The sequence below is a fragment of the Arthrobacter sp. D1-17 genome, from assembly GCF_054130535.1.
Genome location: NZ_CP096382.1, coordinates 1,540,883 through 1,656,225, shown reverse-complemented (window position 1 = coordinate 1,656,225; position 115,343 = coordinate 1,540,883). Strand labels below are relative to the sequence as shown.

Here is a 115,343-nt window from a genome sequence, read left to right as displayed (position 1 = left end):
CGCGGGTCCCCAGGATGAGGGCGCGGGCAATGGCAACGCGCTGGCGCTCGCCGCCGGAGAGCTGCGCGGGGCGGTGCCGCATCCTCCGGCCCAGGCCCACAAGGTCCAGCAGGTCCTTGGCCATATCGCGGCGCTTTTCCACTTCGCCGTCCGGCACGGCAGGCAGCAGGACGTTCTCGAGAGCGCTCATGCCGTCAATCAGGGCGCCGCCCTGGTCGACATAGCCGATGAGGGCACGGCGGCGGTCCGCGATCTCGTCGTCGCTCATGCTTTCGAGCGACTGGCCCTCCCACAGCACACGGCCCGACGTCGGCAGAGTAAGTCCTGCTCCCACCGTCAGGATGCTGGTCTTGCCGGAGCCGCTGCGGCCCGCCACGCAGTGCATCTCGCCGGCGTGCAGGGTCAGGTCGAAGCCCTCCACGACGCTGACGGCGTCGGCTCCGCCCTTGCCGCCACCGTAGCGGATGGTGACGTTGCTCAGTTCCAGCGGTGTACCGTGATCGGCGGCCTTGACGATGGTGCTGGCGCGCGTCTGGAGCGCGCTTTCCCCATCATCGTTCCCGCGCTCGCGGCGAAGGTTACGGTCGTTGGTCATTGGACTACTTTCGTTGCAATTGGAATCCAGCAAAGGACGGCCACGAGCCCGGCCACAGCGGCCCAGAGCGCGGCGTAGGGAGCAAGGAGCAGCCCGACGCCGAGGCCGCCCAGGACGCCCAGCGGCACAGCCACCGCTCCCACAAGGGCATTTTCGAACAGACGTACCTGGCCGAGCATGTCAGGGTTCCAGCCCATCGCTTCCAGGGTGCCGAGGTACTGGCGCTTGGCCTGCAGCTCGAATCGCCCGGTCACAAGGGTGAGCAGGAGTGCCACCGCAACGCCGGACAGCCCCAGAACAAGGCTGGGCAGGGCGATGCTGGTGGCGGCCAGCCCGCTCAATGCGCTCGCCCCGGCTGCGCGCGGGATGTCGATCAGCAGGGCGATGAGGCCGCCGACCGCCGCGCCGAACACACCGACTGCCACCGCGAGCGAGATGGCGTTAAAGCGGTTGGTGGTCAGCTGCCGGTTGGCGAAGGTCAGCGGTGAGTCCACGGCGATGAGCCGCTCATCGTGCTGCGGTTCCTGGTCGACTACCTCGCGGTGCCGCAGCTGCTGCGCTGCGAAGAACGCCGCCGCTGCGTACAGCAGCAGCACGGATGCAGAAACAACCACCGTGGCGAGGTTCCAGCTCAGTAGGCTCAGCACGATGCCGGCTACGGCCAGCAGCGCGGCACCGACGGCGAACTCCTCCAGCACCCAGGACCGGATGCGGCGCTGGGTCCAGCCCATGGCGCGCAGGGTGCCGGCCTCGCGGCGGCGCTGGCGCACGTAGCTCACTGTGGACGCCCCGGTCAGCAGCGCGGCGCCGCAGAGCGTCAGGAAGAGCAGGGTGAGGTTGGTGGCCGTCAGCGAGCCGGTCACGGCGTCGGCGGCATCTTGCCGGACCCATGACTGCTGGACCGTGCCCAACGCAGACTCCTTGCCGGCACCGTCCTTGGAGTAGCCGGGGACAAAGATGTTGGCGTCCTCCCGGGCCGAGCCAGCCACGACCGTGGCCTCCAGGCCCATGTCACGGATCTCGTTGGCGAGCTTTTCAACGTCAGGCTGTGCCTGCTTCCAGCTGCCGGGGACAGCGGCGCGGACGCGCACGGCGTCGATGACGGAGGCGTTCTTCTCGTACCCGCGGGCAGCCGCCAAGCCGTAGTAATCAGTGATGGCACCGGCCGACTGGCTGGCCAGACCCGTGGCGCTAAGGGACGGCTTGAGTGTGGTGTCCTCAATGTCCTTGCCCTTGGCGTCCTTGGTCAGGGTCAGCGGTGTAGGGTCATAGCCGCCCAGCGGAAGCCTGTTCACATCCCCGGCCGCCTTTTGTACCTCGGCAGGATCGAACGTGCCGTACACCATGGCGAGCGGAGCCGCCAGCTTCTCCCCCGTCTCCAGGCTCTCCCGGTAGGAACGCTCATCCACAGGGTTGCGCTGGGTCTGGTCCACGGATTCGCCGGTTGCCGACTGCTCCGGAAGCCGGTTCACGGTCACCCATTCACCGGGGATCGCGGTCTTGTCGACGGCGCCGTTGCCCGCCGTCGAGCCGTCCTTGTACTTGGGCGCGGAGGCAAAGTCCGTGCTCCAGGTGGCAGGCGTGTAGAGGCCGCGGCCAAAGCTTTCGGGGTTGCCCAGCAGCTTGGAGTGGTCGGTGGATCCGGGCCACGCCAGGGCGAAGGGCGACTTGGAAACGAACGGCAGGTAGTCGTTGCCGAGAGAGCGGTCAACGGTCCCGATGTCCTTGACCACGTTTCCGGCGTCGTCGATCTCCTCGATCTTCACCGAGTACTTCAGGTCAAGGGACGTGCCCGAGCGGACAATCAGCGGGATTGCCTTCGAGTCCTCGGTGAGCTGGCCGTTCATTTTTGCCTGCTGGTACTGGGTCATCAGCGGCGCCCAGTACTTGAGCTTGACTCCGAGGAAGTCCGGGCCCTCCTCAAGTTCCTCCATCCCGATGCCGCCCGTGAAGAGGCTTTCAAAGTGGCGGCCGACGGCCTCGGCGTTGCGGGCGTCCGCGGGAGGGGCCTTTTCGAGCGGCGCCAGGAAGTCTCCGGCGGACCCGAGCAGCGCACGCTCCGCGACGGGGTCGACGGCGACCACGGACTCGGTGACTTCCGGCGCCAACGGCAGGGCAACGGTGAGGTTGAAAAGGTTGTGTTCGGAGCCACCGGCGGGTGCGGGGAACTTGATGCCCGTCTCGCCTTCCGGACCTGCGATGCGTGTGCTCTTGCCGCCGGGCGTCTCCTCCTCGACCAGGCGTGCCTTGCCCAGGGACCCTTCGGCCGTGGACTTGAAGAGTGTCCGCTCGGTGGATCCGTCGGAGCTCGTGGCACTCGCGGTGAGACGGTACTTTTTGGGTGTTTCGCTCAGCACTGACTCTGCTGCAGGCCATTTGCCCGGATCGGTGGCGCTGGGGTCTCCGGCGGTAGCGGTGCCGACAAGACCGGAGTTGTAGCCGAGGTAGTCCATCGCCTCGAGCCGGGGTGCCTCGAGGTTCTGCGTGACGCGGGACACCAGGCTGATGGGAGCGGCGACGGAGGTGCCGGACAGGTCCCTGATGCTCTGCAGCTGGTCGAAGCTGATGCCGCCCTGGCCGGTGGCAATTTCCGGCTGCATCAGGGCGCCTCCGGAACCTGCCTTGGCCTGCACCAGGATGTCATACAGACCCCGGGAGTTTTCGTCCACCGTCCTGGTCAGCGCAGCTTGGGACTGCGTCTGGACCAGGACGGACAGGCACATGGCGGCGGTCAAAATGGCAGCGGTCAGCAGCAGCACTCTGCTTCTGATGAACCTTTGGACGGCGTTCATTGGGCTCCCTGAAACCTGGATTGCGTGCGCACGCCTCAGCACCGCGGAGGTGGAGGATTGCCCTTACGGGTGTGCAAAAAGTAATTGGCCGGCCTGCCGGCAGGATCCGAAAACGGACCTAGCCATTGTACGCAGACCGGCCAATCAAATCTGTCAGGGGTGGCACCCCGGCGGTGCGGAGTTCACCCCGTGTTCATCTTTCCTAGTCTTCGAGGTCCACTTCACGCACCATCTCGGCACCGATGCCGGCCTTGATGGCATCCAGGACCTGCTGCGGTACGGAGCTGTCGATCGTCAGCAACGCCAGAACCTGTCCGCCTTCTGCATTCCGGGCCACCTGCATGCCGCCGATGTTGATGTTGTTCATGCCCAGGATATGGCCGATGGTGCCGATTACGCCGGGACGGTCCGCGTAGGACACGACCACCAGGTGCTCGCTGATGGGGATTTCGACGTCGTATCCGTTCACACCCACCAGCTTCTGCACCTGCTTCGGGCCGGTCAGCGTGCCCGCCACGGAAATCTGGGTGCCGTCGCTCAGGGCGCCGCGCAGGGTCAGGACGTTCCGGTAGTCCTCTGCCTCGGGCGTGGTGATCAGACGGGCGTTGATGCCGCGCTGTTCGGCGATCACCGGGGCGTTGACGTAGGACACCTGCTCGGTGACGACGTCCGCGAAGATGCCCTTCAGCGCCGCGAGCTCAAGCACCTTCACGTCCAAAGCGGCAATTTCACCGGCGACCTCGACGTCGATCTGGGTCAGCGAGGCGTGGGTGAGGGCCGTGAAGATGCGGCCCAGCTTCTCGATGAGCGGGATGCCGGGGCGGACTTCGGGCGCGATCACACCGCCGGCGACGTTGACGGCGTCGGGAACGAGCTCGCCGGCGAGGGCCAGCCGGACGGACCTGGCAACAGAGACGCCGGCCTTCTCCTGCGCTTCATCCGTGGAGGCACCCAGGTGGGGCGTTACGACCACGTTGTCCAGCTTGAAGAACGGAAGGTCCGTGGCGGGCTCCTGCGAGAAGACATCCACACCGGCGCCGGCGATCTGGCCTTCCTGCAGGGCCGTGTAGAGGGCCTCCTCGTCGACGAGCCCGCCGCGGGCAACGTTGATGACGTAAGCGCTGGACTTCATCTTGGTGAAGGCGTCCGCGCCGAGCATGCCCACAGTCTCCGGGGTCTTGGGCATGTGGATGGTGATGAAGTCGGACTGCGCGAGCAGCTCATCGAGGGTCACCAGCTTCACGCCCAGCTGGGCTGCGCGGGCGGAGGTGATGTAGGGGTCATAGGCGAGGATCTCAGTGTCGAAGCCCTGGAGGCGGGCGGCGACCAGCGCGCCGATGCGGCCAAGGCCGATGATGCCGATTTTCTTTTCGAAGAGCTCGATGCCCGTGTACTTGGAGCGCTTCCACTCGCCGTCCTTGAGGGCAGCACTGGCCTGCGGGATGTGGCGGGCGAGGCTGAGGATGTGGCCTACGGTCAGTTCTGCTGCCGAGACGATGTTTGAGGTCGGCGCGTTGACCACCATCACACCGGCCTGGGTGGCAGCCTTGATGTCCACGTTGTCAAGGCCGACACCGGCACGGGCGATGACCTTGAGGTTTTTCGCGGCGGCAATGGCCTCGGCGTCAACCTTCGTCGCGGAGCGGACCAGGATTGCGTCAACGTCCTCGATGGCAGAGAGCAGCTGCGAACGATCGGCGCCGTCGGTCTGGCGGATTTCAAAGTCCGGGCCCAGGGCCTCGATGGTGGCGGGCGAAAGTTCTTCGGCGAGCAGTACTACGGGTTTTGACACGGCTGATCCTCTGCGTTGCAGTCCTGGGGATGAATAAAGTCTAGGCGGACGGAAAGGCCGGGCTCACATTGTTAAGTGTGAACCCGGCCTCACCGTCGCACTTGAACGCTGCTGCGCTCAAACGCTGCTGTTGCGTTCGACCGGCATAGAGCCTTAGCGGGCTGCCGAGCCTTCGACGTAGTCCGGGTCCTGCTGCTGCCAGGAGAAGAGGGAACGCAGCTCGCGGCCAACAGCCTCGATCGGGTGCTGCTCTGCCTTGGCGCGCAGTTCCTTGAACTCGGCACCGCCGTTGTCCTGGTCTTCGATGAAGCGCTTGGCGAAGGCACCGGACTGGATGTCGGCGAGGACAGCCTGCATGTTCTCCTTCACCTCAGGGGTGATGACACGGGGGCCGGAGACGTAGTCGCCGTACTCTGCGGTGTCCGAAACGCTCCAGCGCTGCTTGGCGATGCCGCCTTCCCACATGAGGTCAACGATGAGCTTGAGCTCGTGCAGCACCTCGAAGTAGGCGATCTGCGGCTGGTAGCCGGCTTCGGTCAGGGTCTCGAAGCCGTACTGGACCAGCTGGGACACGCCGCCACACAGGACGGCCTGCTCGCCGAAGAGGTCGGTTTCGGTCTCTTCGGTGAAGGTGGTCTTGATGACGCCGGCACGGGTGCCGCCGATGGCCTTGGCGTAGGACTTTGCCAGCTCCCAGGCGGAACCGGAAGCGTCCTGCTCAACGGCGATGATGTCCGGGATGCCACGGCCGGCTTCGAATTCGCGGCGCACAGTGTGGCCGGGAGCCTTCGGGGCGACGAGGATGACGTCGACTCCCTCGGGGGCCTGGATGTAGCCGAAGCGGATGTTGAAGCCGTGGGCGAAGGCCAAGGCCTTGCCGGGGCGCAGCTTGTCCTTGATGGAGTCGTTGTAGATCGAGCGCTGGTGCTGGTCCGGCGCGAGGATCATGATGACGTCGGCCCATTCGGCGGCGTCGGCAACATTCTTGACCGTGAAGCCGGCGTCCTGTGCCTTGGCGGTGGACGGCGAGCCTTCCTTGAGGGCGATGACAACCTCGACGCCTGAATCGCGCAGGTTCAGCGCGTGGGCGTGGCCCTGGGAGCCGTAGCCCACAATGGCAACCTTGCGACCTTGGATGATCGACAGGTCGGCGTCGTCGTCGTAGAACATTTCAGTCACTTGCGTAACTCCTCTTGAGTGGATTTCTTGTAGATAGGTGTCTGTGGTGCTGCGGTTCGGGCCGAGCGTCCGCTAGGCGGAGCGCAAAGCCCGATCACTCATGGAGCGGGATCCCCGTCCAACGGCCAGGGTGCCGGACTGCACAATTTCGCGGATGCCAAAGGGCTCCAGCACTGACAGCAGTGCCGTGAGCTTTTCGGGGTGGCCGGTTGCTTCGATGACGACAGAGTCTGTGGAAACGTCAACCACTGAAGCGCGGAACAGGTCTGCGGCCTGGGTCACCTGCAGACGAGTCGCGGCATCCGCACGTACTTTAACCAGGATGTGGTCGCGCTGTACGGAAGATTCGGGAGTAAGTTCAACAATCTTGATCACGTTGACCAGCTTGTTCAACTGCTTGGTGACCTGTTCAATCAGGTCACCATCGGCGTCGACGACGACGGTCATCCGGGACATGCCCGGAACTTCCGTCGGGCCTACGGCCAGGGAATTGATGTTGAAGGCACGGCGGGCGAAAAGGCTCGCCACGCGTGTCAGCACACCGGGTTTGTCTTCGACCAGAACGGACAGCGTATGGCGGCTCATGATCAGTCCTCCTCTTCCCATTCCGGGGTCATGTTGCGGGCAACCTGGATCTGGTCGTTGCTGACCCCGGCGGGCACCATCGGCCACACCATGGAGTCGGGGCTGACCACGAAGTCGATGACCACAGGCCGGTCATTGATCTCCAGTGCCTTCTGGATGGTGGCGTCGATGTCCTCCGCGCGGTCACAACGGAAGGACGCGCAGCCGTAGGCCTCGCCCAGCTTGACGAAGTCCGGGATCCGGATGGTCTCGTGGCCGGTGTTGAGGTCGGTATTAGAGTACCGCCCCTCGTAGAACAGGGTCTGCCACTGCCGCACCATCCCGAGGGAGGAGTTGTTGATGACAGCAACCTTGATCGGGATCTTGTTGATGGCGCAGGTCGCCAGTTCCTGGTTGGTCATCTGGAAGCAACCGTCGCCGTCGATGGCCCAGACCACGCGGTCCGGCTCCCCCACCTTTGCGCCCATGGCTGCGGGAACCGCGTAGCCCATGGTGCCGGCACCGCCGGAGTTCAGCCAGGCGTGGGGACGCTCGTACCTGATGAACTGCGCTGCCCACATCTGGTGCTGGCCGACGCCCGCGACATACACCCCCTCGGGACCCGTGAGGGCACCGATACGCTCGATGACCCGCTGCGGGGCGGTGAGGCCGTCCTCCGGCTCGGTCCAGCCCAGCGGGTAGGTTTCCTTGAGGTTGTTCAGGAAAGCCCACCAGTTGGTCAGGTCCGGCGTACCGCTCGCACCGAAATGGCTGCGTACAGCTTCGGTCAGTTCCGGGATGATCTCCTTGACCGAGCCGACGATCGGCACGTCGGCGGTGCGGTTCTTGGAGATCTCGGCGGGGTCGATGTCGGCGTGGATCACTTTGGCGTTGGGGGCGAAGGTGCTTAGGACACCGGTGACACGGTCATCGAAGCGGGCGCCGAGGGTGATGAGGAGGTCCGACTGCTGCAGGGCCGTCACGGCCGAAACGGTGCCGTGCATGCCGGGCATGCCGACGTGCTGCGGGTGTGAATCCGGGAAGACGCCGCGGGCCATGAGCGTAGTCACGACGGGGGCGCCCGTCAGCTCGGCCAGTTCACGCAGCTCAGCGGAAGCGTGGGCCTTGACCACACCGCCACCGACGTACAGCACCGGCTTGCTGGCTGCCGCAATCAGCTTTGCCGCTTCCCGCACCTGCTTGCTGTGGCCGCGGACCACGGGCCGGTAGCCGGGCAGGTCGATTTTCGGCGGCCACGAAAAAGTCATCTGGCCCTGCTGGGCGTCCTTGGCGACATCCACCAGGACGGGACCGGGACGGCCGGTGGAGGCGAGGTGGAAGGCCTCTGCCATGACGTGGGGAATGTCGTTGGGGTCGGTCACCAGGAACGAGTGCTTGGTGATCGGCATGGTGATGCCGACGATGTCCGCCTCCTGGAAGGCGTCGGTGCCGATGACTCCGCTGGACACTTGGCCCGTGATGGCCACGAGCGGAACGGAGTCCATGTGGGCATCCATGATGGCGGTAACGAGGTTGGTGGCGCCGGGGCCGGAAGTGGCGATGCAGACGCCCACCCGCCCGGTAACCATGGCGTAGCCTTGCGCGGCGTGGCCGGCTCCCTGTTCGTGACGGACCAGAACGTGGTTCATTTTGGAGGCCATCAAGGGGTCGTAGGTGGGCAGGATCGCGCCACCGGGCAAACCGAAAATATCGTCGACGCCGAGTTCTTCGAGCGAGCGGACAATAGCTTGCGAGCCGGTCATCACCGTTGGGGGTACAACGTTGTTCGGCCCAAGGACAGGAGAGGCGGCTGCAGCAGTGTCGACGCCGGACTCAGCCTGCTTGTCGACACGTTCCGGAGCCTTGGCTCCAGCGGACTTTGTAGCCATCAGCGAGGGGCTGATGGGCGATCCTTTGCTCATCGAACTCTTCCTTAGTGGATCTTGAATTGGGCGGTGCTACATCAAACTGAACGTGCTGCCTCGCCGGAAAATAAAAAAACCCCTCAGCCTGGCGGCATTTCGAGGGGTTGCGCGTGACAGTTCGTTACCAGTCGGGCTAAGGAGCCACGCGCTTGGTAAGTACGACAGTGCCCACGATGGCGCCGACGGTAACGAATGCGATCATGCGTTCAGTTTTCCCTCTGGTGAGAACCGTGTCAACGGAGCGACTGGTCATCTCACCATTTGGACACAATGTCCACAAACTGGCCCTCATCAGTTCATCAAAACCCGGCCGCACTCACCATCGGCAGGGCTAATAAGGGGTGATCCCGAGGGCCCCTGACGGTGCGGCGGCAGCGCGGCACCGTCAGGGTAGGGACCGCCTGTTACCCGCAGTACGCGCCGGTGGAGGCGCTGTGTACGAGCTTGGCGTATTTAGCCAGGACGCCCTTGGTGAATTTGGCCGGGAGCGGTTCCCAGCCTTCCTTGCGGGCTGCGAGCTCGGACTCGTCTACCAGCAGGTCGAAGCTGCGGGCTGCGATGTCCACGCGGATCCGGTCACCGTCCTTCACGAAGGCGATGGGGCCGCCGTCGACAGCCTCCGGGGCCACATGGCCGATGCAAAGGCCGGTAGTTCCGCCCGAGAAGCGGCCGTCTGTGAGCAGCAGGACGTCCTTGCCGAGGCCCGCGCCCTTGATGGCGCCAGTAATGGCGAGCATCTCACGCATGCCCGGGCCACCCTTGGGTCCTTCGTAGCGGATCACCACCACGTCGCCCTTCTGGATCTGCCCGTTGTCCAGCGCGTCCAGGGCGCCCTGCTCGCGCTCGAACACCCTCGCAGTGCCCTCGAAGACGTCGGCGTCGAAACCGGCGCTCTTGACCACAGCACCCTCGGGGGCCAGCGAGCCGTGCAGGATGGTGATGCCGCCGGTCTTGTGAATCGGGTTGTCCAGCGCGCGCAGGATCTTGCCGTCAACGTCCGGCGGGTTGATAGCAGCGAGGTTCTCCGCGATGGTCTTGCCTGTGACGGTGAGGCAGTCACCGTGGAGGAGGCCGGCGTCGAGCAGTGCCTTCATGATGACCGGCACGCCGCCGATCTTGTCGACGTCGGTCATGACGTAACGGCCGAACGGCTTCAGGTCGCCCAGGTGCGGGATCTTGTCGCCGATGCGGTTGAAGTCGTTAAGGGTCAGTTCGACCTCGGCCTCGCGGGCAATGGCAAGCAGGTGCAGGACGGCGTTGGTGGAACCGCCGAAGGCCATGGTGACGGCGATGGCGTTCTCGAAGGCCTTCTTCGTCATGATGTCGCGGGCGGTGATTCCCAGGCGCAGCAGGTTGACCACAGCCTCGCCGGACTTGCGGGCGAATTCATCACGACGGCGGTCAGCCGAGGGCGGGGCGGCCGAACCGGGCAGGGACATGCCCATTGCCTCGCCGATGCAGGCCATGGTGTTGGCTGTGTACATGCCGCCGCAGGCGCCTTCACCCGGACAGATCGCTTTCTCGATGCGGTCCAGGTCTTCCCGGCTCATCTTGCCCGCCGCGCACGCACCCACGGCCTCGAACGCGTCGATGAGGGTGACTTCCTTTTCGGAGCCGTCCTCAAGCTTGACCCAGCCCGGCATGATGGAGCCTGCGTAGAGGAACACGCTGGCGAGGTCGAGGCGGGCTGCTGCCATCAGCATGCCGGGCAGGGACTTGTCGCACCCGGCCAGCAGCACCGAGCCGTCAATGCGTTCGGCCTGCATCACGGTCTCCACGGAGTCCGCGATGACCTCGCGGGAGACGAGGGAGAAGTGCATGCCCTCGTGGCCCATGGAAATCCCGTCAGAAACCGAGATGGTGCCGAACTGCATGGGGAAGCCGCCGCCTGCGTGAACGCCTTCCTTGGCGCCCTGTGCGAGCCGGTTCAGCGAGAGGTTGCAGGGGGTGATTTCGTTCCATGAGCTCGCGACGCCGATCTGCGGCTTGGCGAAGTCATCATCGCCCATGCCTACGGCCCGGAACATGCCACGTGCCGGAGCCGCGTGGATGCCGTCTGTGACAACCCGGCTCCGGGGTTTGATGTCAGGCTTACTGTCGGTTGCGATCTGGGTGGACTCACTCATGGATCAAAGTCTATGACCCGTTAAAGGCCGTGAACGACCGGGATCGCCCTTCGAGCTCAATTCACCGAAAAACTCGTTCGATCGGTGGACTTTCGTCTCACATAGTGAAACGGCGCGCCCTTGACAAGCTAGACAGCCTTATTGACACCGACGTACCGTCAAGCAACGGCAACCTCGCGTTTTCGACAGAAGGGCTTTGCTATGGAATGGATTGTCTGGGTCATCGTCATCGTAGTGATCATCGCCGTCGTCTGGTGGCTCCTGAACCGAAATTCGGGCAAAGGCGGAACCCCAGAAGCAGCCGGGACGAGCCAGGTAACCTCCACTTCCCCGTCGGGAACAGAAGCAACGGCGCCCTCCCCGTCAGAGCCAGCCGCGGTGCCGTCGGGAGCAAACGCAGCCTTCCCCTCTGGATCAGGCACGACCGAACAGCAGCCCGCGCCCCTGGCCGGGGAAACCCCAGCCCGGCAAGGATCGTCCGCAGCCGGCCACATCAGCCCCGAGGATCAGGAGCCGGACATCGAGTCATGGGACGCCGCCACACCGCGTCCCGGGGCCGGCACCTCGGGGGCCACAGGGGGCGACGTCGATGACTGGAACGACGAGGAAGATCAGGCCGAGTGGGAGACGCAGTGGTCCGAGACCGGAGCTGAGCACCACACGGGGACCGGGCCCGCCGCCGCAAGCCGCCCGGCCGAACCTTTCCCCTCCGCCGGGACGGCAACTCCGCCTGCCAGCGCGGCTACACCTGCTGCGCCCGCGCACCACGCCGAGTACACCGCCCCTCATGCCCCCACGTTGCCCGGCGCCGAATCCGCGGCGGCTGATGCTTTTGACGCTGACGCCGAAACCCGGCAGCGGATGCAGTCGTCCGCGGCCACAGAAGAAGGGGCAAGCCACGACGCAGAGCCTGTCGGCCACCAGGAGAGCTCCGGGACAGGTGAACAGCCGGCCTTCGGCGGTCAAGCCGGAAGTCAGCCGGCCGCTGATGCAATGGCAGGCCAGCCCTACGGCGATGGATCCGCCGCCCCTGCAGCCGATGGCAGCGGCCCCGACGGCTACACGGTAAAGGCTGACACAGGGTCAATGACCTATTACGACGAGGACAACCCGGGTTACGCCGATGTCCGCGCCGAAGTCTGGTTCCTCTCTCCCGCGCACGCGGAAGCTGCGGGATTCCGCGCTCCACGCCGTACCCGGCGCTGAGAATCACGGCTGACGGACAGCAGCCAGCCACGGCGGATCAGGGATGAGGAAGAGCATGGGAAACGGGTCCTCCAACCGAAGCGCCGATCACGGGCAGGCTCGGCGCCGGAGTCCTGCCATCGCAGGTACGTGCGCAGCCAGCCTGACGCTGATGCTCGTGTTGGCCGGCTGCACCGTCACGGACGGCAATACCGTCCCGAGTGACGTCACCGGGACCAGCGGGCCCAGCGGCCGGCCGAGCACGGTTGCACCTTCCGCTTCGACTCTTGCGCCGAGCAGCAGCAGTCCGACCCAAAGCTCGGCCACCGCTCTCCCTGCGGGCGAGCCGAGCGTCCGGGCCACGATTGAGGGGCTGCAACTGCCGTGGTCAGCGGTATTCCTTCCGGACGGTACTGCCGTGATCAGCGAACGGGACAGCGCGCTTCTCAAGTCAGTGCGGAACGGCAGGATCAGCACCATCGGGAGCGTTCCGGACGTGGTTCCCGGCGGTGAAGGCGGGCTTATGGGTTTGGCTCTCTCCCCCGGCTATGCCACCGACAGATTCCTGTACGCCTACTACACGGCGGCCCAGGACAACAGGATCGCCCGCGTTCGGCTGGAGGACGCCGGAACAGGATCAGAGAGCGGATTCCGGCTCGGGACGCCCGAGGTCATCTTCTCCGGGATCTCCAAGGCCTCAACACACAACGGCGGCAGGATCCGCTTCGGTCCGGACGGCTTCCTGTACGTGGGCACCGGCGATTCGCAGCGCCGCGAACAGCCCCAGGACCGGAATGCCCTGGGCGGCAAGATCCTCCGGCTGACCAAGGACGGGAAGCCGGCACCCGGCAATCCCTTCCCGGGCAATCCCGTCTACAGCCTGGGCCACCGCAACGTTCAGGGCCTCGCATGGGACAGCGCCGGCCGCCTCTGGGCCAGTGAATTCGGGCCGGAGGTGAACGACGAGCTCAACCTGATCCAGGCCGGCGGGAACTACGGCTGGCCCGAAGTCACCGGCGCACCCGGCCGCGAGGGGTTTGTTGACGCTAAAGTTGTGTGGCCTTCAACCGCGGAATCTTCCCCAAGCGGCATGGAGATCGTGGGCTCTACGGCCTTCCTCGGCGCCCTACGCGGCCAACGCATCTGGAGCGTGCCGCTCGATGGTGAAAATGCCGGCACTCCTGTGGGCCATTTCACACGCAAGTACGGCCGGATCCGGAGCGTTTCACTGGCTTCAAACGGGGAACTTTGGGCGCTTACGAACAACCAAAACCCTGATTCCGTGCTGATTTTGACCCTGTCTGGCTGATCCCACCCTCCATCGCCGCCTCCGATTTCACACTGGCGAAAACTTCGTGTAGAGTTTCATGTCGTTGCGGAGGTCAACGAGGGAAGCAAAGCCCACGGTTGAACGAAACAGCAGCTGCACCTCTAGCTCAATTGGCAGAGCAATTGACTCTTAATCAATGGGTTCCGGGTTCAAGTCCCGGGGGGTGCACCACAGAGAAGGCCCTGACCAACGGAAACGTTTGGTCAGGGCCTTTTTGCTTGTCCTGCGCCCGGTACGGCAATCATTTCCAGCTGTATTGGCCCGGTGCCGAACTGATGACCTGGGACGCCGGCCCCCTTCTGCTGCAGCAGCGGCGGGCGTACCTTGGTAGCACTCGAGTCTGCCCGCCCTGCTCGTCCAAGGGCGAAGGGCCATCCCGACCCGGGACGGAGCACGAATGGAGATAAATAAGGACTGCATCCAGTGGCGGGGACGCCTTGATGGGCACAGCGGATATGCCGTGGAGGGCCGGAGTCTTATCCGTGTTCTGAGGGACTCGGGATACCGCGTCCTGGAAGTGCGAGTCACTCCTCGACCAGACGGCTGCGTTGAAGCCCGGATCGAGAAGATCCGCAGGCCCGGCCAAGGTTTCACCGTGGTCCACTTGCCATGGCCGGATCACGGCTGGGAGGACCTCTACGGCAAAGTCGTGTGGCGTGCCATGTTCGAGACGGCCGCAGTGCCCCCGGAATGGCTCCAACGACTCGCCGAGGTTGACGAAGTGTGGGTTCCGTCCCGTTTCAATGCCGAGACCTTCACGGGCGCCGGTGTGGACAGGACCAAGGTGAGAATCGTGCCCCAGTTCGTGGACCAGGGATGGCTGCAGATGACTGCCTGGCCCTATCCGGGACACGGCATTTTCAAATTCCTCTCGGTCTTCCGATGGCAGGAGCGCAAGGGATGGGACGTGCTCCTACAGGCTTACCTGCAGGAGTTTGACGCCGAGGACGACGTTGAACTCATCCTGCGGGTCGATCCGTTCGGCCCCGACTCCGTGGACATCCATTCGGCCATCACGTCAATGGTTCGAAGGGTCCGCCCCCACCGTCCTCCCCGGCTGAGGATGCTCCCTGGCCCTCTTCCGCCGGCAGGAATGAAAAAGCTTTTTGCTGCGGCCCATGCCTTCGTCTTGCCCACACGTGGGGAGGCCTGGGGGCGGCCTTTCATGGAGGCCATGGCCTGCCGGTTGATCACTATCGGCACGGCCTGGGGCGGGCACCTGGACTTCATGAACGCCAACAATTCGCTTCTGGTCGACTGTGAGCTCGTCAGCGTGCCGGAATCAGCCGCGCGCGAATGGCCATATTTCCGCGGTCAGACCTGGGCCGAGCCTTCCATCGGCAGTCTTCGCAGCTGCTTGCGCCGGGCGATTGACGGGGGTCCTGACCTCGAACGCCTGCGCGACAATGCCGCCGCAGCCATTAGGGAGCGTTACAGCCGGGACCACGTCCAAGAGATCCTGACCCGCGAAGTCGATCGGTTGCTGGCGGACAGGGCAAGTCCTCAGGATCCCGGCGCACACGAGAGCTGTGGCCTTGGCCATCTGTCATCCCTCCCCGGCAGTCGCCTTCCCATGAAGCCGGCCGCCCATCCCGTTTAGCATCGACCAGACCTTGGGAAAAACAAGGGGGGGCCTGCGGCTACCCCTCATTCCGGGGGTGGGGCCCTGTTCCTGCCATCAGGTAGATCGGGTGTTTACCAGTGTGCAGCTGCACACTGGTGGGGTCCCTGAAGTTGAAGGTAGCCGCGAACCCTCGCTTCAGAAGTGCCGGGTCCGGAAACGCATACCCTCCGACGCGCTCCCGGATCCGGCGGACAATCTTCAGGTGTTCGTCAGGACCCGTGTCGGCACCCGGCGGTCCGCGGCGCCCCGATCCACTCCTGCGTGTCCTTCCCGGTCTGGGGAGCCGGCAGCGCATATCTTCTTGGTATGGGCGAGGAACACCCCCGAGAGTTGACCGGGCAGATATCGATCAACGAACTGCTCATCGCCATGGGTGAACAGCCGGTGGTCAGCATGGTGGATCTGATTGTTCCGGACGACGCTTCATCCATTACGGATGAACCCCCCGCCTTGCCGGGACTCTAGAAATCCCGGACTCTAAAATCCAGGGCGGCCCGCAATGGAACGGAGCCACTGAGGCAGCGCCGGCCAAGCCGAATGAGTTCCTACTCGAATGAGCGGGCTTCAACGCCAAGGCGCGAGTCGGCACTCGATACAATGGCGCTGGTTTCGGGCGAGGCAAACCGTGTGGCCAGTTCCCGGACGACGGCCTGGAGCTCCTGGCGGAGGATGTCTGGGTCAATGGAGGCAGCGGCAAGCACAGACCGCTCCATGTCAGCGGCGGCAGTGACGGCCTCAGTGCCGCGCTCGGTCAACGAGACAACATGGCTGCGGCGGTCAGACGTGCTGCGCTGGCGCACAATGTGGCCATGGGCTTCAAGGCGGCTGAGGGTCTTGCCCATGGTCTGGGCTTGGACACGAACCAGCTGCGCCAACTGAGCCTGCGTCATGGGGCCGTTGTTGTACAGAACTTCGATGGCTATGACACCGGCATGGGTCAGGCCAATCGCCCCCAGCTTTTCGTTCCAGGAATGTTCAACGAGACGTGCCGCCGTGGACAAGAGGCGCCCAGTGGGCCAGCGATCCATATCAGGCATAGTACCAAGTATAGCCAGTGTGGATTGGTCACTGTGCAGCAGCCTTACTAAGCTGAAATTACCCCCATGAAAACAAGGAGAACACTTTGGCTGAACGACTCAACCCGGGCGATGCGGCCCCGGACTTCACATTGAAAAATTCCGCAGGAGCGGAAGTCAGCCTCAGTGACTACCGCGGGCGAAACACCATCGTCTACTTTTATCCGGCTGCCGCCACACCCGGATGCACCACCCAGGCCTGCGACTTCCGGGACAGCCTCTCATCCCTGCAAAGTGCCGGCTATGAAGTGCTGGGGATCTCACCCGACCCCATTAGCAAGCTTGCCTCCTTCGCTGCGAAGGAGGGCCTGACCTTTCCCCTGTTGTCTGATGAAAGCCACGCTGTTGCCGAGGCCTACGCCGCCTGGGGCGAGAAGAAGAATTACGGGCGGACCTACGAGGGCTTGATCCGTTCCACCGTCGTCGTGGATCCCGACGGCAAGGTTGTGCTGGCGCAATACAACGTCCGCGCCACAGGACACGTCGCCAAACTGCGCCGTGAGCTGAAGCTGGAGCAGGCCGCCAACTAGCCACAGCAGCCTCCGGCGGGAGCGGCTGGGCGAATGCCCAGCGGCGGGAGGCGCCGCTGACTGATCGAAAGGCCTTCTGACGGTACAATGGAGGCTGGCTGCCGCCGTCGTGACTTTCCTCTGTTAGGAATCACAAGGCGGCGCCGCGCGCGAGTGGTGAAATTGGCAGACACGCAGGATTTAGGTTCCTGTGCCTTCGGGCGTGGGGGTTCAAGTCCCCCCTTGCGCACCAGACGACGGCGAAGCTGCCGCGGCCAGGATGACAACTCCAGGCAATCAGGGAAAGTCCCGGACCAATTGGTCCGGGACTTTTCTAATTTAAAGATTTTTCCTGCGCCCACCCATCCGCCCCGGCACTGCCGGCGAATACCCAGTGAGACACCAACCAAGGGTCGGTGCCCACAGTCGCAAATGGTCCAGACACGGGAAGAGGATCGCTCCCCCGGGCAGTGATCGGCACAAACAAGGAGAATCACAATGCAGTCATTCAAGCGCACCACTTTCAGCGTCGCAGGCGTTGCAGCAGCGGCCCTGCTTAGCCTCACCGCGTGCGGCGGCTCGGCGTCGACGGCCCCGGCCTCCTCATCAGCGGCGGCCGAACCGTCCGCTTCCAGTGCAGCCCCGTCCGCATCGGCCAGCTCCTCGGCGGCAATGGACCCGGCAGCGAACCTCGCCGGCCCCGGCTGCGCGGCTTACGCCAAGCAGGTCCCCAGCGGCGCAGGTTCCGTCTCCGGCATGGCCCTTGACCCGGTCGCGGTCGCTGCTTCGAACAATCCGCTCCTGAAGACGCTCACCGCGGCCGTTTCCGGCAAGCTCAACCCGAAGGTCGACCTGGTGGACACTCTCAACGGCAGCGAGTTCACGGTCTTCGCCCCCGTGGATGACGCCTTCGCGAAGGTCCCCGCCGCCACCATCGAGACGCTCAAGAAGGACGATGCCCTGCTGAGCAAGATCCTCACCTACCACGTTGTTCCCGGCCAGGTTGCCCCGGACAAGATCGTCGGCACCCACAAGACGGTCCAGGGCGGCTCGGTCACAGTGACAGGCACCAAGGATGCGCTGAAGGTGGACGGCGCCAACGTGATCTGCGGCGGCGTCCAAACGGCCAACGCCACCGTTTACCTGGTGGACTCGGTGCTGATGCCCAAGTAGCCACCGCTGCAAACTCCCGCCGGAGAGTTTCTGGGACACCTCCGGCACGGAGAAGCCGTGGTCCGCACCTTCAGGGTGCGGGCCACGGCTTTGCAGCGTCAACGACAGCCGGGCAGTCATTTAGACTGGAAAGCGGGGCCCGCTGACCGTGCCGCCACCGCAGCAGCCAACCCCCAGCAGCCCAGAGGTGATCAACGAGTGCCCAGCAGCATGACGCGACGCACGGCCATCAAGACCGGTGCCGCCCTCCTGGGCCTGACGCTCACCTCCTGCACGGGAGAGGCAGCCCCGCCACCCTCGTCCGCCGCCCCCGCCCCCACCGTAGCTGCGACCGGCAAACCCACAGCGACGTTTAACTTCGGCACCGCTGCCGATCCCCTCGGCCTTGACCCTGCTCTGGCCAATGACATCGAATCCCAGCGCGTCACCCGGCAGATCCTCGAGGGGCTGGTCGGAGTAAACCAGACCACGGGCGAACCAACGCCCCTGCTCGCCACGGACTGGACCGCATCCGCGGATGGCCGTTCCTACACCTTCAACCTCCGTCCCGGAGTGAAGTTTCACGACGGCACGCCGTTTAACGCCAACGCCGTCTGCACCAACTTCAGGCGCTGGTTCAATCTCCCGGCAGCGCTCCGCCGGCAGGTGCCGGGCACCACCTTTAAAGCCGTCTTCAAGGAACATTCCGACACACCCTCCCTTTCGGTCTTCAAAGCGTGCACCGCACTCTCGCCGCTGCGGGTGCGGATCGACCTCACAGAGAGGTTCACCGGGTTCCTCCAGGCCCTGACGCTGCCGGCCTTCGCCTTCTCCTCCCCCAAGGCCCTCACTGCAGGCCGCGCCGATGTCCTGAGCCAGCGCCGCGGCAGCCAGGCCCTGTCCGCCTACGCCAGCCACCCGGTGGGCACCGGACCCTACCGCTTCTCCGCTTGGAACACCGGCGGCGTGACGCTGGTCACCAACCAGACCTACTGGGGTGGCCGCGGCGAGATCGCCACCATCAACTTCATCACGTACAGCCATCCCCAGACCCGGCTCCAGGCGCTGCTGGACGGCAAGATCGACGGCTACGACGCAGTCACTGTGGGCAACTTCGATCCGCTGGTGAAACGCGGGATGCAGATTATCCAGCGGGACCCTTTCTCGGTGATGTACCTGGGCATGAACCAGGCCGTGCCGGTGCTGGAGGACCTGAAGGTGCGGCAGGCCATTGAAATGGCCATCGACAAAGACACCCTGATCCGCCGCTTCTTTATCGACAACACTGCCCAGGCGTCCCAGTTCGTGCCGCCGAAGCTCAGCGGATTCAACAACAACGCGCCGGCACTCGGCCACGATCCGGCCAAGGCGAAGGAACTGCTCGCCGAGGCCGGATATAAGGGCCAGCCCCTGAAGTTCTACTACCCTCTGAACGTCACCCGGCCGTACCTCCCCACGCCTGAGAAGGTTTACGCAGAGATCAGCCGCCAGCTCACGGCCGTGGGCCTGAACATCAGGCCAGTCCCCGTCGACTGGGCGGACGGCTACCTGCAGAAGGTCCAGTCCCCGGGGGACCATGCCCTTCACCTGCTCGGCTGGAACGGGTCCTATTCCGACGCCGACAACTTCCTCGGCCCCCTGTTCGGGGAGAAGAACGGGGAATTCGGGTACCAGGACCCGCAGGTCTTTTCCAAGATCGACCGCGCCCGCGGCCTGCCGGTGGGCGACGAACGCAATGCCCAGTACCAGACCATCAATGCCCAAATCGCGGAGACTGTGCCGGCTGTCCCCATCGCGTTCCCCATCTCGGCCCTGGCCCTCTCGGACCGGGTCATCAGCTACCCCGCTTCGCCGGTCTTAAATGAAGTTTTCACCAGGGTCCAACTGAGGCCTTGACGCAAGAGCGTAATTTCAGTTAGTAGGCGGTGCGGGATATTCTGTGACAGCCAGAGCCGCTGCTATCGGAGACTGATTGTGACCTTCATATCCAAGACCCAACATGCCGACGTCGTCCTGATTGGCGGCGGCATCATGAGCGCAACGCTCGGTGCGTTTCTCAAGCAGCTCGAACCCAACTGGACCATTTCACTGTTCGAGCGCCTCGACGAAGCAGGCCTCGAGAGCTCCGGACCCTGGAACAACGCCGGCACCGGACACGCCGCCCTGTGTGAGCTTAATTACTCCCCCGCAGCCAAAGACGGCTCGGTCAACCCCGCCAAGGCACTGCACATCAACGAGCAGTTCCAGCTGTCCCGCCAGTTCTGGTCCCACCTTGTGACAAACTCCCTGATTGGCTCCCCCAAGGGCTTCATCAACACCGTCCCGCACATGAGTTTCGTGCTCGGCGAGGACAATTCCACCTTTCTCAAAACCCGGTATGAGGCGCTCAAGCAGCACACGCTGTTCCGGAGCATGGAGTACTCGGAGGACTTCGCCCAAATCGGCAAATGGGCTCCGCTTATCGTCAAGGGCCGCGACCGCAACCAGCGCATCGCCGCGACGCGTGCCCCCGAGGGCACCGACGTTGATTTCGGCGCGCTGACCCGGGAACTGGTTGGGTACCTGGGCAACAACGGGGTGGAGATCAACTACGGCCATGACGTTACGGACGTCAACAGGGCGGCCGACGGCGGCTGGGACCTTTCGCTCAAGCACCCGGCTTCCGGGGAACGCGGCAGCATCCACGCCAAGTTCGTCTTCGTCGGCGCCGGCGGCGGGGCACTGCACCTGCTGCAGGCCTCGGGCATCCCGGAGAGCAAGGGTTACGGCGGCTTCCCCGTCTCGGGCCAGTTCTTCCGCTGCACGGACCAGTCGCTGGCGTCCCAGCACAACGCCAAGGTATACGGCCAGGCCTCCGTTGGGGCGCCGCCCATGTCCGTTCCGCACCTGGACACCCGCTACGTCGGCGGCAAGCGTTCACTGCTGTTCGGCCCGTACGCCGGTTTCTCCACGAACTTCCTGAAGAACAGCACCTGGCTGGACCTTCCGCTGTCCATCCGACCCGGGAACATCATCCCGATGCTTGCGGTGGCGAAGGACAACATGGACCTCACGGCCTACCTCATCAAGGAGGTTGCCAAGCGCCACGGCGCCAAGGTCGAGGCCCTGCGCGAGTACTACCCCGAAGCCAAGGACGGCGACTGGGAACTGATCACCGCGGGCCAGCGTGTGCAGATCATCAAGAAGGATCCGAAGAAGGGCGGCGTACTGCAGTTCGGCACCGAGGTGATCGCCGCCCGCGACGGCTCCATCGGCGCCCTGCTTGGCGCGTCGCCGGGGGCGTCCACCGCTGTGCCGATCATGATTGAGCTCCTGCAGAAGTCCTTCCCGAAGAACTTCAAGGGATGGCAGTCCAAGCTCAAGGAAATGATGCCGGGCTACGGCGTCAAGCTCAACGACAACCCGGACCTCGCCGCCGAACTCGAAAAGGCCACCGCGAAGGCGCTCCAGCTCGACGTGGCACCGGCCGTGCAGCGCTAGGGACCCGCCGGGTTTGCGGCAGGCTCCATCCAGGAAACAGTCCGTCAACCCCTTCAGGAGACCAAGCGATGTTCCGGCTGGCCAGTCTTTCCCTCGGCAACCGTGCGCTGATCGCGCTGATCACGGTCTTCGCCTCGGTGTTCGGCGTGATCACAATGTCTTCGCTGAAGCAGGAACTCATTCCCTCGATTGAGTTTCCGCGGATCACGGTGATCACGTCGATGCCGGGAGCATCGCCGGAAGTCGTGGACAAGCAGGTCAGCCGGCCGCTGGAGACCGCGCTGAACAGCGTCGAAGGCCTGGAATCGACGTCGTCGACCTCGCGCAACGGCGTGTCGCAGATCAGCATGGTCTTCACCTATGGGGCGGATCTTGACCGTGCGCGCAATCAGATCGACCGCGCCATTTCCAACACCAAGCGGGCCCTCCCCGAGGACGTGCAGCCGCAGGCCATAGCCGGGAGCATTAGTGATTTCCCCATCGTGTTCCTCGCCGTCTCCTCGGACAAGCCGCTCAGCGAGCTGAACACCGACCTGCAGCGGCTGAGCGTTCCCAGGCTCCAAAAGCTCGACGGCGTTCGCGCCGCCGAAGTGACCGGTGGCGCCAGCCAGCACATCCTCATCCTGCCTGACCCGTCCAAAATGGCATCCGCCAGGGCAACCGTCCAGTCGATCCGCAACGCCCTGGCCAACAACGGCGACCTTGTCCCGGCCGGAACGATTGAGGACAAGGGCCGGAGCCTTTCCCTCCAGGTCGGCAGCCCGGTGGACTCCCTCGCGGCCGTGACAGCCCTGCCGCTCAGCGGCGCCAAGAGCGGTGCCACCATCGGCTCCGTGGCCGGGGTAAGCATCAAGGACGACGAGCGGACGTCCATCACGCGCACCAACGGCGAGGAAACCCTCGCCGTCTCCGTCACCAAGAAGCCAGACGGCGACACGGTCGCCATCTCCCATGCCGTCAAGGACTCCCTGCCGCAACTGGAGGCCGAGCTGGGTTCGAATGCGAAGTTCACGCCTGTCTTCGACCAGGCGCCCTTCATTGAGAAGTCGATTAAGGACCTCACCACGGAGGGTCTGCTGGGGCTGGGCTTCGCCGTGGCGGTCATCCTGGTGTTCCTGATGTCGGTCCGGTCCACACTCGTCACTGCAGTATCTATCCCGCTGTCGCTGCTGATCACCTTCATCGGCCTCTCCGCCACCGGATATTCGCTGAACATCCTGACACTGGGTGCGCTCACCATAGCCATCGGCCGTGTGGTGGATGACTCCATCGTTGTGATTGAGAACATTAAAAGGCACCTCAGCTACGGGGAGCCCAAGCTCACGGCCATCCTGACCTCCATCCGGGAGGTGGCCGGGGCCATCACCGCCTCGACGCTCACCACAGTGGCCGTCTTCCTGCCCATCGCCTTCGTGGGCGATCTGGCCGGCGAGCTCTTCCGCCCCTTCGCACTGACCGTCACCATCGCACTGCTCTCCTCGTTGCTGGTGTCCCTGACGATCGTCCCGGTCCTCGCCTACTGGTTCCTCAGGTCCCCTGCCGACCCCCGCAAGGCAGGGACTGCGCCGGTACCCGCCCGTGAGATCGAGGCCAAGGCCCTTGAACGGGAACAGCGCAGCGTCTTGCATCGCGGTTACCTGCCGGTCCTGACGGCAACGCAGAAGCGCCCGGCGCTGACACTGGTCGCAGCCGTGCTCATCCTGGGTGGAACGGTGGCCATGACCCCGCTGCTTGCCACTGACCTGCTGGGACGCTCAGGCGAGAACAGCATGACGGTGAAACAGGAGCTCCCGGCCGGGACGAGCCTGCAGGAGACCAGCGCCGCGGCCGGGAAACTCGAAGCGGTCCTGCTGGGGATCGACGGGATCAAGGATGTCCAGGTGACCTCCGGCAACGCACAGTCCGGCTTCACCGCGCTCACCTCCTCCGGCGCCTCGAACTCCACGTTCACTGTGGTCACCGAGGAGAAGGCAAACCAGGCAAAGCTTCAGGAGACCGTCCGCGCGGAGCTTTCTACAGTCAACGGGGCCGGCAAAGTCTCCGTGGGGGCCCAGCAGAGTGGTTTCGGCACGTCCTCCACCGTGGACATCACCCTCAGGGCCGCCACCTCCGCGGACCTCAGGACGGCCAATGACGCCATGGTGAGCGCCATGACCGGCGTGCCCGGGAGCACGGAGGTCTCCACGAACCTCGCTGCGAGCCAGCCGGTAGTCCAGGTGAGGGTGGACCGGGCAAAGGCCGTCGCGGCCGGCCTGAACGAGGAAAAGGTGGCGGCTGTCCTGGCATCCACGGTCAGCCCCGTACCCGCCGGCACCGTGCGTATCGAGGCGGATGATTTCCCGGTCCGGATCGGTGAAGGCACACGTTTCACGAGCATTGCCGCCGTCCGCGCCATGCCCCTTCCGACCGCCTCAGGCCCCGTCACACTAGGCAGCATTGCCGCCGTCGAGCAGGTGGACGTGCCGATCTCCATAACCTCCAGCAACGGCCAGCGGACAGCGAAAGTCTCTGTCACGCCGTCGGGCTCCAACCTGGGCGCCGTAAGCGCCGAGGTGCAAAAGCGGCTTGCGTCCGTTGACCTTCCGGCCGGGGTCACGGCCGCAATCGGCGGTGCCACCACGCAGCAGGCAGAGTCGTTCCGGCAGCTCGGGCTGGCCCTGCTGGCTGCCGTCGCGATTGTCTACGTCATCATGGTGGCCACCTTCAAGTCGCTGGTCCAGCCACTGATCCTCCTGGTCTCCGTGCCGTTTGCCGCGACCGGCGCCGTGACCCTGCTGCTGATTTCCAAGGTGCCGCTGGGGCTGCCGTCGCTGATCGGCATGTTGATGCTGGTGGGCATCGTGGTCACCAACGCCATCGTGCTGATCGACCTGATCAACCAATACCGGGAACCACGGGCAGGCAGGCCCGGCATGAACGTTGCGGATGCGATCACCCACGGAGCCCGGCAGCGTCTACGCCCCATTCTGATGACCGCGCTGGCGACCGTCTTTGCGCTGACTCCCATGGCGCTCGGGTTCACCGGCGGCGGCGGGTTCATCTCGCAGCCGCTGGCCATAGTGGTGGTCGGCGGACTGGTGTCCTCCACGGCCCTGACGCTCGTGCTCGTCCCCGTACTGTACCGGCTTGTGGAGGGGCGCCGGGAGAAGAAGCAACTGCTGCGCCAACTCAAGGCGCGTCCGGACTTCTCCCCCGTGGACGACGTTGATGCCGAATTCGCCGATTGGACCACGGGCACTATTCCAAAGGTCAGCGGGCGCCGCGCTGCTTCGGGTTCTCCCGAGTAGGTCCGGACCGCGGCTCCACGGTGACTCTATCCAGGCGGGCGCGGCAGCCTTCAACCGGCACTTCACCAGGCTATCTGTGACTGTAGCCGACGAAGTCTGGACACTAACGCTCAGCATACTTAGCGTTAATGCGTGACCGCTGATGCGCCTGGCATTGCCAATCGAAACAGCGGCACGGCCGGGGCGGCCTCAAGGCCGCTACCCACTCAGTCCAAGGAGATCGCCATGACGACAGCACGAGAAATCATGACCGGCGGCGTTGAATGCATCGGTGAAAACGAAACGCTCGAAGTGGCCGCCCGAAAGATGAAAGACCTCGACGTCGGCGCCCTGCCGATCTGCGGAGAGGACAACAGGCTCAAGGGCATGATCACCGACCGCGACATCGTCATCAAGTGCTTCGCCGAGGGAGGCGACCCGCGCACGGCAAAAGCCGGAGACTTTGGTCAGGGCAAACCGGTGACCATCGGCGCGGATGATTCCATTGAAGAAGCAATCAGAACCATGGAAGAGCACCAGGTCCGCCGGCTGCCGGTTATCGACGGCCATGACCTGGTCGGTATCCTCACCCAGGCAGACATCGCCCGGAACTACCCCGAGGACCGCGTCGGCGAGCTCGTAGAACTTATTTCCTTCTACTAGGCCGGGCAACCCACCCTTCAGACTGCGCGGAGCGACGTGAGCTCGTAGATTATGGCCGAGCTCATCGCCGGTCCGCGGCAGGTCAACTGACAGGGCGCGGCGGGCTGGGCCTTCAGTTCGACGTCGACACGCGCCGGGTGAGGCGGGAGGCCGGTGATGCGGATCCGCCAGTAATCGCCGTCGCGAAAGGTCGCCGCAACCGTATAGTCGTTGCGGCCGGCTGGACCGAAAAGTCTGAGCGTGGCCGCGACAGCGGCCTGCTGTGGCGGGAAGAGATCGGTGTATCCGCGCAGATACTCCCCATGGATACGGCCGGAAAGGTGCTCTTCGATCGTGGCCACGGACGACTCGGCGTCCAGACCGCCGTAGTAGACGCCGTCGGGCGCGACAACGACGTTGGCTGCGAACCTGTCACCGCCTACGTGCGTACATTCCCACACCAGTCCTGGCCAGCGTTCACTCAGTGCACGTCCCACAGGCCGTCCGCGTACGGCACAGCATTGGTCGTGCCGGCTATGAGTGCAGACCAGGATGACCGGCGGATGGCCGGTCGATCCGGGGATGTTGAGGGCTGTGGCAATCTCCGCCAGATCCTCATCACGGCTCCACGTTCCCCATTGCTGACGATGGGCGCCGGAGTTCTCATGACGCAGCACTGCCCAACGGCTGTGGCCCTGGCGCCGGCGGCGGCCGGGCCGCCGCACCAGCAGCACCCGCGCCCGCGCCGTCTTCGCGGCGGCGAGCACGAGCCCTTTGGTCTCAGGCTCCAGGTCAAGGCCCTCGAAGCCGTTGACCGGCCACCCGCCCCGATACTCGATGAGAACCCAGACGACGCCATGCGACGCCGTGCCGGCAATCGGGTCGCCGCGCATCCGGGCGCCTTCTGAGCAGAAGAAGCGTTCGGTGGCGGCCGCTGCGGCGAAGTCACTATTCAACGGGAACGAGGACCCCTGCGCGCAACAGTTTCTCGACGAGTTCGGTTCCGAGGTCAGCTGTGGTGTGAACCTCCCCGTCGAGCAGGCGTGTCACAGAAGGCAGATCGGTTTCCGGGAAGTCGAACCAGCCCACCCGTGTGGTCAGGCGTGACCCCTCCAGCCGTGCCTCCAAGGCACCGCGAAGCCGCACCAAAGACTCCGGGCTGAGGCAGTCGACGGCCGCGAGCTGGGCCAGCGGTCCTAGCGGTGCCGGGCGTCCCTGACTGCGCCGGGTGCGGTGGAACATCGCAGTGGAATCAGCCTCAGCGACGGCAGCGGCGAGGCGCTCACGGACAGTGCCGATCTCCGCACCCGGCCCGTCAACGCCCAATGGCAGCGTGCGGCGCATCTCGGGATCGTCGCATAGCTTTGCAAGGGCGGCCTCCGCGAGCTGCTCGGCCAGCGCGTAGCGGGTCCAGCTGTGGACGCCGAGGGTGAGATGGATGGAGACCTCCCCCTGAGCCTGGGCGGCATGCAACCAGCCGCGCGGCAGGTAGAGTGCATCCCCGGGCTCGAGCACAGTATCGATGTACGCTTCGCCTTTCGCGGCCTCCGCAACAGCGGAGCGGCACTCGGTCCAGGGTTGATTACGCAGCGGATCCGGGTGGACCGGCTCGTGGATGATCCAACGCTTGGTCCCCGCTATCTGCAGGACGAAGACATCGTGGACGTCGTAGTGATCATCGAACCCACGGTTTTGCGGCGGGGTGATGTAGGCATTCGCCTGTACCGGATGTCCAAGCTCCGTGCTAAGCCTTGAGCTGAAGTCCGAGACTGGCTCCCAGGTGCGGTGCAGAGCCTGGAGGACGAGCGTGGCGCCGTCCGCGAATTTGCGCCACAGCGCCGTGTCATCGAGCTGGTCGGAGATGGTGGCCCCCACGCCGGCAGGGGAGGTGAAGGACGAGTCGGGAAATGTAGAGCCGCCCTTGGCGACACGGAGGAAGGGTGTGCGCAGTCCGCGGCGTGAGATCAGTTCATCCACGGCCTCGGCAGAGAACAGGTCGGAGAAGTCGCTGGCGCAACGGGTGAGCAGCGCCGTGCGCCCCCAGATGTTTCCGGCGAACCTCTCACGGCCGATGTTAATGAGACGTGTCTCCAGGACCCCGGCGCCTTTCACGGCGCCGGGGTCCTGGAGGTCTGTGCGGGTGGTGCTCAAAATTCAGCCCCGTTCTGCAGCTCCCCCGTCGGCACCGCCGTCAGCGCCGCTGTCAGCTCCCCCGTCGGCGCCGCTGTCGGCACCACCGTCGGCACCGCTGTCAGCACCACCGCCGGCACCGCTGTCAGCACCACCGCCGGCACCGCTGTCAGCTCCGCCGTCGGCACCGCCGTCGTGGGCGCCCGGGACGCCGGCCGCACCGCCGTCCGCCAGGCCTTCCTGCTGGCTCGGATCCTGCTCTGGAATGGTCATGCTTCCTCCCGAGAATCGAATGGCTGGGCGATCCTTCGTCGACACCGCCCGTGATCACCCTATCGGTACAGGTCAGCCGTGGGAACAGCCCGCAATCTCTTGCACTTTCGGCTCACGTTTGCCCAGAGCAGTCCCCATTGAGCGGCAGGAAGCCCGTTCGCCTAATTGATCCGTGCCGGCGGTCGTACGTCACTGAGCACTGCCAAGGCGTTGTCGGCGGCGAGCATCGCCATCGCGGTGCGCGTCTCCACTGTGGCGGAGCCGAGGTGCGGCACGAGCGCCACGTTCTCGAGCTCGAGCAATCCGGGGTGCACGCTGGGCTCGTTCTCAAAAACGTCCAGCCCGGCGCCCGCGATCTGCCGCTCGCGAAGCGCGGACGCGAGTGCCGCTTCGTCGACGATCGGTCCGCGCGCGGTGTTGACGAGATACGCCGAGCTCTTCATCGCCGCGAGTTGTTCGGCGCCGATCAGATGATGCGTGGCTGGCCCGTACGGGCAGTGCAGGGAGACGACGTCGGAGATGGCCAGCAACTCATCGAGCTCGACGCGCCGGGCGCCCAGCTCGGCGGCGACCCCCGGGTCGATCTCGCGGCGTGACTGGTAGACGATTTCCATGCCGAAGGCCTTGGCCCGGCGTGCGGTCGCCTGGCCGATGCCGCCCATACCGACGATGCCGAGGGTCTTGCCCTGCAGGCTGCTGCCGAGCAGGAAGAACATGCCCCACTTCCAGGCCTGGCCGGAGCGGATGAGCCGTTCCCCCTCGCCGAGCCGTCGGGTCGCCATGAGGATGAGTCCGAGCGCGATGTCGGCTGTGGCCTCCGTGAGCACACCGGGGGTGTTGGTGGCCACAATGCCCCGTTCGGTGCAGGCTGCCACGTCGATGTTGTCATAGCCAACGGCGACGTTCGCGACCACTTTGAGCTGCGGGCCGGCGGCGTCAAGCAGCTCGGCGTCGATGCGTTCGGTGAGCAGGCTCACGACGGCGTCGGCGCCGGCTACTCGGCGCAGGAGCTCCTCGCGGCTAATCGACTCCGGACCGGTCCATGCATCGACTTCGTGCTCGGCGCGCAGCTTCTCGAGGGCGGCTTCGGGTACACGTCCCGTGACGACGACCCGGCTCATGCCGTCTCGATCCACTTGCGCAGGCGGCCGAGGCCGTCGCGGATATCGGCGACGTCGATGCCCGAGTAGGCAAGCCGGATGTACTGCCGCTCTTCGCCGGGCTGGCGGCGGCCGAAGTGCTCACGTGTGCAGAATGAGACGCCGGTTTCGTACAGGGCTGCGGAGGCGAAATCACCGACGGCTGTATAACCCATGCGCTCCATGGCCTCGGTGACGTCGGGGAAAAGGTAGAACGTCGACTGCGGCACGGCGACATGCATGCCGGCGATGTCGTTCACGAGTTCGCATGCGGCATCCCGGCGCTCACGCAGGATGTCGAGCATCTGCTGAACGGGTTCCTGGGTGCCGCGGAGGGCTTCGATGCCGGCCCATTGCACGTAGTGCGTGGTGCACGACTCGTCGTTGGTGTTGAGTGTGCTGAGAACTTTGGCGATCTCGACCGGCGCGACGGCGCAGCCCAGGCGGGAGCCGGTCATGGCGAACTTCTTGCTGAATGTGTAGAGGATGACGGTGCGCTCTGCCATGCCGGGAAGCGACGCGATCGAGCTCGAGACACCCTCATAGCGCGTCTCGAAGTACGCCTCATCGGAGAGTACCCACAGGTCATGCTCCTGCGCGAGCTGTGCGATGGCCTCCCGCTCGGCCGCCGTCGACTCGGCTGAGATGGGGTTCTGCAGGTCGTTGTAGATGATTGCGACAGTATTCGGGGTGATCGATGCCCGCACTTGGTCGAGGTCGATCGCGAACCCCTCGCTCGTGGGCAGGTAGCGGTAGGGCACAGCCGTACCGCCGAGGTATTCGATCTGCGATTCGTAGATCGGGAAGCCTGGGTTCGGGTAGAGCACTTCCTGGCCGGGGTTCATGACCGCCTGCAGGAACTTCGTGATCACGGGCTTGCCGCCCGTCATCACGACGACGTTGTCGGGGGAGAATTTGATGCCCCGGCGGGACCCGAGATCATCGGCGAGGGCCTCGCGCAACTGCGGAATGCCCGGGCCCGGACAATAGCCCGTATAGCCGTCCGCGATGGCCCTGTTCATCGCCTCGACGATATGCGGGGCTGTCGGGATGTTGATGTCGCCGAGATGGAAGGGGTACACGAGGTTCCCCTTCGCCTTCCAAGCGGCCGCGGCCTGAGCGACGCTGAAGGCGGTTTCGGTGCCCAGCCGTTCGAGCCGGTGCGCGAGTTGCTGCATGCTGTTCCACTCCTCATCGAGTTAATGGTCGATCCTCCGGCGGATCCCAAGGTCTAGTATAGAACTCATATATCAAAGTCGGAAAGAAGATATACAGAAAACTCAGAAACTCGGCCACCTGAACCCGGACCGGGAGAGCGAAAATGCTGGACGCCCCAAGGTTTCCATAAGGTAGCTGGAATAAGTCTTTACCTTCCGATAGTCATCCGCCACACTGGTCTGCTGACCCCGCTGCACGGTTCCCCACCCCACCGTCATCGCCGCCAGATGTGCGGCATCAAGCTTTGGGAGGCCAGAGGTGACGTTCAAATCGAGGTTGGCTGCCGTTCTGACGATGGCTGTACTACTCGTGGGGCTCGCCGCTCCGGCGGCGAGTGCGGCCGTAGTGCCGGTAAGCGCGACGGTCGAAACTGCCCCCATACACGGATCAGGCGACGCCGCGGACGACCCGGCTATCTGGATCCACCCCTCCGATCCGTCACAGAGCACCATCATCGGCACGGACAAGAGCACCGATGGGCGCGGTCTTGTCGTCTACGACCTGTCTGGAAGGGAGTTGTTCTACTACCCAGACGGACGGATGAACAATGTTGATGTCCGCTACAACTTCCCCCTCGGCAGCAACCGCGTCGGCTTGGTTGGTGCCTCGAATCGGGCACGGAGCCTTGACTTCTACAAGGTCAACGAGTCGGATCGCTCGCTGACGAAGGTCGGCAGCTTCGCGCCCACTGCCAACATCGGCACGCCCCGCGGGTTCTCCTTCTACCACTCCCCGGACACGGGTAAGTACTTCGCTTACGTCACCGATATCGGCAAAGTTGAGCAGTGGGAACTCGACGGCTCCACCGGATCAGTGACCGGCCGTCTCGTGCGCAGCTGGACGGTGAGCGGCCCGGCCCACACCGAGGGCCTGGTGGCAGATGACGAGATGAAGCGGCTGTACATTGCGCAGGAGGATATCGGTGGAATCTGGCGCTACGGCGCCGAGCCCGGCGACCCTACCGTCGGGACGAAAGTTGTCAACACGATCGAAAATGGCGGCGACATCGTCCAAGACATCAAGGGCATCAGCATCTACTACGGTAGCGGCGGCGCCGGTTACCTGCTGGCTGCGAGCCAGGGCTCCAACCAATTCCACATCTATGCCCGCGACGACAACCGGCCACTGGGAGCCTTCGCCATCCCGGCTGGAAACGGGATCGACGCTGTCACCGGCATGGACGGGATAGACGTTACCAACTTTGGCGTCGGCGGTCCCTTCCCCCAGGGCTTCTTCGTCACGCAAGACCATGCGAACGACAACGGGCAGCGCCAGAACTTCAAGGTGGTGCCATGGCAGTCCATCGCTGCCGCCTACGCGCCGGCTTTGCTCGTCGATGCGGCTTACGACCCGCGCAAAATCGGAGCTGGACCCACCACCCCCAGTCCGCCTGACACCACAATCACAAGCAAGCCGGCCAACCCGACGAACTCCACATCGGCCCAGTTCAGCTTCACCTCGACATCGCCCGGCGCTACCTTCGCGTGCTCGCTCGACTCTTCGGCATTCGTCAACTGCACCAGTCCGATATCCTACGGTGGACTATCCGACGGCGCGCATACCTTCCAGGTTCAGGCCTCTGACCAGAACGGCGTGGACCCGACTCCCGCCAGCCATACGTGGACCGTGGACACGACACCTCCCGAGGCGGACACGACGGCTCCGACCGTGACGGGTACCTCTCCGGCTGATGGTGCGACCGGTGTGGCGGTGTCGGCGAATGTGACGGGGACCTTTTCGGAGGCGATGGACACCTCGACGATCACGTCGGGTATGTTCACGTTGCGGACCGGGACGGTGACGGGAACGGGGACAGCGGTGTCGGCCGCTGTGTCATACGACAATACGAACCGGGTTGCGACGTTGAACCCTGATGCTGACCTGGCGGCAGGTACGGCGGGTACAACGTACACCGCCACGATCAAGGGCGGCACCGCTGGGGTGAAGGATGCTGCCGGTAACGCGCTGGCGGCGGATAGGACGTGGACGTTCACCACGGCCGCCGCGGGCGGCGGCACGTCGGAGACTGTCACGCTCACGGCCACCGCTGACAGCTACGTCTCCGGCGGAGCAACGACGACGAACTACGGCACGAGCACCCTGCTGGGCGTGGACAGCAGTCCGGTGGAGGTCACGTACCTGAAGTTCGACCTGTCCGCCTACGCGGGCAGGACCCTGGAGAGCGCAACGCTGCAGCTGCGCAGCGCCGGGAGCGGCTCCACAGGCAAGCAGAACGTCAAGCTGGTCACCACCGACACCTGGACCGAGAGCGGGACCGGTGCGATCACGTACAGCAACCGCCCGGCGCTCGGCACCAGCATCGGCACGCTCGGCCCGACAACGACCAACACCAACTACAGCGTTCCTCTGACGGCCAGCGGCCTGGCCGGTGAGCTCGGCCAACAGCTCTCACTGGGCCTGGATTCCAGCAGCAGCGACGGCCTGGACCTCAACTCCAAGGAAGCCGGCAGCACAGCCGCACCCAAACTCGTGCTCACGCTGGGCGGCGGTGGCGGTGGCGGTGGTGGCGGCACCCCTGGTGATACGACGGCCCCGGAGACGACGATCACGTCGGGACCACCTGCGACGTCGACGTCAACCAGCGCTTCCTTTGCATTCACCTCGAGTGAAGCGAATTCGACGTTCCAGTGCAGCCTGGATGGTGCACCGCGTGTGGCGTGCACCTCGCCCCGGACCTACACCGGGTTGTCGATCGGATCCCACACGTTCAGTGTCTGGAGCACCGACGCAGCCGGCAACACCGACGCGACAGCAGCGACGCAGACCTGGAGCGTCGGCTCCAGCGGCGGCACGTCGGAGACTGTCACGCTCACGGCCACCGCTGACAGCTACGTCTCCAGCGGAGCGACGACGACGAACTACGGCACGAGCACCCTGCTGGGCGTAGACAACAGTCCGGTGGAGGCCACGTACCTGAAGTTCGACCTGTCCGCCTACGCGGGCAGGACCCTGGAGAGCGCAACGCTGCAGCTGCGCAGCGCCGGCAGCGGCTCCACGGGTACGCAGAACGTCAAGCTGGTCACCACCGACACCTGGACCGAGAGCGGGACCGGTGCGATCACGTACAGCAACCGCCCGGCGCTCGGCGCCAGCATCGGCACGCTCGGCCCGACAACGACCAACACCAACTACACCGTTCCTCTGACCGTCAGCGGCCTGGCCGGTGAGCTCGGCCAACAGCTCTCCCTGGGCCTGGATTCCAGCAGCAGCGACGGCCTGGACCTCAACTCCAAGGAAGCCGGCAGCACAGCCGCGCCCAAACTCGTACTCACCCTGAACAAGTAGATAGACGTTCTCGGCCGAGGGGTTCCTTCGGACTTGGCCATGCGCCACGATGGCGCCGTGGCCACAGGCCAACTGGCCCGGTCCAGGTGTCAGTCTTTCAGTTTCTGGGCCAGCATCACGATGATTCCGCTGGGACCGCGGAGGTATGTGAGTTTGTAGACGTCACCGTAGGTCGCCACGCCGCGTAGCGGACGGCATCCGTGTTTCGCAGCTACCTCAAGGGCCTTGTCCAAGTCGTCGACCGAGAAGGCCACGCGGTGCATGCCGATGTCATTGGGACGAGTTGGGTTTGACTCGATGGGTTTGGGGTGGATGTATTCAAAGAGTTCGAGTCGACCATGACCGTCTGGGGTCTGGAGCATCGCAATGTTGGCGTGGTTGCCATCAAGTCCGACGGCGGTCTCAGTCCACTCGCCGCTAACGGTATCGCGGCCGACGACCGTGAGCCCGAGGTCGGTGAAAAAGGCGATTGTTGCTTCCAGGTCGCGAACGGCGATACCGACGTTCTCAAGTTTGATGGCCATGCGTTGAAGCTACCAAGGCGGACCGACGAGCTCCAGTGGCGAGCCGGAACTCGACAGAACAACCGAACCGGAGCCGAAGGTGCTGCCGGGCCCGGCGACGTGCGGTTTTGCGTGCGGACTAGCCGTCGAGCGGGGCAGCTCCCCCGAATTCCACGTTGACCGGGCACCCAGCTGCCTTTGAAAACTTGCGCTCCAGGCTGGCGACGTCCGATGTGGCCCTGACTGATTCATCCAGCGTGAGGGTCAGGTGTGAACCGTCAGGCGATACCGAAGTGATGTTGACAGCAGGGTCGGAGGCCCATAGCTCGTCGGCAAAATCGCTCAGTTTCCCAGGAGAACAGGCGGTTGGCCGGACTGAAATATCGACGTTTGGAAACCGGGCCAGTAGGTCCCGTAGCTTCGCGCTTACCTGGCCGTGCCAACGAACGATAATCCGGTTCCCCTCGATCACTTCGACTGAGGCGAGGTGAGCATCCCCTGACAGCTCCCCGCTCAGCGTGCTGGCCGCATGAGAGATCCTTCCGTCAGCAGGCGCAGCTTCAGGACTGACCAGTGAGTCAGTAGGCGGTTGCGTCGGCGTCGGCTCCTGCGCGGCGGCTGGGCAGCTTCGCCGCCCGGACCCGCCTGCCCCGTTCCGGCGCAAGACGTAGCGAAAAGAGAGAGACCTAGCAGGGCAACCGTTAGGCGCCTGATCAACGTTTTACCTCCACTTGGCGCAGCCACACCTCATGCTATTGATCTGTCCAGAATAGGGCTACCCCGCGCCGTCGCAGCTGAGGCTATTCTGAGACCCTAACCGGTCGCGTTCACGCATTTGCTGGAGCTTTAGCCCGCCGTTCCTGCCAAGCGAACTCAGGCCGATGCGATTTGTTCTACTGCCTGTGTAAGTGCTGCCATCGATGCAGGGCCGCCATGCCCTTCGTCCTCGATGAGGACGAGCCGGCTTGACTCCCAGCGTTGGTGCAATCGCCAGGCCGTGACCGAGGGGCCACTGATGTCCCGCCTGCCATGGATAAGGTAACCAGGGATCCCGTTAAGCTCGTGAATCCGCGGGATGATCTCTTGTCCGTCCACCAGGAATCCGTCATTGGCCCAGTAGTGAGTAACCAGTAGCCCGAAGGTCATGTGCTCTCGCTCGTCCCCAAACAGCGGGCCAGGAAGCCAGTGGGGATCCAGCGACACGTGCGTGGATTCCCACCGGTCCCAGGCCAGTGCAGCAAGTCGGGCATTTTCGCGGTCCTGGCCTGCCAACCGACGAGCGTAAGCCTCCACCAGGCGTTCCACCAGGGGCCGCCTTCGCCCCCTGGGAGAACTTTGCCCACGCTTCCGGAAAGATGCGTCCGACATCTTCTGTGATCCACTGGATCTCGTCCCGGCTGCTTGTTGTCACCGCTACCGATGCGATGCCGAGGACCTGCTCGGGGATCGCCCGTCGGCCCTCAACGCGCGAGAACTGAAAGAAGGGAAGAGCCTTCCACGCCCCGAAATGGCATGACGGACTCTGAATTGACTTGTTACTTCTTCTTCCTGCTCTTGCGTTGTGGCTGGATGCGCTGTCCCTTGGCCTTTGAAACAGCAGGCGCCGCGGCAACATCCGACCCAGCGGCCTTCTTGCCGCCCAGAACCGGCAGGGCCGGAAGCCCTTTGGCGGCACGGCGCTCAGCGAGGGCCTTCGCGGCCGGGGACCCCGGCGTCGGCATCCGGCGGATCACAAAGAACTGCTGGCCCATGGTCCACAGATTGGTGATGGTCCAGTAGATGAGGACACCGATGGGGAAATTGATACCGCCGACACCGAAGACGATGGGCAGGATGTACAGCATCATTCTCTGCTGGCGCATGAAAGGGCTGGCCAACGCCTCTTCAGACATGTTCTTGGCCATGATCTGCTTTTGCGTGATGAACTGCGTCGCCGTCATCGCCAGGATCATCACAATGGTCAGAACCGTGACAGCGACATTTCCGTCGCTATATAGCAGCGCCGCAGTGAGCGGCGCGCCCAGGATGCTGGAGGCATCGAACTGCAGCACCTGTTCGTGGCTCATGGCGCCGATGCCTTCGCCGCGCTGTCTGGCGGTGCTGATGCCAGCGAGCACCGTGAAGAGCGCGAAGAAGAATGGCATTTGAATCAGCAGTGGGAGGCAGGCCGAGAACGGGTTGGTGCCGTGCGTTTTGTACAGGGCCATCTGTTCCTGCGCCATGGCCTGGCGGGACAGCTGGTCCTTTTTGCCTTTGTACTTGTCCTGCAGTTTTTTCAGGTCCGGCTGCAGGAGCTGCATCCCGCGCTGCGCCTTAATCTGCTTGACGAACACAGGGATCAGGGCCGCACGGATAACCAGCACCAGCCCAATAATGGACAATGTCCAAGTCCAACCGGAGGCCTCGGGCATGCCCATGCTGCTCAATCCCTCATGGAAGCCAACCATGATGACCGAGACCAGCCACTGGAACGGGAACATGATCGTCTCAAAGAAGTCCATCGATATCCCTATCCGTCACGTGGAGACGAGGATTTCGGCGCCAGTCCGGACAGCCAAATGCTGTACGAGCCGACACACACAACAAGCGCCGGGCCCGTTCTTCGGCTGAGCGAGCAGACCGGCTTGGCGCTTCATACCGTGAGCCTAACTCAGGTGTCTCGGCTTCAGGCCTAGTTGCTTTATCCTGGCGCCCACTTTCCGATGGGTCGTTTGGGGAACCCCATACGGTGCACTTCCTTCGCTCAGCGGAATTAGGCTTCCCGGTATGAGACCCCGCGCAATTCTCATCGCGGCCTTGCTGCTGGTAGTCATCGTGGCCGCGATTATCGTGGGCTGGGCGATGCTCGGTCACCGCCCAGGTCCTCTCAATACTCGTGCCTTCTCTCACGCCGTAGACATGGGGCTGGAACCTCCAGCTAAGTTCTTGAGGAATCCTCTAGCGTTCTTGCCTGACGAGTTCGAGGACATGGGCATAATTTTGTTGGAGGGTGGGAATCGGGGTAGCCAGGCGCCGTAAAGCGACTCGGACGACGTCGACGGCAGTTTTCCTGGTGATACGAACTAGAGGGTATCCCTCCTCGACTACTTCCCAGTGGGCGCCGGGAACATTGTGCGTGAGGAGATCTCCGTAGAACATGCCGATAGTGCGGGCAAGCTCAGCCGGCAAACCATCATTTATGGCTTGATCGAGAGTGGTGAGGCTTTCTGCTTTGCGTGGCAGTGTTTGACCTCGCGCTTGGAAATAGCTCAGGAGCTCGTTGTATCCGCCGACGTTAGTTGGCGGGGGTACCAGGGCATCCGAAATGACTGGCTTATATTCTGCGTACCTTCTCGGCATTCCCGCTGGCAGTTTCTGCAGAGGTTCGTCGGGATCTTCGGAGATGCTCATTTGGTCATCTAAGCACACCCATTTGGCGTCGATCGGATTACCGGGAGCCGAACCCTTTACGGCCGAGTGCAGTAAATCCGGCAGGAGAAAGGAAGGGAGCAGCCGCAACAGTTACGATCGCGCCAACCCGTGTCATGTTCAGAGAGTACAAGGCACCCAGCGGATGGAACAGGCCGGAACCTTGGCTGGTCTGTGGCCAGAGTCAAGGCTGCAGCGTCCTGAAAAACGTCCGAAAGAGGCCTGTCCGCATAACGTCCCGAAAGAGGGTCCCTTACCGGGCAAAGCCGCGGCGACCTGAGCAATTTCAGCAACGCTTCTCGGAGTGTCCCGCAAGACCGGTCCGGCGGGCTGTCCGGGGACGGGATGTGATATGAGACACTGCTACTCATGGCTGCAATATTGGTCGGCTATGCCAGGGTTTCCACCGACGAGCAGGACCTCACAGCACAACGGGATGCACTTTTGGCCCTTGGCATCGAGCCCGCAAGGATATACGTCGACCAGGGCCTCACCGGCAGCAACACGAACCGCCCGGTCTCCGTGAAGCGCTGGCAGCGTGCCGGGAGGCGACACGCTCATCGTAACCCAGCTGGGCCGGCTCGCCCGCTCCGTCCCCGATGCTCATCAGATCGCTGATGGCCTGGCCGAGCCGGGGTAAAACTTAGCATCGGCGGTTCTGTTCATGATCCCACCGACCCGATGGGCAAGCTGCTGTCTAATGTCCCAGCCATGGTCGCAGAGTTGAAGGTGACCTCAGCCGCGCACGAACCCGGGAAGGGATGAGGGTAGCCAAGGCCAAGGGCCGGCTGCGCGGGAAGAAGCCAAAACTCTCGCCCAGGCAGGAAGCGCACCTGGTCCAACTGCATGCCAATGGCGAACACACCATGTCTGAGATTGCAGAATTGTTCTCCGTGGGCCGTTCCACCGTCTATCGCCCACTCGAGCGGTCCCGCCAGAAGCAGGAACCACGGCCAGCGCCTGACCATGACCGCCAGCACAAAACCACCTCGTAGATCTGCGAAGCCTAGCGGCGGTCTCGGCTGACGGTCGCAGGCCCAGGCGCGAGGAAGACCGCGGGAATAACCTTGGGTGCCATACGTTACACAGAGCAATAGATGCATATGCATCTAAATCGGCTACAGTTATACCAAGAGTTCGGATAACGGAAGGCACATCATGCAAATCGGCGTATTCAGCGTCAGCGACATCACCACCGACCCCACCACGGGCCGGACTCCCACAGAAAACGAGCGGATCAAGGCTTCGGTGGCGATCGCCAAGAAGGTCGAAGAAATCGGGATGGATGTCTACGCCCTCGGCGAGCACCACAACCGCCCGTTCTTTTCCTCCTCCCCTACTACCACTCTTGCCTACATTGCCGCGCAGACCGAGCGCATCATCCTCTCCACGGCCACTACCTTGATCACCACGAACGATCCCGTGAAAATCGCCGAGGACTTTGCCATGCTGCAGCACCTGGCCAACGGCCGCGTGGATCTGGTCCTTGGCCGGGGCAACACCGCGCCGGTCTACCCCTGGTTCGGCAAAAACATCCAGGACGGGGTGGAACTGGCAATCGAAAACTACAGCCTGCTCCGCCGCCTCTGGGACGAGGACACCGTGAACTGGTCCGGCAAGTTCCGCACCCCGCTGCAGAACTTCACATCCACGCCGCGCCCGCTCGACGGCGTTGCCCCCTTTGTATGGCACGGCTCCATCCGCACGCCGCAGATCGCCGAGGTGGCCGCTTACTTCGGCGACGGTTTCTTTGCCAACAACATCTTCTGGCCCAAGGAGCACTACCAGCAGCTCATCGGCCTCTACCGCGAACGGTACGAGCACTACGGCCACGGCAAGGCAGACCAGGCGATCGTGGGCCTCGGCGGACAGTTCTTCATGCGGAGAAACTCACAGGACGCGGTCCGGGAATTCCGGCCCTACTTCGACAACGCCCCCGTCTACGGCCACGGTCCGTCCCTTGAGGACTTCACGTCCCAGACCCCGCTGACCGTCGGCAGCCCGCAGGAAGTCATCGAGAAGACCCTCACCTTCCGCGAGTTCTTCGGCGACTACCAGCGCCAGCTGTTCCTGATCGACCACGCCGGCCTTCCGCTCAAGACCGTTCTTGAACAGCTGGACCTGTTCGGCGAGGAGGTCCTGCCGGTGCTGCGCAAGGAGTACGCGGCCCTCAAGCCTGCCCATGTTCCGGACCCGCCCACCCACGCCGGACGCATCGCTTCGAAGCTGGCCGCCGAGGGCGGAGCAGCAGAAGCTGACGTAACAGCAGAAACCGCGACGGCGTCCACCGCACGGGAGGCGTGATGGCCGCCACCCGAGATACTCCTGCTGTCTCGCCGGTACGCCTGGCAGCGGAGACCTGGGAATCGCTGTTCCGCGCCCAAGTGGCTGTGATGCGCCGGCTGCAGTCCGGGCCGGCGTTCAAGGATCTGGCGGTGAACGAGTACGACGTCCTTTTCACGCTCTCCCGCTGCCCCTCCGGATGGCTGCGCCTGAATGAGCTCAACGACAATGTCCTGCTGAGCCAGTCCAGCCTCAGCAGGCTCGTCGAGCGGCTTGAAAAACGCGGACTGGTGGAGCGGATGCCGGCACCGGATGACCGCCGGGGCGTCCTGATCAAACTGACCGAGGAGGGGGCGGAGCTGCAAAAGCAGATCGGACGCGAGCACGTCCGGGACATCTCAGCCCTGGTCTCCCCTGCGCTGACCGCCGCTGAACAGCGCGAGCTGCTGAGGCTGACGGAAAAGCTGCGCACGTCGCTGCCGCGCTAGATCACGACGCTGTCCCGCAAGCAGTCACTGCAGGCAGCAAGCCGCCGCTAGCGGATGACGGCGAGCTTGTCAGGGTCCTCGGCCGGCAGCTCTCCGTTGACCGTCGCGGTGACCTTCATGTCCCGCAACGACAGGCTGCCGCCAACAGTGGACAGGAAGGCGGTATCCGAGGAGTCCCGGCCCGCGGTGATCCGCAGCATTGAGTCCCTGGGCGCCAGTCCTGTGGGGTCGATGACATGCCAGGCACCGTTGATGTGGGCCTCGGCCACCGCGTGGAAGTCCATCGGCGAGAGCCCGGGCGCATACACCGCGGCGAGCCGGGCCGGCACATTCTTTGCCCTTAGCAGGGAGATGGCAAGGTGCGCGTAATCCCGGCAGACTCCCCGCCGGTTCAGGAGGGTTTCCACCGCCCCGTCGGTGCCACGGGAGGATCCGCTGACGTAGCGGAGTTCCCCGTTGACCCATTTACGGACAGCGGCGAGGAGCTCCTCCCCCTGCAGGCCGCCGAATTCCGCATAGGACGTGGGAAGCAGCCGATCCGACTCGGCATAGCGGCTTGGCCGGACATACCGGATCAGCTCCATCAGCGATGCCTCGTCCGGTTCCGCCAACCCGGCGACAGTGGCCGCATAATCCACGGTCACTTCGGTGGGCTCTGCAAACTCCATATAGTGGAACCTACCGCCGTGGTGGTCGGACAACTCCGTCAGCGGGATCTGTTCACCGCTCGTCGTGACGGACAGCGTCTCGTCGAAGGCGGTGTAGCCCGGATTACGGGCGACGGCAACGGCCAGTGCCACCTTGGTGTCGGCCACGGTCTTGAATACCAGGCGGGCAGCCACAGTGCGTTCCATGAATCTCCGGGGTGTGAGGAAAACGGAATTACGTCGCGCTTGCGGACGGGAGGTGTGCCGGAAAGCAGCGGACTAGTTCTTGATCTCCAGAGACATTAGCATCCGCTGGACGTTGGCGAATTCGGAGCCCTTGTTCACGTAGTCTGCGGCCTGATCCAGGGTGTCAAAGACCTTTGCCGGTGCCACCTTCTCGTCCGGGGCAAATGATTTCAGCGAGCGGACGTCGCTGAAGGAGTAGTTGCCGGTGCCTTCCAACCCCCGGACCACATTCTGCAGCTGGCACGCCTTGGAGTCGGCCCCGCCCACCACGTTGGTAATTCCGTAGGAGCCGAAGAACTTGTAACCCTGCATGACGCGGAACACCACGTGGGGGGAGATAGTGCCCTCGCCTCCGCTGTGCGGCAGTTCCACCGGGACGCTGCTGACCACGACATAAGACTTCTTCGCGGATGCCGCGCACTCGGCAGGGGCGGTCTCGGGAAGCCCGGTCTGGAGCGTTGCCAGGTACGTGCCCTCCGCATCTTTGACTTCCACCTTCACAGCGCCAGGAAGCGCGCCCTTGTCGGGCTCAACGGACTGGGCAATCCACTCCTGCGGCAGCTCGAAGCTGACTTTCTTGGCGGGATCGGTAAAAACCTTCCAGGCCGACGCCGTCGCTCCCGGAGACGGGGACGGACCGCCTGAGGCTGTGGCGGTAGGAATGGCCGTTCCCGGCGTTGCGCCCGCGGTGGCGCCGGGAGTCGCAGAGCCCCCGCTTGGCTCCACCGTCCATACCGGGGTGCTCTTGCCGTCGCTGCCGCACCCGGCCAGGAGCGTTGCAGTGATCAGCAACGCGGCAGTTACGGCGGCGGCGCGGGGAGCTGTCATCCCTGTCATGCCTCCAGCCTAGTCCGGGCCGTCGCTTGGCCCGGCGGCTTTCGGCGCCGTGTTGCACGAGCAGACGGTTACAGGAGAGCATGCCGCGCCGTCCGGTGCTGCCGGCGCGCGGTACTTCCCGCCTAGGGCGGTACTTCCCGCCTGCGCGGTACCTCCCGCCTGGGGCTTCCCGTCGGTGCCGGGGTGGGGATGCCCGCAGCGCCGGGGGTTAGGCTGGGGCTATGGCGGAACACGAGCAGGATGCTGCAGAGAAAACATTGGTGAGCATGTCCGCCGTCGACATCGCTGACTGGCGGCTGAGGACCTTTGCGCTATATGAGCAGGTCCGCAGAATTGCGGCGGATGATCCCGCGGAAGCGCATTCATATTGGCGGCAGGAGCGGGACCGCATGTTCGCCCTGCATCCCGCTTCCGCCCTTACCGCTGAAGCCAAGGCAAATTTCGGCGGGTTGAAAACCGCCGACTACGATCCCATCTACCGCTTCCATGTGCCCCTGACCATGGAAGGCGCCGGCCGGGAGATGAGTGTTGAAACGGGCACCGACGGCGTCGTCCGGTTCGTCAGGCTGGGCACGTTCGACCTGCCGGAAATGGGCCAGCTCGCCGTGTGGAGGCTGATGGGTTACGGCGGCGGCATCTTCGTCCCTTTCCGCGATGCCACTGCAGGCCAGCCGGGCGGCAGCTATGGAGCGGGCCGGTACCTGCTGGATACCATCAAGGGGGCATTCCACGGCGTCCGGGGTTCGGGCACCGGCGCGTCGTTTGTTCTCGACTTCAACTTCGCCTACAACCCGTCCTGCGCCTACAACGAGGCCTGGGCCTGCCCGCTGGCCGGTCCCGAGAGCCGCTTGGCCGTCGAGATCCCGGTCGGCGAACTCTACTGACGCCGCCGCTCGGGGCGAGGTAGCCGCTAGCTGGGCGTGTGGTGGCCCAGTGTCCGGACGCTTCCGACGGCGGTCCGGACGGCAGCCGCTGCTGACTCAAGGTCCGCTTCAGTCACCGTGGCGTTGAAGCTGAAGCGGACGGCGGTCTGCGCAACCTCGCCTTCGATGCCCAGGGCGAGCAGCACGGCTGACGGCGCGTCCGATCCTGCAGCGCACGCCGACCCGCTGGAGCACACCACGCCCTGGCGTTCCAGTTCCAGCAGCACCGACTCACCGCTGGTGCCCGGGAAGCAGAAGGACGCGATGGAGGGCAGCCGCTCTACCGGGTGCCCGGTCAGCAGCGCTCCGGGAACCCGTTCGAGGACGGCTGTGATGAAGGAGTCCCGCAACCGGACCACCCGCTCGGCCAGGCGGGCGCGGTCAGAATGGGCAAGCGTGAGCGCGGTTGCAACGCCCACGGCTCCGGCCACATTTTCCGTGCCGGAGCGACGTCCGCGTTCCTGGCCGCCGCCGTGCAGCAGCGGCTCCAGGCGGGTGCGGCCCCTGACGAACAGCACACCGCAGCCCTTGGGTGCCCCCAGCTTGTGTCCCGAGAGGCTGAGGGCGTCCACGCCGAGGGTCTTCACGTCCAGCGGCAGCCAGCCGGCCGCCTGCACGGCATCCGTATGGAAGGGCACGCCGTGGTCCCGGGCCACAGCGGCCAGTTCAGCCACTGGCTGGACCGTTCCCACCTCGTTGTTAGCCAGCATGATGCTCACCAGCGCCGTTTCAGGCCGCAGCACGGCGGCCAGCGCTTCGGCGGTCACCAGCCCGGTTCCGTCTACCGGTACCACGTCGACGGCGAAACCGTGATAGCGCTGCAGGTACCGGGCGGATTCCTCCACCGCAGGATGCTCAATGGCACTGACCACCACGCGGTTCAGCGCAGGATCCGCGGCCTGCCGGGCCAGGGCGATGCCTTTGACGGCAAGGTTGTCCGCTTCCGTGCCTCCGGAGGTGAATGTCACTTCACCCGGCCTGCAGCCCAGCACGGTGGCAACGGTCTTGCGGGCATCGGCGAGCGCCGTCGCAGCTGACCCGCCGAGGGAGTGGTGGCTGGAGGGGTTGCCGAATTCGCCGGTCAGGAAGGGCCACATTGCCTCCAGCACCTCCCGCCGGATGGGGGTGGTAGCGGCTGCGTCGAGGAAGATCATGGCCGGCTCAGCTGACCGTCAGCTCAACGTCCAGGCCAAGGTCCAGTGCAGTCACGGTGTGGGTCAGTGCACCGATGGAGATCACGTCCACGCCCGCAGCCGCGATGTCTGCGACGCTGCCGAGGTTGACGTTGCCGCTGGCCTCCACCACGGCCCGGCCTCCCACCTGGCGCACTCCCGCCTGCAGCTCCTCCAGCGAAAAGTTGTCCAGCATGATCGTGTCCACCCCGGCGGCCAGCACGGGTTCGATCTGGTCGGCGCTGTCCACTTCCACCTCGAAGTGCGTGGTGTGCCCGAGCTGGGCCTTGGCGGCCGCAAGCAGGCCGGTCAGCTTCTCCGGATCGCCTCCGGTCATCACGGCCAGGTGGTTGTCCTTCGCAAGGACGGCGTCGGAGAGGCTGTAGCGGTGGTTGGTGCCGCCACCGCAGCGCACCGCGTAGCGCTCCAGCACGCGCAGGCCGGGTGTTGTCTTCCTGGTGTCCGCGATGCGGGCCTTGGTCCCGTTCACCAGCCGGACGTATTCAGCCGTGCGGGTGGCGATGGCGCTCATCCGCTGTGCCAGGTTCAATCCGACACGTTCTGCAAGCAGCACGCTGCGGGCCCGTCCGCTGACCCGCGCGAGGCTGGTCCCGGCGTCGAACGCGGCACCGTCTGCCACCAGCAGTTCCACCTCGGTGTCCGGGTCGATCAGCAGCATGGCGTCCCGGAAGACGGTGCCGCCGCTGAAGATACCCGGAACGCGGGCGTTCAGCACAGCCGTGGCACGCGCCTCTGCCGGGATCAGCAGCTGCGAGGTGATGTCGCCGCTTGGGGCGTCTTCGGCGAACGCACGTTCCAGGATGTCCCGGACGGGAGCTGCAGGGAGGGTCAGGCTAGTCATGGACGAGGCTCGCTTTCCGGCTCATGGTGTAACTCATCTCAGTGTCTTTAGCTGGACCCGCTGCAACCGCCCCTGTCCCGGTAGCCGGAACCGCGGGCATGCTGTCCCCGCGGTAGTGGGCTCCGAGCGACGTGCGGCGCTCGCGGGCGGCATGGACCAGAAGCTGGGCAGCCAGCAGCAGGTTCGCATCCTCGTGCTCCCGCGGGTCTTCCACAGCGGGGACGCTTTCGGGGCGGACGACGGCGGCCCACGCCGCGACCGCGGCGCCCGCCTCACGCAGCTGCGCCCCGGTACGGAGCACACCTGCCTTGGCCGTCATCAGCTGCCGCAGCGCTTTGCGGGAGAAAGGCCCGGGACTGGCAAAGGATGTTTCGATCGGCCCCGGAGCAGGCGTGGTCTCGAACTCCCACGCCGGCGGGAGGGCGCGTGCCCACGGCGTCCAGGAGGAGCCGGCCGCAGCGCCGTGGTGGCTGACGGATGCACCAAGAGTGGAGTCATCCAGGAAAGCATCAACGGCACGCCTGCCGAAAACGAGCCCCTCGAGGAGGGAGTTGCTGGCCAACCGGTTGGCGCCCTGGACTCCGGTGCAGGCAACTTCCCCGGCAGCGTAGAGACCCGGGACGGTAGTGCGGCCGTGCAGGTCGGTTGAGACGCCACCCATCCAGTAGTGGGCTGCTGGTGCTACGGGGACCAGTTCCGTTGTCCAGTCGACGCCGGCCTCGCGGGTGCGGCTGCTGATCGTGGGGAACCGCTTCGCAAGGAAGCCTGCTCCCCTGGTCTCCTCGATGGCGCGGGCGTCGAGGTACACGTGGCCGTTGGGGTCGCCCAGTGCGGCGAGGTGGAGGGCGATGCTGCGGGACACCACATCCCGCGGTGCGAGTTCGGCATCGGCGTGGTAGTCCGGCATGAAGCGGTGGCCGCGGGCGTCCAGGAGGATGGCGCCTTCGCCACGGACTGCTTCGGAAATCAGCAGCGGGTCCTGGTTGCCCTCAGACTCTGCCGCCTCGGCGGTGCGGACCATGCACGTGGGATGGAACTGGAAAAATTCAAGGTCCGCGACGGCAGCACCGGCGCGCCACGCCAGGGCCAACCCGTCCGCGGTGGCAACGGAGGGATTGGTGGTCTGGGCGAAGAGCTGCCCGGCGCCGCCGGTGGCCAGCAGCACCGCGTCGGCCTGCATGCTTTTCAGCTGGCCGTCGTGCAGGTACTCCACGCCCGTCACCTGCCCGCCCCCTTGGATGAGTGCGGTGGTGCGGGCATGTCCCAGGAGCCGGAGCTTCCCCGAAGCCTGGCTGGCCAGCACGGCGCAGATCAGGGCGTTGGCAATCCCCGCACCGGTCGCGTCGCCGCCGGCATGCAGGATGCGCGGGGCAGAGTGGGCCGCTTCCAGACCCAAGGCGGGATCGCCGTCGTCGTCCATGTCAAAACGCACGCCAAACCGTTCCAGCCCGGCGATGTCCCGGCGCGCCTCAGCGCAAAGCAGCCGGACGGCGTCCGGGTTGCAGTGTCCGCCGCCGGCCTTCAGTGTGTCCGTGATGTGCGCCGCCACAGTGTCACCTGGTGACGGTTCGTCCAGGACAGCCGATATCCCGCCCTGGGCGTAGTACGTGTTGCTGTCCGCGAGCGCGGCCTTGGTGAGCAGCACGACGTCGGCCCCTGCCTCCGCGGCGAGCAGAGCCGCATAAAGGCCAGCGATGCCGCTGCCGACGACGATGAGCCGCCGGGCGCCGGCGCAGGCGCTTCCGTTGGACTGGGTCATCCGTGCCTCACTTCTCGGGTGTCACTGCGGCTTGGTTACTGGGGCTTGGCGGCGAGCATGCGCTCGAGAGCGGTCCTGGCGTTCTGCTGTACGGCATCATCAACCGTGATGCGGTTGACTACACGGCCGGCAACGAGCTCCTCGAGGACCCAGGCGAGGTAGCCGGGGTGGATCCGGTACATGGTGGAGCACGGGCAGATCACCGGGTCGAGGCAGAAGATGGTGTGCTGCGGGTACTGCGCCGCAAGCCTGTTCACCATGTTGATCTCGGTGCCGATGGCGAACACGGTGGGTTCTTCTGCCGCTGCAATCGCCTTCTGAATGAAGTCTGTGGACCCGGCCGAGTCGGCTGCGTCCACCACCTCCATGGGGCATTCGGGGTGCACGATCACGTTGACTCCGGGGAAATCAGCGCGGGCCTTCTCGATCTGGGCCACCTTGAAGCGCTTGTGGACCGAGCAGAAACCGTGCCACAGGATCACGCGGGAGTCCAGCAGCGCCTGCTCGCCGTTGCCCCCAAGCTCCATGTTCGGGTTCCACATGGGCATCTGCTCCAGCGGCACGCCCAGTGCCTTGGCAGTGTTGCGGCCCAGGTGCTGATCCGGGAAGAACAGCACACGCTGGCCCCGCTCAAAGGCCCACTCGAGGACCGTTTTGGCGTTGGAGGACGTGCACACTATTCCGCCGTGCCTGCCGCAGAAGGCTTTCAGCGCTGCGGAGGAGTTCATGTAGGTGACCGGAATGACCGGAACCCGGCCGTCGGCGTCGGGCTCGCTGCCGAGAATCTCCTCCAGCTGTTCCCAGCACTCTTCCACTGAATCGGCATCCGCCATGTCAGCCATAGAGCAGCCGGCGGCGAGGTTCGGCAGGATGACTGCCTGTTCCGGCCGGGAGAGGGTATCGGCGGTCTCCGCCATGAAGTGCACCCCGCAGAAAACGATGGCCTCGGCGTCGGGGCGGGTGAGCGCGGCGTTGGCCAGCTGGAAGGAATCGCCGACGAAATCGGCGTACTGCACCACCTCGTCGCGCTGGTAGAAGTGGCCCAGGATGACCGCGCGGTCCCCAAGAGTGGCCTTGGCGGCCCGGATCCGGGCGTCGAGCTCGGCGTCGCTGGCGAGCTTGTACTCCTCCGGAAGCTGGCCCTGCCGGGGCGTTGTTGGCGGTGCGACGTCCGCGCTGGATGCGCCCGGGCCGTAGGCGGGCACGCCGGCGAGGGCTTCAGCGAGGTCGTAGTCCCAGGGCCCCTTGGCCAGCGCAGGGCTGCATGTGCTGCCGGCCGCGGCAGCGGCGCCTTTCTCAGCCTGCTCACGCGTAATCAGCTGGATTGCCGTGTTGACGCTGCTCATGGGGTGCTCCTGTTATCTGGGTCAAGGCCGGGGCGGCCGGTGTATCGGTAAAGGCGGGGCGGGCGGTGCTTGCCGCCCTGGAGGTATTCACCGGTCTCCTCGATGTCCGGCGTGGCTTTGATCTGGCGGCGGAAGTTGGCCGGATCGAGGTGGGTGTCCAAGACGGCCTCATAGACCTCCCGGACCTGCGCGAGCGTGAAGTACTCGCCGAGGAAGTGGTATGCGATGGAGCCGTAGGCGAGCTTGTTCCGCAGCCGCCAGAGGGCGTAGTCCACAATGGCATTGTGGTCGAAGGCCAGGTCTCCCAGCTTGTCGGCCCGGAACCACCTGACATTTTCGGATTCCGTGGTCAGCGCGGCCTCGGTTGGCTGGACCAGCGCCCAGTAAACGATGGAAACCACGCGCTGGGAGGGTGAACGGTGGAGGCCGCCGAAGGCATACAGCTGTTCGAGGTAGCTGGGCGACAGTCCCGTGGTCTCACGCAGATTGCGCGACGCGGCGTCCTGCAGCGACTCCGAATGGGTAAGCGGACCGCCGGGCAGCGCCCACAGGCCTTTGTACGGCTCGCGGATGCGGCGCACCAGCGGGAGCCACAAGGTGGGTCGCCCTGATGCCTCGCTGGGACGGAGCGCGAAGATCACGGTAGAGATGGCGAGTGACGGAGGCGCGGCCTGCCGCTCGGCCACGTTGGCTGAGGTGGTGTACACGCTGATCACCCGCTTCGCTGCGCCGCCGGGTGACCCTGGTGGCCATCCCGTTAGTTATAGTCAAAATGACTAAAACTGATTCTACGGGCGGCCGGGCGAAGAACAAAATGTTTCGAAGCCGGTTCTTCTCCGGCACCACTGTTGGTATCCGGCTGCCGCTACGGACCGGCCTGGGCTGCCACCGCTTCCAGCAGGGGCAGCGTTCTGCCCTGGAAGTGAGTGTTAAGGACGATCACGGAGGATGAGCGGAGCACTGTCCTGGTGGCGATCATGGCATCGAGCACGCGCTGCAGGTCAGAATTCGAGCGTGCGGCGATGCGGGCCATCAGGTCAAAGCCGCCGGAGACCGTGTGGATTTCGATCAGTTCGGGAATCCCCGCCAGCGCCTCGACCACGGCATCGTGCCCCAGGTCCTGGTTGATCGTGAACGAGCAAAAGGCGACAACAGGAAAGCCAAAACCGGAAGGGTCCGGATGGGGCACCCACGATCCGATGACTCCGCTTTCCGTCATTCGGTCCAGCCGGGCCTGGACGGTGGCGCGGGCGACTTTTAGCACCCGCGAAGCCTCCAGGACCGAGGATCTCGGGGAATCAGTAAAGAATCGGACAATTTTGGCATCCAGATCATCGACTGCCATCACTCTTCCTCATCGTTGGGGAGACGGCACAGCAGTCTGCGAGCCCATGGGCAGTCGCCGTGCACAATATGCACTCATGTTCTCACAGCGGGCGGCAGTGGCCGCAGCCACGAGACGGTAAATTCAAAAGGTCCCACAAGGACCCCTGATTCCACCGACCCCAAGAAGGTACGCAGGCATGACAATGAAGTCCACGGCAGAGCGTCCGCCAGCAGAACTCGGCCACAGCATGAAACCCCGTCAGCTGACCATGATGGGCCTGGGCAGCGCCATCGGCGCCGGACTCTTCCTCGGTTCAGGAGCCGGGGTCCAGTCAGCGGGTCCGGCAGTCCTCCTTTCCTACCTCGTGGCTGGAACGCTGATCATCCTGGTCATGTGGGCCCTCGGCGAGATGGCCGCAGCCAACCCCAACAGCGGGGCGTTCTCCGTCTACGCCGAAAAGGCCATGGGCAAGACCGCGGGTGCCACTGTGGGCTGGCTCTGGTGGCTGCAGCTCGTAGTGGTCATCGCAGCGGAAGCCCTCGGTGCGGCCGGGCTGCTGTTCTCGGTCTGGCCTGTGATTCCGGTTTGGGCCCTGGCCCTCACGTTCATGGTCGTGTTCACCGCCATCAACCTCGCCGGCGTGAAGAACTTCGGGGAGTTCGAATTCTGGTTCGCCATCCTCAAAGTCGCTGCCATCGTGGCGTTCCTGGCCATCGGCGGCGCGCTGCTCCTGGGCGTCCTGCCTGGCGTGTCCTCCCCGGGACTGGCCAACATCACCGGTGATTTCGCCCCGGCCGGCTTCGGCGGCATCGCGACCGCCCTGTTCGTGGTGATTTTTGCCTTCGGCGGCACAGAAATCGTCAGCGTCGCCGCTGCAGAGACGGAGAACCCCGAGCGCAGCGTCGCCCAGGCCATCCGCACGGTCGTCTGGCGCATCCTGGTCTTCTACATCGGTTCCGTGTTCGTCATTGCCGCCGTGCTCCCGGTGAACTCCGGGGCCCTCGCATCACCCTTCGCCGGCGTCCTGGACGCCGCCCGCATCCCCGGTGCCGCAACGGCGATAACCCTGGTGGCCGTCGTCGCGCTTCTTTCCGCCCTCAACGCCAACCTCTACGGTGCCTCCCGCATGGTGTATTCGCTGTCCCAGCGCCGCGAGGCACCCCGCTTCCTGTCGGCACTAAGCGGCGCCAAAGTCCCGATGGTCGCCGTGGGTGTCTCCGTGGCGTTCGGCTTCATCGCCACTGTGCTGGAGCTGCTGTTCCCCGAACGGATCCTGCCTGCACTGTTCCAGCTGGTCGGGTCGACATGCCTGGTGGTGTGGGGTTCTGCGCTCGTTTCCCAGCTGATCCTGCGCCGCCGGGCCGACCGAGACGGCACTCCCCTGCCCCTGAGGATGAAGGGTTTCCCGGCCCTTACGGTGTTCGGTCTGGTGCTCCTGGCACTGGTTTTCGCAGTGGGCTTCAGCGCCGAGAGCAGCCGAGTCCAGCTGGTCAGCACTTTTGTGCTCATTGCAGGCATTGCAGCGGCATGCCGTTTTGGAGCACGGCTGGCGGCGAAGCCCAGCGCCGAAGAGGCCGAACAGGGCGGGCCCGCTCTGGGCGGGCCGGAACAGGATGAACCTGTACCGGGCGAGAGAGCCCGGCTTCCCAAGTAGCCAGCCGGCGCACCCAGAGCCCCAGGGAATATGAGAAGGCCGGCCTGACTGTACAGTTTGTGCAGTCAGGCCGGCCTTTCACCGTGCAGACATGACAGAGTGAACGGCCCGCACCTCGCTGATTGCCCAAGGCTCATTCTGTGACTAAGGTCACAGGCATGGATACTTTGCCCCTTCCGGATGACGGCAGCGGCGCCGCCCCTCCCGCGCCAGAGCAGCTGCGTGAGCTGTATTCCCTCATGGCCGCGGTCCGCCAGCTCGATGTCTCGGCCGTTGCATGGCAGCGCCAGGGAATCATCCCCGGCTACGCCCCCGAGCTTGGCCAGGAGGCCGCCCAGGTGGGCAGCGGGTACGCCGTGGATACCTCGCGGGACTTTGTCTTCCCCACGTACCGTGAGATGGGCGTGGCACGCGCCATGGGCGTGGACATGGTGAAGTACATGTCCACCCACAAGGCCAGCTGGCACGGCGGGCTCTACGGTCCGCAGGTATCACGCCTGGCTCCCATCCAGGCAGTCGTCGCCGGCTCCGTGCTGCATGCGGTGGGCTGGGCCCACGGCCAGACGCTGGCAGGCAGGCCAACCGACGGCAGGTCCGCCGTCGCGCTGGCCTACTTCGGCGATGGGGCATCCTCGCAGGGCGACGTCCACGAGGCGATGAACTTCGCGGCCGTGATGAAGGCGCCTGTGGTGTTCTTCGTCCAAAACAACGGTTGGGCGATCTCGGTTCCCACCGAGCGGCAGGTTGCCGGCGGGTCCGTGGCGGCCCGCGCAGCCGGTTACGGCATTCCCGCAGTCCAGGTGGACGGCAACGACGTCGTCGCCGTCCTCCAGGCCACGCGGCGCGCCTTCGCCCACTGCCGCACCGGCAACGGCCCGGTACTGATCGAGGCCATGACCTACCGCCGCGGACCCCACTCCACCTCCGACGACCCCGGCCGCTACCGCTCCCTCAGCGAGGAACGCGACGGCGCCGGCGAAGATCCGCTGAAGAGGTTCCGGCGGCGCTTGCTCAACGACGGCATTGCCGGCGAAGAGTTCTTCGCTCAGGCCCAGGCGGCTGCCGCCGCCGAAGCGGAATCTGTCCGCGAAGGGCTCGAAGCACTCGGGCCGCAGCCGGGCGGGGAAATGTTTGACCTCGTCTTCCAGGAACCAACACCAGCACTGCAGTCCCAGGCTGCCGCGTGGCGCGAGGAGTCAGAACATGTCTGATGCCATTCTTGAGGACGGGTCCGCCATGACCGAAGCCCGGAACGGAGCCACCGTCACCCTGTCCCTGCAGCAGGCGCTGAACCGCGCGCTCGATGAGATCCTTGCGGAGAACCCCAAAGCCGTCATCTTCGGGGAGGACTGCGGACGGCTGGGCGGCGTTTTCCGCGTTACCGACGGGCTGCAGGCAAAGCACGGCGCCGACCGGGTCTTCGACACGCCGCTGGCCGAGTCCGGCATCCTGGGTCTGGCGGCCGGACTCGCCATGGCCGGGTTCCACCCACTTCCGGAGGTGCAGTTCGACGGCTTCGCCTATCCCGCCATCAACCAGATCGTCTGCCAGATCGCCCGGATGAACTACCGCAGCCGGGGTTCGCTGCCGATGCCGGTGACGCTGCGGGTCCCGAGTTTCGGCGGCATCCGGGCCCCTGAGCACCACAGTGAAAGCCTTGAGGCCCTCTTCGCGCACGTGCCGGGACTCAAGGTGGTCTCCCCATCGAACCCGCACGAGGCATACCACCTCCTCAAATATGCGGCCGCGCGGCCTGATCCGGTGATCTTCATGGAGCCGAAGTCACGCTACTGGCAGAAGGGCGCCGTCGATCTCGATACCGCCGACGCTGCCGGCGGTGCCCCGGCCGGCGCCAAGGTCATGCGGGAGGGGCGGCACCTCACGCTCGTGGCCTGGGGTGCCATGGTGTCCCGCTGTCTCCAGGTGGCGGATCTGGCGGCCGAGGACGGCATCGACGTCGAAGTCCTGGACCTGCGCTGGCTCAAACCCATCGACGCCGGGACCCTGGTGACATCCGTGCAAAAGACGCGGCGCGCCGTCGTCGTCCATGAAGCCCCGCTGACCGCTGGCCTCGGGGCGGAAGTGGCCCAACTGATTACGCAGGGCTGCTTCGACACCCTCAAGGCCCCGGTGGAGCGGGTGACGGGCTTCGACGTCCCCTATCCGTCCGGGGACCTCGAAGACGAATACATTCCCAACATCGACCGGATTCTTTTCGGCGTCCAGCGAGTATTGGAGTACCGGCGTGGCTGAAATTTCCTTCCCTCTGCCCGACCTCGGCGAAGGCCTGATCGAAGCGACCATCCTGGAATGGCTCGTCTCCCCCGGCGACCAGGTGGAGCGAAACCAGCCGCTCGTTGAGGTGGAAACCACGAAATCCGCAGTTGAATTGCCAAGCCCGCAGGCAGGTAAGGTGGTGCGTATCCACGGCGGGACCGGCGACAAGATCAATGTCGGCGAGCCCCTGATTGTGTTTGAGGTGCCGGACAACACCGCCGGCATCGTGGGCACCGTCCCGAAAGAAGAGGCACCAAAGCGCCGGGTCCGCCTGAGCGCCGTACTTGATGAGGACTGACATGATGAGCGGCAGACACACCGGCGCACAGCACTCCCACACGGTGGAGGGCACCGATCCCCAGCTGTATGTCGCGGTACATGAACCCACGACGGGCGCGGGCATGCGGCCCATCCTGCTGATCCACGGGTTCTCGTCCTCGAGCAAGCTGAACTGGGAGGACACCGGCTGGGTCGCTGCACTCCTGGATGCCGGGCGCCAGGTCATCACGGTGGACCTGCCGGGGCATGGCCGCAGCGGCGCACCCGAGGACATGGACTCCTATTCCCCCAGCCGCATCCGCGCCGACCTCCTGCAGATAGCGTTCGACGCCGGAGCCCGGCCTTTGGAACCCGGCAACCCTTCCAGCGGACTTGACGTGATCGGCTACTCCCTCGGCTCGCGGCTCGCCTGGGAATTCGGTGCCACCCAGCCGGAGCTCGTGCACAAGCTGGTCCTGGGCGGGCCGAACATGGCCGATCCGCTGGCCGACTTCGACCTCATTGCCGCCCAGCGTTATCTCGCTGACGGTACGCCCATCGCCGATGAATCCACGGCCGGACTGCTGAGGATGGCGCAGGCGCTGCCAAGCAACAACATCTTCGCGCTGCTGTCCCTTATCGAGGCCATCAAGACGGAGCCCTATGACCCCTCCGAAGCGGTGCCGCACATGCCCATGCTGCTCGTGGCCGGCGAAATCGACGAACGCGCCGCCTCCATGCCGCAGCTCGCCGAACTGGCCGCCAAGGCCGGATCCAGGGCAGAGCAGCTCATCCTGCCCGGCCGGAGTCACACCAACGCCGTGACCAGCCGGGCCTTCAAGCAGGCAGCGATCCAGTTCCTCGCGAGCTGACGGAACCGAATCGACCCGGTCTCGTTGGCAATCCAGCGGTTCCGCGACAGGCAGCGGCGGTAGGCTGGAACTGAGGGCGCGGAAAGACCGGAAGTGGACCAAATGGGAATGGTTTTTGAAGACCGGGAGGATGCCGGCAGGCGCCTGGCCGCAGCGCTCCCGCAGTTCCGCGAACAGCCGGATACGGTATTGCTGGGGCTTGCCCGCGGCGGTATCCCGGTGGCGTCCGCTGCCGCGGACGTGCTTCATCTTCCCTACGGCACTGTCCTGGTGCGCAAGCTCGGCATCCCGGGCCATGACGAAACAGCGTTTGGAGCCTTGGCCTATGCGGGAGCCATCGCGGCCGGATCGGGCAGCGGCGCGGCTGGCAGCGGCTCAACAGCATCGAAGGCAGAGGCCCCGGGAAGGGCAGCCTCAGCGTCGGATGCCCGCAGGATTGTCCGGCTGCTCAACAGGCCGCTGGTCGAACGGATCCTCGCGGGCGGGGCGCGGCAGGAGTGGCTCGACCAGGTTGAGCGCCGTGAGCGCGACGAACTGCTGCGCCGCGTCGAAGCCTACCCTGGTGCCGGCCTGGAGCTGAGCAGCAAGACCGTTCTGCTGGTCGACGACGGCCTCGCCACCGGTGCCACCATGCGCGCCGCGGTTGAGGCAGTCCGTGCAGCCGGAGCATCGCGGGTGGTAGCCGCAGCTCCCGTAGGGTCTCTCGAGGCCGAAAAGTCCCTCTCCCGAGTCTGCGATGTCCTGTGCCTGCATCTGCCCGGAAGGTTCCGGGCCGTGGGAAGTTTTTACAGGCATTTCGAGCAGTTGACCGACGGCGACGCCATCGGGCTGCTGCAGGGTGCCCATGCCTGAGGGCACCGCCAAAGTCGGATGCAGGCCCGCACCTGAGTCCAGGCCTGCATCCTGCGGAACTTTATTATGGGACGTCCGCTATGACACGTCCCCGCAGCGTACGCCTGTCAGTGCCGGCTCACGCCAAGCAGGCGGCCCTTCGTTTCCTTCGCCAGCAGCACGCCGACGGCGGAGATGACGCACAGGATCATGATGTAAATGCCGATGGAGCCCGTCCACTTCGTGGTCTGGAGCAGGGACTCCGCGATCGTGGCAGCAAATGCGCCGCCAAGAATGGCGCCGAACGCATAACCGATGGAGATCCCCGAATACCGCACGTTCGCCGGGAACATTTCGGCATACATGGCGGACATGGGGCCGTAGGAAAGGCCCAGGCCAATCGTCAGGACAAACAGCGCCACCCCGTAGAGCCAGATGTTTCGGGTATCGATGAGTGCAAACATCGGGATCATCCAGACGAAGACGATGGCGTAGCCGGTCAGGAAGGTCTTGACGCGGCCAATCCGGTCTGAAAGCCAGCCGCCAGCCAGGGTGAAGATCAGCCAGCCGAAAGAGGCAAGGGTCGTGGCAAGCAGAACCTGAGGAACGGGCATTTGCAGGGACCTGGTGGCGTAGGAGATGAAGAAGGCGATCAGCAGGTAGCCAGCAGCGTTGTTGCCGATAAAGATCATTGTCGAGTAGAGGACAGGCTTCTTGTGGTGCCGGATGAGCTCACCGAGAGGGGCTTTGCTCTCAGCCTTGCGGGCGGCCATCTCGCGGAAGACGGGGCTTTCTGCCACGGCCCGCCGGATCAGGTACCCGACGACGATCAGCACGATGGACAGCAGGAACGGAACGCGCCAGCCCCAGGCGGCAAAGTCCTCCCTGGACATGCTGCTGTTGAGGAAGAACAGGAGACCCGTGGCCAGGATCATGCCAATGGGAACGCCGATCTGGGGGTACGCGCCGAAGATCCCGCGCTTGCTCATCGGTGCGTGCTCCACCGCCATCAGGGCAGCGCCGCCCGACTCACCGCCGGCCGAAAAGCCCTGGACAATCCGCAGGGTAATCAGCAGGACAGGAGCCCAGAGCCCGATCTGGGCGTAAGTCGGCAGCAGGCCGATCAGCGAGGTTGCAGCGCCCATGGTGACGAGGGTGAACACCAGCATCGCCTTGCGCCCGAGCCGATCTCCGAGGTGACCGGCTATAACGGCTCCGAGCGGGCGGAAGAGGAAGCTGATGCCGATGAGGGCGAAGGAGAGGATCTGTGCGAGGCCAGGGTTGGACTGCTGCAGCGGTGTGAGGAAGAGCGGGGACAGCAGCGTCCCCGTCAGCTGGGCGAAGATGAAAAAGTCGTACCATTCGATGGTGGTGCCGACCAGCGTGCCGGCGAGGACCTTGCGTTCCTCGTGCTTGCTGCTGGGGCCGGTCTCCGAATCAACGGAAGAAGCTGCGGTCATTGGAACTCCGTGGCTGGGGCAGGGGTGCTGCCGGGTTAAGGGCTGTCCGATTTACTGATCGAACGGTCAGTTTGCAAAAGAATACTATGAATGTGGTGCAAAGCACACTTAAATCTTCAAGGGCGTTTGTCAGTCCTGCCGGTTCAGGAATTCCCGGAGCCTGGCCCTGACAGGTTCGCGGTCGTAGGTATTGACGAGGGCCCCGGCCATCCGGACCGGATCCCCGAAGAAGAAGTATTCGTAGAGGGACTGGCGGCCTGAGAAACCCGAGATGGACGCATCAAAGGCCAGTTTGAAGAGCCGCACGCGTTCCGGGCCGGTGAGGGTCTTACCCTGCAGATAGAGGTCGATGTCCGCCCTCGCTTCGCCGTTGACGTCCGCTTCACCAGGAAGGGCCATGAGACCGGAGGCCGAGAACTTCCGGATGATCTGCGGGAAGCGCTGCGCAATCTTGGGGTACCAGTTCCGGGCAGCGTTGAGGGTGGTCCACTTGGGCAGCATCACACCGGCCTCGTTGGCTTCGGCGTCGGCCTCGGAGGCGCGGACCAGAGCCTTGCCGATTTCGACGTCGATAATCAGTTCCGCAATGTCCTCCTGGATGTGCTGGAACCCGTCGATGCCGATCGAATCGGCCAGTTCGGATGCCAGCCCGAGGAAGAACTCGCTCTTGGCGATCGTGCGGGTCACCACCTGGTGGGTCATGAGCGCGCCTGCACCCGTCTCGGTGTAGAAGGCATTGCAGAGCTGCGGGTTGCCGAGCATGAAGATGCGCTCGTTGGGGACGAACACGTCGTCGAAAATGGCCACCGCATCCATTTCCTCGTAGCGGGACGCCAACGGCTCATCGTGGGTGCTTCCGCCGTTGTAGAGGGACGTGCGGCACAGGTACCGCAGCCCCGGAGTGTCGTTCTGGATGGCGAAGGCATAGGAGTACGGGGCATCCTCCGGGCCGCCGCGCAGGACAGTCGACGGGAAGACCAGCAGCTCGTCCGCGATCGGCGCGATGGTGGCGAGCATGCGGGCCCCACGGACCACAATGCCATCGCTGCGCTCCTCCACGACATGCGCGGACAGCTGGCCCCCGAGCTGCTCGGAACCTGACACGGACCGGTTGACCTGCGGCGGGATCAGGGTATGGGTGGCGAGCGTGTCATTCTCGCGCGCCCATTCGTAGTAGTTGCGGATGTTGTCGGCGAACTTTGGATCGGCCTGGGCGAACCAGTTTTCCGCCGCCCCCAGTGCCGTGAGGGCCGAGTTCATGTAGTCCCCCGTACGGCCCAGGAACCCGTTGGAGGCTTCGGCCCAGGTTGAGATCGCGGCCCTCCGGCGCCGCAGGTCTTCTTCGGTCCGGGGCACCAGGAAGGATGCGTTCACCAGGTCCCCGGTGGTTGGCGAGGTGTACGTCAGCGCCTCCTGGTACCGCTTGTCATGCTGCATGTCGAACAGCTTCGCGTAGGACTTCGCCACGTTGCGGAAGGCGGGGTGTTCAGCAACTTTTTCCCTGACTACCTCCCCCTCGATCACGATGTGCGGGGTCATGCCGTTGAGCTTGTCCAGGTACTGCTGTCCGGTACGGATTCCCATTGTTCTCTCCAGTCATCGTTGAACTGCAGGTGGTCGGTGCGGGCGGGATGCGGGCGCTCAGAGGAGGTCCTCCATGCCGAGCTGACTCTCCGGAATGGTGGTAAAAGCACTGTTGGCGAAGGCCAGGGCGTCTCCGCTGCGGTAGTTGAAATCAACAACCTCGCCGACGTAGAGGGTATGGTCTCCGCCATCGTATGCAGCCCACGGCTTGCACTCGAACCACGCCAGGACATTCGAGAGGCGCGGCGCCGTGGTGCTTTCCACCCACACCGGTTCCGCACCCGGCCGTCCGGCAAAGTGCATGGCCAGCTGGCGCTGTTCTGCGCCGAGGATGTTCACGGTGAAGGGCCTGCCGGCGAGCTCATCGTGGGCCTTGGAATTGCGGGCGATGCTTACCAGCACCAGAGGCGGCTCCAGGGACACCGAGGTGAAGGAGTTGACGGTGATTCCGAAGCGTTTGGCCGCGCCGTCGAAGGTAACGATGGCGACGCCGGTGGCGAACCTGCCCAGGCTGCCACGGAACCGGTGCGCCCGGGGAACAGAGGTCCTGCCGGGAACGTCCGCAGGCGCCTCTGGCTTCGCAGTCATCGCCGGCCCCCTTCCGTCAAGGCGCCCTTTTCAGACCTGCCCACTGACCCGCAGAGGAGGATATTCTATAGTTGAACTCAGAATTCCTATATGGAACGCTAGCTGAATGTACTGCCCGGCACAAGAGCCCGGAATAAACCTGGCACTTTGCCCGCCTAGGATGGAGACCATGAACCCAATTGGCAGCGCCGGTGCCCAGGTTGCTTCCGCCCAGGCCTCCCCGTCGCAGACTCTCTCCAGGGGTATCCGCGCCTTGGAGATCATGGCAGAAGCGGAGAGCCCCCTCACGATCGCTGAGCTGGCCGATGCCATGGGCGTCCACCGGTCCGTCGCCTACAGGATCCTCCGGACTTTGGAAGACCATTCCCTGCTGGTCCGGGACGACGCCGGGCGGGTCCAGCCCGGGCCTGGCCTGGCTGTGCTGGCCAGAGGCGTTTCCCGCAACCTGCAGACGGCTGCCCTGCCTGAACTCACCCAGCTCGCCAACGCACTGAACATGACCGCCTTTATCGCCGTCTGGGACCATCAGGACTGCGTCACCCTCGTTACGGTGGAGCCACGGCACTCGGCGGCAACGGTGGTCCAGCACCCGGGCTCCCGCCACCCCATCAGCAGCGGAGCCCCCGGCATCGCCATCCAGTCCGCACTCTCGGAGGACGACTGGAAGCGGCTGGCGCCAACGGTGCCCTACCGGCCTGAGGCTGCTGAAGCGCGCGTCCGGGGATTCGCTGCCAGCCATGACGAAGTCATCGCGGGCGTTTCCTCGCTGGCAGCCCCGGTCAGGGTGCCGGGCGGGCGGCCCGCCGCCGTCGCCGTCGTCTACATCCGTTCGTCCCAGGACCCGTCCGACATCGCCGCGGCCCTGACGCGCAGCGCCTCCCGGATTGAGTCGCAGCTGGCCTGACACGCTGCCCCGTGCTTGTCTCCAAACGGAGGTGTGGGCGGGATCCAGTCGCTCAGGGCGCCGGGGCGCCGGCCATTTTATGCTTCCGCTGGCTGGAGTGGATAACGACGGCGGCCGCCAGGCCGAGCAGGAGCAGCGCCGCTGCGGCGGCGATGGCCACGATGAAGGCAGCCGTGTAACCCTGGCCCTGTGCCAGCTGGCCGGCTGTCGATGATCCTGCGGCCGTGCCGGCTACGATACCGCTGGCCAGCGCCGTCATCACGGTGCCCAGACGTCCTGCGGGCGCAACCATGCCGCCGACCGCAAAGGCCGTCACCATCACCGGGCCGACCGGGAGGCCGAGGAGCAGCAAGGTCAGCACCATCGCCTCCACTGTGTCAGGCAGGAGCAGCAGCACGGACAGCCCTGCCATGGCCGCGGCGCACACGAGCCACCGGGCTGCGGCCGGGAACCGGGCCGGCCAATATGCCACGGAAAAGGCCGCGGCGGCGGAACTCAGGCCCATCACTGAATACAGCAGCCCGGCCGCCTCAGGAGTGGCGTAGGCGCCGGAAAAGGAAATTAGCGCGGTCTGCGTGGAGCCGAAGAAGGTGCCCATGCAGACCATCGCGAGTACCGGGACGGCGACGGCGGCCGAGCAGGCTATCCGCCGCCGGACTGCCATCTGGGATCTTCCGCTCCGCTGCCTGCCACTCCGGGGAACCGCCCGGTGCGTTGGGTGCATGGCGAAAGCAGGCACGAGTGTGATGGTCAGTGCCGCTGCAAGGGCCAGCGGCAGCCACGGCGTAACGAAACTGGCCAGCAGGCCCACGAGGGCAGGGCCTAGGACAAACGTCAGTTCGTCCGCAGTGCTCTCGTAGGAGAGCGCCGTATCCAGGTCCGTGCCACTGTTGGGCCGGGGGCTGCCGTTTGGTGCAGAGCTGGCTTGTCCGGTGCTGCTGTTGCGTCCGCTGCTCCTGTTGGCTCCTCCTCGCGAGGTGAGCGCCATCCACCGCACGCGCGCGAGCGGCCCCACCTGGGGGCAACTGACACCTGCGAGGAATGCCGCGGCAAGGGCGGGGGCTGCTGTGGAAAATCCATCATCCGCGGCGACGGTACCGGGGTTGCCGCCATGTGATAGGGAGTAGGCCAAGGCAATGAGGGCGAGGACGGCGGCTGCATTCAGGAAGGCGGCGACCAGGAGGACTCCCCGCTGGCCCCTGCGGTCGGCCACGGCACCCAGAACGGGTGCGCCAAGGGCAGATCCGATTCCCACAGCCCCGGCTGCTGTGCCCCCGAGCGCATACGAACCGCTCACGGAGGTGACAAGGGTCAGGGTTCCGACGGTCAGCATGGCAAGTGGGAGGCGTGCGAACAGGCCAAGGGGAATGAACGCGCTGCCGGCCAGCTGCGGCAGCCGCGCGAACCGTGGAGTGGAGGAGCGTGATGTAGAGGAGGAAGGCGCTTGCGAAGTGGTGGTCATGGATCCGGGCTCGTTCGGTTCTGCGCATCGTCCCTCCTCCCGATGCACCCAACCCGGTAAACCTACGAGTGTACGGGAACCGGCCGGTCTGTACCGGAACCGGCCGGGCGGGGCTGGACATGCCCGGACTGGGTCCCGTGCTGGACCTGCCGGCCAATCATTGGGAGTCCCGTCATGAGGGAGCCCTGTCAAGAGGGAGACCCGTCACGCTGCGGGCATCACATCCGAAATGTGCAGGGTGGAACCGTTGCGTCCCTTGACAACCTGGAGCTGGGTGGCAATGCGCTGCTTCATCTCCCCTACGTGGCTGACCAGCCCCACGACCCGGCCGCCGTCACGAAGTCCCTCAAGTGCATCCATGACCTGTTCCAGTGCCTGTTCGTCGAGGCTGCCAAACCCTTCGTCAACGAAGAGCGTCTCGATGTCCACGCCCCCGGCTTCCTGCTGAACGACGTCCGCCAGTCCCAGGGCGAGCGACAGTGACGCCATGAATGATTCCCCTCCTGAGAGCGTGGACGTATCGCGCCGCTGGCCGGTCCACTCATCCACGACCTCGAGCCCGAGCCCGGATTTCGCCCCGCGCGCAGCCTTCGCATCCGTGTGCAGCAGGGTGTACCTTCCCTCGCTCATCGCGACGAGTCTTTCGGAGGCGGCAAGGGCCACCTGCTCCAGCCGGGCGGCAAGCACATAACTGTTGAGACTCATGCGATAGCTGTTGTCGCCGCCGCCCCGGGCAGACTCCGCCAGGGCCGTCAGGAGCTCGCCGCGTTCCCGCGCGGAGCGCCCCTTCTCAGCCAGCTCCGCGTATTGAACCCGCAGTTGCCTCAGAGCCCTGCACTTCTGTGTTGCCAGGCCTGCCACAAGCTCGGTGTCCCTCGACTGTTGTGCTGCCTGTTCGGCTTCAGCCTTCAGGCGTTCCACTTCCCCGGCCTCAATGCTGCCCCCGGCTTCCTGCTCCGTTTGCGCCAGGATGAGCTCTTCACTTGCGAACAGTTCCTCAAGCCTGGCCTGTTCGTCCCTCCCTGTCTGGACCGCCGCTTCCAGCCGTGCAGCATCTCCGGCCGGCAGTATTGCCGCGGCTGCTGCGGCCGCCGACTCGAAGCCGGCTTCCGGCAGGGCGGACCCAAGCCGGGACCGTGCTTCATCCAGGCGCTCCTGCGCCAGGTCAGCGGCGGCGCGGGCAGCGGCTGCCCTCTCCAGCACCGCGATGGTCTTGGTGATAGCGGTGCAGCGCTGGCCCAGGCTGGGATACCCCGCGCGCAGGGCTGCGAGCGCAGATTCCAGGGCGGTGGATTGCTGGACCAATTCAGTCACCGTGGATTCCAGCTGACCTATACGTGAAAGGCACTCACTCCGTGCCTGTTCACCGGCAGCGATGCGGTCCTCGAGCTCCTCCTGCCGCGCCTTAGCCTCGACCAGCTGCGCCTGCGCCGCTTCGGCCGTTTCGGCAGCTTCCCTTGCCAGCCTGGCTGCTTCTTTCGCCTCAGCCGGATCCGTATCCCCGTCCTGCCCCGCCAACACTGCAAGCTCCTGCCGGACCCCGGTCAGCTCGTCGTCCCTGGCGGACAGGGCCACCTCTGCGGCGTCACAGGCTTCCCTGGCCCGTTCCTCCTGCTCGGCCAGACTCAGGACCGATTCGGCCACGGGAGCTGGCGCGGGGTGTTCGGCCCCGCCGCATACCGGGCACGGTTCGCCCGGTTTTAGGCGCGCAGCCAGTTCCGCCGCCACATTCGCCAGGCGCTGTTCCCGTACATCGAGCCACAGCCGCCGGGACTCGAGGTAGGCCTCCTTAGCCGTGACCTGCCGTTCGGTTGCCCCGGTGCATCGCTCGGCGGTGGCACGATAGCGCCTCACGACATCCACAAGCTCTTCGGCCGCCAGGGCCTCCTTCGTGCGGAGCACCGCCTCTCCTGCCAGATGTTCCAGCGGAAGCAGCCCCACCCGAAGCCGGCCCATGTCTGTACGGAGGGCGGCAAGGGTTTCCGCGAGGTCCTGGCTGGTTCCCAGCAGGTCCTGGCGCTCCGCCGTAAGGGCGGACTTGCGGGCCAGCAATGTGGTCAGCCTGCCCTCGTCCGCAACGCGCTCCTTTACCACGGCCAGCAGTGAGTGAAGCCGTCCGAGCTCGGCGTCGATTATGACACCTGCAGGGTCCGCGTGTGCGAGTTCCGCGTCCGCACGCGCCAACGCAAAGAATTCAGCGTCGGCGCGCTCCAGTGCCACGACTGACCGTTCCGAAGTGGTTTGCGCAGCGTCCAGGGCCTGCAGCTGTCCGCTGAGCGTTGAAGCCTTTCGGTGGAGGGCGAGGCGGTCTGCCTCCCGTTGCAGGGCGGGAGCGGCTTCGCTCGCCGCGGCTTTCCTGCCCAGTGCAGAGGCGAGCTTCCGGTGGCGGGACTGGCGTGCGAGTTCCGCCTCCAGCCGGGCGGCATGCTCACGGGAAACAGCCTCGCAGGATTCCGCCTCGGCTCCCAGTTCAGCGGCACGGAGCGAGGCGGCGCTCTCCAGCCAGGCCAGTACCTCCGCATCTTGTCCCTGCTCGGGCGCCGCCGCCAGGTCCAGCCCCAAAGCCTCGGCTTCACCGCGGGCTCTCTCCACCAGCATGCCTAGCTGGCTGTTGTGCCCGCCGATTTCCTTGCCGGCTTCGCCGGCTCTGGCCGCGAGCTCACGCTCAACCGCCTCGAACCGTTCGGTTCCGAAGAGCCTTTGCAGCAGGTCCAGCCGGTCCGATGCCTTGGATCTGAGGAAGGCCGCGAAATCACCCTGCGGAAGCATGACGACCCGGGTGAACTGTTCCCTGTCCATGCCAAGCAGAGCCGCGATTTCACCCCCGGCTTCGTCATTCCGGCCGGACTTCTCGACCCACTCCCCACCGACCCGCTCCCGCAGAAACGTCCTGGCTTTCTGGGTAGTGAAGCCGTTCCTCCCACGGGCACTCGGCTTGTCCCACGCCGGAAAGCGTGAGACCTCGAAGCGCCGCCCGCGGGCCGAGAACTCACACGTAACGCTGGGCTCTGCGCCTGGCGCGGCGTGATCGCTGCGGAGCCGCTTGCCGTCTTGGCGGGCGCCGGGGACTGAGCCGTACAGGGCGTAGCAGATGGCATCCAGCACGCTGGTCTTGCCGGCGCCGGTGGCTCCGTTCAGAAGAAACAGACCGTGCGCACTGAGCCTGTCAAAGTCAATTTTTTCCGTGCCGGCAAAGGGACCGAAGGCGCAGATCTCCAGCCGATGAATCCTCACAGTGACACTCCTTGCAGACGGACGGTTTCCAGGGCTTCGGCCAGGACAGCCTTCTCGGCTTCATCAGCCTCACGACCGCGGACATGCTCGAGAAATCCGCAGCAGACGGAGAGGTCGTCCTCCGCCTCCGCGAGCCTGCTGCTGTAGCTGACCCTCGCGGACGGCGCCGCACCCTGGGGGTCAAAGCCCAGCACGAGGGTGTCCGGGAATCTTGCCCGCAGCCGTTCCATCGCCTGGGCGGGCCGCTGCGGATCCGTCAGGGTCACCTGGCAGTACGCTTCCTCCGCCCACGAATGATCCGCGGACTCGAGCAGTTCCTCCATGGTCCCCCGCAGGACCGCCAGTTTCCTTGGCGCGTCCCACTGCACGGGCTCCACCCCGGTGACACCCGACTCATCGACGTCGATGATCCAGCCGCCTTTTTGATGCGTTGCTTCAGAGAAGGAGTACGCAAGCGGCGAGCCGGAGTACCTCACCTCGGGAGACAGCGTCTGCCGGCGGTGGAGGTGGCCCAGTGCTGTGTAGCTGAATCCGGAGAAGAGGTCCAGCGGAACAGCACCGACTCCTCCGATACTGAGGTCCCTCTCGCTGTCCGAGCTGATGCCGCCGCTTGCGAAGGTGTGGGCCAGCACTACGGAGTGGACTGTCCGCGAAGCACTGCGCCTGGCCAGATCCTCCCGAATGCGGTCCGTGGCGGAGCGAGTGACGTCGAAGTGGGAGGCCGATTCCACGCCAAGCTGGTCGGCGACGAGACGCGGTTCGAGCCACGGGATGCCGTAGATGGCCAGGACCGGGCCGCGGTCATCCCCGCGGCGGTCATCCCCGGTCTGGCCGTCCCCGGCCTGGCCGTCCCCGTCCTGGGCGTCCCGGTCACTCTTCTCCCCGTCATGGCCTTCCCCGCCAGCGCCGTCCAGCGGAATCATGAGCGGCGTGTCCAGTTCTGCGAGACGGGTGCGCAGATGCACCCCGCCGCGCTCCAGGAGCCGTGAGGCAAATCCAAGCCTGATGGCGGAGTCATGGTTTCCGCTGGTGAGCACCACCCGGGCGCCGGCACCGGTCAGCCGGACAAGTGCCTCGTCCAGGAGGCCCACGACGTCCACTCCTGGCAAGGCGCGGTCGTAGACGTCGCCGGCAATGAGGACCACGTCGACGGACATTTCCTTGACCCGTGCGACCAGTTGGTCGACGAAAGCGCGCTGGGCATCCAGCATGCCAACGCCGTGGAAGGACCGGCCAAGATGCCAATCGGAAGTGTGAAGTAACCGCATGTTTTTAAGCTATCCGTAGGGACTGACAGTTTTAGCGAGCGTGCCCGGGCGCGTCCGAAGGCGGCATTGGCTGGCAGTCCGTGGCTGGCAGCCCCGTACCACCCGGAGGCGGTACTGGCCGAGGCATCCTGCCGCAGCCGTGGCTGCCGGGTGCGGCCAGGCAACTACTTGCTGCCGGGCCCGTCGAAGAAGTCGCGGGCCTCATCACGGGGAGCAGCCGGACGCGTTTCGGCAGCTTCCCGGCTGCCGCCGGCGTCACTGCCAACGTCTTCGCTGCGACCGATAACGTGGTTGCCGTTGCTGCCACCGGCCTTGCCGTCGCTGCCATCGGCCTTGCCGTCAATGGCACGGTCATCGTCCACAGCGCTGACGGAGTCCCCTGCGGGCACAGCAGCGGCCGCCGACTTGCCGGTCACCTCGCCTTGGCTGACGAGCGAGGCGGCACGGAATACGAGTCCGGCGATGGCCGCACCCACCAGCGGGGCAACCCAGAACAGCCACAGCTGCCCCAGCGACCAGCTGTTGCTGAATAGGGCAGAGGCGGTGGCACGGGCTGGGTTAAACGGGGCATTGCCGATGGCCTGGCCGAACTGGAGCAGCACGGCGAACGACAGGCCAACCGCGAACGGCGCCGCTGCAGCGTGGACATTGCCGCGGGCCGTGGCGCCGAGGAAGACCGCGACCAGCAGTGCAGCGCCGAGGACTTCGGCGAGGAGGACGCCGGCCATGGACGCCTGAACGACGGAGTGCTCGCCAAAGCCGGCCGTGACAGTATCAAAGGCCGCCTTGGTGTCAGGAATGCTGGGCACCGTCCGAAGGACGCCGTACAGCGCCAGGGCGCCGACAGCGGCACCCGCCAGCTGCGCTGCGACGTAGGCCGCGGCGTGGCCTGCCCGGAGGCGTCCGGCCACGAGATTGCCCGCCGTGATGGCGGGATTGAAGTGGCCCCCGGAAACGTGGGCGAAGGCCAGCATTGCGGCGGTCACCGCCAGTCCTCCGGCGAGCGCCGCGGGCAGCGGGCTGGACTGCGGAAGAGTGAACAGCGGAACGCCCAGGCCTGCGATGACCAGAAACAATGTGCCAAAAGCTTCTGCCGCGAGCCGGGAAACCATCCCGTGCCGAAAACCGGCGCCGCTTGGGAAGGGTTCGGCGTGGGGCGGGGATGATACGGGCACTCGCGCGGTCATGATGGGACAATCCTTATGTTGGTGGGCCGGTCTGTGCCGGGCGACCCGGCCGTTGTTTCCCGGGCGCCTGTTCGTGGACGCCAAAAGTCGGGCCGGACATCTGCACGAGCCCGTTTCGGCCTCTGCATACTGCCAGAGGAATCTGGACGCTTGCTGGAGTCGAGCTTAGCCCCTTTGCGGCTTCCCTTGCCCCGAGGACTGTCCAGGCATTGAAGCACCATGAATTGAACCACTCTGGTCTTGAGCCATCTGGTGTTGAATGACGGCGGCTGCCCTCGCGAAACCGCCGCTCCGCCAGGCGGGTAAATTTACCTGCATGAGTGATTCTCCCGTAGCTTCCCCGCCGAGCCCTAAGTCCCGCATCCACGGTTGCCTCTTGGGCGGTGCTCTGGGCGATTCCCTCGGTTACGCCGTCGAATTCGAATCCATCACCGCCATCCGTGACCGCTTTGGCGATGCCGGACTGCGTGACTTCGCAGCGCTCGACGGCGGCGCGCACTTTTCGGATGACACCCAAATGACTCTGTACACAGTTGACGGGCTCGTGGAAGCGCTCGAATGGGCCAATGCAGGTGTGGGAGCCGACGCCAATGCCTGCCTTTGGCTCGCTTACCTGCGCTGGCTCGATACCCAAGGCATGGCGGTTCCGGATCCGGCGCCCAGGCCCCAGCCGCGATGGATAGACCGGCAGCCAGTGCTCCGCCAGCGCCGGTCCCCCGGCAAAGCCTGCCTCAGCGGACTGGCCACCGGCGAGATGGGCACGGTGCACCGCCCCGTCAATCCTGAGTCCAAGGGTTGCGGAACGGTGATGCGGTCCGCCCCGTTCGGGCTGATACCCCACATTCCTGCCGACGCGGTCTACAAGTTGAGCGCCGACGCCGCTGCCCTGACCCACGGACATCCTTCGGCACGCCAGAGCGCGGCGGTTTTCAGCCTGCTGATCCACTCCCTGGTCCAGGGCAAGTCCCTGCAGGCCGCCGCCCGCGTGGCCGCGGAGCACGTCCGGTCTGATCCCGAGGCAGTGCCGGAGCTCCGGGAGCGTCTCGACGCCGCCCTCCGCCTGGCGGGAGTAACACCTGCGGACGCGACTGCCCAGGACAGGACTGCTGAGGACGGGACAGCTGCAGCTGGGCCAGCGGTCCCGCTCGGTCCTGAAGACCTGGTCCGTGAACTGGGTGAGGGCTGGGTGGCAGAAGAGGCACTCGCCGTCGGGCTTTACGCGGTCCTGGCAACAGCAACGGGTGACGAGGGCCAGCGTGCGCCGGTAGAGCATTTCAAAGCAGCCGTCGCCCTGGCGGTCAACCACAGCGGAGACAGTGACTCCACGGGTTCCATCGCCGGCAACATCCTCGGCGCCCACTACGGCGAAGCGTGCCTGCCGGCGGACTGGCTGGAAGCGCTGGAGGCCCCTGAGGTGATCCGTGGCATGGCGGACCAGCTGGTCTCGGTTACAACTGCCTGAGCGAGACGTTGTTGCAGGCCTCGCAGACATCCTCCGGGATCATGCCCCGGCGCTGGAGGAAGCCAAAGATGGTGCAGCCGAGACAAAAGCCGGCAAAGGCCTCCAGGGACGCTGCGGCGACCAGCACGGCAAACAGTCCCCACGCTGCCGGCGCCAGGCCGGCGAAGAACAACGCAGCCGCTGCAGTCGAGACCGCGGCCCCGATCCCCTGGGCAAACCGCTTGGGCGGTCCGGGGACGAGTTTGGCAGGCCCGAGGCGGGGGGCGAGGACCCTGACCGAGAGCAGGGCAAGCGGGGAGATCCTGGGGCCGAACAGCACCCGAAGCCAGAAACCTGCCGCGATGACGGCCAGGCCCAGGCCGGAGCCGGCCAGGATCGTGGCTCCGGCCAGCAGCACCACGAGGCCTGCCGTGAGCCTGGCAGCGTACTCGTTCACCGGGTTCGGAAAGGCAAAGACGGCCCGCCAATCGATCCCGTGCCGGGGTGGGGATGCGGTCGACGCTGGTGGCCTGTGCGGGCTGCTCATGCAGCAAGGCTAGGAGTGGAGGGCCGCCGCTGGGAAGCTTTGTTGCCCCAGATGAACGCCCCCGGACCTGAGTCCTGCAGTCCCTGCGCCGCCGACCATTTGCAGGAACTCGCCTTCGGAGAGGACTTCTATCGCCTGGCCGCGCTCGTGCAGTTCGAGTACACGCTTGGCTTTGCCTGTCAGCCGTCCGGACCTCAGGTCGCGCGCGTCGAACCCGTCGCCTACCACGAGCACGCTGGTCCGGGCCGTGACCCGGCTTTCGGGACGTGCTCCCATCTCAGCCGAACGGATTTTGGCCTCCGGCCGAGGAATGCCCAGCTGGCCGGTGAACACCACGGTCTGCCCGTACAGCGGATTTCCCGGCTCGGCGTCCGGGTTGGGTGCGGGGTTGGCCCCCTCCTCCGGCCATCCGCTTCCATAGGGCTGTGCAGTGCCGGCTTCGCCAACGGCAGCCAGGGCCGTAAGGGTTGCCTTGGACAGCTCATCGCGGGCCGGGTGAAAGGCCTGCTGCCGGGGTATGGCCAATCCAAGTGAGAGGTAGAGCTCCCCGATGCTGTTCGCGCGGTTGCGGGCGGCGATATCGATCAGAATGCCGGCGCAGGCCCGTGCGTCCTCGGCGGCATCGTGGTGGTTGACCAGCGGTACGCCCGCCTCTTCAGCGGCGAAGGGCAGGGAGTTGGAAACCAGCGAGTAGCAGCGCCGGGACAGCATCACGGTGCAGACGTAGTCGTAGGCCGGCCCGGGAAGGCCCGAGACCTCGAGTCCTGACCGGATGACACCCAGGTCGAAGGCGGCATTGTGCGCGGCCAGAATGTCGTCCCCGATGAAAGCACCGATCTCGGGGAAGAGGTCCCCGAAACGGGGCCGGGCCGCCACCTGCTCTGCCCGAATGCCGTGGATGCGCACGTTGTGGTAGTCGAACGTGTCATGGTTCGGCGGCGGACGCATAAGCCAGGAGGCCTCCTCGACAATCACACCCCCGCGGACCTTGGTGAGGCCAACGGCGCACGGCGACCCGCGAAATCCGTTGGCGGTCTCGAAGTCGATCGCCGTAAAGTCCAAACCCACGGGGTCAACTGTAACGCCGCAGGAGCGGCGGCATGGTCAAGTACCCTTGGATGGTGATCTCTAATGCCATCAGCGACTTTGCCGTGCCCATGTTGGGAGGAGCCGGACCTGTCCAGCCGCAGCTGGCCTCGTTCCTTCCCGACTGGCTTAACCCCCAGGTTTTCCTCGCGGATCCTGCCCTCGCGCCGTGGGTGGTGCTCCTGGTCTGCGGGATCATCTTCGCCGAAACCGGTTTGCTGGTCGGGTTCTTCCTGCCCGGTGATTCCCTGCTCTTCACTGCAGGCCTGCTGGTCGCTACGGACACGATCAAGTTCAACATCTGGCTCTTCGCAGCGCTGATCATCGTGGCGGCAATCATCGGAAACCAGACGGGCTACCTCATCGGCTCCAAGGCTGGTCCGGCGATCTTCAACAAGCCGGACTCCAGGCTGTTCAAGCACGAGAACGTGGAAAGCGCCCACAAATTCTTTGAAAAGCATGGCGGCAAGGCCCTGATCCTGGCCCGCTTTGTTCCCATCATCCGGACCTTTGTTCCGGTCATTGTGGGCGTTGCGCAGATGGACAAGCGGAAGTTCTTCCTCTTTAACGTCATTGGCGCCCTCCTCTGGGGCGGCGGCGTGACGCTCCTTGGCTACCTGCTGGGCGACCGTGTTCCGTGGGTCCGCGACAACCTGGACATCATCTTCATCGTGATCGTGCTGCTGTCGGTCATTCCGATCTTCATCGAAGTGGCGCGCGGATTCGTTGCCAAGCGCCAGGCCGCCAAGTACGGGACCGACGTGGTGGAGGAATTCATCGAGGAGCACGAGCCCGAAGAGGAACGCAAGACTCCTTAGCCCCTCCGGACGAGCGGCCGTTCCCCGCATAGGCGTTGCTGCCCGGCAACACTTATGCGGGGAACGGCCGTTTAAGAGGATTTAGCGGTCGGCGAGGGCGTCCACGATCGCCGGCAGCAAGGCACGGAACGCCTGGCCGCGATGGCTGATGGCGTTCTTCTCCTCGGGGCTGAGCTCGGCGCAGCTTCGGTTCAGCCCGAGCGGCTGCAGAATGGGGTCATAGCCGAAACCGCCTTCGCCCCGCGGCTCCCGCAACAGCGTGCCGGCGAGCTGGCCGTATTCCACTACCTCGCGCGGCCCGTCCGCGTGGGCCGAACCCGATGGAGAACCGGGCACGGCGAGCGCGGCAGCGCACACGAAGGCGGCTCCGCGGTGGGCGTCGGGGACGTCCGCGAGCTGGGCCAGCAGCAGCTGGAGGTTCGCGGCGTCGTCACCGTGCCGCCCTGCCCAGCGGGCGGAAAAGATTCCGGGGGCGCCTCCCAGCACGTCAACGGAAAGCCCCGAGTCATCGGCAATCGCAACCAGTCCGGTCGCTTCGGCCACCGCCCGTGCCTTGAGCAGCGAGTTCTCGGCAAAAGTCACGCCGGTCTCGACGACGTCCGGACCCCCGACGGCGGAAGCGTCCACCACCTGCGTGTCGACGTCGAGCCCGGGAACCTGCCCGCGCAGCAGCTCGCGCAGCTCCCGCAGCTTTCCTTTGTTGTGCGTGGCCAGCACCAGGCGCGGAGCAGGCACACCGTTTTCGCTCACGGCGCCTCGGCCAGGGTCTCGCGCTGGATGGCCGCGAGCTGCTCGGTGCCCAGGAGGGCAAGGTCAAGCAGCTTGTTGAGCTCATCGCGGTCGAAGGGGGCTCCCTCCGCGGTGCCCTGCACCTCCACGAACTTGCCGGAGCCGGTCACCACGACGTTCATGTCCGTCTCGGCGCGGACATCCTCGATATAGGGCAGGTCCAGCATGGGAACACCGTCGATGATGCCCACTGACACGGCGGCAATGGTGTCGATCAGGGGCTGGGCATTCCTGGCGATCATCTTGTTCTCCCGGGCGAAGCGGATCGCCTCGGCGAGCGCCACATAGGCGCCGGTGATCGCGGCAGTCCGGGTTCCACCGTCGGCCTGCAGGACATCGCAGTCCAGCACGATGGTGTTTTCGCCGAGCGCCTTGGTGTCGATGATCGAGCGCAGGGACCGGCCGATGAGACGTGAAATTTCGTGTGTGCGGCCGCCGATCTTGCCCTTGACGGACTCCCGGTCCGAGCGCGTATTCGTGGCGCGCGGCAGCATCGCGTATTCGGCCGTGACCCAGCCGCGGCCCTCGCCCTTAAGCCAGCGCGGGACGCCCTCGGTCAGGGACGCCGTGCACAGCACCCGTGTGTTGCCGAACTCAATCAGGGCGGACCCTTCGGCCTGCTTGGACCAGCCCCGGGTGATGCTGATGGGGCGGAGCTGTTCGGGAGTGCGGCCGTCAGCACGGATGACGGGGGCTGTTGTTGCTTCGGAAGTCATGCCTCAAGCTTATCGACTTCTCCGACGGCGGCGGCCCCGCCTCAGACCGTGTAATGCACCCCGGCCACGGCGACCGCGACATCCCCGCCGAAAGCGGGACGGGCCTCGGCCATCACCGTGGTCTGGGATGTCCACACCGGGATGTGCGTCAGCAGCAGGCGGCGGGCGCCAGCCACCGCCGCTGCCTCACCTGCCCTCTTCCCGGTCAGGTGGACGTCCTTGATGCCGTCGTCACGGCCCTCTTCGAAGGCAGCCTCGCACAGGAACAGGTCAGCGTCCTTGGCGGCCTCTTCGAGCCCTCGGCAGGAGTCGGTGTCGCCGGAGTAGGTCAGCACGCGCGTCACGGCCGCACCGTCAGGTCCCGGCTCCGTCACTTCCACGCGCAGTGCGTAAGCCTCCTCGACCGGATGGTTCACGGCGAACGGGGTGACGGTATACGGCCCCACCGTCACGGACTGGCGCTCGGTCCAGTTGGTGAAGTCGAATTCCTCGTGCATGCCCGGATCGAGTTCCAGGCCGTAAGCGGTGGCCATCCTGTCCGCTGTCGCGGCCGGTCCCCACACCGGGATCCTGCCGCGGTCCCATCCGCCGGGCTTCCAGCGCACAGCGACGTGCAGGCCACACAGGTCCATGCAGTGGTCCGGGTGCAGGTGCGTGAGGAAGATCGCGTCTATGTCCTCAAGGTCCGTGTACCGCTGGATGGCACCAAGGGCGCCGCTCCCAAGGTCCATGACGACTTTCCAGGTGCGTTCGCCGTCATGGGCGGTCAGCAGGTAGCAGGACGCGGGCGAACCGGGGCCCGGGAAGGACCCGGTGCAGCCGACAATGGTGAGTTTCACAGGAGGGAGCCTCCGGACAACGGGCCGGCGGAAGCACCTTGCCCGACAAAGTTTGAGATGCGCGGCCCGGTAGCTGCGCGCTGCGCCGCCGCAATCATTTCCGGAGTGATGCGGGCCAGGCTCCCGGTCGGATACTGGGCAGCAACGTGGTCGACATGTTTGACGCTGAGGACCTCGGGCCCGAGGAACCTGCGTGCCAGGGCCTCGAACTGGCCGGCGTCACCGGTGGCAATGAAGCTGTGCTCCGGCGGGGCGGCAGCAGTGCGCTCCAGGCCGCGGCTTGCCAGAGCACGGTAGACATCCTTGGCCGTTTCCTCCGCGCTGGAGACGAGCGTGACATCCTCACCCATGACGTAGGAAATGACGCCGGTCAGCAGGGGGTAGTGCGTGCAACCGAGCACCACGGTGTCGACTCCGGCGGCTTTCAGCGGTTGTAGGTACTCCCCCGCGACGGCCAACAGTTCAGGACCGGTGGTGATGCCGGCCTCCACGTAGCTCACGAACGCAGGGCAGGCCACGGACGTGATCGCCAGATCCGGGGCTGCAGCAAAGGTGTCCTCGTAAGCGCGGGAACCGACGGTGGCGGACGTGCCGATCACTCCTATCCGGCCGGTGCGGGTGGCAGCCACCGCACGCCGGACAGCGGGCTGAATTACTTCAATCACAGGGATTCCATAGCGGGCCGTGTACCGCTCCCGCGCGTCGCGCAGCACGGCGGCCGAGGCCGAATTGCACGCGATGGTGAGGAGCTTGACACCCGAGTCCACCAGTTCATCCATGACACCCAGGGCATTCGCGCGCACCTCGGCGATGGGGAGCGGACCGTACGGCCCGTGCGCGGTGTCCCCAACGTAGAGAATCGATTCGTTCGGAAGCTGGTCAATGATGGACCGCGCCACCGTCAGTCCGCCGACGCCCGAATCAAAGACCCCGATAGGCAGCGATCCCAAGTCGCCGTCCATGGCTGCGGAATCCGCAGGTCCTGCTGCCGGATCCGTACTCGATGCTGAAGTCATGATTATTCGAGGATAGGTCTTCCCGGTAGGTGCGGCCATCACTTGTGGCGTCCGCCTCATGTCGAATTTGTCACATCTGGGAACCGCGGCACAGGCTCACTCGTGGAGGAGCCCGCCTAACGGACTGCCCGAAGGCACGGTCAGGGGCGGGATTCCAGCGCCTGCAGCATGGCCTGGACGAGAGACTCCTGCAGCCACGTGGTGAAGTTGTAGACGAGGGCCAGGTAGCTTTCAACGTCCTCGGCCTGGGACCAGTCCTGCATCTGGTGGACGTGGTCGGCATCGGCCTCGTCGCGGATGTCGAGCCGTTCGGCGAGGACGAGACGGACGTCATTAAGCGCTGTGGACCAGTGCCGTGCGTCCGCGGGCGCCAGCACCAGCTCGTCCCTGTCGAGGTGCATGCAGGCGGCCCGCAGCGCACCGATCTTGCTTTCCCGCAGCGAACGCTCAGTAAGTTGACGGAACTCAAGGGACGCGGCGCCGTCATCCTTAACGGCGTTCGGCAGCAGCCTGCGAAGGGCGCGGTCAGTCGGCTCCCGGACGTCCATGTCGAGCCCGATCATGGCGGACAGCGGATCCTGCTTTCCACGGTCAGCCGGCTCAAGCATTGAGATGACGTCGTTAAAGAGGCCACGCAGCAGCTCCCGCTCTGCAGGTTCCAGGAATCCGGTGATGCCCTTGATGCCGTATTTAAAAGCCTTAGCCACGTTTTCCCTTGCCCTTGCCCGGACCGCTCTTGCCGCCCCCGTTGTCTCCGCCGGTGGCCTTCTCAACCGTTGCCCAGAGGCCATAGCCGTGCATGGCGACGGCGTGCTGCTCCACCTGTTCCTTGCTGCCGTGGGCAACAATGGACCGGCCCTTCCTGTGGACCTCCATCATCAGCTTGTTCGCCTTCGTTTCCGAATACCCGAAATAGCTCTGGAAGACATAGCTGACGTAGCTCATCAGATTGACGGGATCGTTCCAGATCACAAGGTTCCAGGGGATGTCCGGAGCAGTCAGGCCGTCCGTAGCCACTGCTGTTTCAGACTGGATGCCCTCCTGGGTGTCAGGGCCGAGCGCAACGCTTAGGGTCATCTGTCCATTCTATGGGGATGCACACTAGAGTGATTTTGTGAGTACCAATGCCGGCTGGACCCAGCCCCGCACGTCCCTGTTCACTGATCACTACGAGCTGACCATGCTGCAGGCCGCGCTCCATTCCGGCGCCGCGCACCGTAAATCGGTCTTTGAGGCTTTCGCCCGCAGGCTTCCCGACGGCCGCCGCTACGGGATTGTCGGAGGCACCGGACGTCTTCTCGAGGGGATCACGGCCTTCCGCTTCGGCGAGGCTGAACTGGAATTCCTTGGCCGCACCGGGGTGGTCAATCGGGAAACTTTGGACTACCTGGCAAATTTCCGTTTCACCGGGGATATCTGGGGTTATGCCGAGGGTGAGGCCTACTTCCCCAACTCCCCCATCCTGATCGTGGAGGCTACGTTCGCCGAGGCCTGCATCCTGGAGACCTACATCCTGTCCGTGCTGAACCACGACAGCGCCATCGCCTCCGCGGCCTCGCGGATGGTCACGGCTGCGGGTACGCGGCCCTGCATCGAAATGGGCTCCAGGCGGACGCAAGAGGAATCGGCCACCGCTGCCGCCCGCGCCGCGATCATCGCCGGCTTTGACAGCACCTCGAACCTGGAGGCGGGACTGCGCTACGGCATCAAGACAGTGGGCACCGCCGCCCACTCCTTTACGCTGCTGCATGACACCGAGCGCGAGGCGTTCGAGGCGCAGGTCGCCTCGCTGGGAACCGGAACGTCGCTGCTCGTGGATACGTACGACGTCGAAACGGCCGTCCGTACGGCCGTCGAGATTGCCGGGGCCGGGTTGGGCGCCGTCCGCCTGGACTCGGGCGACCTGGTGGAACAGGCCCAGTGGGTCCGGCAGCTGCTGGACGAGCTGGGTAATGTGAACACCCGCATCGTGGTCACCTCCGACCTCGACGAATACGCCATCGCGGCACTGCAGTCCGCGCCCGTGGACGCCTACGGCGTGGGCACTTCCCTCGTCACGGGCTCCGGGGCTCCGACGGCCAGCATGGTCTACAAGCTGGTCAGCCGCACGGACGGGACCGGCGAATTCGTCTCCGTGGCCAAGGCCGCCAAGAACAAGGCGAGTAAGGGCGGGCGCAAATACGCCCTTCGCAGGCTCAACGAGCATGGCGTGGCCACGCACGAGATCATCGGCGTGGGCCAGCGCCCTGAGGATGACGGCAACGACCGGCCGCTCCTGCACCAGTTCGTCAAGAACGGGGAGCTGCTGCCGGGCTGGACCGGGCACGAAGGCGTACTCCGGGCCCGCCAGCGACACGCCGACTCCATGGGCGAGCTGCCTGCCGTCGTCCACCGCCTCCACCGCGGCGAGCCCGCCCTTCCCACGATATACGAGGAAAGCTAGGAGACCAGATGTCACGGGCACTGATCATTGTCGACGTTCAAAACGACTTCTGCGAGGGCGGCGCGCTTCCCGTCGAGGGCGGCGCGGCGGTAGCGGGGGCGATCAGCGAGTACGTCGAATCGCACCATGGCCAGTTCGACCACATCGTGGCCACGCAGGATTGGCACATCGACCCGGGCCCGCACTTTTCAGAGTCACCCGACTTCAAGGACAGCTGGCCGCCGCACTGCATAGCGGGATCGCCCGGCGCCGAACTTCATCCGGACCTCGACACGGAACACATCCAGGCATATTTCCACAAAGGGCAGTATGCGGCAGCGTACTCCGGCTTCGAGGGCCTGCTTGCGCCCGAGGACGCCGTGCCCACCGGGGAACGGAAGCCCGGCGCCCTCGCAGCTCCGGCCGACCCTTCTCCCGGCGATCCTTCAGCAGGCGAGGACGACTACGCGCCCGGGGAAGACTCGATCGGCCTGGACGACTGGCTGCAGAGCCACGACGTGGAGGATGTCGTCGTAGTGGGCCTCGCCACCGACCACTGCGTCATGGCCACCTCACTGGACGCTGTGCAGGCCGGCTATTCCGTCACCGTGATCAAACGCCTGACCGCCGGCATCGCCGAGGACCTGGACGATACTTACGCCGAGATGGAATTGGGCGGCGTGGACCTCGAATAGCTACTTGCGCCCGACGAACCAGTCCTGCAGCTTCTTCAGCCGGGACTGCAGCTGCTGCTCATTGGCCTGGGCCACGGGCGGGCCGCCACAGACAGTGCGCAGCTTGGTATGGACCACGCCGTGGGGTGTTCCCGTCCGGGCGGACCAGGCCGCTACGTTCTTGGCGAGCTCGTTCCGCAGGTCCATCAGCATCCGGTGGTCCGGGAGTGCCTGCTCGGGCGGAGCCGTTACCGGTGCCTGCCGCTTTTTCCGGCTCTGCTGCTCATGCTGGCGCTGGCGCAGCAGCATCCCCACCTGTTCGGCGTCCAGCAGGCCCGGGATGCCCAGGAAGTCGAGCTCGTCCTCGGAACCGATGTCGCCGCCGGTACCGAACTCACCGCCGTCGAACAGCACTCGGTCAAAGGACGCCTGGGAATCCAATGCCTCGAATTTGCCCTTGGTCAGGCTGTCCGAGGCCTTGTCCTCGCGGTTCGCCTCGTCCATGAGCGAATCCTCCGGATTGAAGAGGCCGTCGCCGTCTTCCTTCTCCGGCCGGTCCAGGGCGTGGTCCCGCTCGGCTTCCATGCTGTTGGCCAGCGCCATCAGCTGCGGCACCGACGGCAGGAACACCGATGCTGTCTCGCCGCGTTTTCGGGCGCGGACGAAACGGCCGACAGCCTGGGCGAAGAACAGGGGCGTGGAGGTCGAGGTGGCGTAGACGCCCACGGAAAGACGCGGCACGTCCACACCTTCGGACACCATGCGGACGGCCACCATCCAGCGCTTGTCGTTGGCCGAGAATTCTTCAATTTTGCTCGACGCCTTCGCGTCATCCGAAAGGATGACGGTGGGCGACTCGCCGGTGATCCTCTTCAGCTGGCCCGCGTACGCCCTCGCGTCCTCGTGGTCCGTTGCGATCACCAGGCCGCCCGCATCGGGCACAGACCGGCGCACTTCACTGAGCCGCTTGTCCGCTCCGGCCAGCACAGCGGGAATCCACTCTCCGGCAGGGTTGAGGGCAGTCCGCCATGCCTGGGACGTAATGTCCTTGGTCACGGCTGCCTCGCCGAGCGACGCAGCCATTTCCTCGCCTGCGCTGGTCCGCCAGCGCATCTGACCCGAGTACGCCATGAAGATGACGGGGCGCACCACGTGGTCACGCAGCGCGTTTCCGTACCCGTACGTGTAGTCCGCCTTCGACCGCCTGATGCCGTCACGGTCCTCCGCGTACTCTACGAAGGGGATGGGCGACGTGTCCGAGCGGAAGGGGGTGCCCGTCAAGGACAGGCGCCGCACCGCGGGGTCAAATGCCTCGCGCAGGCCGTCACCCCAGGACAGGGCCTCGCCGCCGTGGTGGATCTCATCCAGGATCACCAGCGTCCGGGCTGCCTCGGTTTTAGCCCGGTGCAGCAGCGGCTTACTGGCCACCTGCGCATAGGTCACCGCAACCCCGATGAAGCCGCGGCCGTGCTGGCCGTCGGAGTTCTTGAAGTTCGGATCAATTGCGATTCCCACGCGCGCCGCAGCATCCGCCCACTGCCTCTTCAGGTGGTCAGTGGGAGCCACAATGGTCACCCGGTTGACGGTACCGGCGTCGATGAGCATGGACGCGACGCGGAGGGCGAAGGTCGTCTTACCGGCGCCGGGGGTGGCCACGGCGAGAAAGTCCCGCGGATGGGTGCTGAAATAGCGGTCCAAGGCTTCCTGCTGCCAGGCACGGAGCTTCGGGGCGGTTCCCCAGGCTGCACGTTCCGGGTAAGCCGGAGGCAGGGTGGGTCCGCCGAAGAGTGTCTCCGTCACTACTTTTTGTTGCCTGAGTCCCCGCCGGACCCCTTGCCGCCATCATTTCCCGGGCGCAGGCCGTCATAGACCTCTTTGCACATCGGGCAGACCGGGAATTTCTGCGGGTCGCGTCCGGGCGTCCAGACCTTGCCGCACAGCGCGATAACGGGCTCGCCGGTCAGCGCGGACTCCATGATCTTTTCCTTGCGGACGTAATGCGAAAAGCGCTCACGGTCGCCCGGTTCCACTTCCTGGCGCAGTTCCTCGCGCTCAATTGTGGCTGTGGACGATCCGGCGCCGGAGAGCTCACGCATGGGGTCGTTGTCGAGAGGATCCGTCATGCTAGTCATGCCATCCATCTTAGCCCGTTCCGGAGCGGTGGTTGCGGAGGCGAAGCGGATGGGGCATGCGCCCGGGAAGCGGGCCGCCGCGGGCGCTACAGCTCCTGCCACGCGGGCTTGTGGTCATAGGAATGCCTGTAGTAATCGGCGAGTTTCAGGGACGACGCTGCGGCCTCGTCGATCAGGATGGAGGCATGCGGGTGCAGCTGCAGGACGGATGCCGGGCACACGGCGGCCAACGGCCCTTCGACGAGGTCATGGACGGCCTGGGCTTTCTGGGCCCCCGTCGCCACCAGGACGGCGTGCCGCGATTCTAGGATGGTGCCCAGCCCTTGGGTCAGCACATGGTGGGGCACGTCGGCGAGCCCATGGAAGAAGCGGGCATTGTCCCGGCGCGTCTGTTCGATGAGGGTTTTGATGCGCGTCCGCGACGCGAGCGAGGAACCCGGCTCATTGAAGCCGATATGCCCGTCGGTGCCCAGTCCCAGCAGCTGCAGGTCCACCCCGCCGCTGTCCCGGATGGCATCCTCGTAAACGCGGCATGCAGCGGGAATATCAGAAGCGCTGCCATCCGGACCGTGGACATTGTCCGGGGCGATATTCACCCGCCCGCCGAAGTCCCTGCGAATGACCTCGCGGTAGGACTCGGGGTGGCCGGGTTCCAGTCCCACGTATTCGTCCAGCAGGAAACCCTGCACGCGGCTGAAATCCAGCAGGCCCCGCTCGTAACGCTGCACGAGTTCGTCGTAGATGGGAAGGGGTGAGGATCCGGTCGCCAGCCCCAAGACCGCATCGGGCTTGCGCCTAAGGAGGGCCTGGATGGCGTCGGCCGCCACGGAGGCGATCTGCCTGCCGCCAGGAAGGATCACGACTTCCACGGTGCGCCGCCTCTCATGAACTGCAGGCTACCGGTTGACCGTGAGCTGCGCCAGCAGCTCCGGAGCGCGGGCATCCAGCCACCGGCCGCCCAGCCGTACCCCCGTGGTAAGGAGGGCGCCTCCGAGCAGCGGCCCGAGGGCAAGGTTGGCCCAGCCAAAGACAGGGTCACCGGTGACAGCCTGGGCGATAACCAGGCCGGCTTCGGGCAAAGTCAGCACGGCCAGAACGGCCATGCCGCCGAACTGCACGGCGAGCGTCTGGGCCACGTTGCCCGGCGGTTTCTTGAACGGGCTGTCGCCGGGGAGCGGCACCGCGGTGGTGTACCGGGCCGAAACCAGGGACGCGAGTCCAAGGCCGGTGAACAGGATTCCGAGGGACAGCCCCAGTACGGACGGGAGCCACGCCCAGTCCCCGATCAGGAAGAATGGCCCTGCGGCCAGGATCAGCACGGTAGGCAGCGCAAAGACGAGGCACGCCAGGGCCCGGCCCAGTCGGTCGTGCACTCCGGGGACTCCTGCGGCAAGATGCAGGGCGAAGGCGGTGTTGTCGTAGGACACGTCCGCAGAGATGGACCAGGCGAGGAGAAAGGCGGTCAGCGGTCCGGCGATCATGACGACGCTGAAGTCTCCGGTCTGGCTCCCCTGGAACACGAGCAGCGCCGGCAGGAGCGGAACGGCCACGAGGATCCGGAGTACCGCGGGTCCCTGAACCAGTAAGTCAGTGAACGGGCAGCAATGGCACCCGTGGGCGTGGCAGGGAACAGCGCGAAGAGCCCGATCCGGCCTCCGGATCTGCGGCCGCTTCCGGAGTAGGGCGGCGTAACAAGTGCACGCTGCAGCAGCAGCTTCCAGCACCAGATAAGGCCGGCGAGCGTGGCGGCGGCAATGAGGAGCTTCAGGACGGCGTCCAGGACCCGGCCCGCTGCAAGGTCGCCGCCGAGCGACCAGGCCGCTCCCAACGGTGTCCATGAGAGAGTCCGGGCCAGTTCCGCGAGGAAGCCGGCTGACTCTGAAATACCTTGGCCGATCGCTGCCATGAGGGGGCCCATGAGGACAAGGGGCACCATGAAGGCGAGCCCGCTGGCGTCCTTGAAGCGCCGCGATGCAGCGAGGCTGGCCGTCGCTGTGGTGACGACTTTGGACAACACGATGCAGCTCAGCACCGCCACAGCGGCTCCCACCAGCGCGCCTGCGGCGGGCAGCAGGCCCCTCGACCACGTGCCCACGGTGGCCAGGGCCACCAGGGCTGTGGCCAGTCCGGGAATGCCGATCAGCCCGCCGAGCGCGAGTCCTGCCAGCAGCTGCGGCATCGGAACGGCGGATGTGGTGAACCGGGCGGGGTCCAGCGTCAAGTCCGCTGCGGCCGCAACCACGGGCAGAATCCCCCAGCCAAGCAGGATCGCGGCGCCCCCGAGCACCACAACCGTCTGGGCAAGGAGAAGGTCTTCCTGGCGGAGAATCAACAGCGCCGCCACACAGGCGCCCACGATGCCCAGGGCATACAGTCCTCCGATCGCGAGACCGATAAGCTGCAGTGGACTTCGCCGCAGGCCGTTCCGCAGCAGGGTGAGTTTAAGCCTTAAAAGGTGCGCAACCACTCGAGTCCCCAGGTTTGGACCCTTCCGCCCACCAGCTGCACAAAGCGTTCTTCCAGGCTCATGCCGCCTCGGACTTCCGCCACTGTCCCTGCGGCGAGCAGCCTTCCATGGGCAACCACGGCCACGTGGTCACACATCCGCTGCACGAGGTCCATGACATGGCTGGAGACAATTACGGTCCCGCCGGACGCAACGTAGCGGACGAGGATGTCGCGGATGTTCGAGGCCGAAACCGGGTCCACCGATTCAAAGGGCTCGTCCAGCACCAGCACCCTCGGTGCGTGGATCAGCGCCGAGGCCAACGCGATTTTCTTGGTCATGCCCGCGGAATAGTCGACCACCAGCGTCCCGGCGTCCGGACTCAGGTCCAGAGCAGCCAGCAGCTCGGACACGCGGGAAGCGACGACAGTCTTGTCCATGCCCCGGAGCAGCCCTGCGTAGGTCACGAGCTGTTCGCCGGTGAGCCGGTCGAAAAGCCGGACGCCGTCGGGCAGGATGCCCAGCAGCTTCTTCGCTTCCAGGGGGCGGTCCCATACGTCTACGCCGTGCACCATTGCCGTGCCGAAATCGGGCCGCAGCAGGCCAGTCGCCATGGACAGCGTGGTGGTCTTGCCTGCACCGTTCGGCCCGACAATTCCGAAGAAGGAGCCCGCGGGAACTTCCAGGCTGATGCCGTCGACGGCGATCTTGCCTCCAAAGCGCTTCGCGAGCCCCCTGATGGACAGGGCCGCGGCGGGAACACTCATGAACCAACCCTAGCCGTGACGCGGCTCATGCGGGATACCCCACACCCTGATCGACAATGTCGGGTCAGAAGGTGCGCCGGGGCACTGCCCGCTCGTACTGGGGAGCCCACTTCATGTCGTAGCCCAGTTCGAAGGCTGCCCGCAGCCACCAATGCGGGTCCCGCAGGGCTGCCCGGGCGATAAAGACGCCGTCGGCCTGTCCGGTGGCCACCACATGCTCCGCCTGCCCGGGGGACGTCAGGAGTCCGACCGTTCCGGTGGCGATACCCGCCTCACGGCGGATGCGGGCGGCGAAACCCGTCTGGTACCCGGGACCCGGCTGGATCTGCTGGTGGGCCACGGCTCCTCCGCTGGAGACGTCGACGAGGTCAACGCCGTGTTCGGCGGCCTGCGCGGCAAGTTGCACGGAGTCCTCAATGCCGATTCCACCCTCAGCCCAGTCCGTGGCGGAAATCCTCAGGAGCAGCGGCATGGCATCGGGGATCACCCCTCGCACGGCGTCGACCACGGCAAGCATCAGCCGGTTCCTGCCCGCGGAGTCGCCTCCCCAGGCATCGGTGCGGCGGTTCACCAGGGGGCTCTGGAACTGATGCAGCAGGTAGCCGTGGGCACCGTGGATCTCCACTGTGTCAAAACCGACGTCAACCGCCCTGGCGGCGGCAGCGGCAAAATCGCGGATGACACCCTGAATGTCATCCTCTGTCATGGCGGAAGGTGCAGCATAGCCGTCAAAAGCAGAGGTGCCTGGCCCCACGGTGTCCCAGCCGCCGTCAGAAGCGGGAACGGAACCCTTGTTCCCGGCGAAAGGCCAGTAGGTGGAAGCCTTCCTGCCGGCGTGGGCGAGCTGGACGCCGATCTTGGCATCCGCCACTCCGTGCCGGTGCACGAATCCGACGATGCGCTCCCAGGCCTCGGCCTGTTCCCCGTTGTAAAGACCGGCGTCCCGCGGACTGATCCGCCCGGCAGGGTTCACCGCTGCTGCTTCCGTGAGGATCAGGGCGGCTCCCCCGGTTGCGAAGGAACCGAGGTGCATCAGGTGCCAGTCGTTCGGCACCCCGGGCGCAGCATCGGGGTCGCAACTGTACTGGCACATGGGGGAAACCCAGCCACGGTGCTGCAGCTGCAGTGAGCGCAGGGACGGCGGCGTGAAAAGGGCCGGCACCACCACTAGAAGAGCACCCTCGCCAAAGCCTGGCGCGCCTTCACCACGCGCGGATCGGAGGTTCCCACGACCTCGAACAGCTCAAGCAGCCGCACGCGGGCGGTCTCGCGCTCGGGGCCGAAGTTCCGTCCGATGAATGCCACCAGACGGTTGAGGGCGTCCTCCACGTGGCCGCCGGCAACATCAAGGTCGGCGACCCCCAGCTGGGCGTCCAGGTTGTCCGGCTCGTCGGCGGCCACCTGCCGGAGGGCCTCACCGTCGGGCCCCGAGAGCTTCTGGAGCCGGCCCATCAGCTCAACCTGGGCCAGGCCGGCCTTGGCCTCGGCATCGGTCGGCATCTCGGCCAGGGCCCGGCGGTAGGCTTCAGCGGCCGCATCATAATCGCCCGCCTCGATGGCGTCGAAGGCGGCCTGATGCATCGGGGGCAACGGGGCAGGAGCAGGCTCCCCCGGAGCTGCTCCCCCGACGTTTCCGGTCACACCGTTGGCCGCGGCAACCTTGAGCAGCTCATCAAGCAGTGCCTGGATCTGCTGTTCGTCCGCCCCGCCTTGGAAGAGCGGCACGGGCTGGCCTTTCAGCACCGCCACCGCGGTGGGCACGGCCTGGACCTGGAACGCCTGGGCGAGCTGCGGGAAGACGTCGACGTCCACGGTGCCGAGCACCAGCCGGCCGGCATAGCTTTGCACCATCCGTTCCAAGGCATCGAGCACCCCGGCAGATTCGGGGGAATACGGTGCCCAGAGTGCGAACACCACAGGTACCTGCGCAGAAAGCTGCACGAGATCCTGAAAATTTCCTTCGGTGACTTCCACACGGAGGGCAGGGGTTTCCCCTGTTGCGGATTCCGGCGTATCCGCCGAAGGCACGGCACCAGGCGCAGCACCGGGTATGGCACCGGACCCAGCACCGGCGGGGCCTCCTGCAGGCGGCGCCTGGCGCTGCTTGAGGGCGGAAAGGTCGACGGCGCCGCGGAGGTTGAGCTGGCTTGCGGCGGCTGGAGGGACAGGTCGGGAAGCTGGCGAACTCATAGCCTCCACTCTAGCCACTCCCGCTGCCGCAGGAGGCGCACATTAACGCAGAGAGCACCCCGCCGCGGCGGGGTGCTCTCTGCGTCGGGTGCCTACTTGAAGCTGGCTCCGACGAGTCCGCGGGTGGCCGCCACGAGCTTCATCGGGTCCTTCGACCCGGTCGGCGGTACGTAGACGGCCACGGATTCGGCGAAGTTCAGCACCATGCCGGTGGTGGTCTCCTTGCCGCCCGCCAGGACGGCAGCGTCGTTTCCGATCGTCAGCTTGTCACCCTCAGACTTCGGAGTGCCATCGAAGTTGAACGTCAGGCGGCCAAGTACCAGGGCACCGCCATCGGAGGTGCGGAAGACTACGGTGCTGTCCGGCTGCACCTTGTGGGTGAACACGAACTTACCGTTGACTCCGGACTTCACCACGTCGGTCTGGTAGGACAGCGTATCGGCGATGTACGGCGAGGACTGGCCCTCGACCAGCTTGCTCTTGAAGGTTGAGCTCTCCTTGGACAGACGGTCGGCAAGGCCGGCAAGGGCTTCCTGGCCGCTGTACAGCAGACCCGACTTGTCGCCGGGATCGAGGGACTCGGTGCCGTTCCGGGCAATGGACGGGAACGTGGTGCCGGGCTGCAGCGGACTGGTGCCTACGAGCTTGTAGTTTTCCCGGGGGGACTTCTGGGTCAGGGTCAGCAGCTGGGGCACCACGTTGCCCTCGCCCTGCGTGACCGCCAGGACCTGGCGCGGCCAGGCGCGCTTGTCGGTGACGACTGTGGTGAGCAGCTTGGTGGCACGGACGGGCATGCGTGCATCGTACGAAGCCACGCGCGAGCGGATCTTGTAGTTCTGCGTGCGTACCTGCAGTTCCGTTCCTGCAACGCGGCTTGCCAGCTTCTTGGCATCCTTTGCGGCGTCACCGGCATTGGTGGCGCTGGCTACCTGTTCAAGGATCCTGCGGAACTGGGCGTCCAGGAGCACTGGAGCTTCACCGGAGGTAGCGACGGGTGAGGCCGCACCGCCGGTGGCAGCAGGTTCCGGAGACTGGCTGGCGTTGGCTGCAGCACCGGTTCCGGCAAGTATCGCTGCGGTCGAAGCTGCCACGAGGATGCTCAGGCGGGAGGAACCGGTTCCGGATTTCGCAGAGGTTCCGGACTTGGTCGAAGCCGTGGCCCGCTTGGCGAAGAGGCTGCCGAGGGCCGCCTTGGTACCGCCTTGGCCCCCTGCCCCGGGGGTTCCGCGGCCGGGCTTGAGGACCAGCAGGGCCAGACCGGCAATCATAAGCAGCCCGCCGATCACCATCAGCGGAACAGCCCACGGCGTGGAGGTGTCGTTCGGGAAGGTCATCTCGATCGAGGAGGGTGCGGGCTTCGTGCCGTCGGAGGCCAGCAGGAGCGACCACTCGCCGTCGGCCGGTGCCGTCCAGGTGTAGTCCAGTTCCCCGCTGGCGTTTTCACTCGACACCCACAGGTCGGAGCCGGCGGGCGACGGCGCGGTAGCCTCGCCGTCGGTGCGTTCCACCTGCAGGGACTTCTTGTCCTCGGACAGCCCGGTAACAGTGTTGTGCGCCGTCTTGCCCACCCAGGCAGTGACGTCGTCAGGGCGGCCTGCGGCGAGGAGGAAGTTCCCCTCACCCTTGACCTTGAGGGTCACGGTTCCGCCTTCGACGGTCCGGAGCTTCTGGTCGATAACGGTCAGGGGTGCGGCTTCAGCATTCGAGGGAGCGGTAGCCGTCACGGTCTCGGCAGGAGCCCACACCGTCTTCTGTCCGATCCCGGCAAGCAGTGTCAGGAGGCCGAGCAGCACGAGTGCAACTGCAGTCTTGAAACGCAAAGGAGTCCTATCATCAGCGGGGGTTTGCCTTCAATAGTAACCGTTTTGTTACCAATCCCTCAGTCCGGGTCGCGGACTGGGCGCCCGCCGGGCCCCTGCAGCAGCGCAGATCCGGCTTATCCACAGGGCTGCTGATAGTGTTTGCGATGATCATCACATGCGGCCCGAAGCCGCGGCACCACTGACGGAAAAGGCATCAAAAGCAGTGACTGAACACAGGGATCCGTCCACGCGCGGCCCGGAAAACCTGCCCGACGGCAGCTCCCTGGACGATTCTCACGAAGCCCGGCAGCCGACCGCGGCCGAACAGCCTCCGGCGGCCCCCCATGCACCGCCGTCTGACGAGGCTCCGCAGCATCACGCCTCGCAGCAACTCCGCCGAAACGTCCGTGCCGCTGCCCTCGGGTCCGTGCTGAAGCGGCTGCGCCAGCCGATTCCCGGCGCGCAGCCCCGGCTGCGGTTCGAAATGCCCCCCGAGCAGGTGGACAGGTTCGAGGCTGAAAGCCGGGACGCGGACGAGGACGAGCCGTTCGGGGCGCCCGGCCCGCGGATTTCCGCCCAGCATCCCTTGTACCTCGGCTTCATGGGTACTGTCGGCGTCGGCCTTGCCCTGCTGGTCTACTGGATCGGCTCCAATAACACCCAGCTTCTCCTCTGGATTGTCGCAGCGCTGTTCATCGCGCTGGGGCTTGATCCTGTCGTGCGCTGGCTGGAAACCCGCAAGATCCCCAGGCCGGCCGGAATCCTTGTGTCCGTCTCGGTACTGGTCACTGCCGTCGTCGGCTTCTTCGCCACGCTCATTCCCACGATCGTGGAGCAGGTCACGGAGCTCGTTAAGCAGGCCCCGGTGTGGGTCCGGGACTTCGTTGATTCAGAGTTTTTCCGGAGCCTGGACAGCCAGTTCGGAGTCCGCGAGCGCATCAACGAGGAGCTGGACAAGTTCGTCAAAAACCCCGAGGCCATGGGCGGTATCTTCGGGGGCGTCGTCGGCTTCGGCTCGACAGTGGCCAATGGACTCTTCGGCGCACTGATCGTCCTGGTGCTCAGCCTCTACTTCCTGGCCGCACTGCCGGCGATGAAAAAGTGGGGCTACCGTCTTGCCCCGCGGTCCCGGCGCGCCCGGGTCGAGGCGCTGTCCGAGGAAATCAGCCGTTCCGTGGGCAACTACGTGATCGGGCAGGCGGTGGTAGCACTCCTGAACGCCACCTTCGCCTTCATCGTCATGACCATCATCGGTGTGCCGTTCGCTGTCCTGCTTGCCTTTGTTGTGGCCCTGCTGGCCTTCATCCCCCTTGTCGGCGGACTGATCGCCGGCGTCGTGGTCATCCTCATCACCTTGACACTGGGCTGGCAGCCGGCCGTCGCCTACGCCATCTGCTACTTCGCCTACCTGCAGTTCGAGGCGTACTTCATTTCGCCCCGCATCATGCAGAAGGCCGTCGCGGTACCCGGCGCCGTGGCCGTGATCTCCGTGATTGCGGGCGGCAGCCTCCTGGGCGTCCTCGGAGCCCTGATCGCCATCCCCACCGCGGCCGCCATCCTGCTCCTTGTCAAAGAGATCTATATCGTCCGGCAGGACAACCACTAGAAAGCGCGTCCAGGCAGTCTTGCTTGGCGCGCCCTCAGGCGGTGTTGTTTGGCAGCGCTATCAGACTGTTGCCGAAGCCACCGGCCCATTCCATTCCTGCGCCAGCCCCGCGGCGCCCGAACCCTGTCGCGTTACGTCGTCGACAATTTCGTTAAGTACCCGTGCGGCCTGTTTCTCCCCCACCCAAAGGTGCTTGGCGCCGTCGACCCCCACCACGCGCGCCTGCGGCACCAGGCTGAAGCGTTCCGCTGCAGCCGCGGGCCGAAGGTAGTCGTCGTGTTCCGGCACCAGGACGGTGAGCGGCATGCCTGAGGCGGCCCATTGCCGCAAGTGGTCGTCCGTGGCGCGGTGCAGCGGGGGTGACAGCAGGATGGCGCCTTCCACCTGGGAGGCGACTGGCTCCACCGCACCGTACATCAGGGCAAGTTCCGTGCCGAAGGACCAGCCGACCAGCCACCTGCTGGGAAGACCCCTCTCAACCGCAAACCGTACTGCCGCCTCCACGTCGTACCGCTCGCCGATGCCCTCTTCAAAGACGCCGTCGCTGGTGCCGCGCGGTGATGACGTGCCGCGGGTGTTGAAGCGAAGCACCGCCACCCCGGCCAGCGCGGGCAAACGGTACGAGGCCTTCCGGTAAACATGGGAATCCATGAAACCGCCGTGCGTCGGCAGCGGATGCAGTGTAATCAGGGTGGCGCTGATCTCTCCCGATTCCGGCAGGGCCAGCTCGCCCACGAGGGCGTGGCCATCCTCGGTGCGGATTTCGATGTTCTCGCGGCGGGCCGGAAGGACCGTGGCGGCGCGGATGGGAGTGGCCTCTGCAGACTGGTAAAAAACGTACGACGACGGGTCAAAAGTCATGCGTACCAGCTTAGTCAGCGGTAACGGAAGTTGCGCGACGTCCAGCAGTTGGTGTGCCAGTGGCGGCGTTCGGCCAGCCCGGCAGCAGCGCCGAACAGATGGTCGTCTGCCCAGACCACGAGATGGGCGACGCCCGGCAAAACGGCAGTGGAGCAGCCAGGGCAGATGTAGGCTTTCTCGGCCTTGCGGGCGGTCATTGAGCGGACAATCCAGTCGCCGTCAGGTGCGCTCTCACGCCTGGCAACCCCGGCACGCGCCCTCTCAAGGTCCAGTTCAGGGACAGGTCCGGAGCCGTGCTTGCCGCCGGCCTTGCCGGACGACGACCGCCCTGCTGAGGAACGGCGGGGACGGTTCGAACGCGGCATGCTTCCATTCTGCCCCAGCGGCCTCCCCTCCAAGGCCCCGGACCACGTGCGGGAGCGGCAGTGCGGACACGGTAGTGTGTACGGCGTGCGTCTTGTCATAGCCCGTTGTTCTGTTGATTATGTTGGGCGGCTCAAAGCCCATCTTCCTCTCGCCACCAGGCTTCTCCTCGTGAAGGCGGACGGTTCGGTGCTGGTCCATTCCGACGGCGGCTCCTACAAGCCGCTCAACTGGATGAGCCCGCCCGCCACCCTTCGCGTTTCCACACCGGAGGAAGCAGACATTGAGGTCGGTGTGGTGGAGCAGTGGACGGTGCAGTCAGCCAAGACCGACGACAGGCTGATCATCAATATCCACGAACAGCTTCACGATACGTCACATGAGCTCGGCCAGGACCCTGGCCTGATCAAGGACGGCGTGGAGGCCGACCTGCAGCGGCTGCTGGCCGAGCAGATCGAGACGCTCGGCGATGGCTTCTCCCTCATCCGGCGCGAGTACTTCACGGCCATCGGCCCTGTGGACATCCTGGCGAGGGATGCGGACGGCTCCACCGTCGCCATCGAGTTGAAGCGCCGCGGAGACATCGACGGCGTGGAACAGCTGACCAGGTATCTGGAGCTATTGAACCGCGATCCCCTGCTGGCGCCGGTCCGCGGCATCTTCGCAGCCCAGCAGATCAAGCCCCAGGCACGTGTCCTTGCCGCCGACCGGGGAATCGACTGCATCACCCTGGACTATGACGCCATGCGGGGCGTGGACGATACCGAGTCGCGGCTCTTCTGACGTTGTCTATGACGCGATCGCCTCTGCCGGCAGCGCGACTGTATTCAATGCCACTGTAGGCAAGGCGAGTAACTCCGGGTGGCCGGCTATTTACTTTGCATTTTGGCAAAATTTGCCCTGAATCCGCGTTTTGACCGTTGACCAGACCGGGCCGTCATGAAATTCTTAGACCAGTCTTTGTGTAGGTGTTTTTCATGCTCGCAAGACATGTTGCGAGCGCGAAGCTCCTGCAACGCTTTCCGGTCACGCCGGAGGTGTAGGCCAGGAATCTTCTCGCGGAGTAACCAAGACCAGTACGAGGTGTGCTGGCCTTAAAAAGTTCCATTATGAGGAGAAATAAATGGCACAGGGAACCGTCAAGTGGTTCAACGCTGAAAAGGGCTTCGGCTTCATCACCCCGGACGACTCCGATGGCGATGTCTTCGTTCACTACTCCGAGATCCAGACCGGCGGCTTCAAGACCCTCGACGAGAACCAGCGCGTTCAGTTCGAGATTGGTCAGGGCGCCAAGGGTCCGCAGGCCACCGGTGTAACGCTGGTTTAGTAGGCCTTCCTGCACAGCGCTGCCGCTGGCAGCACCTGCTAATAGATGGTCCCCGGTATTCAATACCGGGGGCCATTTGTTGTGCTGCCTGTAATTGCAGGCGCCACGCCATCCTTGGAAATGCCGGCATAAGGGGTCAACCTTTTATTTTCTAGCTCACCAGGGTCTTCAGGAGGCGCGCGCTTTGCCGAATGGAAAGTCCCGGCAGATAAGCGCGGCTCAGGGCGCGCCCTATGGCAGGCAACTGCAGGGGATCCTGGTAGTACAGATAAAGGGTTCTGTACTGCGGCTTGAAACGTGACTTGAACGTGGCCAGAGACCTGAATCCATAGATTGGCTCCAGTGCCCGGCCCACGACGTCAAGGATGCCGGAAAGCAGCTCGGTCACCTGCTCCCGTTCCCCGTCCCCGGAAACAGCGGGGTCTTGCGCCAGCGGCGAACCGGAGAGCGAGATGACCTCCACGGTTTTCCGCAATTCCAGGACGGCGGATGCGATCAGGAACTCCATCACGCCGGGGAAGCCTTCGCCGCGGCGCCGCATGAAGTCCAGCGTCCAGCTCACCACGTGCCCGCGTTCATACGCCGGCAGCCAGCTCGTCACACCGTGCACCACGCCCTGCTTGTCGACGGCGAGGCAGCACAGGACGTCGTCGTCCATCAGCTCGTCGACGCCGCCCAGGGTGAAGCCCATCTCCGGGACCGTTTTCTGGGCTGCCCACTCCTCGGAGACTTCGCTCAACTGGGTCCGCAGCGACTGTGGCAGGCTGCTGTAGCTGCCCCAGCGTGCCTCTACCCCGAGTTTCTTGGCACGGTTGAGCGCGGTGCGGACGTTTTGCCATTCCTTGCCCTTGAACTCCAGTTCGCGCACCGACAGTTTGGTTTCTTGGGCAACCGAAACCCGGGAAAAGCCACGGTCGCTCAGCATGGGCCATAAGCCGTCAGTGCAGGAATAGAAGCACGGAATCAAGGCACGTTCGGAGCAGAAGCGCAGAAAGCCTTCAGCGGCCTCCTCACGCTGGAGGGGATCACCAAAGGGCCCGGCAAGGGTCAGTGCGACGCTGCCATGCTGTTGATACGCAATACCGGCACCTCCGCCGGGCAGGAACCAGTACTTGTTGGGTTCCCACAAAGCCATCCAGGAGAGGGAATCGCCGCCCTGGCGCACCAGCTTCCGGGCCGCCTCCCGGTCCTCCGCCCCCGCGTCGGAATGATCATGGCGTCCCAGCAGGACAATCCAGACTCCTGCCAGCGCAACTATCCAGAAAATGACTCCCGAGTAGGCAAACAGCGCGGTTTCCAGGGCACTCCGGTTTTCGAAAATCCTCCGGTAGAGCCCGGGCAGGGGCACCGGAAGGTACTGCCGCGCCAGTTCACCGGCCAGCACCAGCAGACCCCCGTCCCTCCGCGGGCCGCCGGCGGCAAACCAGGATGCGGTGTAGAGCGAGGCCAGCACCAGCCAGGTCCCGCCCACCGTGAGCACCAGGGCCCGCATGGCCCGCGACGAGGTCTGGATGCGGAAGTGACGGCGGTGCGCCAGCAGCAGCACCACCAGCAGTACCGGAACAGCGACCAGCGGCAGAACGTGCATGAACTTTGACTCCAGCACCGCGGTGTCCTGACCGGATCCGGAACCGGCCATCCGGGCGAAGAGCGCCAGGTACACAGCGGAGAGGGCGGCCACGCTTAGCTGAACGGCAACAGCAATCCAGAGTGCCAGTGTGCGGCCGCGCCGCATCCCGTCGGCGCAGATCAGCAGCAGGATCACCGGCACCACTGCGAGAGCCAGGCCCAGCGGCCCCCCGAGTCCCTGCCTGTCCAGTTCCAGGCAGCCTGCGTCCAGTGTGCCGCCGCAGTTCTCCTCCAACTGGCTCAAAGTGGGCAGCGGGTTGAGGACAACATTGCGCAGCAGGGCGAGCGGACCGGCGGGGCTCCTTGCCGCCGCAGTGAGGATTGGCCCGATGGCGAAGATGGCAACCGTCAAAGCCAACAGGTTACGGGTTTCGCGGCCTGTGGAACGGTGCCGGTGCAGCGTTCCGTGTTTACTCTGGATCCACCATCCTGCGGCGAGGCCCACCAATGCCCCCAGCAGGCCTGCAACGGACTCGGGATGCCCCACATACAGCACCAGCAGCAGCGACGTGGACAGCGCTGCCGTCCGCAACCGCCGCTGCCACAGGGCCGGGAAAAGTCCGCTGGCTGCGAGGGACGCCGCGAGGACAGGTGCGTACGGCCCCATGAGAAGGGTATTGGCCATGGGTCCGAGCCACGGATCACCGGCCTGCTGCGCAAGCTGGGTAATCAGCAGGAAAAGTGTCACAGCGGCAAACTGTCCGCCGAAATAGAACGCGGCCGTCCATACCGGGCCAAGCGTCCTCTCGGCGAGCCCCAGCAGCAGCAGGATCATGAGTGCTGCGCCAGTGTAGGCCGCGGGATTCGTGGCGAAAAACGTGGAGGTAAACAGGGACCACCAGCGGCCGGCCTTGAGGCCCCCGGCATTGACGGCGGCAAAGTCCAGCATTGACTCCGGCGGCCCGGCGAGAAAACTGCCGGTCACGGCACCGGCCGCGACGAAAGCAGCCAGCACGGCCAGCGTCAACGGAGTAGCCCGGAAATGGCGCAGGGTCGCCTTCATAGCCTGTCGAAGCACCCTGGCGAGGGTGTCCCCGCTGTCGGCCCCGGACAGTGCGGTCAAGGCCCGATGCCCCAGCGCGGAGCGAGGAAATCGAGCGCATCCTGCATACCCTTGGACACGGTCTCCCACGAGTGGCCTGAGTCGGCGATGTGACGGACTTCAACCTCAAAGCCGGCCTCCCGGGCGGCAGCCGAGAGCACGTCCATGTAGCCCGTAAACTCGGGGTCGGTGGCTCCAGCAGCGAAATAGACTGCGCTTCCTTCGTACCTGTGTTGTTTCATCAGGTAGAGCGGGGTCTGCGCTTCGAAGGCCTTCGTGTCTCCTCCGAAGGAAGCCTCCACTGTCTTTTCCCGTTCCTTCGCCAGCGCCGGTTCCTGCTCACTGGCAAAAGCGAGGATGGAGGTGTAGAGCTCCGGGTGTCTGGTGCCCAGCTGCATGGCACAGGTGCCGCCGAACGAAAACCCTCCGACGGCCCAGTCTCTGCGCTCCGCACCGACGTCGAGTGTCTTGCTGATCCAGCGGGGCACATCAACGGACAAGTAGGTGTCCGCCTTGGCGATACGGCTGTCCATGCAGAGCGAGTTCCCGGAAGGAGAACCATTGGGATCCACCACCACCACTACCGGGGCCACGCCGTTGTGCCGGGCGGAGAACCTGTCCATATGGCTGCGCAGGGCTCCCCCGGTCAGCCAGTCGGCCGGGCCGCCGGGCTGGCCCGAAAACAGCACCAGCACCGGAAGGGCGGGGCGTTCCCGGCTCTGGTACGCGGGCGGCAGGTAAATATAGGCCTCGCGGGCATCGAAACCAGAGCTTGTGCCTGGAATATCGGCCTTCCTGAGCACCCCTTCGGACGGCAGGCCTTCGGGTCTCGTCCATTGTGCAAGGGGTACCGGCACGGCGCTTCCGGCCTGGCGGGTCAGCCCGGCCTCAAGGGAAGGAATGCGGGCAACGGCTGTTCCCAGAAGGTCACCGACAGTGCGGTTGAGCCCGAAATAGGCATTGATTTGGACGGACGACAGCAGGAGCACCCCGAGCATGGCAGCCGTGGCTGCGGCCCTGCCTTTCCAGCCCGCGGGGACCAGCCTGGTGGTCCAGAGCAGGAATCCGGCCAGAGCAGGCACGGACCAGCCCAGCACCTCACGGGGGAGCTCATCAGGAAACGAGGAAAAGACATAGATCAGGAGCCAGTGAACCACTGCGACGATGACAATCGCCGAGACAATGGCAAGAACGGGCACCAGGGGCCAGCGCTTGCCGCGCCGCCAGAGGAGGTAGATGACACCCGCGGTTCCCGCAGCCCATGCGGCCCAGAAGAGGGGCCCGTCGACGAGCCGGATATCGGCAATGACGTCCACGTCGGCTAGCGCCAGGTGCCGATGCCAATGACCGGACCGGCCTCGAGCCATGAAGAGAGGCCGGTGTACGCGTCAAACTTCATCGCCAGCAGCACATCCTGGCCCTCATACTTGAGTTCCACGATCACGACGTCCGGCTGCACCTTGACCAGTTCGGCCTCGGTGGGCTGCCGCCTCCCGATCAGCTCCAGAGAGCTGCGCGTGAAGCGGTGCTTGGGCCTGACACTGAGCGAGAGCAGCTTGAACCACTCGAGTTCATTGTCCTGATAACGACAAACCCCCATCTGCCAGCTCTTTCCAGCCGTGCAAATGGAGGCGTCCACCGTGCCCAGGGCGCGCCGCAGGTTGAAGCGGCGCACCCCGAAAAGGCACAGCGTAAAAATCAGCAAGCCAAAAGCGGTTGCTATAGCGATGAACGAAAGTGCAGTGGCGTCCATCAAGGTGGTGCTAGCGGATCCCCGCAGTGGCTGCGTCGCCCAGGTGGGCGTTGTCAGCAACAATGACGACCCTGTTGTTGTCGACGGAGAAGAAACCGCCGTCGACCTCTACAGCAATGCGGTCACCGGAGACAGGCTCGATTGCCATTTCACCTTCGGCCAGAATCGCCAGCAGTGGCGAGTGGCCGGGCAGGATTCCGATTTCACCATCGCTGGTGCGGGCCTTGACCATCTTGGCCGCTCCGGACCACACAAAGTGGTCCGCTGCGACAATCTCAACCTCAAGCTCAGCCATATTACTTGGTCTGTTCCTGGATCTTGGCCCACTGGCGCTCAACGTCATCCAGGCCGCCGACGTTGAAGAACGCCTGCTCTGCGATGTGGTCGAGGTCGCCGTCGCAGATGGCCGTGAAGCCCTCAACGGTGTCCTTGATGGAGACGGTGGAACCTTCGACGCCGGTGAACTGCTTGGCGGTGTAGGTGTTCTGCGACAGGAACTGCTGGATGCGGCGTGCACGCGACACGACGATCTTGTCCTCTTCAGACAGTTCATCGACACCAAGGATGGCGATGATGTCCTGGAGTTCCTTGTTCTTCTGCAGGATCTGCTTCACACGGACAGCCGTGGTGTAATGGTCCTTGCCGATGTACTGGGGGTCCAGGATTCGGGAAGTCGACGTCAGCGGGTCAACGGCCGGGTACAGACCACGGGATGCGATTTCACGGGAAAGTTCCGTGGTCGCGTCGAGGTGTGCGAAGGTCGTGGCCGGTGCCGGGTCGGTGTAGTCATCTGCGGGAACGTAGATGGCCTGCATCGAGGTGATGGAGTGGCCCTTGGTGGACGTAATGCGCTCCTGGAGGAGACCCATTTCGTCGGCCAGGTTCGGCTGGTAACCCACGGCAGACGGCATACGTCCGAGAAGCGTGGACACTTCCGAACCTGCCTGCGTGAAGCGGAAGATGTTGTCGATGAAGAGCAGCACGTCCTGGTTCTGGACATCGCGGAAGTACTCCGCCATGGTCAGCGCGGACAGTGCAACGCGAAGACGCGTTCCCGGCGGCTCATCCATCTGGCCGAACACAAGGGCGGTGTCCTTCAGAACGCCGGCTTCTTCCATTTCGACCCAGAGGTCGTTGCCCTCACGGGTACGCTCGCCGACACCGGCGAACACAGAGGTACCACCGAAGTTACGGGCCACACGGGTGATCATTTCCTGGATCAGAACCGTCTTGCCCACGCCGGCGCCGCCGAAGAGGCCGATCTTTCCACCCTTGATGTACGGGGTGAGAAGGTCGATGACCTTGATGCCCGTTTCGAGCATCTCGGTGGAACCTTCGAGGGAAGCGAAGGACGGTGCCTTGCGGTGGATCGGCCAGTAGTCAGAGGCCTGGATTTCAGATTCAGCAACGTCCAGCGGCTTGCCGAGCACGTTGAAGATGTGTCCCTTGACGCCGTCGCCCACGGGCACGGAGATGGGGGCGCCGCTGTCAACAACAGAGGTGCCGCGGACAAGTCCATCGGTAGCCTGCAGGGAGATAGCGCGGACGAGGTTGTCACCCAGGTGCTGGGAGGTCTCGAACGTGATGGTCTTGGTCTCACCGTTGAGAGTGATCTCAGTGGTAAGGGCATTGTAAATCGAGGGGATTGCGTCAGCCGGGAATTCGACGTCGACAACCGGGCCAATGACACGTGCAATACGGCCGGTGGCACCGGACGTTGCGGCTACGTGTTCGGTAGCGGTGGCAGTCATCTCTCTCACTTCACTCAGTAGATGGCGTGGTTAAGTTTATGTTCTGGTGCAGGACCGGCTGGCCCGAACGGGATGGCTACGACGCGAGGGCGTCGGCACCGGCCACGATTTCGGACAGCTCCTGCGTAATTTCCGCCTGGCGGGCGGTGTTGCGCAAACGCGTGTACTTCTTGATGAGATCCGTGGCGTTGTCTCCGGCGGACTTCATCGCCCGCTGACGTGCGGCAAGCTCCGAAGCTGCTGCCTGCAACATGGCTGCGAAGATCCGTGACTCGATGTACCGCGGCAGCAGAGCATCGAGAACCTGCTCCGACTCCGGCTCGAACTCGTACAAGGGCAGCAGCTCCGACTCGGAAGCAGGCTGCTCATCCACAACTTCAAGCGGAAGAAGACGGATGACCGTCGGCTCCTGGGTCACCATGGACTTGAAGCGGGTGTACACGACGTGGATCTCATCCACGCCGCCCTCTTCGTAGTCTGTTGCGAAATCCTCGAGCAGCTTGTGCCCGATTTCCTGGGCGGTGGCAAACTCCGGTGCGTCGGTTCCGCCAGTCCAGACTCCTCCGTAAGACCGGCCCCGGAAGTCGAAGTAAGCCTGTGCCTTGCGGCCAACCAGGTACGTCTTGACTTCCTTGCCTTCTGCACGGAGCAGCTCGTTGAGGCCTTCGGCCTGCTTGAGCACACTGGCCGAGTAAGACCCAGCCAGTCCACGGTCCGAGGTGATCACCAGCACTGCCGCCCGACGGATCTGCTCCGGCTCGGTGGTCAGCGGGTGGTCGATTTCGCTCTGGCTAGCAACGGCAGAAACGGCGCGGGTAATCGCGTTCGCGTAAGGCAGTGAAGCCGCTACGCGTGCGCGGGCCTTGCCGATGCGCGAGGTAGCGATCAGTTCCATCGCCTTGAAGATCTTGCGCATCGACGTCGTCGAGGCGATCTTCTGGCGGTAGACCCGAATCTGGGCTCCCATACTTATCCTTTCCTAAGATCCCGATGGCCGGGACTGCCGGAACCCCGTAGGGTCCCGGCAGTCCCTGCCAGCGAAACTAGCGCTTCTGCCTGACGATTTTTTCCTGGTCGACCTGACCCTCGGAGATGGGCTCATGCTCCTCGTGGCCGGCACCTACCAGGTGGTTGTCGCCTTCGCCGAAGAAGCCCTTCTTGAAGTCAACGATCGCGTTCTTCAGCGCTGCTGCAGTGTCATCGTCCAGAACGTTGGTCTGCGCCAGCGTGGTCAGGATCGAGGACTTGTGCTTCAGGTGCTCCAGGAACTCGGTTTCGAAGCGGCTGATGTCCTCAACGGGAACATCGTCCAGGTGGCCCTGGGTACCAGCCCAGATGGACACAACCTGGTCCTCAACCGGGAACGGCGAGTACTGGCCCTGCTTCAGCAGCTCCATGAGGCGCGCGCCACGGGTCAGCTGCTGGCGGGATGCGGCATCGAGGTCCGAAGCGAACATCGCAAACGCCTGCATGTCGCGGTACTGCGCGAGGTCCAGCTTCAAGGTGCCGGAGACCTTCTTCATCGACTTCACCTGTGCGGCACCGCCAACGCGGGACACAGAGACACCCACGTCAACAGCAGGTCGCTGGTTTGCGTTGAAGAGGTCCGACTGCAGGAAGATCTGGCCGTCGGTGATGGAGATGACGTTGGTCGGGATGTAGGCGGAAACATCGTTCGCCTTGGTCTCGATCAGCGGCAAACCGGTCATCGAGCCGGCACCGAGCTCGTCCGAGAGCTTGGCACAACGCTCCAGGAGGCGGGAGTGCAGGTAGAAGACGTCACCCGGGTAGGCTTCGCGTCCCGGCGGGCGGCGCAGCAGCAGCGACACTGCACGGTAGGCCTCGGCCTGCTTGGAAAGGTCATCGAACACGATGAGGACGTGCTTGCCGCCGTACATCCAGTGCTGGCCAATGGCAGAACCGGCGTAGGGGGCCAGGTATTTGAAGCCCGCGGGGTCGGATGCCGGGGAAGCCACAATCGTGGTGTACTCCAGCGCGCCGTTGTCTTCCAGCGTCTGGCGGATGGCCGCGATGGTGGAAGCCTTCTGGCCGATTGCTACGTACACGCAGCGGACCTGCTTGGTCACGTCTCCGGAAGCCCAGTTGGCCTTCTGGTTGATGATGGTGTCGATGGCGATGGCCGACTTGCCGGTCTGGCGGTCGCCAATGATCAGCTGCCGCTGGCCGCGGCCGATCGGAATCATGGCGTCGATGGCCTTGAGGCCTGTCTGCATCGGCTCGTGCACAGACTTGCGCTGCGTTACGCCGGGAGCCTGCAGCTCCAGCGCGCGGGTGGCTTCGGCCTTGATCTCGCCAAGGTCATCGATGGGCACGCCCAGCGGGTCCACGACACGGCCGAGGAAGGCGTCACCGACGGGTACGGACAGGACCTGTCCGGTGCGGTGGACTTCCTGGCCTTCTTCGATGCCCGTGAAGTCACCGAGGACGATGACACCGATCTCGCGGACGTCGAGGTTCTGGGCGAGGCCCAGGGTGCCGTCTTCGAAGCGAAGCAGCTCGTTCGCCATGACCGAGGGAAGGCCCTCAACACGGGCGATGCCATCACTTGCGGTGGTAACGCGGCCGACCTCTACGCGCTCTGCGTTTCCGGGTTCGTAGGACGCCGCGAACTCGTTCAACGCATCACGGACGTCGTCGGCGTTGATGGTCAATTCGGCCATCTGCAGTCCCTGCTCTCCTGTTTTCGTGATCATCGTTGCTCACGATGACCGGGGTTTCTATCAGTTAGGTTGTGCTTGTCCGGCTAGCCGGCCAGTTGGCGTTGCAGCTCGCCCAGGCGGGTGAGTACAGAAGCGTCGAGCACTTCGTCACCCACCTGCACGCGGATTCCGCCGATCAGCAGAGGATCAAGTTTGACGTTGATCTTCAGCTCACGCCCGTAAAGGGAGTTGAGCCCGGCCTGCAGGCGGCTGAGCTGCGCGTCAGTCAGGGGACGTGCCACAGTGACCGTTGCAATCCAGCGCTGCTGGCGCTTGGCGGCAAGCTCAGCGAAACGTGCAACCAGCCGGGTTGCTTTGATCCCGCGGGGCTGTGCCACGGCCTGCCCGATAAGGACTTTGGCTTCCTCGCTTGCGCCAGGAACCAGCCTTTCGGCCAGGGTGATCTTTGCTGCAGCACTGGCCTGCGGCTCAGACAAAGCACGCTGCACCTCGTGGCTGGAGGCCACGGCCTGGTTGAACGAGAACAGGTCGTTCTCGAGTGCTTCCAGTCCGGAAATGCCGGAGGCAGAAACGGCCGACTTGTTTTCAGCAACAGCGATGACCACCGTTGCGGCAAGCGTCTCGAGTGCATCGCCGATGTCCCGCGCCGATGCCCAGCGTGAGCTGGCCAGTCCGGCTGCGATCTCCGCTGCCTCGGTGGAGACTTGTCCACTGAACAGTTGCCTGATCAGCGCTGACTTTTCCTCGCCGCTTCGGGACGGGTCCGTCAGGGCGCGGCGCAGCCCTGCGGAGCTGTCCACCGTTCCCAGGATTCCGAAGAGTTCCCTTGCCAACTGCAGCGATGCAAAGGGAAGCTTGGCTTCAAGCTCGGTCAGCGCCTTGGTCAGCGATTCGCTCGATACACCTGCCATTACTTCGCTACACCCGCGTTCTGGTTCTCCAGCTCAGCCAGGAAGCGGTCAACAACACGTGCCGCACGCTGGTCGTCGTCCAGCGACTCGCCGACGATGCGGCCAGCCAGTGTGGTGGCCAGGGTGCCCACCTCGGAACGCAGGGACACAACGGCCGCCTGGCGCTCGGACTCAATCTGGGCGTGTGCCTGCGCCGTGATGCGCGCAGACTCGGCCGCAGCCTTCTCCTTCAGCTCCGCAAGGATCTGGGCGCCTTCGGCACGGGCCTCCTCGCGGATGCGGTTGGCCTCTGCACGTGCGTCGGTGAGCTGCTGCCTGTACTCTTCGAGTGCTGCAGAAGCCTCGGCCTGGGCTTTCTCAGCCTTGGCGATGCCGCCTTCGATGGCCTCAGCACGCTCTGCAAACGTCTTCTCGAACATCGGGACAACGAACTTGACCACGATGAAAAAGAGGACAGCAAAGCCGGCGAGGACGACGCCCATTTCCCAAAGGTTGGGAACGAGCGGGTTCGCCGCCGCGGCGCCTTCAGTGGCGGCTGAGATGATCAGCTGATTCATATTTCACCCGTCCTTATCTACTCGGTTCTGAATGTTCGCTAAGTTCCGAAGGACTAGCTAAGAACGAAGGCGAAGACCAGACCAAGGATGGCGAGGGCTTCAGTCAGCGCAAGGCCGAGGAATGCGATCGGCTGCAGGACGCGCTGGGCTTCCGGCTGACGTGCAACGCCGTTGATGTAGGCAGCGAACACGAGACCCACACCGACACCACCGCCGATGGCGGAGAGGCCGTAGCCGATGAGGTTGAGAGAGCCGTTGATGGAGCCTTCCATTTTTCTTCCTTTCAAGATGCCAACTCTGTGGCAGGTTGTTTGGGTTGCTTCATCCCCGCAAGGGGGAAGTTTTAGGGTGCCTAGTGGCTGTCGGCGTGAAGTGCGCCTTCGATGTAGATAGCCGTCAGCAGGGTGAAGACGTAGGCCTGCAGCGCCATGATCAGCGCTTCGAGCATGTACATGGCGATCGCGCCTGCAAGGACCAGAACCGAGGTGCCCTTCAGCAGGACGTTTTCCTGCATGACCAGGAACTCGATACCCGAGCCGGCGATCATGACGATCAGGTGGCCTGCCAGCATGGTGGCGAACAGACGGAGGCTGTGCGTGACAGGACGGACCAGGAAGTTCGAGATGATCTCGATCGGAATGACGATGGGCAGGATGTAGACCGGAACGCCGGACGGCACGGTGGCGAGCTTGAAGTACTTCAGCCCGTTCTTCTTGATGCCGATGCCAATCCAGGTGACATACACGATGGCTGCCAGGACGTACGCACCGCCGACGTGGGAGAAGCTCGGAAGCTGGATCAGCGGGATCGCGCCGTAGATGTTGTTCACCAGGATGAAGAAGAACAGGGTGAACAACAGCGGGACGTACTTCATGAAGTCGCGGCCGCCAATGATGTCCTTGGCGATGCTGTTACGGACGAAGCCGTAGGCCATTTCGCCGGCGAACTGGAGCTTGCCAGGGACCATCTGCTGCTTCCGCGCAGCGAGCATAAAGAAGGTAGCGATAATGACGACGGACAGGATTACCAGCAGCATCTGCTTGGAGAATCCGTCACTCGCACCGAACGGCAGGATCGCCGGCAGGTGCATTTCTTCAATTCCGGGAGGCGTGAAGCCTCCTGAATTTTGGGCCGGGAGCGCAAGCGCGATCAACGCGTTTCCTCTCTGCAGTGTCCATCGTTGGGCGTTGGTCGGGTTCCGGCGTGATTCATGCTCGCCCTCCCCCTCGTAAAATTATTTGGCATTACTGTCTCCGTCCTCGGACGGTCCGCTGGCTGCATCATTCCCGTCAGCCGATTTTCGCGAACTGGTGAGGCCGTGCATATGGGATAGATAGAACCCTCCCGCAGCTCCAAGCAGAGCGCCTGCGAGCACGATCCAGCGGGTTCCCCACAGGTAATCCAGTCCCCACCCTATCAAACTCCAGACGATGATTCCGCCAATAATGTAGCTGAATACGGCGATGCCGGCGTTGTAACCGCCGTCACCCCGTACGTCCGATTCGCCGGCAGTACGGGCCCGTTTGGCGGCGTCGTCGCCAGGAGTATTTTCGGAGTGGTTTCGCTCAGACATCCGTGGTGCCCCTCTCGCTCCGAGGGCTGGGCTCGGGGTCGTTATAGATCTGCAGCCGGGCCTTGCCGAAACCGTAGATTTCGGCAGCCTGCCAGAACACCACGGAGACAACGGCCCCAATGAGGAACCATCGTTCATGGAGCCAGGCCGGTTCACCAAGCACAAACAGCACGACTGCAAACCCGATGACCTTGACGACATATGTCGCCAGAAAAAGGCCAATGGCCCCCGAGGGGTTGCTTCGGCCGACGAAGTGGCCGATCAGGAGGCTGATGGCAAAGAACACCATCACCAGCAATCCGCCGAAGGCAGTCGAAAAAGCTCCCGCCCAGCCGTTGAGGACCAGGGCCAGAACGCCGGTCAGCAGCAGGGCCGCTGTGGCTGCTGCGGAACTGAGCCCCAGCAGGCCAAGCCACAGTGACTCCCGGGGCCCGGATGCGCCAACGGATCCGTTGCCGGACACAGGTCCGGGGCCGGCGTCGGAGGTCATGCGATCCCAATCGTCGAAGGTGGGGCGGAGGATTTTGGTGCAGGACACACCTGCACCTGAATTCTACATGAGATAGAAATTTCCAGGAAACCGCTGCCTAGCCTGCCGCATCGGCACTGGGGCCGGGGGTGTCAGCACTGCGGCGGCTCAAATACGGCCATGCGGTGAGAAGTCCCATGGCGAGTGTCGCCATCAGGTCCACGGCCAGCACGATCTGCCACGGATAGACGGCAAAGGCCAGCCCGCCGAAGGACAATACTGCCGTCCACATGTACATGAGCATCACCGCGGTGCGGTGTGAGTAACCGATATCCATGAGCTTGTGGTGCAGGTGGCCGCGGTCGGCAGACCATGGAGAACGGCCGACGGCGGTGCGTCGCACCACCGCGAGGCACAGATCCAGGAGCGGAAGAAAGAGAACTGCAAAAGGCAGCACGATGGGGATGATGGTGGGGATACCGTTTACCCGGTCATAAAGCCCGGAGGTGATCTGGCCGGTGGAAACCACACCGGCGGAGGCCATGAGCAGCCCAATCAGCATGGCGCCGGAATCACCCATGAATATTTTGGAGGGGAACCAGTTGTGCGGCAGGAAACCCAGGCAACTGCCCACCAGAATGGCGGTGAGCAGGGTAGCGAGGTCTGAGCGGTCCAGCAGCACTGCTGTCCGGTGCACCCAGTAGGCAGTGAGGAAGAAGGCGGCACCGCCAATGATCGCTACGCCCGCGGCCAGTCCATCCAGGCCGTCAATAAAGTTGAACGCGTTCATCGTGGTCACGATGAGTACCGCAGTGAGGGTGATGTTCACCGGGTCCGAGTCGAAACGGATGGGTTCGGGCACGAACGGAATGATCGTCATCCGGACGCCCCAGATCGCCACGACCAGGGCCGCCGCGCTTTGGCCGATCAGCTTGACCCACCAGCGAAGATCGAGCAGGTCATCCGCCACCCCCACCAGCACAATCACTGCTGCACCGGCCAGCACTCCCCACGGGGCGGAGTTCCCCCGGAAAATGTCCTTCACGAAGAAGGACTGGCTGGCCACCACCAACGCCACAAGCACGCCGGCAAAAATTCCCAGCCCGCCGAGCCGTGAAACCGGGCTTGAGTGCATGTCACGGCTTCGGATCGGGGCGAACAGCTCAAGCCGGTTTCCGACGAGCCGCGCACCCCACGTTGCTGCATAGGAAACCACGGCTGCCGTCAGCATCATGCTCAGGTACATGATCATGGGATCTCCCCCGCTACGCCGATAGGGAGCAGGCCGCCGTGGGCACGCCGCGTATGCATGGCCTGATGGCTGTCACAACGGCGCGGATGCCTGGCCAGGCCGGGCGGACCGTGGGGGACCGAAAGCTGTGGATCTGACGTGCAATAAATGAAACTTCTCCGTCGCCAAGCGCTCAGGCAGGCAGTGCGAAGCCGCCTGACAGGGCTGTATTACAGTGGACTCTAGTCAAGATACTAACGCCAACGGGTATATCGCTTCGCGTCACACGGCCTCATGCCGGCGGGAAACTTGCCGGCGGCCGTGCTGAAAGGATCCCGCAATGTCAGTGTCTGTAGCCGTTGCTGCTGTGACGTTTGACCGCCCCCGTGAGCTCGCTGTTCTGCTCCGCGCCATCAACAGCCAGACGGCCCCTGTCTCCTCGATCTGCCTTGTGGACAGCGGCACCGTGCCGGCCAAGAACGTGGCGGAACAGCACGGCAATGTGGACTATGTCCGCTCGAAAGCCAATCTCGGCGGTGCCGGCGGATTTTCCCTGGCTGTCCTCAAAGCCGTGGCCAGCGGCGCCGACTGGATCTGGATGATGGACGACGACGCGGAACCCGCGGACGCCGAATGCCTGGCCACGCTTGTCCGCGAGGCCGAGTCGCGTGGCCTTGACGCTGTGGTACCGCTCGTGGTTGCGCCCGGCCATCCGGACCGGCTGTCCTTCTTCTTCCGGCTGGACGGCAAGGTAACCCACGACCGCGCTGCCTTGGAAAAGGTGGGATTCCTTCCCCAGGACGGACACTTCTTCAACGGGGCCCTGATCCGCTCGGACGTTTTCTTCAAAGTGGGACTGCCCGACATGCGCCTCTTCATCCGCGGAGACGAGGTGGACTTCACCATCCGGCTCCGCAAGGCGGGCATCCGTTTCGGCACGGTCACAACCGCGGCCATCACCCACCCGCATGCGTTCTCCGAAACCCAGCACGTCTTCGGGGCCCGATGGCACGTCATCGTTCCCGAATCCGCGTTCAAGCGGTATTACTACTACCGCAACCGCGGCTATCTGATCCGGCGCTACTTCCGCGTCAAGTCCCTGACTGCCGACGTCGGCGGCTACCTGGGCTATTTCCTGCGCCGCGGCGATTTCCGGGGCCTGGCCGACTGGTTCAGGGCCTTCTCCACCGGGCTCCGCGGGAAGGGCTTCGGTCCGCTCAAGGACCAGAAGTTCTAACCCCGGGCTGCCCGCAGGCGGCGCCGCAGCAGCAGCGCCAGCAGCACCCACGGCTCGCCCAGAACGCGGTACGCCACCCGCCGCGGATGGAGCACCAGTCGCCACGCCCACTCCAGGCCAAGCCGTCCCAGCCAGCGCGGGGCCAGCTTCTGGATACCCGCAATCTGCTCGATTGCACCACCCACCGTGCAGTAGATGGCCGGGGGCAGCGTGCCGAGCCGCCGGCGCAGCACCTCTTCCTGCAGGGGCATTCCCAGCCCCACGAGCACCAGCTGCGGCTGCTGCTCTGCAAGCCAGGCGGCCGCTGCCTCTTCGAGGTCCTCATTCCACCCGTCACCGGGCATCCCGGAGACCGTAGCCCCCGGCACGATGGTCTCCAGTCTTGCCACAGCACGCGCATTTGCCACGGATCCGGCCCCCAGGACCGCAATCCGCTCCAGCCCTTTGACCTGCCCCAGCGCCGGAATCCAGTCGGTGGACCCCAGGCGATAGTCCATGACGGGCGCTGAGTGCTGCTTGCCTCTCCCCCACATCCACAGCACGGGCGCGCCGTCGATCAAAACCACGTCACTGTCCTCGTAGAACTTCCGGAACTCCGGTTCTGCGTGAAAGAGGGTGACGCTGTGAAGATTGTGCCCGACAACGGTCCGCGTGGTTCCGTCGGCGATGAAAGCGCTGAGCACCCCCGTAAGTCCCGCGACGTCCAGCGGAGTGGCGTCCACATCCAGGAGAGGCACGGCCTGCCGCTGGAGCATCATTCGGCGCCGGACACTTTGTCGTCCGCGGATTCACCGGCTGCAGGCCCGCTGGTGGAAGTGTCCATTCCGGCGGCGTTGCCGTCGGTGTCCAGCAGGCCTGGAACCACTTCGCGGAGCCGCTCAAGGCTGACCGCACCCTGCCGCACAACGCGCAGGGGCAGGGACGTGGCATCGACGATCGTCGAGGGCACTGCGTCGGCGCCTTCAGCGGGGCGGAAGCCGTCTTCCAGGTACACCTCAACGGATTCGGCGAGCTGGTCGCGGGCCTCAGCCGCGGTCTGTGCCGCCGGCTGGCCTGTCCTGTTTGCTGAGGAAACCGCCAGGGGTCCTGTCAGGGTCAACAGCTCCTGGGCGACCTCATCGGCGGGAATCCGCAGCGCCACCGTGCCCTTGGTGTCGCCAAGGTCCCAGTCAAGTGAGGGCTGGGCGTGCAGGATGAGTGTCAGGCCGCCGGGCCAGAATGCTTCGGCCAACTGGCGTGCCTCGGGAAACACATCTGTGGCCAGGGCGTCCAGGGCATTCAGGCGGGGCATCAGGACGGGCGGCGGCATGGTCCGGCTGCGGCCCTTGGAGGCGAGCAGCATCGTGACGGCCTGCGGCGAGAATGCGTCTGCGGCGATCCCATAAACGGTGTCCGTAGGGAACACCACGCATTTCTTTTCGAGAATGGCACGATGGGCGTGGGCCAGCCCTGCGGTGCGCTCATCGTCGGCCATGCAGTTATAGGTAGTGGTCACTGCCTTATTCTTTCATCACTCCGTGGGAGGAACGGCGAGGACGGCGCTGGTTGCGCGTTCTTTGCCGTTGAGGTCCAGATGTGTGGAGATATTCGTCCACCGGCCGGTTCCGGACAGCATGGACACGATCCATGCCGCCTGGACTTCGGCGTGTTCCATCACGAAGTAGCCCCCGGGCACCAGCAGCCGCGCGGCCGATGCCGCTGCCGCCGTCGGAAGTTCCATGCCGTCCGTGCCTCCGCCATAAAGGGCTTCGGGCGGGTCATGCAACGCGACTTCCGGTTCGTTCGGGATGGCCTCGGCCGGGATGTACGGCGGATTGGAAACGACGACGTCAACGGTGCCGTTGAGCTCCGGCAGCGCGTCCCGCAGGTCCCCCCGTATGAGACTGACCCCGAGGGGCTGCAGGTTTATGGCTGCCCAGGCGTGTGCGAATTCGCTGAACTCCACGGCGTGCACCTCGGCTTCCGGCATCTCATGCGCGACGGAGCCGGCGATGGCCCCGGAACCGGTACCGAGATCCACTACTCTGGGACGGCGCACCCCGGACGCGACGAGTTGCTCGAGCCGGTCGATCACCAGCTGTACAACCGACTCTGTCTCCGGCCGGGGAATGAAGACCCCGGGACCCACTGCCAGCTGAAGATACCGGAAGTGCGCGACGCCCGTGATGTGCTGCAGCGGAATGCGGCGGGCGCGCTCGGCCACGAGTTCCGCATAGCCCTCCGGAACCGGCGCGTCGCCCAGCATCATGGCCCGCAGCCGGCCCAGCCCGACCCCCAGCAGGTGCTCGGCAAGCAATTCGGCGTCGACCCTGGGACTCGGAACCCCAGCCTCGGCAAGGATCTGGACGGCCGCCCGCACGGCATCACCGAGGGTGGCACCACCGGGGGTGGCGCCGTCGGGAGTCTGGGCAGGACCGGCCGGAGTGTGCTCGGACGTCATCTGGCGTGAGGTTCGGCTAGTCGCCGATGGCGTCCAGGCGGGCCTGCTCGTCCATCTCGATGGCGGACTGGATGACCGGTTCGAGGTCACCGTTCATGACCTGGTCGAGGTTGTACGCCTTGTAGCCGGTGCGGTGGTCGGCAATCCGGTTTTCCGGGTAATTGTAAGTGCGGATCCGCTCTGAGCGGTCCATGGTGCGGATCTGCGACTTCCGCTGGGCCGAGTTTTCGGCGTCGATCTGTTCCTGCTGGTGGGCGAGGATGCGCGCACGGAGAACGCGCATGCCGGCTTCGCGGTTCTGCAGCTGCGACTTTTCGTTCTGCATGGCCACGACGATTCCGGTGGGAAGGTGCGTGATGCGCACCGCGGAGTCGGTGGTGTTCACCGACTGGCCGCCGGGGCCCGAGGACCGGTATACGTCGATCTTCAGGTCGTTCTGGTTGATCTCGAGCTCTTCCGGCTCGTCCACCTCGGGAAGGACCAGCACGCCTGCCGCCGACGTGTGAATGCGTCCCTGTGACTCCGTGACGGGAACGCGCTGCACCCGGTGCACGCCGCCCTCGAACTTCAGCCGCGCATAGACGCCCTCGGCAGGATCGTTCGAATTGCCCTTGACGGCCATCTGGACGTCCTTGTAGCCGCCCAGGTCCGATTCAGTGGCGGAAATGAGCTCGGTCTTCCAGCCGCGGGACTCCGCATAACGGGTGTACATGCGCAGCAGGTCGCCGGCAAACAGGGCAGCTTCGTCGCCGCCTTCGCCACCCTTGACCTCAAGGATCACATTGCGGGCATCATCCGGATCGCGCGGAATGAGGAGCCGCCGCAACTTGGCCGCGGCCGTCTCCAAGGCAGCCTCCAGCTCAGGAACCTCAGCAGCAAACTCAGGGTCCTCGGCAGCCATCTCCTTGGCAGCCGCCAGGTCATCCCGAATCCCCTCCCACTTGTGGTAGGCCTCCACGATGCCGTTAAGCTGGGCCGACCGCCGCCCCAGCTTCCGCGCCAGCTTCTGGTCAGCATAAACAGCCGGATCCCCCAGCTGCGCCTGAATAGCATCATGCTCATCAAGCAGGCCCTGTACGGACTCAAACATTTTCAAAACCTTTCGTTCTGCACCTAGTTTAATCAGGCGCAAAATCTGCGCGCCCCGGTGAGCGAGCCACGCGACTGCCGTGCGGATGTTCCGCCCCGGGAGTGGCATCGGGCCTGTCGTAGCGTTGCAGCTGACGTACACAGTACGTCAGCTGCAACGCTAAGGGGCGGGGCGGAACATCCGCGCGGCAACCACCGCACGAACGCACCAGCGCCCGCCCCTAACTCAGCTACTTGTCGTTGTCCGACTTTGCGCCAAGCGTCGTCTTCTGAACCTGCATGAGGAACTCGACGTTGCTTTGCGTTTCGCGGATCTTGTTGGTCAGCAGTTCAAGGCTCTGCTGCGTTTCGAGTCCGGAGAGGACGCGGCGCAGCTTCCACATGATCTTGACCTCTTCAGGCGACAGGAGGTTCTCTTCACGGCGGGTGCCGGACGCGTTGACGTCGACAGCCGGGAAGATGCGCTTGTCCGCGAGCTGGCGGGACAGGCGGAGCTCCATGTTGCCGGTGCCCTTGAACTCTTCGAAGATGACCTCGTCCATCTTGGAACCGGTCTCGACGAGTGCGGTGGCCAGGATGGTCAGCGAGCCGCCGTTTTCGATGTTGCGTGCTGCACCGAAGAACCGCTTGGGCGGGTACAGGGCTGCGGAGTCGACACCACCGGAGAGGATGCGGCCGGAGGCCGGCGCTGCCAGGTTGTAGGCGCGGCCGAGGCGGGTCATGGAGTCGAGAAGAACCACCACGTCCATACCCATTTCCACGAGGCGCTTGGCGCGTTCGATGGAGAGCTCGGCAACGGTGGTGTGGTCGTCGGCGGGACGGTCAAAGGTGGAGGCAATGACCTCGCCCTTGACCGTGCGCTGCATGTCCGTGACTTCTTCGGGCCGTTCGTCAACGAGCACCATCATGAGGTGGACCTCAGGATTGTTGGTGGTGATGGCGTTGGCGATGGACTGCAGGATGAGTGTCTTGCCTGCCTTCGGCGGTGAGACGATCAGGCCGCGCTGGCCCTTGCCGATGGGGGCCACCAAGTCAATGACGCGGGGGCCGATCTTCTTGGGGTCCGTTTCGAGGCGCAGGCGCTCGGACGGGTACAGCGGAACCAGCTTGGCGAACTCGACGCGGTCCTTCAGCTCTTCCGACGTCTTGCCGTTCACGGACGTGACGCGGACCAGGGCGTTGAACTTCTGGCGGGCGGACTGCTGGCCGCGGTCTTCGCCGTCGCGCGGTGCGCGGATGGCGCCGACGACGGCGTCACCCTTGCGCAGGTTGTACTTCTTGACTTGCGCAAGCGAGACGTAGACATCGTTCGGGCCCGGCAGGTAACCGGACGTGCGGATGAAGGCGTAGTTTTCGAGAACGTCGAGAATGCCTGCGACGGGCAGCAGCACGTCGTCGTCAGTCACCTCAATATCGTCAACGTCCGGCCCCTGGCTGCGTCCGCGGCGGCGGTCATTGCGGTCGCGGAAGCGGTCGTTGCGGGCGTTGGCGTCCCGGCCGTCACGGCTGTCGGAACGCTCGTTGCGGTCGCGGCGGTTCCGGCGGTTGCGGCGGCTGCCGCCCTCGGTGTCGTCGTCGCGGTTGTCCTCGCGGCGGTTGTCGCGGCCCCCGGCGCTTTCGGAGTCACGGCCGCCGCGGGTGCGGCCGCCTTCCCGGCGGTCGGTGCGCTGTCCGGCTTCAACAGTGTCGGCACCCTGCTCGCGGGTTTCGGCACCGCGCGTTTCAGCACCGCGGGTTTCGGCAGCGCGGGTTTCGACGCCGGCCACTTCGGCCGGAGCTTCGGCGGGGGCAGCTTCCGGAGCCGTTGCGGCAGCTTCGCTGCGGCGGCGGTTCCGGGTACGCGGCTGGCGGCGTTCACCGGCGCCTTCACCGGCACCGGGCTCGGATACTTCCGCTGCCACCTCGGCACGCGGGGCTTCGACGGCGGCCGGCTGGGAGGCTGCCTCGACGGCCGGTTCCGCGGCGGGAGTGGAGATAACGCCGTCGCTGACGGCGCGGCGGCTGCGGCCACGGCCACGGGTGCGCGGGGCTTCCTGAGCCGGCGCCTCAGTGGTTTCTGCAGGGGCTGCCGGAGCCGCTGCGCCGGCGGCAGCGGCACTGGTGTCGGCTGCCTTTTCAGCAGTGCGGGCCGGAGCCTTGCTGGCCGTAGTACCTGCGCGATGGGCCGAAATGGCCGCTACAAGGTCTCCCTTGCGCATGCGCGATCCGCCTGAGATTCCGAGCTGGCTGGCAAGTGCCTGCAGCTGGGCGAGCTTCAGGCCGGCGAGGCCGCTGCTCTTGGCGGGTGCTTCCGTCAACGATCCGGAAGCAGAAGATGATGTGTCCACAGCTGGCAACAGCTCAGTGGTTTCGGTCACGAAGGATCCTTCCCCCTCGACGGCGTCCAGACTGGGAGCTGGACGCGATGATTTGATCTGGGCTGCAGGTTCAGATCTGCAGCCGGGATGTCGACCTTGCCGGATGGAATTCGCGGCAGGGCCGGATACTGATCACCTTCAATGTCCCGCAGTGCGGGCGGGGCATCGGACTGACGGTTCAGGGAACAGAAAACTCTCTGTGGGCCCTGGATCAGGCCAAGGAGGCGGCACCGGAAAATACTGCGCACTGCGAGAACAAAGCAGCAGATCTGCGCAGTTGCGGACCAGGACGGGCAAAAAGCCAATCATCAGGTTCTGTGACTGCACGGTCTCGTGGCTGCAGGGCCTCTCAACTACAGAGTCGCTTTACTGCAAGGACTGCATTGCTGCATAAACTGCGGTGCTGCGTAGACTGCGGTGACTGAATGCGGGTTTACCGCCGGTGCACTCCCACTTTAGCACCTTCAACGTCCACTGCCAGCTTCATCACACGCCAGTTGATGTCCGGTGTGCTTTCCGCCGTAAACGTACCGATGAATTCGAGCACTGCGGCTGCTTCCGCCTCACCGTTCGCCAGCACCAGGACCGTGGGCCCGGCCCCCGAGACGACCGCGGCATGCCCGGCATTGCGCAGGCCCCGGATGAGTCCCGCACTGGGCCGCATCGCCTCTGCCCGGTAGCTTTGGTGAAGGAAGTCCTCCGTGCCGGGCAACAGGAACTCCGGGTTGTTCGTCAGCGCGTGGATCAGCAGCGCCGCGCGGCCGGAGTTCATGGCAGCGGCATGATGTCCCACGGAAGCCGGCAGCAATGCCCGCGCCGCTTCCGTTGACAGCTCGTAATCCGGGACCGCAACGACAGGGATCACGGCTGCATCCACGGTGGCACACGTACTGCTGTACTGGTCACTGTCCTGCCAGGACAGCGCCAGACCGCCAAATATGGCCGGAGCGACGTTGTCCGGATGCCCTTCGATTTCGCTGGTCAGCTGCAGGATCCATTCCCGGTCCTGCTGCTCCCCTGCGGGAAGCAGGGCGTTGGCGGCTGTGACTGCAGCCACGACGGCGGAGGCCGAAGAACCCAGTCCGCGGCCGTGTGGAGCGACGTTGTCCGCAGTGATCTTCAGTCCGTTATGCCGGTAACCAAGGCGTCCAAATGCCGCATCCATCGCCCGGACCACGAGGTGGCTGGCATCCCGGGGCAGGGAGTCGGCCCCTTCACCGCTCAGCTCGAAGACGAGCTCGCCACTGTCCAGGCTCTCCACCGTGAGGGTGTCGTGCAGTGTCAGTGCCAGCCCGAGGCTGTCGTAGCCCGGCCCAAGGTTGGCGCTCGTGGCGGGCACCCGGACAGTGACCTGCTGGCCGGCCTGGATGGCGGGCAGCTGGGCGGTTTGCGGCAACGTGGTTTCCACTGCTATTTGTCTTCCAGTCCCAGCTCTGCGGCTACCGTGACGACGTCGTTGGACACCTTAACGGGCTGCACGTCACTGCCGTCCTCGGTCCGCAAGGCCCACTGGGGATCCTTCAATCCGTGGCCGGTGACGGTGATGACAATGGTCTTGCCCGACGGAACTTCGCCTGCAGCGTGCTTTTTGAGCAGGCCCGCCACGCCGGCGGCGGAACCGGGCTCCACGAAGACGCCTTCCTTGGAGGAGAGCCAGCGGTGGGCTGCCAGGATTTCGTCATCCGTCACGGCGTCGATGAAGCCGCCGGACTCGTCGCGGGCGGCGATGGCACCGTCCCAGGACGCGGGATTGCCGATGCGGATGGCAGTGGCGATTGTGTCCGGCTCCGTGATGGGGTGGCCGGCCACGAAGGGGGCTGCTCCTGCCGCCTGGAAGCCCCACATCCTGGGGTTCCGGGTGGAAACAGCAGGCAAGGTCCCGGCGGTGGCTGACTCGAAAGGTGCCGAGTACTCCTTGTAGCCCTTCCAGTAAGCCGTGATGTTGCCCGCGTTGCCGACCGGCAGCACGTGGATGTCCGGCGCATCGCCCAGGGCGTCGACGATCTCGAATGCGCCGGTCTTCTGCCCCTGGATGCGGGCAGGGTTGACGGAGTTCACGAGGAAGACCGGGTAGGACTCGCCAAGCTTCCGGGCGATGTCCAGGCAGTTGTCGAAGTTGCCGTCCACCTGCAGGAGCGTGGCACCGTGGGCGATCGCCTGGCTGAGTTTGCCCATGGAGATCTTGCCTTCCGGCACGAGCACTGCGCACTTGAGGCCGGCGGCGGTGGCATAGGCGGCAGCCGACGCGGAGGTGTTACCGGTGGAGGCGCAGACCACGGCCTTGGCTCCGGACTCCACGGCTGCTGTCATGGCCATAGTCATGCCGCGGTCCTTGAAGGATCCCGTGGGGTTCATGCCCTCGACCTTGAGGTATACCGCGGAACCGGTGAGCTCCGACAGCTTCTGCGCGTGCACCAGCGGCGTGCCACCCTCACCGAGGCTGATGACCTTGGTCTTATCGGTGACGGGCAAACGGTCGGCATATTCGCGGATGACCCCGCGCCATTGGTGAGCCACTTAAGCTCCTTCTACCCGCAGTACGGATGTAACGGAATTGATCACGTCGAGGCCCTTGACGGCTTCGACGGTCGCTGCCAGTGCAGCTTCGCTTGCGCGGTGGGTGACAATCCGCAGTTCAGCCGATTCCACGTTGGAGTTGGCATCGCGGTGGATGGTCTGGCGCATGATTTCTATAGACACGCCGTGCTCGGCGAACAGCTGGGCGATCTTCGCCAGGACACCGGGCTGGTCCGCCACGTCCAGGCCGATGTAGTAGCTGGTGGTCGCAGCGGAGATCGGCAGCGCCGGCACGTGGCCGGTCGTCGACTCGATGCGTCCGGGTCCTCCCAGGACGATCCGGCGGGCGGCGGAGACGAGGTCACCCAGCACGGCGGAGGCGGTGGGGGTGCCGCCCGCGCCCTGGCCGTAGAACATCAGTTCGCCGGCATTTTCCGCTTCAACGAAGACAGCGTTGAAGGCGCCGCGGACGGCAGCCAGCGGGTGTTCCCGCGGAAGGAGCGTGGGGTGCACCCGGACAGACACGCCGTCGCCGCCGTCGGCAGCTGTCAGCTGCTCGGCGATGGCGAGCAGCTTGATGACGAAGCCGGCATCCTTGGCTGCGGCGATGTCTGCAGCGGTGACACCCGTAATGCCCTCGCAGTAGACGTTTGCGAGGTCGAACCGTGTGTGGAAGGACAGCGAGGCAAGAATGGCGGCCTTGGCCGCGGCGTCCAGGCCTTCGACGTCGGCGGTGGGATCGGCCTCGGCGTAGCCAAGCCGCTGGGCCTCGGCAAGGGCGTCAGCGAACTGGGCCCCTGTGCTGTCCATCTGGTCCAGGATGAAGTTGGTGGTGCCGTTGACGATTCCCAGGACACGCGTGATGCGGTCACCGGACAGGCTGTCGCGGATGGGGCGCAGGATCGGGATGGCTCCTGCGACGGCGGCTTCGTAGGACAGTTCGACGCCGGCCTTGTCCGCCTCTTCGTAGAGGGTGGGGCCGTCGGCGGCCAGCAGTGCCTTGTTGCCTGTGACAACGCTCGCGCCGTTCTGGATGGCTGTGAGGATCAACGAACGGGCCGGCTCGAGGCCACCCATCAGTTCGATGACCAGGTCGGCGTCCTTGACCAGTGTTTCGGCATCCGTGGTAAACAGTTCGCGCGGCAGGTCCACCTCGCGCTCGGCGTCAAGGTTGCGCACGGCAATGCCGGTGAGCTGCAGGCGGGCACCGGTGCGCGGAGCCAGGGTGTCAGCGTCGTCCACGAGAATCCGCGCTACCTGGGCCCCGACGTTGCCACAGCCCAGCAGGGCTACTTTCAGGGTTCGCAATTCTGTCATTCAGACTCCCATGTCGCGGTTCAGCAAATCTTCTTCGGTTTCCCCGCGGACAATCAGCCGGGGAGATCCGTCGCGCACCGCGATAACGCCCGGCCGGGCCAGATAGTTGTAGTTGCTTGACAGGGCCCAGCAGTAGGCGCCGGTACCCGGTACAGCGAGCAGATCACCGGCTGCCACGTCCTCGGGCAGATATACATCTCTAACAACTATGTCGCCGCTCTCGCAATGTTTGCCCACTACGCGGGACAGCTGCGGCGCGGCACC

At 65.0% G+C, this 115,343-nt stretch carries 101 protein-coding genes, 2 tRNA genes and 2 pseudogenes (2 of these 105 running past the window's edge); 32 read left to right on the top strand and 73 right to left on the bottom strand.

The window, feature by feature from the left end; all coding sequences use genetic code 11:
* From M1E01_RS07700 to ilvD, 7 genes are all read right to left on the bottom strand, one after another.
* Nucleotides 1–595 carry the 5' portion of an ABC transporter ATP-binding protein gene (locus M1E01_RS07700; RefSeq protein WP_457974461.1) on the bottom strand. Its footprint begins 161 nt before the window's first position, so the window shows 595 of its 756 coding nt (coding positions 1–595); its start codon is at nucleotides 593–595; the stop codon falls past the left edge of the window.
* On the bottom strand, nucleotides 592–3,387 hold the full coding sequence (locus M1E01_RS07695) for an ABC transporter permease (RefSeq protein WP_457974460.1): 2,796 nt from the start codon (nucleotides 3,385–3,387) through the stop codon (nucleotides 592–594). Before M1E01_RS07695 ends, M1E01_RS07700 begins: the two co-directional genes overlap by 4 nt.
* Before the next feature lie 202 nt (nucleotides 3,388–3,589).
* Entirely contained in the window at nucleotides 3,590–5,179 is a 1,590-nt protein-coding gene (serA, locus tag M1E01_RS07690) for a phosphoglycerate dehydrogenase (RefSeq protein WP_457974459.1), read from the bottom strand.
* Nucleotides 5,180–5,332: 153 nt separating this feature from the next.
* Entirely contained in the window at nucleotides 5,333–6,358 is a 1,026-nt protein-coding gene (gene ilvC, locus M1E01_RS07685) for a ketol-acid reductoisomerase (RefSeq protein WP_457974458.1), read from the bottom strand.
* Nucleotides 6,359–6,430: 72 nt separating this feature from the next.
* Entirely contained in the window at nucleotides 6,431–6,943 is a 513-nt protein-coding gene (gene ilvN, locus M1E01_RS07680) for an acetolactate synthase small subunit (protein ID WP_131682556.1), read from the bottom strand.
* Nucleotides 6,944–6,945: 2 nt separating this feature from the next.
* Nucleotides 6,946–8,844: an acetolactate synthase large subunit gene (locus M1E01_RS07675; RefSeq protein ID WP_457974457.1), complete on the bottom strand. Its 1,899-nt coding sequence runs from the start codon at nucleotides 8,842–8,844 to the stop codon at nucleotides 6,946–6,948.
* 407 nt (nucleotides 8,845–9,251) lie between these two features.
* Nucleotides 9,252–10,973 carry a dihydroxy-acid dehydratase gene (ilvD, locus tag M1E01_RS07670; protein WP_457974456.1) on the bottom strand — a complete coding sequence of 574 codons (1,722 nt, stop codon included), beginning with the start codon at nucleotides 10,971–10,973 and terminating at the stop codon, nucleotides 9,252–9,254.
* A gap of 201 nt (nucleotides 10,974–11,174) precedes the next feature.
* Here ilvD and M1E01_RS07665 point away from each other — a divergent pair, with 201 nt between their 5' ends.
* From M1E01_RS07665 to M1E01_RS07645, 5 genes are all read left to right on the top strand, one after another.
* On the top strand, nucleotides 11,175–12,179 hold the full coding sequence (locus M1E01_RS07665; RefSeq protein WP_457974455.1) for a sunset domain-containing protein: 1,005 nt from the start codon (nucleotides 11,175–11,177) through the stop codon (nucleotides 12,177–12,179).
* 151 nt (nucleotides 12,180–12,330) lie between these two features.
* Nucleotides 12,331–13,467, top strand: a complete 1,137-nt coding sequence (locus tag M1E01_RS07660; RefSeq protein ID WP_457974903.1) for a PQQ-dependent sugar dehydrogenase — start codon at nucleotides 12,331–12,333, stop codon at nucleotides 13,465–13,467.
* 116 nt (nucleotides 13,468–13,583) lie between these two features.
* Nucleotides 13,584–13,659 (top strand) — tRNA-Lys (locus M1E01_RS07655).
* A 226-nt stretch (nucleotides 13,660–13,885) separates the two neighbouring features.
* On the top strand, nucleotides 13,886–15,088 hold the full coding sequence (locus M1E01_RS07650) for a glycosyltransferase (protein ID WP_457974454.1): 1,203 nt from the start codon (nucleotides 13,886–13,888) through the stop codon (nucleotides 15,086–15,088).
* A 330-nt stretch (nucleotides 15,089–15,418) separates the two neighbouring features.
* Nucleotides 15,419–15,577 carry a hypothetical protein gene (locus M1E01_RS07645; RefSeq protein WP_457974453.1) on the top strand — a complete coding sequence of 53 codons (159 nt, stop codon included), beginning with the start codon at nucleotides 15,419–15,421 and terminating at the stop codon, nucleotides 15,575–15,577.
* A gap of 80 nt (nucleotides 15,578–15,657) precedes the next feature.
* Here M1E01_RS07645 and M1E01_RS07640 read toward each other — a convergent pair whose 3' ends face one another.
* Nucleotides 15,658–16,140 carry a MarR family winged helix-turn-helix transcriptional regulator gene (locus tag M1E01_RS07640; RefSeq protein WP_457974902.1) on the bottom strand — a complete coding sequence of 161 codons (483 nt, stop codon included), beginning with the start codon at nucleotides 16,138–16,140 and terminating at the stop codon, nucleotides 15,658–15,660.
* Nucleotides 16,141–16,235: 95 nt separating this feature from the next.
* Between M1E01_RS07640 and bcp the strand changes: the two genes are divergently transcribed.
* From bcp to M1E01_RS07605, 7 genes are all read left to right on the top strand, one after another.
* Nucleotides 16,236–16,718 carry a thioredoxin-dependent thiol peroxidase gene (gene bcp, locus M1E01_RS07635; RefSeq protein WP_457974452.1) on the top strand — a complete coding sequence of 161 codons (483 nt, stop codon included), beginning with the start codon at nucleotides 16,236–16,238 and terminating at the stop codon, nucleotides 16,716–16,718.
* 147 nt (nucleotides 16,719–16,865) lie between these two features.
* A tRNA-Leu gene (locus M1E01_RS07630) sits at nucleotides 16,866–16,950 on the top strand.
* A gap of 245 nt (nucleotides 16,951–17,195) precedes the next feature.
* Complete coding sequence (locus M1E01_RS07625; protein WP_457974450.1) at nucleotides 17,196–17,870, top strand: fasciclin domain-containing protein; 675 nt, start codon at nucleotides 17,196–17,198, stop codon at nucleotides 17,868–17,870.
* Between the two features lie 210 nt (nucleotides 17,871–18,080).
* On the top strand, nucleotides 18,081–19,745 hold the full coding sequence (locus M1E01_RS07620; protein WP_457974449.1) for an ABC transporter substrate-binding protein: 1,665 nt from the start codon (nucleotides 18,081–18,083) through the stop codon (nucleotides 19,743–19,745).
* Nucleotides 19,746–19,823: 78 nt separating this feature from the next.
* Nucleotides 19,824–21,329 (top strand): malate:quinone oxidoreductase, encoded by a 1,506-nt coding sequence (locus M1E01_RS07615; RefSeq protein ID WP_457974448.1) that lies wholly within the window; start codon nucleotides 19,824–19,826, stop codon nucleotides 21,327–21,329.
* A 68-nt stretch (nucleotides 21,330–21,397) separates the two neighbouring features.
* Nucleotides 21,398–24,616 carry an efflux RND transporter permease subunit gene (locus M1E01_RS07610; RefSeq protein ID WP_457974447.1) on the top strand — a complete coding sequence of 1,073 codons (3,219 nt, stop codon included), beginning with the start codon at nucleotides 21,398–21,400 and terminating at the stop codon, nucleotides 24,614–24,616.
* Between the two features lie 225 nt (nucleotides 24,617–24,841).
* On the top strand, nucleotides 24,842–25,258 hold the full coding sequence (locus M1E01_RS07605; protein WP_457974446.1) for a CBS domain-containing protein: 417 nt from the start codon (nucleotides 24,842–24,844) through the stop codon (nucleotides 25,256–25,258).
* 17 nt (nucleotides 25,259–25,275) lie between these two features.
* Here the strand turns inward: M1E01_RS07605 and M1E01_RS07600 are convergent, their stop codons facing one another.
* From M1E01_RS07600 to M1E01_RS07580, 5 genes are all read right to left on the bottom strand, one after another.
* On the bottom strand, nucleotides 25,276–26,193 hold the full coding sequence (locus M1E01_RS07600) for a sucrase ferredoxin (protein ID WP_457974445.1): 918 nt from the start codon (nucleotides 26,191–26,193) through the stop codon (nucleotides 25,276–25,278).
* The gene (locus M1E01_RS07595) at nucleotides 26,186–27,388 is read right to left on the bottom strand and encodes a cupin domain-containing protein (RefSeq protein WP_457974444.1); all 1,203 of its coding nucleotides are present in this window, start codon (nucleotides 27,386–27,388) and stop codon (nucleotides 26,186–26,188) included. Before M1E01_RS07595 ends, M1E01_RS07600 begins: the two co-directional genes overlap by 8 nt.
* 3 nt (nucleotides 27,389–27,391) lie before the next feature.
* On the bottom strand, nucleotides 27,392–27,640 hold the full coding sequence (locus M1E01_RS07590; protein ID WP_457974443.1) for a BatC protein: 249 nt from the start codon (nucleotides 27,638–27,640) through the stop codon (nucleotides 27,392–27,394).
* Nucleotides 27,641–27,801: 161 nt separating this feature from the next.
* A complete protein-coding gene (locus tag M1E01_RS07585; RefSeq protein ID WP_457974442.1) occupies nucleotides 27,802–28,761 on the bottom strand; it encodes a 2-hydroxyacid dehydrogenase in 960 nt (319 codons plus the stop codon).
* Nucleotides 28,758–29,957 (bottom strand): pyridoxal phosphate-dependent aminotransferase, encoded by a 1,200-nt coding sequence (locus tag M1E01_RS07580; RefSeq protein WP_457974441.1) that lies wholly within the window; start codon nucleotides 29,955–29,957, stop codon nucleotides 28,758–28,760. The genes M1E01_RS07585 and M1E01_RS07580 overlap by 4 nt, the downstream gene beginning before the upstream one ends.
* Nucleotides 29,958–30,255: 298 nt before the next feature.
* Between M1E01_RS07580 and M1E01_RS07575 the strand changes: the two genes are divergently transcribed.
* The gene (locus tag M1E01_RS07575) at nucleotides 30,256–33,303 is read left to right on the top strand and encodes a phytase (protein ID WP_457974440.1); all 3,048 of its coding nucleotides are present in this window, start codon (nucleotides 30,256–30,258) and stop codon (nucleotides 33,301–33,303) included.
* 89 nt (nucleotides 33,304–33,392) lie between these two features.
* On the opposite strand, the gene M1E01_RS07570 is transcribed toward M1E01_RS07575, so the two are convergent.
* From M1E01_RS07570 to M1E01_RS07555, 4 genes are all read right to left on the bottom strand, one after another.
* Entirely contained in the window at nucleotides 33,393–33,827 is a 435-nt protein-coding gene (locus M1E01_RS07570) for a VOC family protein (protein ID WP_457974439.1), read from the bottom strand.
* Between the two features lie 852 nt (nucleotides 33,828–34,679).
* Nucleotides 34,680–35,111 carry an alpha/beta fold hydrolase gene (locus M1E01_RS07565; protein WP_457974438.1) on the bottom strand — a complete coding sequence of 144 codons (432 nt, stop codon included), beginning with the start codon at nucleotides 35,109–35,111 and terminating at the stop codon, nucleotides 34,680–34,682.
* A gap of 230 nt (nucleotides 35,112–35,341) precedes the next feature.
* Entirely contained in the window at nucleotides 35,342–36,307 is a 966-nt protein-coding gene (gene yidC, locus M1E01_RS07560; protein WP_457974437.1) for a membrane protein insertase YidC, read from the bottom strand.
* Nucleotides 36,308–36,743: 436 nt separating this feature from the next.
* Nucleotides 36,744–37,145 carry a DUF6278 family protein gene (locus tag M1E01_RS07555; protein WP_457974901.1) on the bottom strand — a complete coding sequence of 134 codons (402 nt, stop codon included), beginning with the start codon at nucleotides 37,143–37,145 and terminating at the stop codon, nucleotides 36,744–36,746.
* Between the two features lie 438 nt (nucleotides 37,146–37,583).
* On the opposite strand from M1E01_RS07555, the pseudogene M1E01_RS07550 reads away from it, so the two are divergent.
* The 3 genes and pseudogenes from M1E01_RS07550 to M1E01_RS07540 all read left to right on the top strand — a co-directional run bounded on the left by M1E01_RS07550 (nucleotide 37,584) and on the right by M1E01_RS07540 (nucleotide 39,985).
* Nucleotides 37,584–38,209 (top strand): annotated as a pseudogene (locus M1E01_RS07550) (recombinase family protein).
* Nucleotides 38,210–38,372: 163 nt separating this feature from the next.
* On the top strand, nucleotides 38,373–39,518 hold the full coding sequence (locus M1E01_RS07545) for an LLM class flavin-dependent oxidoreductase (protein ID WP_457974436.1): 1,146 nt from the start codon (nucleotides 38,373–38,375) through the stop codon (nucleotides 39,516–39,518).
* Nucleotides 39,518–39,985 carry a MarR family winged helix-turn-helix transcriptional regulator gene (locus M1E01_RS07540; protein ID WP_457974435.1) on the top strand — a complete coding sequence of 156 codons (468 nt, stop codon included), beginning with the start codon at nucleotides 39,518–39,520 and terminating at the stop codon, nucleotides 39,983–39,985. Before M1E01_RS07545 ends, M1E01_RS07540 begins: the two co-directional genes overlap by 1 nt.
* Nucleotides 39,986–40,032: 47 nt before the next feature.
* Here the strand turns inward: M1E01_RS07540 and M1E01_RS07535 are convergent, their stop codons facing one another.
* A complete protein-coding gene (locus M1E01_RS07535; protein ID WP_457974434.1) occupies nucleotides 40,033–40,839 on the bottom strand; it encodes a transglutaminase-like domain-containing protein in 807 nt (268 codons plus the stop codon).
* Between the two features lie 72 nt (nucleotides 40,840–40,911).
* Nucleotides 40,912–41,715 (bottom strand): hypothetical protein, encoded by an 804-nt coding sequence (locus M1E01_RS07530; protein ID WP_457974433.1) that lies wholly within the window; start codon nucleotides 41,713–41,715, stop codon nucleotides 40,912–40,914.
* 221 nt (nucleotides 41,716–41,936) lie between these two features.
* Here M1E01_RS07530 and M1E01_RS07525 point away from each other — a divergent pair, with 221 nt between their 5' ends.
* Nucleotides 41,937–42,599, top strand: a complete 663-nt coding sequence (locus M1E01_RS07525) for a DUF1684 domain-containing protein (RefSeq protein WP_457974432.1) — start codon at nucleotides 41,937–41,939, stop codon at nucleotides 42,597–42,599.
* Between the two features lie 26 nt (nucleotides 42,600–42,625).
* Here the strand turns inward: M1E01_RS07525 and M1E01_RS07520 are convergent, their stop codons facing one another.
* The 6 genes from M1E01_RS07520 to M1E01_RS07495 form a co-directional block, all read right to left on the bottom strand.
* A complete protein-coding gene (locus tag M1E01_RS07520) occupies nucleotides 42,626–43,792 on the bottom strand; it encodes a cysteine desulfurase family protein (RefSeq protein WP_457974431.1) in 1,167 nt (388 codons plus the stop codon).
* 7 nt (nucleotides 43,793–43,799) lie between these two features.
* Nucleotides 43,800–44,672, bottom strand: coding sequence for a carboxylating nicotinate-nucleotide diphosphorylase (gene nadC / locus M1E01_RS07515; protein ID WP_457974430.1), 873 nt, complete (start codon nucleotides 44,670–44,672; stop codon nucleotides 43,800–43,802).
* Nucleotides 44,665–46,431, bottom strand: a complete 1,767-nt coding sequence (gene nadB, locus M1E01_RS07510; RefSeq protein ID WP_457974429.1) for an L-aspartate oxidase — start codon at nucleotides 46,429–46,431, stop codon at nucleotides 44,665–44,667. The genes nadC and nadB overlap by 8 nt, the downstream gene beginning before the upstream one ends.
* A gap of 35 nt (nucleotides 46,432–46,466) precedes the next feature.
* Nucleotides 46,467–47,777 (bottom strand): quinolinate synthase NadA, encoded by a 1,311-nt coding sequence (nadA, locus tag M1E01_RS07505; protein WP_457974428.1) that lies wholly within the window; start codon nucleotides 47,775–47,777, stop codon nucleotides 46,467–46,469.
* Nucleotides 47,774–48,484, bottom strand: a complete 711-nt coding sequence (locus M1E01_RS07500; RefSeq protein ID WP_457974427.1) for an NUDIX hydrolase — start codon at nucleotides 48,482–48,484, stop codon at nucleotides 47,774–47,776. The genes nadA and M1E01_RS07500 overlap by 4 nt, the downstream gene beginning before the upstream one ends.
* A 158-nt stretch (nucleotides 48,485–48,642) precedes the next feature.
* The gene (locus M1E01_RS07495) at nucleotides 48,643–49,122 is read right to left on the bottom strand and encodes an Lrp/AsnC family transcriptional regulator (protein WP_457974426.1); all 480 of its coding nucleotides are present in this window, start codon (nucleotides 49,120–49,122) and stop codon (nucleotides 48,643–48,645) included.
* A gap of 178 nt (nucleotides 49,123–49,300) precedes the next feature.
* Here M1E01_RS07495 and M1E01_RS07490 point away from each other — a divergent pair, with 178 nt between their 5' ends.
* The 6 genes from M1E01_RS07490 (at nucleotide 49,301) to M1E01_RS07465 (ending at nucleotide 55,017) form a co-directional block, all read left to right on the top strand.
* Nucleotides 49,301–50,758 (top strand): amino acid permease, encoded by a 1,458-nt coding sequence (locus tag M1E01_RS07490; protein ID WP_457974425.1) that lies wholly within the window; start codon nucleotides 49,301–49,303, stop codon nucleotides 50,756–50,758.
* A gap of 158 nt (nucleotides 50,759–50,916) precedes the next feature.
* Complete coding sequence (locus M1E01_RS07485) at nucleotides 50,917–51,969, top strand: thiamine pyrophosphate-dependent enzyme (protein ID WP_457974900.1); 1,053 nt, start codon at nucleotides 50,917–50,919, stop codon at nucleotides 51,967–51,969.
* Nucleotides 51,962–53,011 (top strand): alpha-ketoacid dehydrogenase subunit beta, encoded by a 1,050-nt coding sequence (locus tag M1E01_RS07480; RefSeq protein ID WP_457974424.1) that lies wholly within the window; start codon nucleotides 51,962–51,964, stop codon nucleotides 53,009–53,011. Before M1E01_RS07485 ends, M1E01_RS07480 begins: the two co-directional genes overlap by 8 nt.
* Nucleotides 53,004–53,333: a biotin/lipoyl-containing protein gene (locus M1E01_RS07475; protein ID WP_457974423.1), complete on the top strand. Its 330-nt coding sequence runs from the start codon at nucleotides 53,004–53,006 to the stop codon at nucleotides 53,331–53,333. The genes M1E01_RS07480 and M1E01_RS07475 overlap by 8 nt, the downstream gene beginning before the upstream one ends.
* Before the next feature lie 4 nt (nucleotides 53,334–53,337).
* Nucleotides 53,338–54,165: an alpha/beta fold hydrolase gene (locus M1E01_RS07470; RefSeq protein ID WP_457974899.1), complete on the top strand. Its 828-nt coding sequence runs from the start codon at nucleotides 53,338–53,340 to the stop codon at nucleotides 54,163–54,165.
* Nucleotides 54,166–54,267: 102 nt separating this feature from the next.
* Nucleotides 54,268–55,017, top strand: coding sequence for a phosphoribosyltransferase (locus M1E01_RS07465; protein WP_457974898.1), 750 nt, complete (start codon nucleotides 54,268–54,270; stop codon nucleotides 55,015–55,017).
* Nucleotides 55,018–55,124: 107 nt separating this feature from the next.
* Here the strand turns inward: M1E01_RS07465 and M1E01_RS07460 are convergent, their stop codons facing one another.
* The 3 genes from M1E01_RS07460 to M1E01_RS07450 all read right to left on the bottom strand — a co-directional run bounded on the left by M1E01_RS07460 (nucleotide 55,125) and on the right by M1E01_RS07450 (nucleotide 58,628).
* Nucleotides 55,125–56,456, bottom strand: coding sequence for an MFS transporter (locus M1E01_RS07460; protein WP_457974422.1), 1,332 nt, complete (start codon nucleotides 56,454–56,456; stop codon nucleotides 55,125–55,127).
* Nucleotides 56,457–56,585: 129 nt separating this feature from the next.
* Complete coding sequence (hpaB, locus tag M1E01_RS07455) at nucleotides 56,586–58,040, bottom strand: 4-hydroxyphenylacetate 3-monooxygenase, oxygenase component (protein ID WP_457974421.1); 1,455 nt, start codon at nucleotides 58,038–58,040, stop codon at nucleotides 56,586–56,588.
* Nucleotides 58,041–58,097: 57 nt separating this feature from the next.
* Entirely contained in the window at nucleotides 58,098–58,628 is a 531-nt protein-coding gene (locus tag M1E01_RS07450; RefSeq protein WP_457974420.1) for a flavin reductase family protein, read from the bottom strand.
* A 169-nt stretch (nucleotides 58,629–58,797) separates the two neighbouring features.
* On the opposite strand from M1E01_RS07450, the gene M1E01_RS07445 reads away from it, so the two are divergent.
* Nucleotides 58,798–59,532, top strand: a complete 735-nt coding sequence (locus M1E01_RS07445; protein WP_457974419.1) for an IclR family transcriptional regulator — start codon at nucleotides 58,798–58,800, stop codon at nucleotides 59,530–59,532.
* Between the two features lie 52 nt (nucleotides 59,533–59,584).
* Here M1E01_RS07445 and M1E01_RS07440 read toward each other — a convergent pair whose 3' ends face one another.
* The 4 genes from M1E01_RS07440 to M1E01_RS07425 form a co-directional block, all read right to left on the bottom strand.
* Nucleotides 59,585–60,994, bottom strand: coding sequence for an MFS transporter (locus tag M1E01_RS07440; RefSeq protein WP_457974418.1), 1,410 nt, complete (start codon nucleotides 60,992–60,994; stop codon nucleotides 59,585–59,587).
* 204 nt (nucleotides 60,995–61,198) lie between these two features.
* The gene (locus tag M1E01_RS07435) at nucleotides 61,199–64,228 is read right to left on the bottom strand and encodes an AAA family ATPase (protein ID WP_457974417.1); all 3,030 of its coding nucleotides are present in this window, start codon (nucleotides 64,226–64,228) and stop codon (nucleotides 61,199–61,201) included.
* Nucleotides 64,225–65,496: an exonuclease SbcCD subunit D gene (locus M1E01_RS07430; protein WP_457974416.1), complete on the bottom strand. Its 1,272-nt coding sequence runs from the start codon at nucleotides 65,494–65,496 to the stop codon at nucleotides 64,225–64,227. The genes M1E01_RS07435 and M1E01_RS07430 overlap by 4 nt, the downstream gene beginning before the upstream one ends.
* Nucleotides 65,497–65,660: 164 nt before the next feature.
* A complete protein-coding gene (locus M1E01_RS07425; RefSeq protein ID WP_457974415.1) occupies nucleotides 65,661–66,683 on the bottom strand; it encodes an MIP/aquaporin family protein in 1,023 nt (340 codons plus the stop codon).
* A 316-nt stretch (nucleotides 66,684–66,999) separates the two neighbouring features.
* Between M1E01_RS07425 and M1E01_RS07420 the strand changes: the two genes are divergently transcribed.
* Nucleotides 67,000–68,145 (top strand): ADP-ribosylglycohydrolase family protein, encoded by a 1,146-nt coding sequence (locus M1E01_RS07420; protein WP_457974414.1) that lies wholly within the window; start codon nucleotides 67,000–67,002, stop codon nucleotides 68,143–68,145.
* On the opposite strand, the gene M1E01_RS07415 is transcribed toward M1E01_RS07420, so the two are convergent.
* Both M1E01_RS07415 and M1E01_RS07410 read right to left on the bottom strand, forming a co-directional pair.
* Entirely contained in the window at nucleotides 68,132–68,671 is a 540-nt protein-coding gene (locus M1E01_RS07415; protein WP_457974413.1) for a DUF4395 domain-containing protein, read from the bottom strand. The genes M1E01_RS07420 and M1E01_RS07415 overlap by 14 nt on opposite strands.
* Nucleotides 68,672–68,680: 9 nt before the next feature.
* The gene (locus M1E01_RS07410; RefSeq protein ID WP_457974412.1) at nucleotides 68,681–69,739 is read right to left on the bottom strand and encodes an exonuclease domain-containing protein; all 1,059 of its coding nucleotides are present in this window, start codon (nucleotides 69,737–69,739) and stop codon (nucleotides 68,681–68,683) included.
* A gap of 68 nt (nucleotides 69,740–69,807) precedes the next feature.
* Between M1E01_RS07410 and M1E01_RS07405 the strand changes: the two genes are divergently transcribed.
* Complete coding sequence (locus tag M1E01_RS07405; protein WP_400479041.1) at nucleotides 69,808–70,575, top strand: VTT domain-containing protein; 768 nt, start codon at nucleotides 69,808–69,810, stop codon at nucleotides 70,573–70,575.
* A gap of 81 nt (nucleotides 70,576–70,656) precedes the next feature.
* On the opposite strand, the gene rdgB is transcribed toward M1E01_RS07405, so the two are convergent.
* The 6 genes from rdgB to clpS form a co-directional block, all read right to left on the bottom strand.
* A complete protein-coding gene (gene rdgB / locus M1E01_RS07400) occupies nucleotides 70,657–71,325 on the bottom strand; it encodes an RdgB/HAM1 family non-canonical purine NTP pyrophosphatase (protein ID WP_457974411.1) in 669 nt (222 codons plus the stop codon).
* Complete coding sequence (gene rph / locus M1E01_RS07395) at nucleotides 71,322–72,080, bottom strand: ribonuclease PH (RefSeq protein ID WP_457974410.1); 759 nt, start codon at nucleotides 72,078–72,080, stop codon at nucleotides 71,322–71,324. The genes rdgB and rph overlap by 4 nt, the downstream gene beginning before the upstream one ends.
* Before the next feature lie 41 nt (nucleotides 72,081–72,121).
* Nucleotides 72,122–72,919, bottom strand: coding sequence for an MBL fold metallo-hydrolase (locus M1E01_RS07390; RefSeq protein WP_457974409.1), 798 nt, complete (start codon nucleotides 72,917–72,919; stop codon nucleotides 72,122–72,124).
* Nucleotides 72,916–73,935 (bottom strand): glutamate racemase, encoded by a 1,020-nt coding sequence (murI, locus tag M1E01_RS07385; protein WP_457974408.1) that lies wholly within the window; start codon nucleotides 73,933–73,935, stop codon nucleotides 72,916–72,918. Before murI ends, M1E01_RS07390 begins: the two co-directional genes overlap by 4 nt.
* A 140-nt stretch (nucleotides 73,936–74,075) precedes the next feature.
* Entirely contained in the window at nucleotides 74,076–74,642 is a 567-nt protein-coding gene (locus M1E01_RS07380) for a DUF2017 domain-containing protein (RefSeq protein ID WP_457974407.1), read from the bottom strand.
* Nucleotides 74,635–75,012 (bottom strand): ATP-dependent Clp protease adapter ClpS, encoded by a 378-nt coding sequence (gene clpS / locus M1E01_RS07375; RefSeq protein ID WP_457974406.1) that lies wholly within the window; start codon nucleotides 75,010–75,012, stop codon nucleotides 74,635–74,637. Before clpS ends, M1E01_RS07380 begins: the two co-directional genes overlap by 8 nt.
* Before the next feature lie 37 nt (nucleotides 75,013–75,049).
* Between clpS and M1E01_RS07370 the strand changes: the two genes are divergently transcribed.
* Complete coding sequence (locus M1E01_RS07370; RefSeq protein ID WP_457974405.1) at nucleotides 75,050–76,378, top strand: nicotinate phosphoribosyltransferase; 1,329 nt, start codon at nucleotides 75,050–75,052, stop codon at nucleotides 76,376–76,378.
* An 8-nt stretch (nucleotides 76,379–76,386) separates the two neighbouring features.
* Complete coding sequence (locus M1E01_RS07365; RefSeq protein ID WP_457974404.1) at nucleotides 76,387–77,052, top strand: isochorismatase family protein; 666 nt, start codon at nucleotides 76,387–76,389, stop codon at nucleotides 77,050–77,052.
* On the opposite strand, the gene M1E01_RS07360 is transcribed toward M1E01_RS07365, so the two are convergent.
* The 8 genes and pseudogenes from M1E01_RS07360 to M1E01_RS07325 form a co-directional block, all read right to left on the bottom strand.
* Complete coding sequence (locus tag M1E01_RS07360) at nucleotides 77,053–78,831, bottom strand: DEAD/DEAH box helicase (protein WP_457974403.1); 1,779 nt, start codon at nucleotides 78,829–78,831, stop codon at nucleotides 77,053–77,055.
* On the bottom strand, nucleotides 78,831–79,172 hold the full coding sequence (locus M1E01_RS07355; protein ID WP_457974402.1) for a DUF3039 domain-containing protein: 342 nt from the start codon (nucleotides 79,170–79,172) through the stop codon (nucleotides 78,831–78,833). Before M1E01_RS07355 ends, M1E01_RS07360 begins: the two co-directional genes overlap by 1 nt.
* Nucleotides 79,173–79,249: 77 nt before the next feature.
* On the bottom strand, nucleotides 79,250–80,032 hold the full coding sequence (nagB, locus tag M1E01_RS07350; protein ID WP_457974401.1) for a glucosamine-6-phosphate deaminase: 783 nt from the start codon (nucleotides 80,030–80,032) through the stop codon (nucleotides 79,250–79,252).
* A gap of 27 nt (nucleotides 80,033–80,059) precedes the next feature.
* A pseudogene (locus tag M1E01_RS07345) lies at nucleotides 80,060–81,630 on the bottom strand (transporter).
* Nucleotides 81,612–82,376, bottom strand: coding sequence for an ABC transporter ATP-binding protein (locus M1E01_RS07340; RefSeq protein ID WP_457974400.1), 765 nt, complete (start codon nucleotides 82,374–82,376; stop codon nucleotides 81,612–81,614). The pseudogene M1E01_RS07345 and the gene M1E01_RS07340 overlap by 19 nt, the downstream one beginning before the upstream one ends.
* Nucleotides 82,377–82,440: 64 nt before the next feature.
* Nucleotides 82,441–83,538 (bottom strand): NADH:flavin oxidoreductase/NADH oxidase, encoded by a 1,098-nt coding sequence (locus M1E01_RS07335; protein WP_457974897.1) that lies wholly within the window; start codon nucleotides 83,536–83,538, stop codon nucleotides 82,441–82,443.
* 5 nt (nucleotides 83,539–83,543) lie between these two features.
* Nucleotides 83,544–84,566: a co-chaperone YbbN gene (locus M1E01_RS07330; protein WP_457974399.1), complete on the bottom strand. Its 1,023-nt coding sequence runs from the start codon at nucleotides 84,564–84,566 to the stop codon at nucleotides 83,544–83,546.
* Between the two features lie 92 nt (nucleotides 84,567–84,658).
* Complete coding sequence (locus tag M1E01_RS07325; RefSeq protein WP_457974398.1) at nucleotides 84,659–86,386, bottom strand: hypothetical protein; 1,728 nt, start codon at nucleotides 86,384–86,386, stop codon at nucleotides 84,659–84,661.
* Nucleotides 86,387–86,795: 409 nt separating this feature from the next.
* On the opposite strand from M1E01_RS07325, the gene M1E01_RS07320 reads away from it, so the two are divergent.
* Complete coding sequence (locus tag M1E01_RS07320) at nucleotides 86,796–87,974, top strand: AI-2E family transporter (RefSeq protein ID WP_457974896.1); 1,179 nt, start codon at nucleotides 86,796–86,798, stop codon at nucleotides 87,972–87,974.
* 60 nt (nucleotides 87,975–88,034) lie between these two features.
* On the opposite strand, the gene M1E01_RS07315 is transcribed toward M1E01_RS07320, so the two are convergent.
* Nucleotides 88,035–88,835: an alpha/beta hydrolase gene (locus M1E01_RS07315; RefSeq protein WP_457974397.1), complete on the bottom strand. Its 801-nt coding sequence runs from the start codon at nucleotides 88,833–88,835 to the stop codon at nucleotides 88,035–88,037.
* 14 nt (nucleotides 88,836–88,849) lie between these two features.
* Entirely contained in the window at nucleotides 88,850–89,200 is a 351-nt protein-coding gene (locus M1E01_RS07310) for an ATP/GTP-binding protein (protein WP_457974396.1), read from the bottom strand.
* An 85-nt stretch (nucleotides 89,201–89,285) separates the two neighbouring features.
* On the opposite strand from M1E01_RS07310, the gene nucS reads away from it, so the two are divergent.
* On the top strand, nucleotides 89,286–89,981 hold the full coding sequence (gene nucS / locus M1E01_RS07305) for an endonuclease NucS (protein WP_457974395.1): 696 nt from the start codon (nucleotides 89,286–89,288) through the stop codon (nucleotides 89,979–89,981).
* A gap of 340 nt (nucleotides 89,982–90,321) precedes the next feature.
* Nucleotides 90,322–90,525 (top strand): cold-shock protein, encoded by a 204-nt coding sequence (locus M1E01_RS07300; protein ID WP_011692441.1) that lies wholly within the window; start codon nucleotides 90,322–90,324, stop codon nucleotides 90,523–90,525.
* A gap of 151 nt (nucleotides 90,526–90,676) precedes the next feature.
* Here M1E01_RS07300 and M1E01_RS07295 read toward each other — a convergent pair whose 3' ends face one another.
* The 14 genes from M1E01_RS07295 to M1E01_RS07230 form a co-directional block, all read right to left on the bottom strand.
* A complete protein-coding gene (locus M1E01_RS07295; RefSeq protein WP_457974895.1) occupies nucleotides 90,677–93,157 on the bottom strand; it encodes a bifunctional lysylphosphatidylglycerol flippase/synthetase MprF in 2,481 nt (826 codons plus the stop codon).
* Nucleotides 93,158–93,213: 56 nt separating this feature from the next.
* The gene (locus tag M1E01_RS07290) at nucleotides 93,214–94,512 is read right to left on the bottom strand and encodes an alpha/beta hydrolase (protein WP_457974394.1); all 1,299 of its coding nucleotides are present in this window, start codon (nucleotides 94,510–94,512) and stop codon (nucleotides 93,214–93,216) included.
* Between the two features lie 5 nt (nucleotides 94,513–94,517).
* Nucleotides 94,518–94,949, bottom strand: a complete 432-nt coding sequence (locus M1E01_RS07285; protein ID WP_457974393.1) for a DUF2550 domain-containing protein — start codon at nucleotides 94,947–94,949, stop codon at nucleotides 94,518–94,520.
* A 10-nt stretch (nucleotides 94,950–94,959) separates the two neighbouring features.
* On the bottom strand, nucleotides 94,960–95,244 hold the full coding sequence (locus M1E01_RS07280) for a F0F1 ATP synthase subunit epsilon (RefSeq protein WP_400478670.1): 285 nt from the start codon (nucleotides 95,242–95,244) through the stop codon (nucleotides 94,960–94,962).
* 1 nt (nucleotide 95,245) lies between these two features.
* The gene (gene atpD, locus M1E01_RS07275) at nucleotides 95,246–96,700 is read right to left on the bottom strand and encodes a F0F1 ATP synthase subunit beta (RefSeq protein WP_457974392.1); all 1,455 of its coding nucleotides are present in this window, start codon (nucleotides 96,698–96,700) and stop codon (nucleotides 95,246–95,248) included.
* A gap of 76 nt (nucleotides 96,701–96,776) precedes the next feature.
* Nucleotides 96,777–97,667, bottom strand: coding sequence for a F0F1 ATP synthase subunit gamma (locus M1E01_RS07270; protein WP_457974391.1), 891 nt, complete (start codon nucleotides 97,665–97,667; stop codon nucleotides 96,777–96,779).
* A 76-nt stretch (nucleotides 97,668–97,743) separates the two neighbouring features.
* The gene (gene atpA / locus M1E01_RS07265) at nucleotides 97,744–99,381 is read right to left on the bottom strand and encodes a F0F1 ATP synthase subunit alpha (protein ID WP_457974894.1); all 1,638 of its coding nucleotides are present in this window, start codon (nucleotides 99,379–99,381) and stop codon (nucleotides 97,744–97,746) included.
* An 83-nt stretch (nucleotides 99,382–99,464) separates the two neighbouring features.
* On the bottom strand, nucleotides 99,465–100,292 hold the full coding sequence (locus M1E01_RS07260) for a F0F1 ATP synthase subunit delta (protein WP_457974390.1): 828 nt from the start codon (nucleotides 100,290–100,292) through the stop codon (nucleotides 99,465–99,467).
* Nucleotides 100,292–100,849 (bottom strand): F0F1 ATP synthase subunit B, encoded by a 558-nt coding sequence (locus M1E01_RS07255; RefSeq protein WP_457974389.1) that lies wholly within the window; start codon nucleotides 100,847–100,849, stop codon nucleotides 100,292–100,294. Before M1E01_RS07255 ends, M1E01_RS07260 begins: the two co-directional genes overlap by 1 nt.
* A 53-nt stretch (nucleotides 100,850–100,902) precedes the next feature.
* On the bottom strand, nucleotides 100,903–101,121 hold the full coding sequence (gene atpE, locus M1E01_RS07250; protein ID WP_457974388.1) for an ATP synthase F0 subunit C: 219 nt from the start codon (nucleotides 101,119–101,121) through the stop codon (nucleotides 100,903–100,905).
* A gap of 80 nt (nucleotides 101,122–101,201) precedes the next feature.
* Nucleotides 101,202–102,002 carry a F0F1 ATP synthase subunit A gene (atpB, locus tag M1E01_RS07245; protein ID WP_457974387.1) on the bottom strand — a complete coding sequence of 267 codons (801 nt, stop codon included), beginning with the start codon at nucleotides 102,000–102,002 and terminating at the stop codon, nucleotides 101,202–101,204.
* Between the two features lie 81 nt (nucleotides 102,003–102,083).
* Entirely contained in the window at nucleotides 102,084–102,422 is a 339-nt protein-coding gene (locus tag M1E01_RS07240) for a hypothetical protein (protein WP_457974386.1), read from the bottom strand.
* On the bottom strand, nucleotides 102,415–102,912 hold the full coding sequence (locus M1E01_RS07235) for a hypothetical protein (RefSeq protein ID WP_457974385.1): 498 nt from the start codon (nucleotides 102,910–102,912) through the stop codon (nucleotides 102,415–102,417). The genes M1E01_RS07240 and M1E01_RS07235 overlap by 8 nt, the downstream gene beginning before the upstream one ends.
* A gap of 97 nt (nucleotides 102,913–103,009) precedes the next feature.
* Nucleotides 103,010–104,143, bottom strand: coding sequence for an MraY family glycosyltransferase (locus tag M1E01_RS07230; RefSeq protein ID WP_457974384.1), 1,134 nt, complete (start codon nucleotides 104,141–104,143; stop codon nucleotides 103,010–103,012).
* Nucleotides 104,144–104,462: 319 nt separating this feature from the next.
* On the opposite strand from M1E01_RS07230, the gene M1E01_RS07225 reads away from it, so the two are divergent.
* Nucleotides 104,463–105,359, top strand: a complete 897-nt coding sequence (locus tag M1E01_RS07225) for a glycosyltransferase (RefSeq protein ID WP_457974383.1) — start codon at nucleotides 104,463–104,465, stop codon at nucleotides 105,357–105,359.
* Here M1E01_RS07225 and M1E01_RS07220 read toward each other — a convergent pair.
* The 9 genes from M1E01_RS07220 to M1E01_RS07180 all read right to left on the bottom strand — a co-directional run.
* Nucleotides 105,356–106,117 (bottom strand): WecB/TagA/CpsF family glycosyltransferase, encoded by a 762-nt coding sequence (locus tag M1E01_RS07220; RefSeq protein ID WP_457974382.1) that lies wholly within the window; start codon nucleotides 106,115–106,117, stop codon nucleotides 105,356–105,358. The two genes, M1E01_RS07225 and M1E01_RS07220, sit on opposite strands and share 4 nt — an antisense overlap.
* Entirely contained in the window at nucleotides 106,114–106,854 is a 741-nt protein-coding gene (locus M1E01_RS07215) for an L-threonylcarbamoyladenylate synthase (protein WP_457974381.1), read from the bottom strand. The genes M1E01_RS07220 and M1E01_RS07215 overlap by 4 nt, the downstream gene beginning before the upstream one ends.
* 15 nt (nucleotides 106,855–106,869) lie before the next feature.
* A complete protein-coding gene (gene prmC, locus M1E01_RS07210) occupies nucleotides 106,870–107,799 on the bottom strand; it encodes a peptide chain release factor N(5)-glutamine methyltransferase (RefSeq protein ID WP_457974380.1) in 930 nt (309 codons plus the stop codon).
* Nucleotides 107,800–107,815: 16 nt separating this feature from the next.
* Nucleotides 107,816–108,889, bottom strand: a complete 1,074-nt coding sequence (gene prfA, locus M1E01_RS07205; protein WP_457974379.1) for a peptide chain release factor 1 — start codon at nucleotides 108,887–108,889, stop codon at nucleotides 107,816–107,818.
* 229 nt (nucleotides 108,890–109,118) lie between these two features.
* The gene (rho, locus tag M1E01_RS07200; RefSeq protein ID WP_457974378.1) at nucleotides 109,119–111,245 is read right to left on the bottom strand and encodes a transcription termination factor Rho; all 2,127 of its coding nucleotides are present in this window, start codon (nucleotides 111,243–111,245) and stop codon (nucleotides 109,119–109,121) included.
* A 433-nt stretch (nucleotides 111,246–111,678) separates the two neighbouring features.
* Nucleotides 111,679–112,653, bottom strand: a complete 975-nt coding sequence (gene thrB, locus M1E01_RS07195) for a homoserine kinase (protein WP_457974377.1) — start codon at nucleotides 112,651–112,653, stop codon at nucleotides 111,679–111,681.
* Nucleotides 112,654–112,655: 2 nt separating this feature from the next.
* Nucleotides 112,656–113,762: a threonine synthase gene (gene thrC / locus M1E01_RS07190; protein ID WP_457974376.1), complete on the bottom strand. Its 1,107-nt coding sequence runs from the start codon at nucleotides 113,760–113,762 to the stop codon at nucleotides 112,656–112,658.
* A complete protein-coding gene (locus M1E01_RS07185) occupies nucleotides 113,763–115,079 on the bottom strand; it encodes a homoserine dehydrogenase (protein WP_457974375.1) in 1,317 nt (438 codons plus the stop codon). It lies immediately after the preceding gene.
* Nucleotides 115,080–115,343: the 3' portion of a diaminopimelate decarboxylase family protein gene (locus M1E01_RS07180; protein ID WP_457974374.1), read on the bottom strand. It continues 1,233 nt past the right edge of the window; the window shows 264 of its 1,497 coding nt (coding positions 1,234–1,497); the start codon falls outside the window, past its right edge — the gene reads right to left on this strand; its stop codon occupies nucleotides 115,080–115,082.

Coding starts and splice junctions, on each gene's coding strand:
- clpS (WP_457974406.1), bottom strand. CDS start 75,012: ATGACCCTAAGCGTTGCGCTCGGCCCTGACACCCAGGAGGGCATCCAG.
- M1E01_RS07440 (WP_457974418.1), bottom strand. CDS start 60,994: ATGACCACCACTTCGCAAGCGCCTTCCTCCTCTACATCACGCTCCTCC.
- M1E01_RS07230 (WP_457974384.1), bottom strand. CDS start 104,143: ATGATCATGTACCTGAGCATGATGCTGACGGCAGCCGTGGTTTCCTAT.
- ilvN (WP_131682556.1), bottom strand. CDS start 6,943: ATGAGCCGCCATACGCTGTCCGTTCTGGTCGAAGACAAACCCGGTGTG.
- M1E01_RS07540 (WP_457974435.1), top strand. CDS start 39,518: ATGGCCGCCACCCGAGATACTCCTGCTGTCTCGCCGGTACGCCTGGCA.
- M1E01_RS07650 (WP_457974454.1), top strand. CDS start 13,886: ATGGAGATAAATAAGGACTGCATCCAGTGGCGGGGACGCCTTGATGGG.
- M1E01_RS07465 (WP_457974898.1), top strand. CDS start 54,268: ATGGGAATGGTTTTTGAAGACCGGGAGGATGCCGGCAGGCGCCTGGCC.
- M1E01_RS07555 (WP_457974901.1), bottom strand. CDS start 37,145: ATGCCGAGAAGGTACGCAGAATATAAGCCAGTCATTTCGGATGCCCTG.
- M1E01_RS07580 (WP_457974441.1), bottom strand. CDS start 29,957: ATGCAGCAACTCGCGCACCGGCTCGAACGGCTGGGCACCGAAACCGCC.
- M1E01_RS07430 (WP_457974416.1), bottom strand. CDS start 65,496: ATGCGGTTACTTCACACTTCCGATTGGCATCTTGGCCGGTCCTTCCAC.
- prfA (WP_457974379.1), bottom strand. CDS start 108,889: ATGTTTGAGTCCGTACAGGGCCTGCTTGATGAGCATGATGCTATTCAG.
- M1E01_RS07625 (WP_457974450.1), top strand. CDS start 17,196: ATGCAGTCATTCAAGCGCACCACTTTCAGCGTCGCAGGCGTTGCAGCA.
- M1E01_RS07300 (WP_011692441.1), top strand. CDS start 90,322: ATGGCACAGGGAACCGTCAAGTGGTTCAACGCTGAAAAGGGCTTCGGC.
- M1E01_RS07610 (WP_457974447.1), top strand. CDS start 21,398: ATGTTCCGGCTGGCCAGTCTTTCCCTCGGCAACCGTGCGCTGATCGCG.
- nadA (WP_457974428.1), bottom strand. CDS start 47,777: ATGAGCAGCGTCAACACGGCAATCCAGCTGATTACGCGTGAGCAGGCT.
- M1E01_RS07460 (WP_457974422.1), bottom strand. CDS start 56,456: ATGACCGCAGCTTCTTCCGTTGATTCGGAGACCGGCCCCAGCAGCAAG.
- M1E01_RS07240 (WP_457974386.1), bottom strand. CDS start 102,422: ATGTCTGAGCGAAACCACTCCGAAAATACTCCTGGCGACGACGCCGCC.
- atpE (WP_457974388.1), bottom strand. CDS start 101,121: ATGGAAGGCTCCATCAACGGCTCTCTCAACCTCATCGGCTACGGCCTC.
- M1E01_RS07660 (WP_457974903.1), top strand. CDS start 12,331: ATGCTCGTGTTGGCCGGCTGCACCGTCACGGACGGCAATACCGTCCCG.
- M1E01_RS07220 (WP_457974382.1), bottom strand. CDS start 106,117: ATGATGCTCCAGCGGCAGGCCGTGCCTCTCCTGGATGTGGACGCCACT.
- yidC (WP_457974437.1), bottom strand. CDS start 36,307: ATGGACTTCTTTGAGACGATCATGTTCCCGTTCCAGTGGCTGGTCTCG.
- M1E01_RS07495 (WP_457974426.1), bottom strand. CDS start 49,122: ATGGCAGTCGATGATCTGGATGCCAAAATTGTCCGATTCTTTACTGAT.
- M1E01_RS07225 (WP_457974383.1), top strand. CDS start 104,463: ATGTCAGTGTCTGTAGCCGTTGCTGCTGTGACGTTTGACCGCCCCCGT.
- prmC (WP_457974380.1), bottom strand. CDS start 107,799: ATGACGTCCGAGCACACTCCGGCCGGTCCTGCCCAGACTCCCGACGGC.
- atpD (WP_457974392.1), bottom strand. CDS start 96,700: ATGACTGCCACCGCTACCGAACACGTAGCCGCAACGTCCGGTGCCACC.
- M1E01_RS07590 (WP_457974443.1), bottom strand. CDS start 27,640: ATGACCATTCCAGAGCAGGATCCGAGCCAGCAGGAAGGCCTGGCGGAC.
- M1E01_RS07280 (WP_400478670.1), bottom strand. CDS start 95,244: ATGGCTGAGCTTGAGGTTGAGATTGTCGCAGCGGACCACTTTGTGTGG.
- M1E01_RS07490 (WP_457974425.1), top strand. CDS start 49,301: ATGACAATGAAGTCCACGGCAGAGCGTCCGCCAGCAGAACTCGGCCAC.
- M1E01_RS07545 (WP_457974436.1), top strand. CDS start 38,373: ATGCAAATCGGCGTATTCAGCGTCAGCGACATCACCACCGACCCCACC.
- M1E01_RS07570 (WP_457974439.1), bottom strand. CDS start 33,827: ATGGCCATCAAACTTGAGAACGTCGGTATCGCCGTTCGCGACCTGGAA.
- M1E01_RS07415 (WP_457974413.1), bottom strand. CDS start 68,671: ATGAGCAGCCCGCACAGGCCACCAGCGTCGACCGCATCCCCACCCCGG.
- M1E01_RS07235 (WP_457974385.1), bottom strand. CDS start 102,912: ATGACCTCCGACGCCGGCCCCGGACCTGTGTCCGGCAACGGATCCGTT.
- M1E01_RS07480 (WP_457974424.1), top strand. CDS start 51,962: ATGTCTGATGCCATTCTTGAGGACGGGTCCGCCATGACCGAAGCCCGG.
- M1E01_RS07525 (WP_457974432.1), top strand. CDS start 41,937: ATGGCGGAACACGAGCAGGATGCTGCAGAGAAAACATTGGTGAGCATG.
- M1E01_RS07365 (WP_457974404.1), top strand. CDS start 76,387: ATGTCACGGGCACTGATCATTGTCGACGTTCAAAACGACTTCTGCGAG.
- M1E01_RS07330 (WP_457974399.1), bottom strand. CDS start 84,566: ATGAGTTCGCCAGCTTCCCGACCTGTCCCTCCAGCCGCCGCAAGCCAG.
- M1E01_RS07535 (WP_457974434.1), bottom strand. CDS start 40,839: ATGGAACGCACTGTGGCTGCCCGCCTGGTATTCAAGACCGTGGCCGAC.
- M1E01_RS07645 (WP_457974453.1), top strand. CDS start 15,419: ATGGGCGAGGAACACCCCCGAGAGTTGACCGGGCAGATATCGATCAAC.
- M1E01_RS07530 (WP_457974433.1), bottom strand. CDS start 41,715: ATGACAGGGATGACAGCTCCCCGCGCCGCCGCCGTAACTGCCGCGTTG.
- M1E01_RS07445 (WP_457974419.1), top strand. CDS start 58,798: ATGAACCCAATTGGCAGCGCCGGTGCCCAGGTTGCTTCCGCCCAGGCC.
- nadC (WP_457974430.1), bottom strand. CDS start 44,672: ATGACTAGCCTGACCCTCCCTGCAGCTCCCGTCCGGGACATCCTGGAA.
- M1E01_RS07340 (WP_457974400.1), bottom strand. CDS start 82,376: ATGAGTGTTCCCGCCGCGGCCCTGTCCATCAGGGGGCTCGCGAAGCGC.
- M1E01_RS07695 (WP_457974460.1), bottom strand. CDS start 3,387: ATGAACGCCGTCCAAAGGTTCATCAGAAGCAGAGTGCTGCTGCTGACC.
- M1E01_RS07355 (WP_457974402.1), bottom strand. CDS start 79,172: ATGGATGGCATGACTAGCATGACGGATCCTCTCGACAACGACCCCATG.
- M1E01_RS07640 (WP_457974902.1), bottom strand. CDS start 16,140: ATGGATCGCTGGCCCACTGGGCGCCTCTTGTCCACGGCGGCACGTCTC.
- M1E01_RS07585 (WP_457974442.1), bottom strand. CDS start 28,761: ATGAGCCGGGTCGTCGTCACGGGACGTGTACCCGAAGCCGCCCTCGAG.
- nadB (WP_457974429.1), bottom strand. CDS start 46,431: ATGACCCAGTCCAACGGAAGCGCCTGCGCCGGCGCCCGGCGGCTCATC.
- M1E01_RS07185 (WP_457974375.1), bottom strand. CDS start 115,079: ATGACAGAATTGCGAACCCTGAAAGTAGCCCTGCTGGGCTGTGGCAAC.
- M1E01_RS07675 (WP_457974457.1), bottom strand. CDS start 8,844: ATGAGCAAAGGATCGCCCATCAGCCCCTCGCTGATGGCTACAAAGTCC.
- M1E01_RS07260 (WP_457974390.1), bottom strand. CDS start 100,292: ATGGCAGGTGTATCGAGCGAATCGCTGACCAAGGCGCTGACCGAGCTT.
- M1E01_RS07450 (WP_457974420.1), bottom strand. CDS start 58,628: ATGACTGCGAAGCCAGAGGCGCCTGCGGACGTTCCCGGCAGGACCTCT.
- M1E01_RS07255 (WP_457974389.1), bottom strand. CDS start 100,849: ATGAATCAGCTGATCATCTCAGCCGCCACTGAAGGCGCCGCGGCGGCG.
- M1E01_RS07315 (WP_457974397.1), bottom strand. CDS start 88,835: ATGACTTTTGACCCGTCGTCGTACGTTTTTTACCAGTCTGCAGAGGCC.
- M1E01_RS07620 (WP_457974449.1), top strand. CDS start 18,081: ATGACGCGACGCACGGCCATCAAGACCGGTGCCGCCCTCCTGGGCCTG.
- M1E01_RS07665 (WP_457974455.1), top strand. CDS start 11,175: ATGGAATGGATTGTCTGGGTCATCGTCATCGTAGTGATCATCGCCGTC.
- M1E01_RS07425 (WP_457974415.1), bottom strand. CDS start 66,683: ATGACCGCGCGAGTGCCCGTATCATCCCCGCCCCACGCCGAACCCTTC.
- M1E01_RS07310 (WP_457974396.1), bottom strand. CDS start 89,200: ATGCCGCGTTCGAACCGTCCCCGCCGTTCCTCAGCAGGGCGGTCGTCG.
- M1E01_RS07485 (WP_457974900.1), top strand. CDS start 50,917: ATGGATACTTTGCCCCTTCCGGATGACGGCAGCGGCGCCGCCCCTCCC.
- atpA (WP_457974894.1), bottom strand. CDS start 99,381: ATGGCCGAATTGACCATCAACGCCGACGACGTCCGTGATGCGTTGAAC.
- M1E01_RS07470 (WP_457974899.1), top strand. CDS start 53,338: ATGAGCGGCAGACACACCGGCGCACAGCACTCCCACACGGTGGAGGGC.
- hpaB (WP_457974421.1), bottom strand. CDS start 58,040: ATGGGAATCCGTACCGGACAGCAGTACCTGGACAAGCTCAACGGCATG.
- murI (WP_457974408.1), bottom strand. CDS start 73,935: ATGACTTCAGCATCGAGTACGGATCCGGCAGCAGGACCTGCGGATTCC.
- ilvD (WP_457974456.1), bottom strand. CDS start 10,973: ATGAGTGAGTCCACCCAGATCGCAACCGACAGTAAGCCTGACATCAAA.
- M1E01_RS07295 (WP_457974895.1), bottom strand. CDS start 93,157: ATGAAGGCGACCCTGCGCCATTTCCGGGCTACTCCGTTGACGCTGGCC.
- rph (WP_457974410.1), bottom strand. CDS start 72,080: ATGACTTCCGAAGCAACAACAGCCCCCGTCATCCGTGCTGACGGCCGC.
- M1E01_RS07270 (WP_457974391.1), bottom strand. CDS start 97,667: ATGGGAGCCCAGATTCGGGTCTACCGCCAGAAGATCGCCTCGACGACG.
- M1E01_RS07420 (WP_457974414.1), top strand. CDS start 67,000: ATGAGTGATTCTCCCGTAGCTTCCCCGCCGAGCCCTAAGTCCCGCATC.
- M1E01_RS07520 (WP_457974431.1), bottom strand. CDS start 43,792: ATGATCTTCCTCGACGCAGCCGCTACCACCCCCATCCGGCGGGAGGTG.
- M1E01_RS07285 (WP_457974393.1), bottom strand. CDS start 94,949: ATGGACGCCACTGCACTTTCGTTCATCGCTATAGCAACCGCTTTTGGC.
- M1E01_RS07605 (WP_457974446.1), top strand. CDS start 24,842: ATGACGACAGCACGAGAAATCATGACCGGCGGCGTTGAATGCATCGGT.